This is a genomic window from Pseudomonas sp. RIT288 (genome assembly GCF_000631985.1).
Lineage (GTDB): Bacteria > Pseudomonadota > Gammaproteobacteria > Pseudomonadales > Pseudomonadaceae > Aquipseudomonas.
On the sequence record NZ_JFYN01000007.1, the window covers coordinates 1 to 112,335 of the forward strand.

Sequence of the window (112,335 nt, forward strand, 5' to 3'; positions counted from 1 at the left end):
GTGTAATAGATCCGAGGTCTCTGCTTCATCTGCAACACTCCTTCTGCTTACACAGAATTTAGTTGTGTTGCATCGACCCGTTGAATCCACAGCCAAAAGCAGTCATCGAGTGATTACAAAATCAAGGGCAAATCATCATTGATATTTGCTACATCCAGAGATGGCCTACTTGATCTGCAAGCTCGCGCAAACCATCCTGTCGAGGGGCCCAAGCACAGGCCACTGACTAATCCCAGCATAATTTCATGAATAGCGGATATTCGACGATGAGCGAAGAGTGGATTCTCCAGACCAAGGAAACCCGCAGGGTATTTTCTAACGCGGCGTGGGTTCCTTTGAGAGCGTCAGTTGAGAACAAAAAAGGGGATATAAAAGAGGTAGGCCATGTCAGCGAATATTTCGGCTGTGGCTCCGTCGCATTCCCGCCAGAGCATCGCCAGCTGGTTGAGAAACGTCTTGGATGGAGCGATATAGGCATCGGGCACACGGTCGAGCCCTATGCGTACGAAGATGGATATTATGCGTCAATTGATCAATATCAATACAATGATAAAGAGCCAATAGGTGTCAATCTAATTTACGAACACCCGCAACCTGTTGTCGGTGGCAGAAAATGGATACTGAGCCCTGATCTAGTAGTCGCGCTGCACTTGGTAAAAGAGGGGGACGACTGGGTCAGACCTGAAGAAAACTTCGTTGTGGTAGCTCGCGAGACAGTGAGTGAAGATGGCGAATATCGTCAGATAGAAATAAAAAGAGAATTTTTATTAGACTATCTGGCGGCCAGAAATTTGTCGCTGCGCCTAGCATACTACCGCCAGCGGGTAGAAAACGTCCGCGTATTCGAGGACAGCGCATATTCAAATTTGCAGCCTCACAATAAGGAAAGAGATAACGGAAAATTCACCCTAATCGTTCGTAAGCTTGATGACGTGTTTGGCGGAAGCTGGGCGATGTTTCGAGCTTGGCGAACGGACGTAGATGGGGACGAAGATGCTCCTGTGATGGGCCCTGAGAATGATTCGAACACTGACCATGAGAGTTCAAACGGACATCGTGGAGGCTATACAGGTGTGCGGGTAGAGGGGGAGTTTTGGCGTGAGGAATGGATTGATCACCAATCAAAAAGCTTACGCGTCCGTGGAGATACAGATCCGAACCTCCCGCATTTCATCGTAGAAACCGATGGAGCGCGAATGAGATCAGCAGAGCTTGACAACGAGGATATTGGCCGCTGGCTATGGTTTCGGCCCAGCGTTATAAATGAGCTTCTGAATAGCCGGGGATTTAAGTTGGCATGGTACACGGCTGAAACTGGCGCTATTCACTCCACGTCAGGATATAAAACTCATTTCGGCATAAATAGCTCGGATCTCATCACCGTATATGCTTATGACATCGCACGACTTGCCGCATGGGAGCAGCATGTTTGGGCGGCGCATAACGTAGCTCCTGAAGGAAAGGTTTCAAGTGAGCTGCTCGAATCGCAGGTGAGGGCTAAACCGGCATCCACTTTTGCGGTTGAAGAAATGTTCTTTGGAAGCATGAAGCTTTTGGAAGACGGCTTCAGACATAAATACAAAATATCTCTATTCACCCATGATATTGATGACTCCGAAGCAGGTCAGCAGATATCCAGATTTGCAAGTAAAGACCGGGCGTCCCTACTCAGGTTAGCCAAGGACATCGTTCGCGTATTCTCGGACAGGCTCAACATAGCCGAGCTACGCAAGCTTTCTACGCATCAAGAGAAAGCCAAGCTCGGCTCAAACAAACTACTCCAAAGTATTTTGGCTGAGAAAATTGGAGACGAAAAAGCGAGGCGAGTATTTGCTGAGATTGTCGGTGCTTATGATATGCGAGTGGGAGATGCCCACCCTACTGGATCAAAGGTCACCGACGCGATCAAGCTCGCGGGCATCGATGAACGGCACTCGCCCTTGCGACAAGGAGAGCAACTCATCCACAACGTTGGAAGATCGATTTGGTACGCAGGGAAATTCTTGTTCGGCGAGACTGATGACTCGGATGAGTATCAATGATTGCCGGTAGCGGTCGCTTGTGAGCGTCCGCTAATGTCCGATTGCAACCCACGCGACAGACAGCAATCGGCCAAAAGCGGTCCTTTGAAGCGTCTACGGAAGAAGGACCGATTCAGTACTGTAAAAGAACGACAGGCATTCCTTCAGAGTGGTTGCCACTATTGCCAACAAGCTGCTCCACTCGACGGGCATGATTGAGTCTCTAAGATGGGCTAGAGTGCACCCTTTAACCAAACAGTAGAGCCACATCCCATGCATTTCGTCCGCCACGGAGAGTACCTTGCCGCTTCACGTGTTACTGGGCCTCGGCATAATCTCCTGCAACTGCGCCTAGGAGTTGGTGAGCAGCATGAGCCGATCTGTGAGTATCTCCCGCCGCAGGGAGCATGTAATCACGAACCATTAGTTGAGGCTGATATCGTTGCAAGCGTACTCGAAGGAACATCGGAGGCGAATCGACGCTTTGGCACCTCACATGTCGTTACCCACATCCGGTACGCTCGAAATGACACCAAGCCTGAAGTAGTCTATGGCCTCTTGGCTCTCAAAATAATTGAGCAGTTGCATGTAGGCGGCACATTCGTTGAGGGCAGCAATACTATTTAGTCCTTACCTCAAGCAGACTTCTGGGCAGGTAGTTAAGAGGACGAGTACAGCGCGGCCCTAGGGTGGAGTTGCATTGAGTCGTCCCCAATTTCAGAGAGCCTCTCAGGCCTCAAGGACGTCTATCAAGATACTGTGAGAATGTCAGCTTGTGGCCGATTTCTGCCTGTCATGAAGGACTGCATCCGACTCATAGCTGTGATTAAACTGAGGTAACGAAGCGGGTTTCGAGGCCTACACTTACTGGCGGTAGCGCATTAATAAAAACTACGGCATTGTCGCCCTGGTTAAGATAGATCAATGAGTCACCGGTCTCGAACGTAACTCTGAATCCGGCGAGCAAAGGCTCTTGCCCGTTGAAAGAGTCAAGAATTCCCTCAACTGCGCAAATTTTTGTGTTCTCGAGGTGGGTTGCTGATAGACCTGCAAGCAGATTTTCCGTTTTCCAGGAGCATGTCACGTTCGGCTCTATCTCGAAGGAAGCCGGCGTATCAGAGGGCAAGAAGTCCGCGCCTACACTTGCACCATCACTCAAGAGATACATGGATAGAAGTTCTCGCTCGCCAAAACGCCACTCTAGAGAACCTATGTCTCCCAGATCCTTCTCGTCGTTGAAATAGTACTGGTCGTGCAGCAGCGCACCCAGCCGCTTTCCCAAAAGTGAACGTGCGTTTTGCAGATCCAGGACGGCTCTCGTAGGGGATGGGGAGTGTCGGCTAGACATCGGGCACCTCTATACAGGTCGAAAGAGAAGCAAATACTACACAGGCGCCGTTACGTCCGCTTCTGGCCGATAACGGACAGTAGTGGACAGTCCGTTGCAATAAAATTCAGAAATTAGTGTTTGGATCCTGCCGGCGAAGCGTCGGGCGATTGCTAGCAATTAGAAGGCCTGATTGGGAAATTCCGAGTTCACGTCCTTGAGCTGGAATGGCACTATCAACCATACCCGAAGCAACCGATGATTATCGCAATAGAACGATGTTCAGGTATTAAATTTCCATCACGCTACGCCTTAAGGAAGCTTCATGTATGAATGCGTCATATAAGAATAGTCATATACAGGAAACGCTTGACGTCCTCACAGAACTTAGTCGGTGCAAACCTAGATCGGCTGCCGAGCGGCGCACCGGACTCGAATCCAGAGCTGAGCATATTTCCAACTGGAGTATGGGGATTGCTGTAGTGTTGATGATACCGGCGTGGGCATTGGCAGCATGGGCACACTTGGGAGGCTGGCTCTCTGAATGGGTTAAGCTCATCGCATTGGTAATCGTGACTCTCTCATGCGTGCTGGCGATCATGGCATTATTGATACCAATCTTGGCAACCGGCGTCATATTGTTTCGGTGGAAGGATATTTCGCTTCAAAACCTGCTGGATGACATCAAGCACGAACAAGCTATGGTTTATATTTTGTCCAATCACAACAATGATGCGCTTCTCGATGCCAAATGCTGGCTTGAGTTAAAGATCAAACGTATTGAGTCTCGGGTTGCTCACTTTTTCGGAGACAAAAGCGCAGTGCTGGGCTTGCTCGCGTCCGGTTATTTTTTTTCAAAAGAGTTTGGAGGTAAGGCCGGCGGGCTTAGCTGGATAGGGAGCACAATAAGCTCCGGAATGAGTTTCCAAAACTTTCCCAACATGGCGTTAATGATGATTGGCGCGGGGGTTGTCGGTCTTTCGCTTGGCGCCGTCATGATCAGACACATAGCGGCGCGCTATCGCTATCAGGTGCAATTGATCGAGATGGCCCAACGTTAGCAGACGCTCTGTCGGTAACGCCGGATGTTCTTCGGTCGAAAATTGCCAATCTTTAACTGGAGAAAAGGGGACTGATTTATTTTATGAGAAATAAATCAGTCCCCTTTTTCACTATGCCCGAACACAAGATTTCAGAGACCCTCTCGATATCTGCCGGTCACATGCCAGAGAATGTCATTTACTCATGGCATGATAATGTTCAGAATACCCACATCCCTCGAAAATCAACTTCAGTCCCTCCTTGAACACGCCGTGATCAAACTCCTTTATATCAAAAATATTCTGACCCAAGGAGTGCGACTCTCGGTTCATATAGCGATAGAAGGTAATGAATTTGTCCGTCGATAGCGCAGGTGTTTGGAATACGTTATTGAAATCTTTTTTCTGAACAAAATTAAAAAAATACTCAACGATATTCCGCATGCAGTTGGCAATTAGCGCAGGCGGCGAAGCCTGATCCTTTATGATGGACCAGTAGGACTGGTAGTCATTCTGAATCTCTTCGTATCTCATCGAAACCACAGCGCTACCATTTGCGTTTTTCAACACTCGGTACAGGTGCTGAGTCTCCCCGCGCGTTTTGTGGTTGGTTATCGTAAGTTCATAGAAAAAATACAAACTGTGGGTCAACACAATGAGCTGTTTGTAGAGCGCATCATTGATGAAATATTTTTTGATCAGCTGACCTATATTGAATACATAAAGGTGAGAAAGACTAGAGATAGGATCGTCGATCACCACCACTTTAGCTTGGGGCACCGCAGTCGCTGTTTTCTGCCCTTTGCAAAGCTCGATAAAGTAGAGAAAACTAATAACAGTTTTCTCACCCTCACTCAGCGAATGAAATGCATTTTCTTGATCAGTGGTCCTGGCAACCCGGTAGAAGTTCTCCCCATGGGGAACCACCGAGAAGCCATCAATGCCGATTTCCACTAGGCCCGAGTTAATATTCTCAATTGACTCTTCGATATTGACCGTTTGCTTTCTGAGAACTGCAATCTTTCCATTAGAGGCATTGACAGCATCGCTTATCTTCTTGGCCTCCTCATTGATTTTCTTAGACTCATTTTCGAAATCTGAAGCTGACTGCACATAGGCGGAAATTGTCTGATCATAATCCCATCGCATCAAAGCCCAGAACCGGGTTTTAATATCGTCTCTCGTCTTTTTCTTATTCGCCACTTTGTCATTATGCGTATCTATCAGCTGGTTCAAACCGCTGGTCAGCTCGTTGAGCACTTCAACGACGGATTCAGTATCTGCGAGGCTAACTGGCGTACTTGGGCTTTTAATTTTGTTGCTGATGAGCAAAGTATTTTCGCGTATTAATGCCTTCAGTGCCTCACTAGCAATATTCCATGCATCTATGAGTTCTTTACTGGCAAGTGGGGAGTTTGTAACACCTTGGAGGCTGAGGCCGGAGGTCAGAGTTTCATAGCTGGTTTTGATGGACTCCAGCTGCTTAACATCCTGTTCATATGCCTCATTGAAGACTTGGCGTATGGATTCAATGATATTTTTGGTGATCGTGTCTTGTTGGCAAAATGGACAGGCTTGAGGGTCTTTCCCATCAGAGAGGTACTGGAGCCCTTGCTTGACCCAATCGGAGTTACCCGCCTTGGCAATGAACTCTGCGACTGAACCTTCCTGGCTGCCGACGATTACTTTGGACCAGAGTGGGTCCGCCTCAATGCTCAGCCAGCCAGCGGTAAGCGTCGGAATCTTCATGAACGGAGCTGCGCCTTCTCCTTCAATTGACGAGGTTTCGGCCTTCAAATCATCAACCGTGTACTCAGGCGCAGTGTCCGGCAAAGGCAACCCAACAATGTGCTGAAAAAGCAGTTCCGTGCGTTTGAGGTTCTCCAAACAAAATTCCAGAACGCGGTCACCGCCCGAGAAGCTTGTCTTAATCTCCCAGACCTTGCCGCTCGCCTTGGTCTTTTCCTGCCCGAGCTTGGTGGCGTTGTCTGCAGCAAGTTTTGAATTTTCTTGCTGGGCGGACAGGTGCTTCTCTAACTCGTTCGTTTCGGCTTCAATTTGCTGAAGTGCGACCTTGTTCTCTTTGGAGAGCGTGAAGATTCCTTTTAAATTATCTTCTTCGTAAAAATAATCATTAAGGAAGCTTTGGTTGTACACCAAAATTTCGCAGGGCTGGCTGATTTTCATACTGCATTTAGCAAACCGAGGCGCCGTCGGGTTGTACAAATATTCGGAAATGGTGCTCTTTCCAGCACCGTTTAAACCGTAGATCAGCGACGTCTTGCTGGTGGGGGACAGAGTCGATTTGGATTTGTAGCTGGTAACGCCATCAATATTCAATTCCGTGATCATTACGACACTCCTGAATGCTATGTGGCTTTGCGCCATCTCTGTTGGCGAGAAGTAGCATAGGCGAGCTGGCAGGCACCTGCCACACAGACGCCGAGAGAGTCGGTCAATGCATTTCGGGTGACCTGCGGGCACCCCGTGGAGTTGATTACACAGCTATCCCTTCTATGTATCCGGTACGAAAGCCCTTTATCGAAATCCCGGCAGGCAAAAGTCCAGTTCCTGATCTATATAAATATACCCCGTCAAAGGAGCTGCACCATGAGCAAACCCCAAGACCGCACCATTTCCCAACGTCCGGATGGAAGGTGGGAAAACAAGCGCAACGATTCTGACCGAGCCTCAAGCGTCCACGACACTCAGGCCGAAGCGCAAAAGGTGGCCCGAGAAATGCTTCAGAACCAAGGTGGAGGTGAAATGACCACCAAAGGGCGAGATGGACAATTCAGAGCGAAGGACACGATCAAGCCAGGCAATGATCCCCGTGACATTAAAGGCTGACCGGCTGCCATTCTCGCTACTGTCATTTCAGGACAATGTGGCTTTCATTGCGTATCGCCCATAGGTGCCATGATCTGCCCTGTGTGCAGATAGGCTGAATAATCAGAAGCCTGAGGAAACACTTGGGGTCTTAACTCAACGCGAGCCAATGTGCGCTAAATCACTTCGCCAAACGAGTATGCTGAATCGTAGTTCCTTCCCCATGGAGTCCGCCTCTAACCCGGAGCCGAAAGTGGCGAACTATGTATTAGACAAAATATATGCTTCTGATGCTATCCAATATAATGCCTTATTGAAAAGCATTGATGAGCCCGAACGAGTAGTTTGACATGAAGGCGTTCCAGAGCGCCTTAATCTTAAGGTGCACAACCTATCTTGACTGTTAAGGCTTGCGCCCTAACTGCTCTCTAGGTTTCTCTGGATCCACCCGGGAGAGGAAAAATGTAGTTCAGCGATTAATATTCTTCGTCAAAAGCTCCACGCACCGACCATCCGGCTGTATACAAGATATGCCTGTAAGCTTTTGGCTTTGCTACAGTATGCTCGTCAAGTTTAACGCTTAGCCTGTTGATGTTTTTATGCTTGTAGGAGCTTGTCAATCCAAGTCCAATTTGTACAGGCCTGCGAGCGGGCTCTTTAGGTGTATTGGTACCTTCTGAAATTTGAGGATAAAGCTCAAGAATCCGTATGCTTTGATCATGAACTGACCTTAATCGACTGGCCCCCTCAAAATTTTCATGTACCAGGAAAGCATCGTCCTCAATGTTCATTCGATACAAAAGACTAAAGATCGGCAACATTACGGCTTGCCCATTATTTTTCTGAACCAATATTTCCTCCCAACTGCGTTGGAAAGATTCAATTGATGCTTTCGACCAATGGTTCGCCGCTAAGAAACCTGTACTAACGGCAAAATCGACAAAACCTGTCGGTAGTTCCCTTTCCATTGATCCTCCTACATTTTTAAAAGCGCTATTTGATTAATATTTAAATTTCGAATTCGGCCTCTGTGGGTGGATGCTACCGCATCCCTAACGCGTTTAGCCACGACCGGCAGGTATTGGCCGAAAGCAGCCCCACCCGTAATTCCCTATCAGCCCGAGTCCCGCCAGATCAACGGAATCTATTACCGGTATCAATCAGCAACGATCTCAAACGCAGCACTCCCCAAAACCTCCCCATTCACCAAAACCCTAACCCCATGCCGCCCCAAAAAATGCTTCCGCGTCGTAAAATCCTTAATCACCTGCCGCCTCCCCACAACCACCTCCCCAAATCCCGCCAACACCACCGTCTTCAACTTGAAAACCTTCCCCGAAACCCCGCCGTTCGCCTTCACATAGTCAATCGCATAATCAATCACCAACCGCTGTTCATGCGCCACCGTCGACTTCACCGTAAACGACAACGCAATCGCCTCACCCAACCTCACCACCGCTGGCTCAACCCGCACATCCAGCAACTCAACCTCTGCCTTGGCCCCCGCGCCAATCACCGTCAGCGCGCGCAGATCTCCCTGTTTGATCAAGCTGCGCAGCGCATGCTTGGCAATCCACGCCGTGTGTTTGTTCTCCAGTGGCCAGCCTTCAATCGTGTTCAGCACCCACTCCGGATGCTCTTTTGTCACGTCATTCAGATGGTTCGCCACGGACTTGCGTACGTACAAACTCTCGTCGGCTTTCAACCGGTCGAGGATGCCGGCGGCCAGTTGCGGGTTGGCTTGCACGGCTTCCAAGCGAAATGACCAAGGCAGGCGGGGGCGGGTGCCTTCGCTGGCGAGGCGGCGGACGTGGTGGTTTTCGTCTTGGGTCCAGTCGTGCATGAGTTCCAGCGAGCGTTCGAGGTCGCTGCGCAGGAAGTGGCGGATGGCGAATTCGGAGGAGCCGAAGGTGGTGAAGTATTTCAGTGCTTGCATCGAGGTATCGAAGGCGTGGCTGCCGTAGCTGGCGACGTAGTGCGGCAGGCACATGCTGACGAATCCGCTGTTGAGGCGGGGGGCGAGTTCGCGCAGGACTTCGAGGGAATCTTCGTAGTCCAGTGGCAGCACGGCGTGCAGGCTTTCGCTGACGCGGGCCATGCGTTGCATCACAGAGAGTTCGGCCAGCCCTTGGTTGGCGTGCTTGAGAAACGCCTTGGCCTTGAACGCCGGGTACACGGCGCTCATTTCGCTGGCGATGTGTTGCAGGCGTTCGGCGTTGAAGATTTCCTTTAACGCCGGGGCGGCGGTGTCGGTGGTGCTCATGGTCAGGTCATCGGGGTGCTGACGAACGCTTCGAGGGTTTCGGCGTACGCGGTGTATTGGGCGATGTGCGGGTAGCGGCGGTTGTCGATCTGGTCGGGGACGACGAGGTCGGTGAAGCTCCAGGCGACGGCGAGGCTGATGCCGGCCTGGGTCAGGGTGCCGTCGGTGGGCAGGCCGTTTTTTTCCAGTTCCTGTTCGAGGGCGGTGAACGCAGCGGCGAGTTGCCCTTCGACGCGTTCGACCCATGGCTGGTATTGAATGTCGGCCGGGCGCAGGTTGCGTTCGTAGTAGAGCTGCACGGCTTTTTCGCAGGCGGCGAGGCTGAGGCCGATCAGGCGCAGAGCGTGGGCGCGTTGTTTGAGGTCGCTCGGCAGCAGGCTTTTGCCGCTGGCGGCTTCGAGGTAGTCGAGGATGAGGGTGGAGTCCATCAGGACCACGCCGTCATCGAGGATCAGCGTGGGCGCCTTGACCACCGGGTTGATCTGCTGGAATTGCTCGAAGTGACGGAACACCGAGACCGATTCATGTTCGAGGTCGATGCCGAGGCGTTTAGCGGAGATCGCCACGCGGCGCACGTAAGGGGAGTCCAGCATGCCGATCAGTTTCATGACGCGTTCCTTCAAGTCGAACCGGTGGGAAGGCATAACCTAGCCGAGCCTGAGGCAAATGTCAGTCGTCAAAACCGGCTTGTTCGTGAATCTCGTCCACATTCAATTCCAGTCGATACGCCACCGCCACGAACAACGCCTGACACAAACACAAGGTCGCGCTCAACGAACGAAACGCCAATGCGCTGCCTTCATTCATCAGCAGCAGGCTGTTGGCGTTTTTAGCCAAGGGCGAAAGGTGGCTGTCGGTGAGAATCAGGGTGTTGGCCTGTTGCTGGCGGGCGTAGCGCAGGCAGTGTTGGGTTTCCTTGGCGTAGGGGGTGAAGCTGATCGCGATGACCAAATCACCGCTACGCACGCTGCGCATCTGCTCGCGATAACTGCCGCCCAGTCCGGAAATCAGGTGAATCCGCTTGTGAGTGTGTTGCAAGTTGTAAACGAGGTAGTCGGCGACGGCGAAGGAGCGGCGTACGCCGACGACATAGATGTTGTCGGCGTTGACGATCAGGTCGACGGCTTTTTCAAACGCGACGTCGTCGAGTTCGCGGCCCAGGCGTTCGATGCCGGAGCGGGTGGCGTCGATGCATTCGCGGGCGAGGTCGCCGTCGCTGACTTGCTGCGACTGGTTGGCGATCATGCTGCGGATGCGCTGCTGGTAGTTGTGTATCGGCGAGGCTTTGTGGGTGTAGGCGGCGCGGAACAGCGCCTGCATCTCGCTGAAGCCGCTGAAGCCGAAGCGCTGCGAGAAACGCACGATGGCGGACGGATGCACCTCGCATTCCCGGGCGATGTCGCTGATGCGATCGACCATGATCCGGTCGCTTTGCTGGCTCATGTAACTGGCGATACGCTTGAGTTGGCGCGGCAGGGTGTCGTATTCATCGGTGATCAGTTGCAGCAGACGCTCGGCATTGATCGGGGGGCTGGCGAGGGGACGCTCGTCGTTGGCCGGCAGATCGGGGCGGGGCATAAGTCTTCCTTTAGGCTGATCAAATCACACTGTGGCGAGGGAGCTTGTCGAATCGTCGCACCGTCCCGCTGGACTGCGCAGCAGGCCCACTGCTTTTGAAAGTTGAAGAGCAAGGGCCGCTTCGCGACCCAGCGGGAGCGAGCTCCCTCGCCACAGTTATTTGCGGTGTGCCTGATGATAGGCGGGGTGCGGGCAGTTGGCAGGGGAGATTTTCGGCGCCTGCGCAGCTGAAACGATGCACTGCGCGGGCGGCATGGCTGAAAAAAATGCGACCAACTGCCGCTCGGTTAGCCGTTTGTCTTCTATATACAGCCGCTCGACTGAATTTCTTGCTATAAACGCACTCCGATGACCGCCATGACGCCTGTGTCAGAGCTGTTTACGGCTGTTGTCAGACAAATTCCCGGTATTTACAGTTGCTGAGGCCTCAAACGGGCCTTAGACTGCCGCCCCTTCGTAAATTGAGTGCCGGGTGGCGTTTGCAATAAACGATGCCTTTTCGTCGACCGGACACGGTTCGCCGGAACGCTCCCTATTTCGCCTTAATGCACGTTTTTTTATAGAGATATCAATGACAAAGGACAAGTTGCTGGCCATGCCGGCAGATGACTACATGAATGCCGAGCAACACGCTTTCTTCACTGAGCTGTTGCAGAACATGAAAGTCGAAACCCACGAGCGCATTGAGCAAAACCGTATCGCCATCGAAAGCCTGGACACTCCGGCCGACCCGGCGGACGCGGCTTCGGTTGAAGAAGAGCGCACCTGGCTGGTGAACGCGATCGATCGCGACCAGCGCATGCTGCCGCAACTGGAACAAGCCCTTGAGCGCATCAAGGAAGACAGCTTTGGCTGGTGCGACGACAGCGGCGAGGCCATCGGCCTGAAACGCCTGCTGATCAGCCCGACCACCAAGTACTGCATCGAAGCTCAAGAGCGTCACGAGCAGATCGACAAGCACCAGCGTCAGGCCTGATTCCATGGCTGCCCCCTGAATGGGGGGCGCCTGCAAAAGATCGCAGCGTTCGGCAGCTCCTACAGTGGTTCACGTAAACCCATGTAGGAGCTGCCGAAGGCTGCGATCTTTGCTTTTGCTCGTCTGCACTATCCCGAGTGGTTCCATTGACCTGCTGCAGACTCCACGACTAACGAACCATGGATAATGGCGTTCTAGTGGCGTTTAATGCAGTCACAACAATGAGAACAAGCGTGGGGTGTTGATATGACGAGAGATGGATCTCTGGTTGGGGCTTTGCCCGCACCAGTGCTATTGCCGAAAAACCGCTGGATCGCTCCGACCCTGCAAAGCATCGCCCTGATGCTGTTGCTCGCCGGCATGACGCTGGGTGGATGGTCGCTGTACATCGGCCTGCCGCTGGCGGTGCTGATTGTCTGGCTGCCGCGCCTGCGCTCGCGGGCCATCCCCGATGTTGCGCCTGTCGATGCCGGCAGCGCGATTTCCGAACTCACTCGCGATCTTTCCTACACCACCAGTCATAACGCGCTGTCAGCCGCTGGTGTGGCGTTTTCCGTCCAGCAACTGGCGAGCAAACTCGAATCGCAACTCGACGCGGCGGCGCAGATTGTCAGCAACGCCGAAGTGATGATTGCCACTGAACATGCCACTTCGCAGCTCAGTCGTGAAGCGCTGGACGCCGCCAGCGAGGCGCATCACAGCAGTGCGGCGGGGCGCACCGAGCTGGTGGATTCGATTGCGCGCATGCATCAACTCAGTCAACGCGCCAACGCCAGCCGTGAATTGATCGAAGCCCTGAGCCTGCGCAGCGATGACATTCAACGGGTGACGCTGGTGATTCAGTCCATCGCCAGCCAGACCAATCTGCTGGCCCTCAACGCGGCGATTGAAGCGGCGCGGGCGGGTGAGCATGGCCGTGGTTTTGCGGTGGTGGCGGATGAGGTGCGTGGTCTGGCAGCCCGCACGGCCTCGGCGACCGGCGAGGTCGGGGAGATGGTCGCCGATATTCAGCAGCGCACGGCGCAAGTGGTGGAGCAGATCCGCGAGCTGTCCAGCGATCTGCAGACCGGTGTCGAACAAGTTGAAAACACCGGCCAGCATCTGGAAAACATCGCTCGGCTGGCAGCGGGGGTGGAAAGTCAGGTCGGTGAAATCGCTCGTGGCGCGGAAACCAATCGCGAGCAACTCGACAGCCTGTTCAAGGCCATCGAGCAGATGCGCAGTGATCTGGCGATCAGCGATCAGCAGACCCGACGTCTGGCCGAGGCCGCTGTGCAGATGGAGGGGCAGGCGGAAACCATCAGCGAGCGTCTGGCCGAAGTCGGTCTGGATGACTATCACCAGCGCGTCTATGACCTGGCGCGTGAGGGCGCGAGTCAGATTGCCGCGCGGTTCGAGGCGGATGTCGAGCAGGGGCGAATCAGTCTTGAGGATTTGTTCGACCGTCAATATCAACCGATTCCCGGGACGCAACCGGCGAAGTTTCAGACCCGTTTCGATCGCTACACCGATCAGGTATTGCCGGCGATTCAGGAGCCGTTGCTGCCGCGCCATGAGGGGTTGGTGTTCGCCATCGCCTGCACGCAGCAGGGTTATGTGCCGACGCACAATCTGGCGTTCAGTCAGCCGTTGACCGGTGACCAGCAGGTGGACGCGGTGGGTAACCGCACCAAACGCAAGTTCGCCGACCGCACCGGGATTCGCTGCGGCAGCCATCAACAAGCGGTGTTGTTGCAGACCTACACCCGCGACACCGGGGAGCTGATGCACGACTTGTCGGTGCCGATCATGGTCAAGGGCCGGCATTGGGGCGGACTGCGCCTGGGCTATAAACCGGAGAATCCGCACTGATCGATTGTTACCGCTCGCGCAATGAATCTGTGCACCGGCGTTGCTGTTTCCTCTGCGACGAAGTCATTAACATGGCCGTTAGTTAGGTAGCTAATGAAATCGAGAGGTCAGTATGTGCAGAGTCGATGTCGCGGTGATGATTGGCAGTGGCGTGCCCGCCGGATTGCGCGCAATGGGCCGGAGCGTGTGCTGGGTGGTGCTGCTTAATGGTGAGCGGCGCGGCACCGCGTTCGCCAGTCGCGACGAGGCGGAGGAGTGCAAGGCTGCCTGGCTCGCGCAACTGATGGCCGAGCCTGGCGACAGCCTGCACTGACATGCATTAACGTCCGTCGTGCAGGCGTACGTTCAATTCATCGACCATCCCTGCTTCTTCGCCGTCGGCGCGCAACCATTCCTTCAGAAGTTGCGCCTGTTGCGGCGTCCAGAAGTCGGCATCGATCAACTTGGTGTTGGCATCCAGCGGATGCGCCTCGATGAAATCGTCGATTGCCCCGTTTTCCGACGGCAGACCCAGTTGGTCGAACAGGGTTTTCAGATCATATGCAGGCAGTTCCATCGTGTACTCCTTTTTGCGTGTGCCGGAATGGCGCTGTCGCTCGCTCTTTATCTGAGGCAGCCGTTGGACAAGAGTTCGATCCGTGATTCAAGCGAGCGGGCGAGGGCGCACGCTTCGTTGTGGTCTTCGCGGAAACCTCTTACACGACCGGTGGAAGATTCCTTGATATGAAAGAACGCGTTTCCCGCCGGAACTACCTGAAATCGTGGTCTCTGGTTACCTGATCCGTGCCCTGCAAGTTCAGCCAAATGGGTGCCTTGCAGCACGAACGGCGAGTCAATGCCTGGGTTGGAAGGCTGGGCAAAGTGAGTCAGAGTGCACATATGAAGTCCTTTTCATGAGATAGCCGACGGTTACAGGTCGGTTCGGGTAGTCGGAAGGAGCATCGCTGCTCTAGAATCGCCAGTGTCTGGTGGCGACAGGTGCCTATCTAAAGCAATTTTTTACCGGCGATATGTCGGAAAAGGGCTTTTTTTCGTCAGTTTTTTCCCTAAAGTTTGTAGTCCGTCTTCGTTGCGCTTCAATGAAGATTTTTCCTTCAAGGTTTGGCGAACGTCGAGGCAAGTTTCTCGCCTGACTTTCCAGTAGTCTTGCGAACCCTTGATGAATGGGCGTTCTGTTTGTTTCAGGTTTACTGAAGTCGTTCGGTAACAGCATCGGCCTGGCCGTTTTTTTGCCGTGCGCGTTTTGGCGCAGGGTACTTTTCAGATGTGGGGATGTTTCTTTGGCAGTCAGTAATCTCGATATGCATGCTTTGTTCGTGTTGGGTGATTTGCGTGCAAAGCTGGTCAAGCTGTTTCAATCGCGTTTTGTTTACATCACCGAACAGAACGCCGAAGGTATTTACGTGGCGGAGATCGACACCGAAAGTGCATTGGTGGTCGATGACAAACCGGGGCTCAAGCTCAAGGTCGGCGATCATTTCAGCGCGGCCGTGCTGCCCAGCCGTGAAGGCGGCAAAATGGATATCCGCTTTCGCGAAATCAAACTGACGGTCTACGGCCTGGGCGACTACGCCTTTGTCGATACCGCCGATGGTCACGCGATCCTGTTCAAGGAAGGCCACAGCGTGGTGACGGTGTTTGCCGCGCACCAGCAACTGCAGGAAGGCCTGACCAAGACCCTGAAAGCCGTTACCGGTAAAGCGGCGAAGTGGCGCAAGGGCGAACTGATCACGTTCAAGGCCAGCGAGTGATCGGTGGCTTGAGTCGCGCCGACTTCCATTCGCAGAACCTCGACCGCGCGCGTGAAGAGGCCTTGCGCCTGTTCAACGCCAAAGCCGGATTGCAGGGCGCGTGGCTGAATTGGGTGGCAGCGCAGATCTACACCTTGCGGCCTGCGGAATACGCCAGCATGGTCAGACGCGAGCTGCAAAGCTTGCAGGAAAAGTCTGAAACGTAACCTCGTCGGGATGGGGCCCCGGAAAAAGCAGGAACCTCGGCTACAGTCAGTTGACTGAGTATTCAGAGGCTTGCGGTCTTCTGCCAGGCCATCCTGCTATTGCTGTGAACAGCACGAGGTGCAAAAGCATGAAAGGATTTCGACGGTTACTGGCCGCCAGTGTGGTCACGTTCGGTGTGCTGACATCGGCGCAACCGGTGACGGCGGCGCAAACGCCCATCCATTTTGCCGACCTGAACTGGGAAAGCGGCAGCCTGATCACCGATGTCCTGCGGATCATCGTCGAGAAGGGTTATGGCCTGCCGACCGATACGCTGCCGGGTACCACCATCACTCTGGAAACTGCGCTGGCCAACAATGACATTCAGGTCATTGGCGAAGAGTGGGCCGGGCGCAGTCCGGTGTGGGTCAAGGCTGAAGCCGAAGGCAAGGTCGCGAGCCTGGGCGATACGGTCAAGGGTGCCACTGAAGGCTGGTGGGTGCCGGAATATGTGATCAAGGGCGACCCGGCCAAGGGTATCAAGCCGCTGGCGCCGGACTTGCGCAGTGTCAGTGATCTGAAGAAATACAAGGACGTGTTCAAGGATCCGGAAAACCCGAGCAAGGGTCGTTTTCTCAACAGCCCGATCGGCTGGACTTCGGAAGTGGTGAACAAACAGAAGCTGACCGCTTACGGCCTGCAGGACGATTACACCAATTTCCGCAGTGGATCGGGTGCGGCGCTGGACGCCGAGATCAGCTCTTCGATCCGTCGGGGCAAACCGGTGCTGTTCTATTACTGGTCGCCGACGCCGCTGCTGGGCAAATTCAAACTGGTGCAGCTGGAAGAGCCACCGTTCGATGCCGAGGCGTGGAAGACCCTGACCGATGCCGATAACCCCAATCCGAAACCGACCCGTTCGCTGGCGTCGAAGCTGTCGATCGGGGTGTCTACGCCGTTCCAGAAACAGTATCCGCAGATTGCCGAATTCTTCAGCAAGGTGGATTTCCCGATCGAGCCGTTGAACAAGGCGCTGGCTGATATGAGCGAGAAGCACACCGCACCACGCCAGGCGGCGGAAGCGTTCATGAAGGCGCATCCGCAGGTGTGGCAGGCGTGGGTGCCGAAGGATGTGGCGGAGAAGGTATCCGCCAGTTTGTGACACTGCTCTTGTAGGAGCTGCCGCAGGCTGCGATCTTTTGATCTTGATCTTAAAAAATCAAAGTCAAAAGATCGCAGCCTGCGGCAGCTCCTACAAGGCATCGGGTTGAGTTCAGAACCTGGTTTGCACCGCCAATTCAAAGGTACGCGGCGTACCCAGATAGTAAGCCGGCGATACATGCGCAAACTCGGCATACACCTCGTTGGTCAGGTTGCGCACCCGGCCGGTGACGGTGGTGCGCGAGTCGACCTTGTAGCTGAGGAAGCTGCCGAACAGCGTGTACGACGGCACGGTCATGGTGTTCGCCGTGTCCGCATACACCGACGCCACATACCGCGCATCGACCCCGCCTTGCCATTGCGGCGAAAAATCATAAGTCAGCCATAGATTGCCGACCCGATCCGGGACGTTGGTCGGCGTGTTGCCCTTGCGCGACACCACCACGCCAGCGGCATTCTTTTCGGTGAAGTCGTCGTACTGCGCATCGACCCAGGCGAAATTGCCTTCGGCCATCAGCTTGTCGGTGATCCGCAGGGAACTGGCGATCTCGATGCCCTTCGAGGTTTGCTGACCTACCGGGATGCTGCTGGTCGGATCCAGCGGGTCAGTCACGGCGAAGTCCTTGCGCTCGATGGTGTAGGCGGCAACCGTCGCCGAGCCACGGCCATCCAGGTAGTCGAACTTGCTGCCGATTTCCCATTGTTTGCCGGTTGAAACATCGAAGTCCTGCGTGCCGTTCGGTTGTTCGGCGGCGGTGCTGTATTGCACGTAGACGTTGGCCGATGGAATGAACTGGTAAGTCAGGCCAACGCGCCCGGTGACCGGCTCCCAACTGCGTTTGAGGTGCTTCGGATTGGCGGCCGTCACCGTGCGGTGGTTGGTCACGTCGAGGTCGATGTCGTCGTACCGCAGGCCGGTGAGCAGCGCCAGTTTGTCGGTCAGTGCCAAGCGGTTTTCCACGAACAGCGCTTTGGTGGTGACCTCGTTGGTCTTGTCGCTGATCAGCGCCGGGTTGGTGCCGGGAATATCGTAGAAGTGCCCGGGCCGGTAGTTGTTCGGATCGACCGTGCTTGCGCCTTTGATGTTCAGCGGCGAGTTGGTGGTCTGGTTGACCTTGTATTCGAAGCCGCCGGACCAGGTGGTGTCGAGGCCGAACAGGCTGTTGTCGTGGCGCAGTTCGAACTGGTTGCCGTTCTGCTCACCCTGATGCCGCACTTGATAGGCGGTGGAGCGGTTCACTGCCGTGTTGTCGGCGTTGTACTGATAGGTCTCGAGGTTGCGGTAGTCGCGCTGGCTGTCGAGGTGATACAGCGTGTTGCGCAGGGTGGTGCTGTCGTTGATCCGGTAGTCGATGATCGAACGCACCCAGATCGTGCGCTGTTCGTAGCGCCCGTCCTCGACGTTGTAGTTGTTGAAGCGGTTGTGTTTGTCGATTTTCAACTCGCCGGCCTTGGGGTTGAGCACCGGCGTGCCCCAGTAGGGGCTGTCTTCGTGTTCGTCCTGATATTCCAGGGCCAGGGTGTGCGACAGATCCGGCGTGAGGTCGCTGAGCAACGAGAACGCCACGCTCCAGGCATCGCGCTCCTGACGGTCGATGTAGCCGTTGCTGGTGTTATGACTGACGTCGAGCCGCGCGTAGTGCTGCACGTCGGCACTCGGGTCGGTCAGCGCGTGGTTGAGGCCGAACGCGGTTTCGGTGGTGTCGTAGCTGCCATAGCTGACGCGACCTTCGGCGGCTTGTTCGTTGTGGGTCGCCAGTTTGGTCACGTAGTTCAACGAGCCGCCGACCGAGCCTGCGCCGTTGATCAGCGACGACGGGCCGCCCACCAGTTCGACTCGATCATAGATCCATGAATCCACCGGTCGGGCGAGGCCGCCAGAGACGTTGATGCCATTGAACATCTGGGTGATCTGGCTGCTGGTGAAACCACGGTAGGAGACGAATCCGCCAAAGCCTGGCGGCGCGCTGGCATTGACCCCGGGCAGGGTGTTGGCGGCGTCCTGGAAGTTCTGTGCGCCGTGGCGTTCGATGTCGTTGCGGTTGGCGACGGCCACTGACGCAGGTGTGTCGCGTACGCTGAGGCCGAGGCGCGAGGCCATGCCGCTGGATTGATCGAGGCTCAGGCCCGGTTCGCTGGTGGATTCGCCGTCGATGGTGATCGGCGCCAGATCGACAGTGGATTGCGCCCAGGCGTTAAGGGACAGGCAGCCGCACAGGCTCGCCAGCAGAGGAATATGTTTCATCGTTGAATCCTGAATGCTTGTCTGGGAATCAGCGCACAGGCGAACGCCGCGCGTTGGCGCAGTGAGCTGAAAAATCAAAAAGGCAAAGACACTCAGGCGAGCGGCGGGGCGCGAGGGTTGGCCGAGGGCCAGGTGAAGCGGGCAGGGAGGTCGGCGCTGACAATGGGCGCCAGCGGCGGGCTGTGCTGTTCCGGCAGAACCGCGAGGGTCAGGCTGGAGTTGAACGCGGGGCCCATGCCGCCGCCGACCGAGCACAGCGGGCAGCCGAATGCCTTGGACAGGGTCGGCAATTGTTCTTCGCTGGGATTGCTGGTCAGCGGCGCTTGAGTGGCCGGATCGACCGTACAGAACTGGCCGCCGATGCCGTTGAGCTGCATCCCGACCATTTGTCCGTGACCGATGCTGCAGGCGAACACGTTGAACAGGACACAGCAATAGAGCATCCAGGCCAGCAGTGAGCGATCGGAACGGGTGAATTTCATGGGGCGGCACTTTACCGTACCGCTGATCGGTCGTGCACTTCAAAAAATGCCAACTAGGATGTTTTGTTCAAATCCCTTGAAAGGATTCTCGACCATGACCTTTGTGTTGGCTCAATGGCTGGTGACGATATTTGCGGCAATCAGCCTGGTGCACGTGTATTGGGCGCTGGGTGGGCAATGGGCGGCGGTGGCGGCGGTACCGCAAGTGCCGGTGCAAGGACTGGTGGTGACGGTGCGACCGGCGTTCGAACCGTCAGGCTGGATTACCTTGCTGGTAGCGGCAGCGTTATTGGTGATCGCCGCGCTGGTGTGCATGCGTGTCGGCTGGGGCATGCCGGCGGTGCATCACAAGGCGTTGCAATGGGTGATCAGCGCGATTGCGCTGTTGATGTTTGCCCGGGCGATCGGCGATTCGAATCTGGTGGGTTTTTTCAAGGAAGTGAAGGGTTCGCGGTTTGCGCGGCTGGACACCTGGGTGTATTCGCCGTTGTGTCTGGTGTTGGGGGCCGGGTTGTTGGCGGTGGCTTGGGTTTGAGGTTTGAGATGATCTGGAGATTGCTATCGCGAGCAGGCTCACTCCTGCATTTGGAATGCGTTCCCCTGTAGGAGTGAGTCTGCTCGCGATGGCGTCATTACAGACAATATAAAACTTCAGCTGCCGCTCTCGGTGCGGCGGCTACTCACCTCAGCCGGCACATCATCCCCCGCCATGCGCTTGCGGAACAGCGCTGCCCGCGCCAGCAGCAACGTGGTCACGGGCACGGTGATCGCCAGCAGAATCGGAATCAGCCAGGCATGCATCACCGGCCCGGATTTCAATGCCGAGAAACAGATGATCGACGCCAGTGCCACGCACCACGCGCCCAGCGTCGAGGCTAGCGCCGGCGGGTGCATGCGCTGGAAGTAATCCTTCATGCGCAGCAATCCGGTCGCGCCAATCAGCGCAAACACTCCGCTGAGCACCAGCAGAATCGCCACCGGAATCTCGACCCACAATGACAATTCAGCATTCATTCGATCACCTCGCCACGCAGCAGGAATTTCGCCAGGGCAAACGAGCCGACGAAGCCGAACAGCGCGATCAGCAGCGCCGCTTCGAAGTAAGTGTCACTGGAATAGCGAATGCCCAGGGTCAGCATCATCAGCATGGCGACGATATACAGGTAATCCAGAGCGAGTACCCGATCCTGTGCCGACGGCCCCTTGAACAGGCGAATCAAGGTCAGGACCATCGCCAGTGAGAACAGGAACAGCGTCAGCAGAATCGCGTTCGACAGCAGCGGGCTCATTCGAAAATCTCCATCAACGGCTGCTCGTAGGCAGTCTTGAAGTGGTGGATGAAGTGCGCCTCGTCATCCAGATCCCAGACGTGCAGCAGCAGAATGCTGCGATCCAGCGCCAGCTCCGACCACACGGTACCGGGCACCACGGTGCAGATCATCGCCAGCGCCGCCAGACCGTTGGCGTCGCGCAGGTCCAGCGGGACTTTGACGAAGCGCGAACGCGGCGGTCGGCGACCGGCGTTGAGCACGCCCCACGCGACGATCAGATTGGAGAGGATCACGTCACGGCCGACCAGCAGGAACAGGCGCAGGATGGTCAGCGGGCGGCGAATGCGCACCTGTTTCGGGCGCAGCTTGCGCATCATCAACGGTGCGGCGAACCCGAGTATTGCGCCGAGCAGCAGGTTGCCCGGGCTGACAGACAAGTTCAGCGTCAGCCACAAAACCCACAACGCCAGTGACAGCAACGGAGCCGGAAATACGCGCTTCATGGCTGCACCTCCAGCATCGCCGCTTTGGCTTCCGGGCTTGGCACGGCGCGGGTACCGAGCACCGCCATCACGTATTGCTGCGGATTATTCAGCGCGTCAGCGGTGGCCTGGGTGTAACGCAGCAGCGGTTCGGCCTTGAAGGTCAGGGCGATGCTCAGCCCCAGCAACAGGAAGATCGGCGCACATTCGAGCTTGCGCAGCAGCGGTGAAGGGCGCTCCTCGGGCGTCCAGAAACGCTGGATGCCCATGCGCGCGAATGCCATCAACGAGGCCAGTCCGGACAGGATCAGCAGCGCCAGCAGCGCCCAGGCCGCGTTCGAGATCGGCGCATCAGTACCCAGCCCCAGTGGATTGAGCAGCGCACCGATCAGGTTCAGCTTGCCGATGAATCCGGACAGCGGCGGCATGCCGATGATCAGCAGCGCGCAGGCGATGAAGCTCAGGCCGAGAAACGCCATGGTCCACGGAATGACCTGACCGACCACGGCTTTCTGCTCGTCATCGAGGTTGATGCCCTTGGGCGGTTGCAGGGATTCCTGCGGACGCGGCAGCAACTCGCTTTCATCCTCCAGCGGGATTTCGTTGGCCGAACGCGAACGCTCGATCAACTCCGCCAGCAGGAACAGCGCACTCAGTGCCAGGGTCGAGCTGACCAGATAGAACAGCGCTGCGCCGATCAGGTTCGGCTGGGCGAAACCCACCGCCGACAACAGAATCCCGGCCGACACCAGAATGCTCAGGCTGGCCATCCGCTCCAGACGTTGCGCGGCGAGAATCGCCAGCGCCGCGCAGGCGATGGTCGCCATGCCGCCGTAGATCAGCCAGTCGCCACCGAAGAACGCCGAAGCCCCGGCCTGCCCGGAGAACAGCAGTGTCCACAGGCGCAGCAGAGTGTAGACGCCGACCTTGGTCATGATCGCGAACATCGCCGCCACCGGCGCACTGGCTGAGGAGTAGGCCGGCACCAGCCAGAAGTTCAACGGCCACATGCCGGCCTTGGCGAGGAACGCCACCGCGAGAATCCCCGCGCCGGCGTGCAGCAAGCCACGATCGGTTTCCGGCACCAGCGGAATCTTCAGCGCCAGATCGGCCATGTTCAGGGTGCCGGTGACGCCATAGATCAGCGCCGCGCCAATCAGGAACAGCGACGAGGCCAGCAGGTTGATCGAGATGTAGTGCAGGCCCGACGACACCCGCGCCCGACCCGAACCGTGCAGCAACAGACCATAAGAGGCGGCGAGCAGCACTTCGAAGAACACGAACAGGTTGAACAGGTCGGCGGTGAGGAAGGCGCCATACAGGCCCATCAGTTGAATCTGGAACAGCGCGTGGAAGCTTGACCCGGCGCCGTCCCAGCGCGCCATGGCAAACAGCAGGGCGCTGACGCCGATGATCCCGGTCAGCACCAGCATCAATGCCGACAGGCGATCGACCACCAGCACGATGCCGAACGGCGCCTGCCAGTTGCCCGGCAGGTACACGCCGATGGAACCGGGCACGCCGGTGGTTTGCGTCCACTGCAGCAGCATCACCGAAATGAACAGGCCGACGAGGCTGGAGAACAGATTGATTTTCGCCTTCAGCGGCCGGTGCTTTTCGCCGAGCATCAACATGATGGCGGCGGTCAACAGCGGCAGCAGGATCGGTGCGGCGATCAGGTGAGTCATCGCCATCATTCCTTGGGCTCCCGGCCGTCCACGTGGTCGGTGCCGGTCAGGCCCCGCGACGCGAGCAACACCACCAGGAACAACGCGGTCATGGCGAAGCTGATGACGATGGCGGTCAGCACCAGTGCCTGCGGCAGTGGATCGGTGTAGTGCAGCAGGTCCTGGGTCACGCCGTCCTTGATCACCGGTTCTTTACCGATGAACAGGCTGCCCATGCTGAAGATGAACAGGTTGACCGCGTAGGAAAGCAGGCACAGGCCCATGACCACCTGGAACGTCCGTGGCCGCAGCACCAGCCAGACCCCGGACGCGGCGAGCACGCCGATGGCGATTGCGATGACTTCTTCCATCAGACGGCTCCTTTGCTGGCGACGGACTTGGGCAGCGACGCGGTCTTGTGACCACGCACCGATTGGTGGGCGAGGGCGGTGAGGATCAGCAGCGTCGAGCCCACCACCACGGCGTACACCCCGATATCGAAGAACAGCGCGCTGGCGATATGGATCTCGCCCAGCAGCGGCAAGGCGAAGTGCCAGGTGTGGGTGGTCAGGAACGGATAACCGACCGCCATCGCGCCGAGACCGGTGGCGGTGGCGAACAGCAGCCCGGTGCCCATCCAGCGCAGCGGTCGCAGGCTCATTTGCGCCTCGACCCACTGCGTCCCGGCGACCATGTATTGCAGGATGAACGCCACCGACATCACCAGTCCGGCGACGAAACCGCCGCCCGGCTGGTTATGGCCGCGCATGAACAGGTAGCACGACACCACCAGCGCAATCGGCAGCAAAAGGCGCACCAGCACCGCCGGCACCATCATGAAGCCGAGCGCGGTGTCGCTGGCGCTGCGCGGGTTGACCAGATCAGTGACCACGTCCGGTGCGAGCAGGCGTTGCTGAGCCGGCAGCTGCAGGCTTTCTTTCGGCGGGCGGAAGCGTCGCAGCAGGGCGAACACGGTCAGCGCCACGGCCACCAGCACGGTGATTTCACCGAGGGTGTCGAAGCCGCGGAAGTCCACCAGCATCACGTTGACCACGTTACTGCCACCGCCCTCGGGCATGGCGCGACTGAGGTAGAACGAGGAAATGTCGTTGGGCGTCTGCCGCGTCAGCATCGCGTAGGACAGCAGCGCCATGCCGGCGCCGACGGCAATCGACAGCAGCAAGTCGCGCAAGCGCCGCACGCGGGCCTTGCGCAGGCTCGACGGCAGTGGCGAGACTTCTTCGATCCGCCGTGGCAGCCAGCGCAGGCCGAGCAGGATCAGCACCGTGGTTACCACTTCCACCGCCAGTTGCGTCAGGGCCAGATCCGGCGCCGAGAACCAGACGAAGGTCACACAGGTCATCAACCCGCAGACGCTGACCATGGTCAGGGCGGCGAGACGGTGATACTTGGCCTGCCATGCGGCGCCGAGGGCGCAGGCAATCGCCAGCAGCCACAGGGTGACAAACACGATGGAACCCGGAATCTTCGGCCGGTCACCCCAGCTGAGGCTGCTGTGCAACATCGGGATCAGGCCGGCGAGCACTGCCGCCAGGACCATCAGGAACAGTTGCATTTGCAGGCGACGGGTGCCGAGGCGGCGTTCTACCCGACGGGCCATGCGCATCATCAGCACCAGGCTGCGTTCGAACAGACGCTTGCCGTTGAAGCGGCCCACCAGCGGCGGGTATTTGAAGCGTCCACGCTTGAGCTGATTGCGCAGCAGCAGATAGACCACGATGCCGCCGGACATGGCGATCAGGCTCATGATCATTGGCGCGTTCAGCCCGTGCCAGATCGCCAGGCTGTACTCGGGCAGCGTGCCGCCCACCACCGGCAGTGCGGCGGCCGCGAGCAGCGGGCCGACCACTTGGGCCGGGAAAATCCCCACGACCAGACAGGTGAACACCAGCAGTTCGACTGGCGCACGCATCCAGCGCGGCGGTTCGTGCGGGGTGTGCGGCAGGTCGGTGGCGGTCGGGCCGAAGAACACATCGACGGTAAAGCGCAGCGAGTAGGCGACGCTGAAGGTACCGGCGATGGTCGCGACAATCGGCAACGCCGCTTCGACCCACGCAGTGGCGTTGATGAACACGGTTTCGGCGAAGAACATTTCTTTCGACAGGAAGCCGTTGAGCAACGGTACGCCTGCCATTGACGCGCTGGCGACCATGGCCAATGTCGCGGTGAACGGAATCAGTTTGATCAGGCCGCTGAGTTTGCGGATGTCACGGGTACCGCTTTCGTGGTCGATGATCCCGGCGGCCATGAACAGCGAGGCCTTGAAGGTGGCGTGGTTGAGAATGTGGAACACCGCGGCGACCGCTGCCAGTGGGCTGTTCAGGCCCAGCAGCAGGGTGATCAGGCCCAGATGGCTGATGGTCGAATAGGCCAGCAGGCCCTTGAGGTCGTTCTGGAACATTGCGCAGTAGGCACCGAGCAATAACGTACACGCACCGGCGCCGCTGACGATGTAGAACCATTCTTCACTGCCGGACAGCGACGGCCACAGGCGCGCAAGCAGGAACACCCCGGCCTTGACCATGGTCGCCGAGTGCAGATAAGCCGACACCGGGGTGGGCGCCGCCATGGCGTGCGGTAGCCAGAAATGGAAAGGGAACTGGGCGCTTTTGCTGAGGGCGCCGATGAGGATGAGGGGAAGCAGAACAGGGTAGAGGGCATGTGCGCGAATCAGATCGCCGGCGGCCAGGACCTTGTCCAGGTCATAGCTGCCGACGACATGGCCGAGGATCATGACCCCCGCCAGCAGGCATAGTCCCCCGGCACCGGTGACCATCAGCGCCATGTAGGCGCCACGTCGGGCATCGGAGCGGTGGTGCCAGTAGCCGATCAACAGGAATGAGAAGAGGCTGGTCAGCTCCCAGAAGAACACGATCTGGATCAGGTTGCCGGAGATCACCAGCCCGAGCATGGCGCCCATGAACGCCAGGAAAAAGGCGAAGAAGCGCGGCACCGGGTCGTCCGGCGACATGTAGTAACGCGCATATAAGGAGACGAGGGCGCCGATGCCCAGCACCAGCAGCGAGAACAGCCAGGCGAAGCCGTCCATGCGCAGGACGAAGTTCAAACCGAGGCTGGGCAGCCACATGAATTCTTCACGGATCACCCCGCCGTGGGCGATTTGCGGGTACAACAGCGCGACCTGCACGGTGCCGATCAGAGCGACCAGACCTGCCAACAGGGATTCGGTATTACGCGCGTTGTGTGGCAGCACCGCTGCCAGACAGCTGCCAATGAATGGCAGAAGCAGTAGAACTATCAGGGACATAGGCTTCTAATCTGCGGAAGTTTGTGAAGCATCATACGTGCCAGCTCCCTGATTACCAAACGCCAGGATGTCTCAGAATCCTACAAAGTAGTCTGGAATTTTCTGTTTGGCATTGTTTCAGGTAGATGGATGTTGCTTGGGATGGCCTCATCGCGAGCAGGCTCACTCCTACAGGGGAAACGCATTTCAATTGTAGGAGTGAGCCTGCTCGCGATAGCTACGGTTCAGGCACTCAAGATATTGCGGATCAGCCTTGGGTCTCCCGCTCCAGCTCAGCGTCTTCTTCGACAATCTTACCCTTGGTCTTCAGCTCACTGACAATCACGGCCGCCACAATCAACCCGGCGCCAACCAAGGCAATCGCCGGCAAGCGCTCCCCGGCAATCCGCCCGACGATCCCGGCCCACACTGGCTCACCGGCATAGATCAAGGTTGCCCGGGTCGACGAAACACTTTTCTGCGCCCAGTTCATCGCCACCTGAATCGCCGCACTCGCCGCGCCGAGGCCCAGTGCGGTCACCAGCAAGGTCCAGGAAAAATCCGGGAGCGCTTCGCCAGTCGGCACCACCAGCAGGAACGACAGCACCGAGGTCACCGCCAGTTGCACCACGGTCACCCGGCGCACATCGACCTGACCGGCATAGGTGCTGATCAGAATGATCTCGGCGGCAATTGCGATGGCACTGATCAGGGTGGCAATTTCCCCCGGGCTGAAATTCAGCGAAGCGCCGGAAGGCCCGGACAGCAGCATCAGACCGGTAAACGCCAGCATGATGCCAATGCTCGGCATCAACCCCGGTCGACGGCCCAGCACCAGCCATTGCAACAACGGCACGAAAGGCACGTACAACGCGGTGATGAACGCGGATTGGCTGCTTGGAATGCTTTGCAGGCCAACCGTCTGCAAGCCGTAACCGAGCATGATCGCCACGCCGATGAAGGCGCCGGCCTTGAGCTCGAACAAGGTGAGTTCACGTAAGTGACGCCAGGAGAACAGTGCGACAATGGCGGCCGCAGCGGCAAAGCGCAGGCCGACAAAGAACATCGGGCCACTGACGGTCATGGCGTGTTGCACCAGCAGGAACGTGCCGCCCCAGACCATGGTGATCAGCACCAGCACGCACTCGGCCTTGCTGAAGCGGGAGAAGCGAAGAGGCGTGGGGGAGCTGTTCACTGACGTCATGACCTTGCGCACTATAAAAGGCAGGACGCACAATGCGCCCAACGTTGCGCAGTATACTGCCCAACCCCACCGAGTGAGCAATATAGTGCACAAAGATTCCAGCCAACGAGCGTCCGTCCTGCAACACGTCAGCCACAACGTCCGGCGCCTGCGCCACGCTGCCGACATGAGCCAGACCGCGCTGGCGGAAAAGTCCGGCGTCAGTCGGCGCATGTTGGTGGCGATCGAGGCCGGGGAAAAGAATGTCAGCCTGACCACCCTCGATCGCGTTGCCGAAGCGCTCGACGTGGCCTTCAGCGACCTGATCCAGGCCCCCGACGCGCGCGATACCAGCCGCATCAACGAGGTGGCGTGGGCCGGGGTGATTCCCGGGAGCAAAGCGGTATTGCTGTCCAAGGCCACCGCCACCCGTGAAGTCGAACAGTGGGAATGGTGTCTGCAACCGGGTGAGGTCTATCCGTCGCAACCCGACGCCGATGGCTGGAGCGAGCAGATCTATGTGTTCGAAGGTTGCCTGACGCTAACGGTGGGCGAAGTGACCAATACCATTGCGACCGGCGAGTTTTTCATGTTTGCCAGCAACCAGCCGCACGGCTATCGCAATGACGGGCCGGTTGCGGTGCGCTTTGTGCGTAATGTGGTGATTTGAATGCATCAGAGCGCAGACATCCTGATCATCGGCGGTGGCCTCAGCGGCACGATGCTGGCCGTGCAATTGCTGCGACTGCCAGGCCAACGCCGGATCCTGATCATCGAATCGCGTGCCGAACTCGGCCGTGGCGAAGCCTACAGCGCCGTCGAGCTTGGCCACACGCTCAATGGCAATGCAGCGCGCATGAGTGTCGACCCCGATAACCCCGATGACCTGACTCAATGGCTGACCGCGCACATTGCCGCCGGTGGCTGGCCGGAATCTGCCGAGCAGAATGTGCCGATCAGTGAGCTGTTCCCGCCACGCGGGCTGTTTGGCGTGTATGTGCAGCAGCACCTGGCCGAGGCGCGATTCGTTGGTGCGCAGCACGGTTCGACCGTCGAGCACATCTGCGCCGAAGCCGTCGATCTGCAAACCGATACCGATTCGGTGCAAGTGAGCTTGAGCGATGGACGACGGTTGTGCGGCACCTACGCTGTGCTCGCCACGGGCATGTTCCCCGCCGCGCGCACGCCGCAGAAGGAGTCCAGCGGTCTGAATGCTGCTGCGCTCGATCCGTGGGATGTCGCAGCCATGCGCCTGCTTGATCCGCAGTCGACTGTGTTGATCATTGGCTCCGGCCTGACCATGGTCGATGCGGTGGTTTCGCTGGAACAGGCCGGGCATCGCGGGCTGATCGAAGTGTTTTCCCGTCATGGACTGTTGCCCCATGTGCGTCGGCAACCGCCGGCGTGGATGGATTTTCTTGCCGAAGATCCGAGCATTCGCACGCCGCGACAGTTGTTGCGCGAACTGCGCAGGCATTGCCGCGAGGCGATCGCTCAGGGCATTGATTGGCAGGCGCCGCTGGACACAGTGCGGGCCCATATCGGACGGTTGTGGAGTCAGGCGACTGACCTGCAGCGTCGACAATTCGTACGCCATGTACGGCCGTGGTGGGAGAGTCATCATCACCGTTCGCCGCCGTTGAGTGCGGCATTGGTTGAGCGCTTGCACCACGAGGGGCGGTTGCGGATTCAGGCGGCGTCGTTCAAGGGGCTTGAGCCGATGGCGGGCGAGGGTGTGAGCATTCGTATTCGGCGTCGCGGCGAGGCAGAAAGCTGTGTGGTGCAGGGTGCAGCGCTGATCAATTCCAGTGGCATCGAGTACGACTGGCGCCGCGTCGCGCGCCCGCTGCCGCAGCAATTGCTGGCGCGCGGGCTGGTGCGTCCGGGGCCGTTGGCGTTGGGGATTGCGGCGGCGGTGGACGGTGCGGTGCTGGACGCCGAAGGTCAGGCCGGCAGCCGACTGTTCGCGATGGGGCCACCGTTGCGCGGGATGTGGTGGGAGAGCACGGCGGTAACGGATGTGGCGTCGCAGGCCAAGCTGCTGGCGGCGCGGCTGGTGGATTGAAAGCGGGCCGGCTTGCACGGGTCTCTGTAGGAGTGAGCCTGCTCGCGATAGCGGTGGGTCAGTCACATCAGTACTGAAGGGGCTGACGCTATCGCGAGCAGGCTCACTCCTACAGTAGAACGGGGCAGCTCAGTCACCTCGGCAGTGCGTCCATCAGCCAGCGCTGGCGAATCTGCTCCAGGCGCCCTTCGGCGCGCAAGGTATCCAGCGCCTGTTGCCAGCGTTTGACCTGAGCCGGATCGGTCTGCAGCGAAAAGGCGATGTAGGTGTCCTGTTTCATCAGCGACATCTGATACTGCAAGCGTCCCGGTTCCATGCCTTGGGTGCGGGCCAGGGCGGCGGTGGACAGGGTGTCGGAGACCACGAAATCCGTCCGGCCCAGGCTGAACAGACGCATCATCTGTTCCGGGGGTTCGACGCCATCGAGGTTGTTCAGGTTTTGCCGTTGCAGGTAGCTGTAGATCAGCCATTTGCGCGGCACGCTGATGCGCCCGGCCTGATCCGCCTGTTGCAGGGTTTTTACCGGCGGCTGGTTGTTGGCACGGGCGTAGAGGGCGGTTTCGACTTCAATCAGCGGCCCGACCCATTGATAGCGCTCATCGCGCTCATCGGTACGCAGGACAGTGAACACACCGGTGCTGGCTGTTTCGCTGGCGGTGCGCAAGGCACGCAGCAAGGGCACCTGCTGCAGGTCGATCCGGTCGCCGGTCTGTTCCGCGAGCGCCCGCACTACGTCCACGCCATACCCCACCAGATGATCGCCTTGCTGGAAATGCAGGGGCGGGTGATTGTCGGTGAGCAGTTGCAGATCGGCCGCATCGGCCGCCAGGGTCAGGAGTGACAGCAGGCACGCGGCAATCCTTTTCATTAATCGTCCCTGAAAAATTGATCGCGAAGCTTAGTACGGGCCGAGGGTGGCTGTCGTGAGGAATGTACGGGGCTTTTGCGTCAGAAAACAGGACGGATTGGCAGAGCCGGCGTACGCAGAAACATTGTGGTGTGCCTGGTATTTGTGGCTGGCACACAACCTGTGGGAGCGAGCCTGCTCGCGAAAACGGTGGATCAGTCACCATTTGAAGTGGCTGACCTGGCCTATTCGCGAGCAGGCTCGCTCCCACTTTGGTTTTGTTGTGCCTGCATGGGTGGCTGGCACAGGGGGATGGGGGGCTGGAGGGTTACGCCACCACGCGATAGCACGGCACATACGCCGCACCGCCCGGCAGTTTCATCCGGTGCTGGGCGACGAAGGCTTTGAGCAGTGCATCGAGCGGTTGCATGATCGCCGCGTCACCACGGATCTGGTACGGCCCGTGTTCTTCGATCAGGCGAATGCCCTTGTCCTTGACGTTGCCGGCGACGATCCCGGAAAACGCCCGACGCAGGTTGGCGGCCAGTTCGTGGGGTGGCTGGTCGCGGTGCAGTTTCAGGTTGGCCATGTTCTCGTGGGTCGGATCGAACGGGCGCTGGAAGCCTTCGTCGATTTTCAACAGCCAGTTGAAGTGGAACGCATCGTTGCGCTCGCGGCGGAACTGCTTAACGGCTTTCAGACCCTGAGTCATCTGGCGCGCGACTTCGGCCGGATCGTCGATGATGATTTCGTAGTGCTGTTTCGCTGCTTCGCCGAGGGTGGCGGTGACGAAGGCATCGAGCTGTTCCAGATACGGCGCGGCATGTTTCGGCCCGGTCAGGATCACCGGGAACGGCAGGCCGGCGTTGTCCGGATGCATCAGGATGCCCAGCAGGTACAGGAACTCTTCGGCGGTACCGGCGCCGCCCGGGAAGATGATGATGCCGTGGCCGACACGGACGAACGCTTCCAGACGTTTTTCGATGTCCGGCAGGATCACCAGCTCGTTGACGATCGGGTTCGGCGCTTCGGCGGCGATGATGCCCGGCTCGGTCAGGCCGAGGTAGCGCCCACCGTGGATGCGCTGCTTGGCGTGGGCGATGGTCGCGCCCTTCATCGGGCCTTTCATCACGCCGGGGCCGCAACCGGTGCAGATGTCGAGGCTGCGCAGGCCCAGTTCGTGGCCGACTTTCTTGGTGTATTTGTATTCTTCGGTGTTGATCGAGTGACCGCCCCAGCACACGACGATTTTCGGCTCGACACCCGGACGCAGGGTGCGCGCGTTGCGCAGCAGGTGGAAGACGTAGTCGCTGATGCCTTGCGAGGTGCTGAGGTCGATGCGTTGGCTGTCGAGTTCGTTTTCGGTGTAGACGATGTCGCGCAGGGCGCTGAACAGCATCTCGCGGGTGCTGGCGATCATTTCGCCATCGACGAAAGCATCGGCCGGGGCGTTCAGCAGTTCGAGGCGCACACCGCGGTCCTGCTGGTGAATACGGATTTCGAAGTCCTTGTAGGCTTCCAGAATGGTCTTGGCGTTGTCGACATGCGCGCCGGTGTTGAGGATGGCCAGGGCGCACTGGCGGAAGAGGGTGTAGGTGCTGCCGGATCCGGCTTCGCTCAGTTGCTGAACTTCACGTTGAGAAAGGGTTTCCAGGCTGCCTTTCGGGCTGACCGAGGCGTTGATTACGTGTCGTTGGGTCATGCAATGATCCTTAAAACGATGTCATTCCAATGGCAGGCAAATGGCATCCGAATAGTGTGTATCCATGAATGAAGATGGCACGATCTGCGCTGTACCGCCATGTCCCCGTTGGACGCTGAAAAGATGAAAAGGGCCCCCAGCATAGCTAAATCCCCGAGAGAGGCGATAATGCGCAGCGAGTTTTTTCCGTTGCTCTTTTTATCGCTCAAGGAAGTCATGCCTGATGTTCGAGATCCAGCCGATGGACCCAGCAACGTTTCGCCAGCAGACCCGCCGCAGCACGCTGATCATTGCCGTGCTGTTCCTGGTGCTGGCGATGGTGCTTTCGACGGCGGCGGTGGCGCTGTTCGGCGAGCCCGGCGGGGATAACCTGCGTTTCAATGTCGGCGGGGTGTTCGTCGCGTTTCTGCTGACGGCGGCGCTGCTGCGTGGGCAGTTCTGGCAGCAGTCGTGGATGGCGCCGGCCGTCTATAGCTGGCGGCTCAAACGCAGCCTGATGAGCGTGACCAACGTGATGCATCAGGTGACCGTAGCGGTGGAACAGAACGATCCGGGCGCGATGAAGTTGCTGCGCTTCTATCATCTGGGGCTGACCCAGATGCACGAACTGGACGGTAACTCCAGCGATCATGCACAGTTGCGCCGGGAAGTCGAAGTGCACAAGGAGCGGATGCAGGCGCTGGGGCTGGAGATCGACCAGAAGCGCCTGGATCCAGCCTGGCTGCAAGCCTTGAAACCGGCTACGCGTTAAAACGGGATGCGGCTGGCGCGGCGCAGTTTCCACGCACGGGCCAGGCGCCCGTAGACCAGCAGGTTGATCACCAGTACCACACTGCCCAGCGCCAGTTGAATCTGCGGGGTGAGCCCGGCGGGGTAGATGATCGGCCAGATGTAGTGCTCGATGAAGCCGCCGGCGTATTCGGTCTGCCCGGCGGCGTGGCGCATCAGGTTCTCCCAGTAGGTCAGCGGACAGGTCAGGTGCAACACCTCGACCGCCACGCCCCACGCGGCCGCTGGCAAATGCAGCCACATCAGGCGTGGCCACTTGAGTACCAGCAGCCCGCCGAACAGCACGAACAGAATGAATGACAGATGAAACAGCACCAGCCCGTCGGCTGCGATTCGGTACAACATGTCGTCTCCCTGACGCGGTTGTGAAGGCCTCCATGGTACGCCGACAGCGACGCCGGGGCGCTGCGATTTAGCGCAAGTGCGCAAGATCGTTCAAGCCGCCAAGGGGCATTTGCTGGCAGAGTCTGCGACCGTTTCCTCGGTTGAAGAGCGTTATGTCTGACTCACTTATGCCGCGCAGTGCGTTTCTTCGCGGCGCTGCGGCGATCATGCCGTTATCGCTGGCGACGGCGCCGTGGGGGCTGCTGGCCGGCTCCATGGCGATCGAGGCCAATCTCACGCCTTTGCAGGGGCAGGGCCTGTCGAGCATCGTGTTTGCGGGGGCCGCGCAACTGGTGGCGATCGGTATGCTCAAGGGCGGTGCCGGGATTTTCTCGATTCTGTTGACCACGCTGCTGCTGACCTCGCAGCACTTGTTGTACGGGATGAGCATGCGTTCGGTGATCTCGCCGCTGCCCGGGCGATGGCGCATCGGCCTGGGCTTTTTGCTCACCGATGAACTGTTCGCCCTGACCAGTCAGCATGATCGCCAGCAGTTCAACCGCTGGTACGCCTTGGGCGTCGGCCTGACCTTCTATATCGCCTGGAACCTGTTCACCCTGGCCGGCATCGTGCTGGGCAGCAGCATTCCGGGACTTGAGCATCTGGGGCTGGACTTCTCGATTGCCGCCACCTTCATCGCGTTGATCACTCCGGTGGTGCGTAATGTGCCGACCGTGGTGTGTGTGGCGGTGTCGCTGTTCTGCTCGGTGCTGTTCAGTTATTGGCAGTGGGGCTCGGCACTGGTGTTGTCGGGCCTGGCCGGGATGACCGCAGGATTTGTCTGCAACAAGCTGTATCGGGGGCGCGCATGATGGTCTGGGCAGTGATTTTCGGCATGGGGATTCTGGTGTTCCTCAACCGTTACGTGTTTCTCGAACCACGCCTGCCGGTGCGCTTGAGCAGCAACGCACGGCAATTTCTCGGATTTGCCGTACCGGGAATGCTCACGGCGATCTGCGGGCCGATCGTGTTCATGCCGGACAAACAGCTGAATTTGCAGTGGGATAACCCGTATTTGCTTAGTTCGCTGGTGGCGATCGGGCTGGTGCTGTACACCCGCAATACCTTGCTCAGCATGCTCTTGAGCATGGCGTTTTTCTTTTTGCTGCGCTGGTGGTTGTAAGTTGGCGGGAAAAAACTGTTCTACGCTTGTTGGATGACTAGTTGCGACAAAGCGAGGTGCACATGACGACCGAGCAACAGCGTGCGGATGAAGATGAAGAAGTAGATGAGCCCAGCGAAGAAGAAATCGAGCGTGAGAAACGCAAGGAACAGACGTGGAAGCACGACGATGGCAAGGAACTCACCGGGCCAGACGTGAAACTCTGAGAGCCATCTGCATGAAGCCCCGCAGCAGCGGGGCTTTTTGTTGTTTCAGAGGTCTTCCAGGTGCGGGAAGTCCGGATGTGATGCCCGATAGCCCAGAGTCTTGTCGATCCACGCATTGAGTTCGTTGACCATCACCGGTGGGTGGCCGGGATAGCTTTCGAGAGTGGTGCGCAGGATGCGTTCGATGTCCGGCACTGAACGCAGGTTTCGGGTCTTGATGTAGTGGCCGATAAAACAGTCGAGTTGAAAGCGTTCTGTCATGGACAGATAAATACACTCCAGGTCGTTGGCCTGTTTGATTGCAAAATCGTCGCGCAACTTAGTTCTCTGCAAGGCTTGGTAAAAGTTGTAGGGGATTCCTGGTTTTGTTGACTCTTTGGTCAATTGGTATGCCAATTGGAAATGCGGCGCGCATGCTATCCGTAGTGCATCTAAATGTATGTATGACGGTTGAAATGTCAGACAGGCGGTTGGTTCGCTCAAACGACTGTTTTTTTCGAGCTGTCTCAGCGATGAAACACCACCTGTAAAGACTATGCGTCACCTGTAATCACCTGTAGGAGCTGCCGCAGGCTGCGATCTTTTGATCTTCATCTTTGAAATCAAGATCAAAAGATCGCAGCCTGCGGCAGCTCCTACAGGGTAAACGCGTGAGATCACGGATCTTTAAGCCACTTCGTCAATCAGCCCGGCACCCTGATTGCGTGAGTTGCCGACAGCTGTGCCGACTTTGTGCCAGGCGAAGGCCTCGCTGGCTTCACCTTCGAACAGCAGCATCTGTTCGGCGCGCTCCGCAGGTGTTGCCGGGTCGAGCCACTCGGCAGCCATGTCAGCGCGAAAAACCACGGGTCGGCGATCATGGATATCGAGCAGCCCCCCGATGCTGTCGGCGGTGATGATCACGAATCCATCGTCGTCCTGGGCATCGCTGTCGGGTGTCGGAAATTGTCCGATGGCGGCGCAGAAAACCGGCCCGTGATCGGCGCGACGGATCAGCCACGGCTGTCGGGTTTTATCCGGGCCGTCGACCCATTCGAACCAGTTGTCGATGGGCACGATCAGCCGATGACGCCAGATCGCCCGGAAGAACGGCCCATGAGCGACTTTCTCCACGCGGGCGTTGATCGGCGCCGCGTTGTAGCGCTCCAGCGCGGCGTCGCCGACGTGATTGATCAGCGCATCGGGAATGCTCAGCACCGCGACAAAGTCGTGAATGCCACGGTACTGCGAGAGTCTTCCGCACATGCGCCGAATCTCCGGTTGGACGCTTTCAGCTTAGTTGGCTCTGGCCAATCAATCCTGCGCCTCCTGACCGGTGAACGTGTCGCGCCAGACCAGCCAGCGGCGCTCCAGCACCGCGAGCAGGCCGTCGCTGAGTTTGCCGAGCACGGCGAGCACGATGATCGCTGCCAGCACGATATCCGGTCGCGAGGTTTCGCGGCCGTCGCTGAGCAGATAACCCAGGCCCTTGGTCGCGGCGATCAGCTCGGCGGCCACCAGAAACATCCACGCCAGACTCATGCCGCTGCGCAGTCCGGTGAACAGGCCGGGCAGGGCGGCGGGCAGCAGAATCCGCCGCACCAGTTGCCAGCGGCTGAAACCATAGATGTGTCCGACCTCGACCAGTTTGCGATCGATATTGCGAATCGCCGCGACCCCGTTGACGTACACCGGAAAGAACGCGCCAATGGCGATCAGCACGATCTTCGAGGTTTCATCGATGCCCAGCCACAGCAGCAACAGCGGCACCCAGGCCAGACTCGGAATCGAACGCAGCGCGGCGAACGTCGGTTCCAGATACGCCTCGGCCTCGCGGCTCAAACCGACCCAAGCGGCGAACACCAGCGCCAGGCCGGCGCCAATTGCAAACCCGAGCAACACCCGCAGCAGACTGGCGCCGATGTGTTTCCACAGTGCGCCTTCGGCGAGGTCGGTGAGGGTCAGGGCGATCTCGCTGGGCGCCGGCATCTGATAGGACGGCAGCCAGCCGAGACGCACGATGCATTCCAGGGCCACCACGATCAGCAGTGGCAGGGCCAGACCTTTCAGACGTCGGCGCCACGTCGGGTTGAGGGATGAAGGGCGCGGTCTCGACAAGCTGCGAGGCGGCGCGGGCAGTTCGTTACTGCGAGTGGTCATACGTGGGCTCCGCTCACAGCGAATCCGCGTCGGGCGCGGATGGGCTGTGAGTCTGGTCGTTTACTGGCGGGCGATGGCTTGCTGCACACCGCTGTCGAGCAACTGATCGATGACTTGATCGACATTCACTCCACGCCGCACCAGTTCCTCGGAGACCAGAATCGGTGCCGCAGCCTTGGACGCCTGCACATCGTTGGCGGTCAGTTGCGGGCTGTTGAGGTCGGTGCGCGACAACTGCAGTTTGGCCACGTCCAGCGGCAGGCCGGATTCCTTGGCGAGCAGGGCGGCGAACTCGTCGGGATTTTTCAGCACCCATTGCCGCGCCTGCTCGTAGGCTTTGATCACCGTGTCGATGGTTTGCGGATGCTCCTTGGCGTACTGCTCGGTGACGCTGACCACGCCGTAGCTGTTGAATGCCGGGTTGCGATACAGCAAACGCGAACCGGCCTGAACCTGGCTGGCGGCCATGTGCGGATCGAGTCCGGCCCAGGCGTCGACATCGCCTTTTTCCAGCGCGGTGCGGCCGTCCGGATGTTGCAGGTGCACCAGTTCCACGTCGTCTTTCTTCAGCCCGGCCTGTTGCAGGCTGCGCAGGGTGAACAGGTACGGGTCGGTGCCTTTGGTGGCGGCGATTTTCTTGCCCTTGAGGTCGGCGACGCTCTGATACGGCGAATCCTTGCGCACCACCAGCGCAGTCCATTCGGCGCGGCTGTAGACGTAGACCGATTTGATCGGGCTGCCGTTGGCCCGGCTCAGCACTGCAGCGAGGCTGGCGCTGGAGGCGAAATCGACGCCGCCACTGTTCAGGTATTCCAGCGAACGGTTACTGCCCTGGCTCAGCACCCAAGTGACTTTGGTCTGCGGCAGGGCCTTTTCGAGAAAGCCGAAATGCTTGAGTACCAGGCTCACGGGCGAGTAGTAGGCGTAATCCAGATGGACTTCCGCAGGCGGCGCTTCGGTAGCTTGGGCCAGAGGTTGCAGGCTCAACGCCATGGCGCTGGCGACCAGCAGCGTTTTGAGGCGGGTAAACGGTAAGAACGATGTCATGGGGCGCTCCGGCAAAGGCACTGGTTTTTATGTCCAAAAATATATTTTTATCGACTGCGTCCTGCATGAATGGAATATTGCAGGCTCTGTGCCATGTGCCTATCGGCCCATGTTTACGGGGTTTTCGCAGGTTTTCGCGCCTTTCAACTGTTGCTCGGGCAACACTGTGATATCGCACTGTTGCGCAGCGAACAGTGAGCATTCGAAGCGCTTAGCTTATGCATTAATCGAATTTAAAATTGGTTTATCAACAGCGTTATGGTCTATGCAAAATCCCGCCGCAGGACCCGCCATGAAGCTCTCCCGTTTGCTCCGCAGCACACTGATGACCGCCTTGTTCGCCGCACCGTTTGCCTACGCCGCTGAGCCCTTGGTCCTGCACGTCGGTGACCAGAACTACTACAACATCCGCGCTTCGGTCGAAGCTTCCGGCGTGCTGAAAGACGCACCGTACAGCGTCGACTGGAAGCACTTCCAGGCCGCCGCGCCACTGGCCGAGGCGTTGCAGAGCGGCTCGCTGGATCTGGGCTTTCTCGGCGATTCGGGTTTTCTGTTTCTCGCCGCCAAACAGGCGCCAGTCAAACTGATCGGTGTATCGCGGCAGAACCCGGATACCATCGCCTTGCTGGTGCCGAAAGATTCGCCGGTGAAAACCATCGCTGATCTGAAGGGCAAGAAAGTCGCCTACTGGCCCGGCGCCTGGAGCCAGCAACTGACCTTGCGCGCCCTGGAGCAGGGCGGTCTGCCGGAAAACTACGTCGATTTCGTCAAACTGATGCCGATTGATGCCGCGGCCGCGTTGCCGCAGGGCAGCATCGACGCGTTCCCGGTGTGGGAACCGTACATTTCCCAGCAAATCGTGTTCTCCGGTGCGCGGCCGATTCTCACCGCGAAAAACCTGATGCCGGGCCTCAGCGCGATTGCCGCGTCGGCGCCATCGATCGACAGCAAACGTGCAGCGATCGCCGATTTTCTCGGGCGTTTGAAGCGGGCGCGGGCCTGGGTCGACAGCCACACCGACGAATACGCGGACCTGTGGGCGAAGAAAGCCAATCTCGATCAGCAGGTTTCACGGCACTGGTTGCGCCAGGCGCACATGACCGTTGGGCCGGTGGACCAACAGGCGGCAGCCGACTTGCAAGGCACCGCGGACTTCCTGTTCAAGGTCAAGGCCTTGCCGGCGCCGCTGGCCACCGCCGGGGTCATCGATACTTCGTTTCAACAGGCACTGGCTGACTGAACGAGCGCCGGAACCAAAGCCTGTGTACCCTATCCAAACCTGGCTCGCGAAACCGGGCGCAGGGATGGATCAGGGCGAGGGAGTTTTGCCAGACGACAACAGGACCGCAACGGTCAGGCGCAAGGCAAAACATGAAATACGCGTTCAACCTTCTCTGTGCAGCAGCCATCGCGTTTGGGCTGGCCGGTTGCATTGCCGCGCCGATCGAAATGACCACGCAAACCGAAACCCGGCTCAAGGCCCAGGCCCCGGTGCGCTTTCTGCTCACCTTCGATGACGGCCCCAGCGCCTCGAGTTTCTGGAATCCGTCGACGACCGTGCTCGACAGCCTCAAGGTCAACCCGGTGCAACCGGACATCAAAGCGGTGTTCTTCGTCCAGACCCGCGCGCCACGCGCCGGCAACAGTGAAATCGGTCGTGGCATCATGCAGCGTGAGCATGCCGAAGGGCACATCCTCGGATTCCACACCGCCACCCATTGGCACACCAACCATCGCTCGCTCGATCCGCAAGCGCTGGAGCAGTCGTTGAGCAACGGCACGGCGGATATCGCCGCGATCACCGGAGCTGCGCCGATCCTGCTGCGTCCGCCATTCTGGAATTACGACAAGCGCACCTTCGCCGCCTATCAGCGACACGGACTGCATGTGTTGTTGACCGATTTGAGCGCCAATGACGGCAAGATCTGGGGCTTCAACGCCAGTCCCCGACGCCGGGCGAATATGCTGCGCCAGCTATCGGAAGTCCGCGAGCGAATTGCCCTCGGCGAATTTCCCACCGTGGACGGGGTGATTCCGGTGGTGGTGACCTTTCATGACCTCAATCGCTACACCGCGCGGCATACCCGCGAATACCTGCAGATCCTGCTCGACAGCGCCGCGGCCACTGGCGTGAGGCTGGCGAACAAACCGTTCTACGATGATCACGCGGCGCTGCAGAAAGCGGCGCTGGCGCGCACCGTTCAGCAGAGTTCGGAGCCGGTGCAGTTGCCGGGGATGTGGAACTGGATCTGGGATCATGACGCCCACTGAGGCCGCGCTGGAAATGTGATCGGGTTGGCACTTGCCGGGGCGGCAGGTTGCTGGTGGCTCATCTATGCTCAACGGGTCGACCGACTCATCGCCTGCGAGGCGTGCGCCCATGCTAGCCATTGCCGACATTTGCCGGATTGTCGAATCCGGCTTCCCGTCGCTTAAGTGCGAATGCACACAAGTGGAGCAGGGGCTGCTGCGGATCAAGGTGTATGAGCCTGAGTCCGGGCGAGTCGAGTTGCTGCTCAATGGTGTGTCGCCGGAACATCTGGTGACGATCCGCGATATTTCCAACTTCATCGGCGAATTGCGCACGGAAATGAGCGCCGGACGCCGGGCATTCGCCGGCTGATCTCTCACAAACGCCGCTGATACGCCTGCACGATGCGCAAGGTCGCGTCGCTGGTGGGCAGATTCTGTACCGAGTCCAGCGGATGCCAGATGCATTCGATGATCTCGTTTTGCGGACGCAACTGCTCAAGGTCGAGCACCGAGGCCTCGTAGACATGGTGCTGGGTGCTGCCGCTGTGCAGTTCCATCAGATACAACATCTGCTCGGCATCCAGTGCCGTTTCTTCCTGCAGCTCGCGCGTCGCCGCCCCGGCTTTGGTTTCCCCAGGCTCGACCTTGCCGCCGGGCAAGGTCCAGCGGCAGTGGGGTTTGCGCACCAGGAGAACGTGTCGATCCTGCTCGCAAATAACGGTTGCGCGTACTTTCATCTGTTACCTGTTTACTGCTTGTCACATAAATGAAATAAAACTGCAATATTCGAGCCGGCCCCCGGTTTAAAGGTTCCACGAGGTGTTTGATCGTTTGCTCGGGTTAAAAGTGCCAGAGCCTTGGCACATCGCGGGCTGCGAGTCAGGTGGGGCAAGGCGGGCTGTACAACGGCGACCGGTTCGCGTCATTGGGTAGCAGAGAGGAAGCGCGAGCCTGACCCGCTGCGTTGTCGGGTTACAGACAACGCTCTGCGCGGGCGCGAGGTCACACCGTCACTTTAAGCAGATGTAACGAAAGAGCCCCGGTGATTGCCGGGGCTCTTGTTGAGGGCAGGTCGCTATCAGTGAACCTTGCTTCGGCTGATGGAGCGCGTTTTCACTTCCTTGGCATAGGATTGCAATCGTTCTTCATCACTTTGCAGCACCTCGCAAGACCTCAGAACCGCTTGGGCATCCGCTTCATTACCGCTCTTGCGCAACTGTTCGGCAATGCGCTTGAGGTCGACTGCCGACCATCTCAGATCCGATGCAACGGCTTGCAGGTCACGCTGAAGTTCGTGTTCGTATTGATTGAGCCGCATGATCACCTCCGGTCATTCTCGGTAAAACAGAGTAGCCGCATTTTTCATCGTCGATGTGCAGCTCGTCTGTCACCAGGTGAATGGATGTAAATATTTGTCCAAATGCCCTTGTAGCGAGGTGTCGGGATGGATGTATAACCGGTTACACGTTACATTCGCGTTTTTTCAGATCAGGGAAACACCATGCGGATATGGATCGGGAGTTTGGCGTTGGCATTGCTGGCAGGTTGCTCATTGCCAGCATCGCTGGTGCCGGGCGAGCCAAATCTCAGCAAAACCACCACCAAGGCGCCTAAAGACTATGCCGCGTGCTTGTTGCCGTTGTGGCAGCAAGACGTTCCGAAGACCACGCAGACATCCATTTCCAACGGCTACCGGATCAAGGCACCGAGCCTCGTTACCGCCGACGAGATTCTCGACATCATCAAATACAAGGACGGCAGCCGCGTTTCCCTGTATCAGGGACCGCCATGGGCCAAGTCCGGGTCGTTGCGCAAATCGGTACGTGACTGCCTGTAGAGCACGGCCTCAGCCGCAAAAGCCCGCGGCCAAAAAAAGCAGAAACCGGATCAACGGTTTCTGCTTTTTTTTGCTTTGCGAAATGCGCTGTGACAGATCGACACGAGGCGTATTCCAGTGTGCGCTAGGCTTTTGAGTGCCGCCCGGTAACCGGAGGGGCATGCCTTTCAAGGAGCCACGGATCATGGATGATCTGGTCAAAGAAGTTGTTCCGCTGTTGCAGTATCTGATTCCCGGATTTGTCTCGACCTGGATTTTTTACACGCTCACCGCGTTCAAACGGCCTGATACGTTTGGGCAGATTGTGCAGGCGTTGATCTTTACGTTTGTGATTCATGGGGCTGTATTGGGGATAGGTGCAATCTGTCTATGGGTGGGGACGAAGGGATTTTCTGTAGGAATATGGGATGGCAAGGCGCAGACAATATGGGCGTTCTTTGTGTCAGTGACGCTCGGATTTCTTTCCTGCAATCTCGCTTCAAATGACAAGTTGCATGCTTGGTTACGGTTTCGAAATGTAACCAGAAAAACGTCATTTCCCAGCCAGTGGTACAGCACCTTTGCACGCCACGATCGGCTCATTACGCTGCATTTGAACGACGAAAGGCGCCTGTTTGGCTGGCCTTGTGAATGGCCTGCCGAACCTGCGAATGGACAGTTTGTGATGCAGAGCCCGAAATGGTTGGGTGACGATGGCGTTGCCCAGCCTTTTGACGCCGACCTGTTGGTGATAGATTCGTCGAAAGTTCAGTGGGTTGAATTCACCACCATAAAAGAGAGCCAGCCATGACCGCCGAAGCACCGAGACCCATGCCGCCAGATGTGGCACGCTACCTTGGCTCGAACGACAGGAACTCGCCGCAAACTGCCCGTGGTCCTAGCGCTCCACCACCTCCCAAGCGGTGAACGTTGCTCGGGCGAGACGATCTGTCATAACGATCGTACCAACCAGTCCCTGAACGCTTTCAGTGATGGCAACGCCTCATTACGCGGCGGATACACCAGGTAATAGCTGCGCCGGCTGGTGATCGGCTCCCCCAGTTGCAGCAGCTCGCCGTTAAGCAATTCATCCTCCACCAGAATCCGCGGCACCAGCCCCACGCCAATATTCGCCCGCACCGCCTGAATCAGGTGCGAGGTCATTTCAAAGCTCGGGCCGATGCGCATGCTGCGGTGTGGCAAACCATGATGCGTGAACCATTCCGCCCAGGCCTGGGCATTGCTGCTGACATTGAGCAGTAACTGTCCGGCGATGTGCTGTTCGGCTTCGTCGCGTTCGGCCAATGACAACTGCGCACTGGCAATCACCACCAGCTCTTCAGTGTGCAGGGGCAGGGCGCTCAGCCCTGGCCAGTCTCCCGCACCGACACAGATCGCCGCATCGATTTCGCTGGTGTCGAAGTCGATCGCTTCGATGCGCGAATGCAAGTGCACGGTCATGCCGGGGTGTGCGGTGTAGAAGTCCTTGAGTCGCGGCAGCAGCCATTTAGAACCGAAGGTCGGCAGCGTCGCCAGACGCAAACTGTGAATGCCCGAACCGAACGCCATGGCCTGCAACGTCGCGCTGCGGATCTGCCCGAGGGCTTCGGCCAGTTCGCGCTGATACATGCGCCCGACATCGGTCAGCACCACTTGCCGGCCTTCGCGGCTGAATAGACGCATGCCGAGCATCTTTTCCAGAATCTGCACCTGACGGCTGACCGCGCTTTGTGTCAGCGACAGTTCGTGGGCGGCGCGGGTGTAGCTTTCATGGCGTGCGGCGGCCTCGAAGGCCAGCAACAGCGACATGGAAGGGGTGAGGGTTCGCGGATTCATTCGTTTTAGTCATGGATTGCGGGTCGATTTTACGTTTGTCCCGACGGCGCCAAGCAATGAACATAAGCACCATGAGATGGCGGGAGCGTGACGCAATCATTCATTGCGCACAACTGTTCACCGCCACACGGCCCGATTTTGACCGAGATTTCCTCACCGATGATTGCCCAGCTGTCGCCCGCCACCGCATTGACCGCCGATTACCAGCAGTTCCTCAAAGCCCTGAAAGCCAGTGGGTTTCGTGGCGAGATCAGTGCCGATTACGCCAGTCGGGTGGTGCTCGCCACCGACAACTCGATCTATCAGCGTCTGCCGCAAGCAGCGGTGTTTCCAATGGATGCGGAGGATGTGGCGCGGGTCGCACGGCTGATCGCCGAGCCGGCTTATCAGCAAGTGGTGATCACTCCACGTGGCGGCGGCACCGGCACCAACGGCCAGTCGCTGTCCGACGGCATCGTCGTCGACCTGTCGCGGCACATGAACCGCATTCTGGAAATCAACGTCGAGCAGCGCTGGGTGCGGGTGCAGGCCGGGGTAGTGAAGGATCAGCTCAACGCCGCACTGAAATCCGCCGGGCTGTTTTTCGCCCCGGAACTGTCGACCTCCAACCGCGCCACCGTCGGCGGCATGATCAACACCGACGCCAGCGGTCAGGGCAGTTGCACCTACGGCAAGACCCGCGACCACGTGCTCGAACTCGACATGGTCCTGCGCGGCGGCGAACGCCTGCACGGCGCAGCACTGGCGGAAGAAGATCTGACAGCGCTGTGTGCCCGTGAAGATCGGGTGGGTGAAGTCTATCGCTGTGCGCGGCAGATCATTGATGAGCAGGGCGAGTTGATCAAACAACGGTTCCCTGACCTCAACCGCTGCCTGACCGGCTACGACCTGGCGCACCTGCGCGAGGCGGACAATCGTTTCAACCTCAACAGCGTGCTCTGCGGCGCGGAAGGCTCGCTGGGGTTTGTGGTGGAGGCGAAGCTAAACGTGCTGCCGATCCCCAAGCATACGATGCTGGTGAACATTCGCTACGCCGGGTTCATGGATGCGTTGCGTGATGCCCGGGCGCTGATGGCGCTCAAGCCACTGTCGATTGAAACCGTGGATTCCAAGGTGTTGTTGCTGGCGATGCAGGACATCGTCTGGCACGGCGTCGCCGAGTACTTCCCGGAAAGCGCCGCGCGCCCGACACTGGGGATCAACCTGGTGGAGTTCTGCGGTGACGATCCTGAAGATCTGCAACGCCGGGTCCAGGCCTTCCTCGAACACTTGAGCAGCGACACCACCGTCGAACGCCTTGGTCATACGCTGGCGGTCGGCCAAGCGGCGGTGAACAAGGTCTATGGCATGCGCAAACGCGCAGTGGGCCTGCTCGGCAACGTTGCCGGCGAAGCGCGGCCGCAGCCGTTTGTCGAAGACACCGCGGTGCCGCCGCAGCACCTGGCCGAGTACATCGCCGAACTGCGCGAACTGCTCGACAGCCACGGTTTGCAGTACGGCATGTTCGGCCACGTCGATGCCGGCGTGTTGCACGTACGGCCGATTCTCGACATGAAGGATCCGCAGCAAGCGGCGCTGGTGCGTCCGGTGTCTGACGGTGTTGCCGCGCTGACCCAGCGCTACGGCGGTCTGTTATGGGGCGAACATGGCAAAGGCCTGCGCTCGGAATACGCGCCGGCATTTTTCGGTGAGCTGTACCCGGCGTTGCAAGCGCTGAAAGCTGCGTTCGACCCGTTCAATCAGTTCAACCCGGGCAAGATCGCCACTCCGGCCAATACCGATGCGCAACTGTTGAAGATCGACGAAGTGACCCTGCGTGGCGAACTTGATCGGCAGATCGACGAAAAGGTCTGGCAAAGCTACGGCGCGGCCCTGCATTGCAACGGCAACGGCGCCTGCTACAACTTCGATCCCGACGACGCCATGTGCCCGTCGTGGAAGGCCACCCGTGAGCGTGCGCAATCGCCCAAGGGCCGCGCCTCGTTGATCCGCGAATGGCTGCGGTTGCAGGGCGAGGCGGGGGTGGATGTGCTGTCCGATGCGATCCGTCGTCCGGCGTTTTCCCGCAACCTGTGGACGCGCTGGCGCAACAGCCGTGGGCAGAGCGCGGATTTTTCCCATGAGGTGTATGACGCCATGGCCGGTTGCCTGGCGTGCAAGTCCTGCGCGGGGCAGTGCCCGGTCAAGGTCAACGTGCCGGAATTCCGTTCGCGGTTTCTGGAGCTGTATCACAGCCGTTATCTGCGCCCGGCGCGGGATTATCTGATTGCTTCGCTGGAGTACAGCATTCCGTACATGGCGCGGATTCCGGCGCTGTACAACGGTTTGATGGGCGCAACATTTGTGCGCAAACAGTTGGAGCGTCTCGGTGGCATGGTCGATGTGCCGTTGCTCAGCCGCTTCGATTTCCACGCCGCGATGCGCCGCTGGAAGGTGCAGCCAGCAACGGTCACCAATCTGTCGGCGCTGACCCCGGCCCAGCGCGAGCGTAGCGTGGTGCTGGTGCAGGATGCCTTCACTCGTTACTTCGAAGCGCCGCTGCTGGCGGATCTGCTGGAGCTGATTTCGCGACTGGGCTATCAGGTGTATCTGGCGCCATTCAGTGCCAACGGCAAGCCGCTGCATGTGCAGGGCTTCCTCTCGGCGTTCAATCGCGCGGCATTGCACAATGCCCGGCAACTGCGCGAGCTGGCGGACGTTGGCGTACCGCTGCTGGGGCTGGATCCGGCGATGACGCTGGTCTATCGCCAGGAATACCTGAAAGTGCCCGGCATGGATCACTGCCCGGAAGTCGCGCTGGTGCAGGAATGGTTGCTCAAGGTGATGCCGGAGCAAGCCGCTGCCGACGCGCCACAGTCATTCCGCCTTCTGGCGCATTGCACCGAGAAAACCAACGCGCCGGCCGCCACCCGCCAGTGGGAGCAAGTGTTCGAACGGGCCGGGTTGAAACTGGCGACGCAGGCCACCGGTTGCTGCGGCATGTCCGGCACCTACGGCCATGAGGCGCGCAACCGCGAAACCTCGGCGGCGATCTACGAGCAATCGTGGGCGCGGCAAGTCGAGGCACCGGCGGAGCAGGGCGAAGCACTGGCCACCGGTTATTCGTGCCGCAGTCAGGTCAAGCGCCAGTCGGATCGGGCGCTGCGCCATCCGTTGCAGGTGCTGCTTGAGGTGGTACGTCGCTGAGCGGTTCGTCGTCCGGGGCGTTGTCCCAGATCAGCCGTGGGTCGAAACTCATCGCCGAGAGCATGGTGAACACCACCACCATGCCGAAAAACAGGATGCCCGGGCGTGGTTCGATATCGCCCAGCGCCTGGAACTTCACCAGCGCCGCGACCAGTGCGACCACCAGCACGTCGAGCATCGACCAGTAGCCGATCAGCTCGACGAAACGGAACAGCTTCGAACGCTCACGGCGCGCCCAGTCGCTGCCCCGCTGCACGGTGATCAGCAGCAGCGACAGGGCGACGAATTTGATCCCCGGCACCGCGATGCTGGCGATGAAAATGATCAGCGCGATGTCCCACGCGCCGCCCTCCCAGAACTCCAGCACGCCGCTCATGATCGTGCTGTCGGCACCGTTGCCGAGCATCACCGTGTTCATCACCGGCAGCAGATTGGCCGGCACGTAAAACGCCAGCGCGGCGAACAGATAGGCCCAGGTGCGCGTCAGGGAATTGGTCTTGCGCCGATGCAGCGGCGCGTCGCAGCGCGGGCATTCGTGTGGCTCGTCGGTCATGTCACAGGCCAGCCCGCAGCTATGACACAGGCACAGATTCAGTTCGCTGGCGGTCGCGGGTCGCTTCATGGAATGTCCCACAGATCACGAATGTCGCGGCCGGCAATGCGGATCATCATCAGGCTCAGCACCGCCAGGGCAAACAGGCCGATACCGGGCAGCACATCGAGCAGCCCGGCCAGTTTGAACACTGCGACCATCGCCCCCAGCAGACACACTTCGAGCATGCTCCACGGACGCAGGGTTTCCAGCCAGCGCATGCACAGCTTGAAGCCCGGCGCCCGGCGCGATGACAGGGCGAAACTCAGCACCCAGATCAACAGCACCAGTTGAAACGCCGGGGCGATGATGATCGAAATCGCCGCGACCATCGCCATGAAGGTGATCGGCCCCTGACTCAGCGCCAGCACCGAATCCCACAGCGTCGCGCTGTTCTTCAAACCCTTCATGCTGATACTCATCACCGGGTAGAAATTGGCGAACAGCCACAGCATGGCGGCGGTGAAACTCAAGGCCAGCCGCTGCTCAACGGTCAAGCCGTTGTAGCGCTGCAGCACGCCGCCGCACCGCACGCAGAAGGTTTTCTGGTGTTTGCCGAGCACGACTTTTTCGTACACGCAATCGCAGTGCTCGCAGATGATCAGGTGTTCGGATGAGGTCATGGGCAACGCTCGACAGCAGGCGCAAAGGGCAAGGGGCGCCTGATCACTATAGAAGCCTGCCGTGATTGGGCAAATGTCGTTTGGCTTGGGAATCGACTTTTTATGTTATAGAGTAACGCCAATTTTTGGCGGGACGTGCAGTTGCGACCCCGATTTATTGACTCGATGGCGAAATGTCCATGACGATTACGTGTGCCCGTTCCAACCCGCCGCCGACCGGCCGCCTGCTGTCCATTGATGCGTTAAGAGGTCTGGTGATCCTGTTCATGTTGCTGGATCACGTGCGCGAGACGTTTCTGCTGCACCGTCAGGTGTCCGACCCGATGGACATCGCCAACACCGAGCCGGCGTTGTTTTTCAGTCGCACCCTGGCGCACCTGTGCGCACCGGTGTTCGTGTTGCTGACGGGATTGTCCGCGTGGCTGTTTGGCGAGAAGTACGCGGGCAAGGCCGATGTCAGTGCCTTCCTGTTCAAGCGTGGACTGTTTCTGGTGGTGCTGGAATTCACCTTGGTCAACTTTGCGTGGACGTTTCAGTTGCCGCCGAGCGTGATCTATCTGCAGGTGATCTGGGCGATTGGCTTGAGCATGATCGCCTTGTCGCTGCTGGTCTGGTTGCCGCGCTGGCTGCTGCTGACGCTGAGCCTGGCGATCATTGCCGGGCATAACCTGCTGGACGGGCTGCATTTTGCGCCGGAGTCGGCACTGCATGTGCCATGGGCGATCCTGCATGATCGGGGCTGGATCGACGTCGGTGACAGTCTGCGTTTGCGCACTTCGTATCCGCTGTTGCCGTGGATCGGCGTGATCGGTCTGGGTTATGCGCTGGGCCCGTGGTTTGCCCGCGCGGCCGATGCCGGTAGCCGTCAGCAGAGCCTTTTGCTGGGCGGTGTTGCCGGACTGCTGGGCTTCGTCGGGCTGCGACTGCTCAACGCTTATGGCGAAAAACCTTGGGCGGTTGAAGACACGACCGTGCAAACGCTGATGGCGTTTTTCAACATCACCAAGTACCCGCCGTCGCTGCTGTTCATCACCCTGACGGTGAGCATCGGATTGCTGTTGTTGCTGGTGTTCGAACGGCTGCAGACGCGCCGCTGGATTCGCTGGTTGACGGTCTTCGGTTCGGCGCCGATGTTCTTTTATCTGCTGCACCTGTACGTGCTGAAGGTGCTGTATCTGATTGCCGTGGCGCTGTTCGGTCTTAACCACGGTAGCTATTTCGGCTTCGATTCAGTAGCGGCAATCTGGCTGGTGTCGCTGCTGTTGGCGGTGGCACTGTATCCGGCGGTGCGCTGGTTTTCCGCGCTGAAATCGCGGCGTCGCGACATCGCCTGGCTGAAGTATCTGTAAGCCCTAGTGACCACTGCGCTCGCGCGCGAAGTCGATAAAAGCCTTGAGCGGCGCCGGTACGTGGCGCCGGCTCGGGTAGTACAGATGCAGGCCCGGATAGTAAGGGCACCAGTCGGCCAACAGCTGAATCAGACGCCCCGATGCCAGGTGTTCGCTGACCATGTCATCGAACACATACGCCAATCCCAGGCCTTGCAGTGCAGGGCCGACCATCAAGCTGACGTCGCCCAGGGTCAGCGGGCCGTTGACCTCGATTTCCTGGGCAATGCCATCGCGTTCGAATTCCCAGCGATACAGTGTGCCACTGGGGTAACGGTGGCGCAGGCAGGGCAAATCGTGCAGATCTTCGGGTTTTTGCGGCGCAGGATGGCGTTCAAGGAATGCCGGCGAAGCGACCACCACCGAACGCATCGCCGGGCCAATCGGCAGCGAGACCATGTCGGCCTCCAATCGATCGCCAAAGCGCACGCCTGCATCAAATCCGCCAGCGACGATATCCAGCAATGCTTCGCTTTCGACCACCTCCATGCGAATGTCCGGATACGTCTGCAAGAACTCGCTGGCAATCGGCAGCAATACCAGTTCGCACGCCTGGCGTCCGCAGGTGATACGCAGGTTGCCGGTGGGTTTGTCGCGAAAATGGTTGAGGTCTTCCAGTGCGTCGTCAATGTCGCGGAACGCCGGTTTCAGGCGCGCGTACAGGCGCTCACCGGCCTCGGTCAACGCCACGCTGCGGGTGGTGCGATTGAACAGGCGTACACCGAGGCGATTCTCCAAAGCCTTTACCGAATGGCTCAGGGCTGAGGGCGTGAGGCCAAGTTCGACGGCGGCCTTGCTGAAATTCAGGTGCTGCGCCGTACAGAGAAATACTGAAAGATCTGCTGCTGAGGGTGATTTCATCTGTGAATACCTTTCACAAAGTCATGCAAAATTGCTGGGATTATCACATCAGTAGCACGCCTTTAAAGTCCCAGCCTCGCAATTTCTTTAAAGGATGAATTCATGACAACTGTCGCTCAGCAGCAAGGCGCGCGTGACAAGCTGCTGATCCTCGCGGCCGTGTGCCTGTCGGCACTGGTACTGCCCTTGAGTTTTACCGGTGGCGCGGTGGCGACGCCCGCCATTGGCCGTGATCTGGGCGGCAGTCCCGTTGCCCTGACCTGGATCACCAACGCGTTCATGTTGTCGTTCGGCAGTTTGCTGATGGCGGCGGGCGCGTTGGCCGATGTCTATGGGCGTAAACGCCTGTTCAGCTTCGGCATGTTGCTGTTCACCGCTGCATCGATTGCGCAGAGCCTGGCACCGTCGGTGTACTGGCTGGATGGGTTGCGTGCAGTGCAGGGCGTGGCCGGTGCTGCGGCGTTGGCCAGCGGTTCAGCGTCGTTGGCGCAGGAATTCGAAGGCCATGCGCGGACCCGTGCATACAGCGTACTCGGCACCACATTCGGCATTGGTCTGGCTTTTGGGCCGTTGCTGGCCGGCGCGTTGATCGAGGCGTTCAACTGGCGGGCGATTTTCCTCTTCACCGCGCTGATCGGCGTGCTCGCCATGATCTTCGGCCTGCCCCGCATGCACGAAAGTCGCAACCCGGATGCCACGGGGCTGGATTGGCCGGGCACGATCACCTTCAGTGCGATGCTGGCGCTGTTCACCTTCGGCGTGATTCAGGCGCCGGAAAGCGGTTGGGGCAGCCCGCTGGTGGTCGGTCTGCTGGGCGCTTCGGCATTGTTGCTGGGGTTGTTCGTGATGATCGAAAGGCGCGTCAAACATCCGATGCTCGATCTGTCCCTGTTCCGTTTTCCACGCTTCATCGGCGTCCAGATGCTGCCGATCGGCACCTGTTTTTGCTACATCGTGCTGGTGGTGATGTTGCCATTGCGCTTTATCGGCGTGGAAGGCTTGAGCGAAATTGACGCCGGCCTGCTGTTACTGGCGCTGTCGGCACCCATGCTGGTGGTGCCGATGCTGGCGGCGTCGCTGACCCGGTTTGTCTCGGCGGGGATCTTGTCGGGGGTCGGTTTTCTGATCGCTGCATTGGGCTTGCACGAGTTGAGCCTGTACAACGTCGGCGAGCCAAAATCCGCCTTGGTCATTGCGATGCTGTTGATCGGGATTGGCGCCGGTTTGCCGTGGGGCTTGATGGATGGCCTGTCGGTCAGCGTCGTGCCGAAGGAGCGCGCGGGGATGGCGGCGGGAATCTTCAATACCGTGCGAGTGGCGGGTGAGGGCATTGCGCTGGCGGTGGTGGCCGCCGTGCTGACTTCGCTGCTGCATACCGATCTGACGGGTGCAGTGGCAGGCAGTGTCGATGCGGCGTTGATTGCCGAGACCGCGCACCGGGTCACCACGGGGGACATGGCGCATGCGCTCGACACGCTTCCTGGGTTGGCCAAAGAGCGTCTGGTGCAGGGTTATGCCTCGGCGTTTCAGTACCTGCTGCATATCCTTACGCTGATTACCCTGGCCTCGGCGGCGGTGGTGCTCGGGCTGTTGAGCAAAGAGCGCAAGATCACCGAAACGCAACAACAAACGACGTAAAACCCTGTAGGAGCTGTCGAGTAAAACGAGGCTGCGATCTTTTGATCCTGATCTGAAAAATCAAAAGATCGCAGCGTGCCGCAGCTCCTACAGGGACGATGTTGTCCCAGGTTATTTACGATCCAGCCACACCGTTTGCGCATTGCAGCACTCACGCACGCCGAAGTGCGACAACTCGCGGCATAACACTCTGTAGGAGCTGTCGAGTGAAACGAGGCTGCGATCTTTTGATCCTGATCTTCAAAAATCAAAAGATCGCAGCGTGCCCAGCTCCTACAGGGACGATGTTGTCCCGGGTTATTTGCGATCCAGCCACACCGTTTGCGCATTGCAGAACTCACGTACGCCGAAGTGCGACAACTCGCGACCGAAACCGCTTTTCTTCACACCGCCGAAGGTCACACGCGGATCGCTGGCGGAGTAGCCGTTGATGAATACGCCACCGGTGTCCAGTTCGCTGGTCAGTTGCTGGGCCAGTGCGACGTTGGCGGTGTAGATCGTCGCGGTCAGGCCGAAGTCGCTGTCGTTGGCCAGGGCCACGGCGTGGGCGCAATCGCGGGCGGTGATGATCGACGCCACCGGGCCGAACAGTTCCTGTTTGAACGAGGTCATGCGGTCGGTGACATCGGCCAGCACGGTCGGCTCGTAGTAGTTGCCCTGGCCTTCGGTCTTGCCACCGCCGAGCAGCAGGGTGGCGCCTTCTTCGAGGGTGTCACGCACTTGCTGATCGAGTTCGTCCCGCAGGTCGAAACGTGCCATCGGGCCGATGTAGGTGTCGGCGGACAGCGGATCACCGACTTTCAACTTGCGCGTGGCCTCGACGAATTTGCGGGTAAATTCCTCGACCACACCTTCTTCGATGATCAGGCGCTTGGCCGCGGCGCAAACCTGGCCGGAGTTCTGGTAGCGGCCAATGACGGCAGCCTGCACGGCTTCGTCGAGATCAGCATCATTAAGCACGATGAACGGGTCGGAACCGCCCAACTCCAGCACGCATTTCTTCAGCGCCGCACCGGCATGAGCACCGATGGCCATACCGGCACGGACGCTGCCGGTCAGGGTCACGGCGGCAATGCGCGGGTCGGCGATGGCAGTCGAAACGCCTTCCGGGGTGACGTTGATCACTTCAAACACGCCGTCAGCAAAACCGGCGCGTTTAAAGGCGTCGCGCAGCAGGTAGGCGCTGCCCATCACGTTTGGCGCATGTTTGAGCACGTAAGTGTTGCCGGCGATCAGCGCTGGAACGGCACCGCGCAGCACTTGCCAGATCGGGAAGTTCCACGGCATCACCGCGAGAATCGGGCCGAGTGGTCGGTACTCGATGCGGGCCTTGCCGCCTTCTACCTGAGTCGGTTCGGCGTCGAGCATGGCCGGGCCGTTTTCGGCGTACCACTCGCAGAGCCTGGCGCATTTCTCGATTTCGCCACGGGCCTGGGCGATCGGCTTGCCCATTTCCAGAGTGATCATGGTCGCCATGGCTTCGGCGGTTTCGCGCAGGGCGCCGGCGAGGGCGGTCAGGGCGCGGGAGCGATCCTGCAGCGGCTTGCGTTTCCATTTCGAGAAACCGAATGCGGCGCGGGTCAGCGCGGCGTCGAGGGCTTCGGCGGATTCAAAGGCGTAGTGACCGATCTGTTCGCCGGTGGCGGGGTTGATCGAGATGGCTTGGGTCTGGCTGGAAATCTGGCTCATGGCTGGCTCCTGCGAGTTCAGTGGATGGGCCTAGAGTAGGGTGGCGTTTGTTTTCTGGAAACTGAATAATAAAGATCGTTTCTTTCACGATTGGAGAATGACTGTGGATCTGGTGCAGCTGGAAATCTTCAAAGCCGTCGCCGAGCACGGCAGCATCAGCGCTGCCGCAGCGCAGATTCATCGCGTGCCATCGAACCTGACCACGCGGATCAAGCAATTGGAGCAGGACTTGGGCGTCGACCTGTTCATTCGCGAGAAAAGCCGTCTGCGTCTGTCACCGGCTGGCTGGAGTTTTCTCGAATACGCGCGGCGCATTCTCGATCTGGTGCAGGAAGCGCGGGCCACCGTCGCGGGAGAAGAGCCGCAGGGCGCGTTTCCCCTCGGCTCACTGGAAAGCACGGCGGCGGTGCGAATTCCCGAACTGCTGGCGGCGTACAACCAGTTGCATCCCAAGGTCGATCTGGACCTGTCGACCGGCCCGTCCGGAACGATGATCGACGGGGTACTTTCCGGGCGCTTGGCGGCGGCGTTCGTCGATGGCCCGGTGCTGCACCCGGCGCTGGAAGGCGTGCCGGCGTTCGAGGAAGAAATGGTCATCATCGCGCCGCTCAATCATGCCCCGGTGCAGCGCGCGGCGGATGTGAACGGCGAGAACATCTACGCGTTCCGCTCCAACTGCTCCTATCGTCATCACTTCGAAAAATGGTTCAGCACCGACGCCGCCGTGCCCGGCAAGATTTTCGAAATGGAGTCGTATCACGGCATGCTCGCCTGCGTCAGCGCCGGGGCCGGGCTGGCGCTGATGCCACGCAAAATGCTGCAGAGCATGCCCGGCAGCGCCACGGTCAGCGTCTGGCCGCTGGCGGCGGATTTTCGCTATCTGACGACGTGGCTGGTGTGGCGCCGGGGCACGGTGTCGCGCAGCTTGAGCATGTTCGTGCGTCTGCTGGAGGAACGCGGGGTGGTGCGTGCAGAAGAGTAGCGGTGTCGACGACGTCACTCATGCTTCAACGCCGCAACGGTCATGCTTCACGGCGTACCGTTTCTGCCATAGAGACGGAAGCCTTCGCGTTGACTCAGATGCTCGTAATACGCCCGGACAGCGGGATAGTCCGGATGCGCGAGCGGCGTTTCGAACCAGCGATTGACCGACAGCCCGATGGGGATATCGGCAAGGGAAAACTGCTCGCCACTGACGTAGGCGCCAGTCTTCTGCAACTGTTGATCGAGGATGCCCATGGTCTGCGACCACTGTTCGACGCCGTTGGCCAACGCGTCGCGGTCCTGGTAATCCGGTGACTTGCGTACCAGCGACATGAACGCATACGACCACGAACGGTTCAGCTCCGACGCCTGCCAGTCGATCCACTGATCGACCCGCGCGCGGGTTCGCGGCTCGGCGGGATAGAGGTCTGCGCCGCCATAGGTGCCCGCCAGATACCGAATGATCGTGTTCGATTCCCACAACGTGAAATCGCCGTCCTGAATCACCGGCACCATCGCGCAGGGGTTGAGGACGAGGAACTCCGGGGTGTCGGTGGGTTTGAAGCCCGAGCCCCAATCTTCTCGCTCGAACGGGATCTGCAGTTCAGCGCAGGTCCACAGCACTTTGCGCACGTTGATCGATGAGGCCTTGCCCAGAATTCGCAGCATGAGTTTTCCCTTTCTCGCGGGTACCTGGAGAACCTCGACAAATACCACACCACAACGCAGAAGGCCCGCGCATGGCGGGCCTTCTTTTTACATTGAATCAAACTCAGAGACTGCCCACCAGTTTCCCGCTCATCATCCGCCGCCGATAGGCGCTGTCACGACTGGCCAGCCAGAAGTACAGCGGCGACGTCACCAGCAGCCCGACCAGCCACGACAGGTCGGCGCCGTTGATGTGCGCCGACACCGGGCCGACGTACAGTGGCGTGTTCATGAACGGGATCTGCACCGCAATGCCGATCGCGTAGGCCAGCAGGGCTTGCGGGTTGTAGCGTCCGTAGATGCCGCCATCGACCTGGAAGATCGACTGGATGTCGTACTTGCCCTTGTGGATGGCGTAGAAGTCGATGAGGTTGATCGCGGTCCACGGCACCAGGACCACCAGCAGCACCAGCACCATGTCGACGAAGTGACCGATGAAGTCCTTCGAGGCGCCGACAGCGGCGAAGCAGCAGGCCAGCAGCACGATGATCGAGATCACCGCACGGCTTTTGGCGGTCGGGATCCAGCGGTAGGCGAAGGTCTGCACCAGGGTGATCAGCGACAGCACCGCGCCATACAGGTTGAGGGCGTTGTGGCTGATCACGCTGAGCAGGAACAGCACCAGCATCAGCGGCCCGATCGAGCCGGTGGCGAGTTTGACCGCATCCATGGTGTCCATGCCCACGGGTGTCGCGAGGACGGCGACGGCACCGAAAATGAACGCCAGACTCGAGCCCAGCGCGGAACCCAGATACGTGGTCCAGAACGTCGACGAGACTTTGACGTCGGCCGGCAGGTAACGCGAATAATCGGACACGTATGGGGCAAACGCGATCTGCCATAACGCGGCGAGCGACACAGTGGCGAGCCAGCCGGAGAGGTTGAAGCTGCCGCGTGTGAGGAAGTCATCGGTTTGAATATGGGTGAAGATGTAGCCGAAGCCGACGACGATGCCGATCCCCAGCACCCAGGTGCCGATGCGGTTGAGCACGTGGATGAAGCGGTAGCCGATGATGCCGATGATCCCCGACCCGAGGGCGCCGATGACGATGCCGACCGGCACCGGCACGCTGTCGACCACGCCGTGCAGCGACTTGCCGGCCAGCACGATGTTGGAGGCGAAAAAGCCGATGTACATGACCCCGGCTATCAGCACCACCAGCAGGGCGCCGAGCGAACCGAACTGTGCGCGGCTCTGGATCATCTGCGGAATGCCCATCTGCGGGCCTTGCGCCGAGTGCAGCGCCATCAGCACGCCGCCGACCAGATGCCCGACCAGAATCGCGACGATGCCCCAGACCAGATTCAGGTGAAACAACTGCACGCCCAGCGCGCCGGTGACGATGGGCAACGGCGCGATGTTGCCGCCGAACCACAGCGTGAACAGATCCCTGACCTTTCCGTGGCGATCTTCGGGGGGCACGTATCCTATCGTGTGTTTTTCAATAAGCGGGGCGGACGTTGTTGCAGAGGTGGACATGACGAACTCCAAGGCAAGGATGAGTACGTGGACGTACTTCGGTAAGCGCCGACACGGACGGCGCATTTCTTGTTGAAGCGATCATGTGCAAAGGCCCGGGATAGATAAATTAGTAAGTTTGTTGCTTCAGACCTTAAAAAATATATGCCGCGGGTTGGGGGGCTGTCCGGTATGTTCAGCCGTGATCAACAACAATAACTTTCAGAGGCCAACCCTTTCCTGTGGCGAGGGAGCTTGCTCCCGCTGGGCTGCGCAGCGGCCCCAAAAACGGCGCCATTCCCCCGATATTGTGAATGCTGCGCACTCAAGCGCGAGCAAGCTCCTTCGCCACAGACGCGTTGTCTCACTTGCAGAGGTTTTCCATGGCTGCCTACAACCTGCGCCAGCTCAAATACTTCATCACCACCGCTGATTGCGGCAGCGTCGCCGAAGCCTCGCGCAAGCTCTATATCGCCCAGCCGTCGGTCTCTACCGCGATCAAGCATCTGGAAGAAAGTTTTGGCGTGCAGTTGTTCATCCGCCATCACGCTCAGGGCGTGTCACTGACGCCCAGTGGCTCGCGGTTTTATCGCAAGGCGCTGGAGTTGCTGCGGGTGGCGCATGAGTTCGAGCAGAACGCGCTGGCGGACAACGATGTGGTCTCCGGGCAGATCGATATCGGCTGTTTCGAAACCGTCGCACCGCTGTACCTGCCGCGCCTGATCGCCGGGTTCAAGCAGCGTTGGCCAGGGGTGGAAATCCGCATTCGCGATGGCGAGCAGCAGGAGCTGGTGCAGGCGTTGACCGCCGGCAGCATCGATGTCGCGATGCTCTTCGAACATGACCTCGACAGCACCATCGAAACCACCTCGCTGATGCCGCCGCAGCAGCCTTACGCCTTGCTGCCGGCCGACCACCGCTTTGCGCAACAGGCGAAAGTCTCGCTGCACGATCTGGTGCTGGAACCGATGATCCTGCTCGACGTGGTGCCGAGCCGCACCTACTTCGTGAGCATTTTCGAGGAGCGCGGACTGACCCCGCACATCGTCTTCAGCTCACCGTCGATCGAGATGGTGCGCGGCATGGTCGGGCGTGGGTTCGGCTTTTCGATTCTGGTGACCCGGCCGTTCGGCGAGTACACCTACGACGGGCAGAAAGTGGTGTGCGTGCCGCTGGCGGAAAATGTGACCGGCTCGGGTTTGTCGGCAGCCTGGCTGCGCCGGGTGCAACTGACCAAACCGGTGCAGTTGTTCGTGGATCATTGCCGCGAGGAATTGGCCCGACTGCACGCCTGAAGGCAGTCAGTCAGGCCGAAAGGATCAGGCGCGAATCGAGGCCAACATCCGTTGCAGCATCGCATCGCAGGCATCGAGTTGCGCGCGACTGACAAACTCGTCCGGTTTGTGCCCCTGATCCATGCTGCCGGGGCCGCAGACCACAGTGGGAATACCCGCCGCATCGAACAGCCCGCCCTCGGTGCCGAACGCCACGGTGCCGAACGCCCGCGAACCGCAGAACGCCGCGATCAACTCCGCCGCCTGACTCTGCGCATCGGTGGCCAGGCCCGGGTAGGCCGACAGCTCACTGAAACGAATCGCGCTGTGCTCGCTGACCGCACGCATGCGCGGCAGCACTTGCTGCTCGGCGTAGGCCTGCAACTGCTGCGCGACCAGGCTCGGATCCTGGGAGGGCAGGGCACGGATTTCGAAGTCGAAGCGACAATCGGCAGGCACGATGTTCAAGGCCTTGCCGCCGCTGATCACTCCGGTCTGCACCGTGCTGTAGGGCGGGTCGAAACGCGCGTCGTGCTGCTCGGGCGCCTTCAGTTGTTGGCCGATGCGCCCGAGCTCGCCGATCAGCTCGGCGGCGTACTCGATGGCGTTGACCCCCAGCGGTGCGTAGGCCGAATGGCACGGATGCCCGTGCACGTCGCAGCGCATCGCCAGTTTGCCTTTATGGCCGAGCACCGGTTTCAGTTCCGTGGGTTCACCGATGATGCACAGCAGCGGTTTGACCGGGCGCTGCTGCAGTTCGGCGAGCAGCGAGCGCACCCCGAGGCAGCCGACTTCTTCGTCGTAGGACAGGGCGATGTGCACGGGCATGCGCAGTGTTGTCTGAACCAGCGCCGGCACCAAGGTCAACACGCAGGCGATATAGCCCTTCATGTCTGCGGTGCCACGCCCGAACAGCTTGCCGTCGTGTTCGCTGAGTTCGAACGGCGCTACTGTCCATGGTTGACCATCGACCGGCACCACATCGGTGTGCCCCGAGAGCACGATGCCCGGTTGCTCGGCCGGGCCAATCGTCGCGAACAGATTGGCCTTGCTGCGCTCGGCGTTGTAGATCAGCTCGCACGGCACATCGAAGCCAGCGAGGTAGTCGCGCACGAACTCGATCAATTGCAGGTTGGATTCGCGGCTGGTGGTGTCGAAGCCCACCAGCGTCCTGAGCAACGCGACGCTGTTCATCGATCATCACCGGCAACGCCATAGCCCGGTGCCTTGGCCGGGTCGAGCGCGCGGTCGATGTAGTCCTGCAACTGCGGCTGATAGGCGTCCCAGAGTTTTTGTAACTGGCCGATCGGGTCTGCGTCCGCCCAGTCGACCCGCAGATTGACGATCGGCCAGGTCTGTTCGCCGACCACCACCACGGCCGCCGAATGCACCGGCCCGGCTTCGCCACCGAGGGCTTGTGCGGCGTGCAAAGCCTTGAGCAGGCGATCGGCCAATTGACCTTCGCCGTCTTCAAAAGCCCTGACCATCGCCTCGATTACCGCACGCCCGGCGAGCATATTGCCGGCGGCCACGCATTGTTCGCCGGAGACCGCGTTGTGCACGCCGAGGGTCTGCGCACCGCTGAAATGCGCGGTCTGGCCGAGGTGGTTGATCGCGGTGATCTGTCGGTACTGGCTGTAGCCGTTGCGGGTCAGCACCTGGTCCAGCGCCGCGTCGGGCGCCTGGCCCTGTTCCATCAGCGCCAGCACTTCCGGGCCGAGGGACGGCAGGGTGATGTTCTGGCTCGACACCGCGCCGACGCCTGGCAGCAGCCACGGGCAACGCGCACCGACGGCGATGCTGGAGGAACTGATGGCGACACCGAACTGGCCGGTATCGGGGCAACGGGCTGCGATTGAAAAGGTCATGGTCTAACTCCTTGTGTGTCTGGGCCGGCCTCTTCGCGAGCAGGCTCGCTCCCACAGGGGATTGCATTTCAATGTGGGAGTGAGCCTGCTCGCGATGGCCGCAACTCGGTCTGCCGACTTACTCGGGAATCACCGCCACCACATCAATCTCCATCAGCCACTGCGGCTGCCCCAATGCCGACACCACCAGCCCGGTGGAAATCGGGAACACGCCTTTGAGCCACTTGCCGACTTCCTGATACACCGGCTCGCGGTAGCGCGGGTCGATCAGGTAAGTCGTGGTCTTGACGATGTGGCTCATGTCGCTGCCGGCTTCCTCCAGCAACTGTTTGACGTTGCGCATCGCCTGTTCGGCCTGCGCGCGCGGATCACCGAGGCCCACCAGATTGCCGTCGAAATCAGTGCCGACCTGACCCCGGACATACACGGTGTTGCCGGCGCGCACGGCCTGGCACAAATCGTTGTCCAGGGTCTGGTTCGGGTAGGTGTCCTTGGTGTTGAACATACGGATGCGGGTGTGGGTTGGCTTGCTCATGTACAGCTCCAGACTGAGTGTTCAGCGGCGCACCGGGCACCGCCGCGAAAGAGGGCAATCAAGCGTCGACGGTACCGGCGGCCTTGGTGCTGGCGGTCGAATGCAGGGCGGCTTCACGCTGCTCGGCATCCTTGTAATCGAGGTATTTACGCTGGGTGGCGATGTGATCGGCCACGTGTTTGGCGTCGTGCCACACGCCCCAGATGAACGACGAACCGCGTCGCGACTGCCATGGCAGTCCGAGGAAATACACCCCCGGCTCGCTGGATACGCCGCGCTGGTGCTGCGGTTTGCCCTTGTCGTCAAACGCTGCGACCTGCAGCCAGGAATAATCCACGGCGAACCCGGTGGCCCAGATGATCGAAGTGATCCCGGCTTCGGCCAGATCCAGATCGAGCAGCGGATTTTTCACGCACTCGGGATCCGGATAGGTTTCGCGCGCCTCGGGTTCTTCGGGCAGATCCAGGCCATTTCGCTCGATGTAGGCATCCGCGGCATCCAGCAGCGCCAGATAGTTCTCGTCACCACGTTTAAGGTTGTCGCGCAGATCCTGCTTGAAGGTCACCACGCCGTTATTGAACGACTCGGTCACGCCGACCAGGGTCATGCCGCGATGGGCCAGACCACGAAAATCGATGGTGCGCCCGCCATGGGCGCCGCTGACCGCGATGGTCACGTGCTCACGGCCGGGTTTCATCGCCGCCTGATCCCACTCGCCGAGCACCCCCAGCCACCAGCAGAAATCACGGTTGCGATAGGCACGCGGCGGACGGTCATGGGCGCCGACCGAGAGATAAACCTGCTTGCCGGAACGCTGCAATTCATCGGCAATCTGCACGCCGGACGAACCGGCACCCACCACCAGCACCGCGCCTGCGGGCAGTTGCTGCGGATTGCGATAATCAGCGGAGTGGATCTGCAACAGACGTGGGTCTTGCGGCGCGATCGGCGGGATCACCGGGCGCTGGAACGGGCCGGTTGCCGCCACTACACGGCTGGCCTCGATCACGCCTTCGGAGGTCTCGACGGTGAAGCCCGGACGCCCGACATTGCGCACCACGCTTTTGACCTCGACCCCGGTGCGGATCGGCGCGTTGAATTTCTTCGCATAGGCTTCGAAATAGTCCGCGACGCGCTCCTTGGGGGCGAAACCATCGGGATCGACATCATCGAATTCCAGCCCCGGAAAACGGTCGTGCCACGCCGGACCGTTGGCCACCAACGAGTCCCAGCGCCCGCTGCGCCAGCGTTCGGCAATGCGGCTGCGCTCCAGCACCAGGTGCGGCACGCCGAGTTTGCTCAGGTGCTCGCTCATCGCCACACCCGCCTGTCCGGCCCCCACGACAAGCGTGTCTGTTTTTATTATTTCAGTGGTCATTTCTACATCCTTCCTGGCAAGGCAAGTGGATTCGGATCGCTTCAGGCTTGTCCGTTTTGCTTGCGGTCAGACTAGGCAGGAGGGGGGTATCGGTAAAATATTATTAAGCTGGGCTGTGAATACAAATTGCTGAAGCAGACAGGAAAAGCCCAGTAAAACCGAGGGTTTCAGGGTAGGGGGGGAGAGTTGTCCCGGGCAGGAAAACCCGGGACAGAGAGGAGAAAACTCTACTTCAGGACGGGGAGCGTCGCCTCAGTTGCCGTCGGCCACCTTGCGTTCAATCGCATCGGTCTTGCGCTTGAGTTCCTCGGCGTCCTGTTCCTTTTCGCGAATGGACGTCGGTGTAATGACCTCATCCACGACGCGGGTGTCGTCGTCGCGGTCCTCCAGATCGCGGCGCACCACATCCACCGGTTTGCCGGAAGAGTCGAGCGGTGGCGCGTTATGCGGTGTTGCAGGCTTGCTGTCGTCGGTGCTTTTCATTTCTCATACCTCCATTGACTTACAACGTTGGATACGACGACATGACGCGAGTTCGAGAAATTTCACGGGTGACCGCTGCCGCCCTCGGCTGTGCGCTGCTGATCGCTGCCAATTCGGCACACGCCGCCAGTTTCGACTGCGCCAAGGCCAAAGCGGCAGACGAAAAAGCCGTCTGCGCCAACCGCACGCTGAACGATCTGGACGTAACCATGGGCGAGCTGTTCAGCCTCGACAAACGCTTGCTGCCGATGGGCGGACGCGATGCGTTGATCGGTGAGCAGCAGGACTTCCTGAAAAGCCGCAAGGCCTGCGGCGCCAAGGTCGGGTGTTTGACTGATCTGTATCAGAAGCGCGTCGCTGCGCTGCGCAACATCATCGAGACGCGAGTGATGACGCAGGGGCCGTTTTGACGGACTGATTGACCCTCAGGTCGATGCATAGCAGCATCCCGGGCAAACCATTCGCCAACAGGAAATTGCCACGATGTCTGGCTCTGATGATCTTGATGAGTTGCTGGAGCGTGTGAACGACGAGCAATCGTTCATTGCGTTTATTCAGGCACTGGGTGCCGATTTCGCCCTTGAGAGGACGATGAACGAACCGCTGTCACCCTATGGTCTGGGCGCCTTGGGTTGGGAAAATGGATCTGTGGATGCGTTTCTTGAAGCTGCGGGTGCCTGGGCGATCGACAGTTCCAGGCTGGTAGGGGCAGATGTCTCTTCAGCCAACGTATGGCAGCGCTGTGCGAGCATTTTGCTGGCCGGCAAGTTTTATGAGTGAGAGGGGGCGAGGGGATGTCAGTTTTGCGAGTCCCTGATTGCCTTGGCCAGTTGTGCAGCCTCGGCACGCAACGTGTCGAATTGCTCGTTCAACTCGATGTAGCCGGGTTTCCAGGTAAATACCCCATTGACGCGACTTTGCCCTAAAACCACATCATTGAACGAGCCCATACCACCGTAGGCCGATAACAAGTAGGTGATCCCGGAGTAATCAGAGGCAAGAAGACGCGCTCTTGTGTTGCGCATCCACTGGCTCCAGTGCATGTCTCCATCGTGTTCAAGTACCTCGATCAATTGATCAAGAACAATGAGCAGCTTTTGCGTCTTCGGTCCCATTTCCTGAAAACTCCCGTTTGATCGCGCTGGCTTTCACCGGATGAGCGAATCGTTAAACCCTTAAAGCAGACTCCACGACACCCCGACATAAACCCCGAGCCCTTCGCCCGGCGTGGACCGCGCCGCATCCTGGCCTTTGTCGTCATACCCCGGCGTCACCGTCGCGGCGTAGTGCTTGTTGGTCAGGTTGCGCAGGTCGAGCCAGGTTTGCCAGTCGTTTTTCGGCGCGTTGTAGCCGACGGTGGCGCCGAACAGTGCGTAGGGATCGGCGTAGTAGCTGTTGGCGTAATCCACGGCGACTTTGGACACCAGTTGCGTGTTGACCGCCGCGAAGAAGCCTTGTGGCCAGTCGTGGCGCAGTTCGCCCTGGTAGTAGTGCATCGGCAGGCCGGGCAGGCGGTTGTCGCCGAAACGCTGGTCATCGCGGTAGTGGAAATCGCTGAAGGTGTAGGCCTGGCGCAGGCTCAACTTACGTCCGTCGGCGGCTGACCATAGCGTGCTCTGCAGACTGGCTTCCACGCCTTGGTGCACGGTGGGGCTGGCGTTGAGTTCATATGGGGTGACGGCGTTGGCGTCCGGCAGTACCGAAAGCAATTCGTGGCGCACCTGGGCGTAGTACCACGCCAGGCTCCACTGGCCGAGTGCACTGTCGCCGCGACCGCCGAGTTCGAGGGTGGTCGCGGTCTGATTCTGCAGTTTGACCGGATCGCTCTGGGTGCCGGTCGCCGCACCGTTGCCGGTCGGGAAGCGGATGTTCGAGCTGTAGATCAGCGACCACGGGTGCGGTGCTTCGACCGAACGGCTGAGGTTGCCGAACAGTTGCAGGTCCGGCGTGACCTGATAGCGCAGGCCCAGACGCGGCGCGTAATCCCAGTCGTTCAGGCTGGTCTTGCCACCGCTTTGCGGGTAGGTGACGGCGCTTTCGCGGCGGGTGTAGATGGCGGCGAGGCCGGTGGTCAGCCACAGGTCGTCGGCGATTTCCAGGTCGTTGCCCACGTGCAGAACGGTGTCCGAACCCTGATAGGTGAAGTTGCGCATGCGGGTGCCCGGCGCATACGCGGCGGTGTTGCCGGACGGGATGCGCACGAATTCACTGGCGCCGTCGTTGGGCAGGTGTTTGGTGGTGCGCAGGCCGACAGTGCTGCGGCTTTCCATGCCGAACAAGGTGTCGCGGCGCTTGTAGTCGAACGTGCCGCTGACATCGGTGTAGGCCACTTTCAGGCGGTTCGGGCCTTCGCGCAGGTCCATCGGGTAGTCGTGATAGACCAGTCCGGTCTGGATGCTCGAATCATCGTCGATGTAGTAGGTGGTCTTGTTGCCGATGAAGGTGCTGCCCGGTTGTTTACGGCTGTCATCGCGCGTCACGTAGGCCGGGTTGGCCGCCCTTGGCGTGTGCTCGATCGAGTGCTTGGTCACGCGGCCGGCGAGGTCGTTGTCGGTCTCGCGATAGCGGAAGTAGAAGCGGGTTTCCAGGTTCGGATTGAAGCGATAACCGAAGTTGGCGATCACGCCTTGGCTCTCGCTGGCAGTGTGATCCTGATAGCCGTCGGCGTTCGAGTCGGTCAGCGACACGTAGTAATCGAAATCGCCCAGCACCTGCCCGGAACTCACCTGACGCTGCTGATAACCGTGGCTACCGGTGGCATAACGCACCTGCAGTTTCGGCGCGTCGTAGCCGGTGTGGCTGACGTAATCGACAGCGCCGCCCAGTGCCAGTGCACCGCGATCAAAGCCGTTGGCGCCGCGCAGCACCTCCACATGGTCGAGCCACAGCGGTTCGAGCAATTCGTAGGGTGTGCCGCCGGGGCCGGTCAGCGGCAGGCCGTCGAGCAGGGTGTACAGCCCCGAAGCGTGCGCGCCCGGTGCGCGGTTGATCCCCGAGCCACGGATGGAAATCTTTACTCCTTCATTGCCCGCCGACTGTGCGTAGACCCCCGGCTGATACGCCAGCACATCCTGATTGCTCGCCACCCGGCCCTGCAACGGCTGACGCATGTCGACCACATTGCTGCCGCCGGGCACTTGCGCCAGGCGCGCTTGGGCCTCGGTCACAGAGGCATCGGTGCCGCTTTGTTCCTCAGCCGAAATCAGCACCTGTCCCAACTCCATGCCTTTGGGTTCCTCGGCCATGACCGGGCAGGCGAGGGCCAGGCCCAGCAGGGCAGAGGGCAGGGATTTGGGCGCAGGCATCAAGGAAACTCCAGGCAGACGGGAACGGGCAATGAACAGTGCGACGCAAGAAGGAACGATGGAAACACATGGCAATTTTGCTTTTTTGCCTGGGGAGCGGGGCGATAGGTGGGGCAGGATTGCTCAGGAGGCGGCAGTCAGGGCCATACACGCAGACGACTGGTCGCGTTTTATCGCGGCCAGTCGTCCGGCGTATATCAGGATCAAGCAATCTTCAGTGCCATAAGAATGTCCAGCGGTGTCTGGGCAAATGCCCGGGCCCGTTCGGTCATCTCGGCAAGGTTTTCTTCAGCCGTCAGCAGCGGCTGGTCGCCCTTGTGCAGCACTTCGCCCTGCTCACCGATGACGGCCCACGCCAACTGCGCCCAGTCTTGCGGATCGGTCATGCCTTGCTTGATCGAAATCAGGAACAGCTGCTGGACGCGGCTGATCGGCACGCCACCGCCAGTGACCGGGCTGGCCAGCACCTGAATGTTGCTGTTGAACAGTGCGCGCTTGCACAGTTGCAGGTTGAGGGTGTCGCAACGTTCCTGCACCTGCCTTTCGGCGGATTCACTCTGGCACGGGGCGGCGACGCCCATGCCGATCAGCACGGTGACAGCCTGCACCAGATCGTCATAGGAAACGGTGCCGACGGCCATCGACAATTGCTGCAAGGTTTTCGCTTCGTAGGCATTGGCGGCAAGCGCTGCGAGCACCGGGAGGTAAATGTCCGCCTGTAAGGACGCCTCGCCCGCAGGGCCTGTGACCGTGCCGGGAATGCTGTCGATGGCTTGCAACAGGACAAAACGGCTTCTCAGCAAGCCATCGCGCTGCTCGGCGGCAGACAACCGATTGGCGCCGCGCACGTACAGATCCCGGCGGAAGTTCTGATTGATGAAATAGTCGCGCGCCTGTTCGCGCATGATCGGGTGCTCGATACCTTCCAGAAAGTCCATGCCTTCTGCACTCAGGTTCAGCGCGGCCACGGTGTCCAGCGGTACGGCCGTGGTGGCGTAGTCGAGTTTGGCCGCGGTCATGGCGTCGACCACGTCGATGAAATACATGCAGTCCCAGTTGCGATTGAAATACTCATGGGCCACGTACTGACGGTTCTGACCCTTGATGCTCTGCAGCTGGGCACCCAGGGCCGGCGCCGCTCTGGCGTACTTCGGATTGGCCGCCAACAGCGTCTCGGAAAATTGCACCGCGGCATCGATGCGTTTGGCCGGGCTGGTCGAGGCCTGGCTGGCAAAGCGGTTGTGCAGGCTGAAAAGATTGCGCAGGGGCGCCGACGGCGACCAGCCCGGGAAGCAGTTGTAGCTCACGTACAACATGCCCCCGGGCTTGAGGTGGCGGCGGGCGAACTCGACGATCAGTTGCTGATTGTCGCGGTTAACCCAGGACCAGATGCCATGCAGGCTGATGCTGTCGAAGGCCGGCAGATCATCGCGGGCCAGCAGTTGCTGGAAGCTGTCGTCATACAGACGGGCCTGGCTGTTCCAGTCGTTCGCCAGCGCCATGGCATGCGCGGCCTGGGACGGCGTGAAGTCGGTGCCAACGTAGTTGCCCGGGTTGGCGGCGGCGTGGATGTTGATCGAGACACCTTGGCCAAAGCCCAGTTCGCAGTGGTAGCCACCAGCGCTTTCCAGGGTGGCAAAACCACGCAACAACAAACAAAAACGCTGGAACACCGGGTTGATTTCCCGGCTGTACGAATAGGTGTAACCCTCGTCGGTAAAATACCCTTCGTTCCAGGCATTGCTCATGTGTACATCCTTAAATTCGCGAGTGAGAGCCGCTCTTATAAGGGGTTGGCATTGCACACGACAAGCGGAAAAACATGTAAGTGAATCTTACGCTTGCAGAGATGCGTAGACGTCCCTCTGCCATCGCTGCTGTGGGGCTGCGCGCCCGGGTTCGTTCGAGCGCCATGCTCTGTAGGAGCTGCCGCAGGCTGCGATCTTTTGATTTTGCTTTTGAAGGTCAAAGTCAAAAGATCGCAGCCTGCGGCAGCTCCTACAGGGAGCGGGGGGATTCAGCGGCCGTGCGCTGCGTCCGCCAGTTGGTGGGTATCGACCCGCACGAACACCGAATCGCCCACCGCCGTCAGCACTTGCCCGGCATACACCTCGCAGATCACCCGCGTCTTGCGCCCGACTTCGCCTTCGACCCTGGCGCGCAAGGTCAGGGTGACGCCCATCGGTGTGGGTTTGATGAACTTGATGCCGAGGTTGCCGGTGACGCAGTCGATGCGCGGCAGGCTGCCCGGTTCACGTTGTTCGTGGCGATAGTGGTAAGCCATCGCGGTCCAGTTGGAGTGGCAGTCGACCAGCATCGCCAGCAGGCCGCCGTACACCAGGTCCGGCCAGCCGCAGTATTTGTCGTCCGGCAGGTGTTCGGCCATGACGTGCACGCCGTCCTCGTGCCAGTAGCTTTTGACGTGCAAGCCATGGGGGTTGCGGCCGCCGCAGCCGTAGCAAACGCCTTCGGGGGCGGCGAGGTCTTGCAGGGGCGTCTCGGAACGGGTCATGGGTCTGGTCATCCTGAAGTGGTGAGCCCGGTCAGGCGCAGGCGGTTGCGGCCGCCGCGCTTGGATTCATACAGCGCTGCATCACCTTGTTCGATCAATGCCGCGAGGCTGGCCGGCGGCTGGTTGAACAGGGTGGCGCCGATGCTCAGTGTCACCGGTTCGGCGGTGGGGAATGCCTGGGCGGCGCTGCGCTGAAACTGATCGCGCAGGGCGTCACCCAGTCTGACGATGTGATCACTGGGCGCGTTGCTCAGCAAAATCACGAACTCGTCGCCGCCCAAGCGAGCAGCCAGCGCTTCATCGGCGGTCTCGGCGCGGATCATTTCGCTCAAAGCCACCAGTAAGCGGTCGCCGGCGCTGTGACCGTACTGATCGTTGACCGATTTGAAGTTGTCGATGTCGATCAGCAGCAGGGCGCCCGGATGCGCCGGGGAGACATCCTGCAGCAAGCGCGGCGCGCGCATGTCGAGGGCGCGGCGGTTGTAGAGGGCGGTGAGCGGGTCACGGGCGGCCAGTCGCGCGATCTGCTCCTCGCGTCGGTAGCGCTCGGTGCCGGTCATCGACAGTGCGATCAGCATGATCGCCATCGCGCCCTCGACCAGCGAGATCTGGATGATTACGCCACGGAACGCGGCCAGGTCGATCAGTGTGCCCGGGATCATCACGGTCAGCGCCTTGGCCACATAGAAAATCCCATGCCCGAGCAGCACGTAGCGCAATTGCACCGCGCCGACGCTCAGCGATTTGCCATGCGGGCGCAACAGCAAACTGGCCTTGAGCGTCGAGGCAGCCACCAGCAGCGAGTTGGCGGCGAGCATGACTTTCGACCACAGCGGCCCGTCCGGCAGTAACAGCAAAACCAGCCAGGTGACGAAAATCAGGTACCAGGCGCGTGACAGGCGGGTCTGCGTGAAGCGCGCCACCCCCAGCAGAAACAGAAAGTGCGCGGTCACCAGCAAGCCGTTGGCGAACCAGATGCCGATCAGCAAAAAGCCGTTGCTGCGCAGCAGGGCCAGGGTGGAACCGACGGTGATCGTGGCGAAACCGGCACTCCAGAACAGCAGCGAAGGTTCACGAATGCTGCGCCACTCGACCGCCAGATACAGCGCGGCAGCGGCTGCCAGAGCGATCGAGATGGTCAGCATCGTTGGTGGGGCGAGCGGCATTTCCGGGTGAGCCTGTCAGAAGGTCGGTAAGGCCGCCGATTGTAAGCGTTCGGGCCGGTTTTGGCAGGCTCCGCAGACGATCATCACCGACGGGCGTCCACGCTCATTCGTGAGGCGTGAGCCAGGTGTCGACGACCCGCCGATCCAGCTCTTCCCAATAAGCCATGCCCAGCACCCGTGTGGTGTTCAACCCGCGCAAATAGCCACGCAACTGATTGGCGGTATCGCGTTTGAGCTGCGCATCGGTGATGTCCTTGTCCAGCAACACGTTTTCGTACTGCACCAGGTATTCCGCCACCCGCTCGCGAAAGTCCTGCAAAACCGCGTCGCGGATCAGGTCAAAGGTTCTCAAATCGGCGTCCTCACTGTTGTTTTATTCATTGTGGATGAGTGTGTACCCGTCTTTATCGTCGGTAACTATCGCTAGAAGTAATAGTGACCATCACGAAACGCAAGTTCAGCTTTGCAGGCAATAGGCGGAAAATTGCCTTCATTGAAAACGCAGCTCAAGGAAATTGCGCGATGAAGACCCTGACCCGACTGGTGCTGACTGCTCTGCTGATGAGCGGCATGGTAGCCACGGCACCGTCTTACGCCGGCGACGCCTGTGCGTGTCGTCTTCAGCCCATCGCCGGCAGCAGCGCGACTTTGCAGCATTCACAGACCGTGGGTGTGCTGTACAGCGAAAACACCCGGGAAAACCTGCAATACCTGACGCGTTACCACGATATGGCGCTGCACGGTGCCAAGGATGCGCTGGATTCGCGAATCCGCGCCGCCTTTGTCAGCAGCTCCGACCCGGAACTGGCGATCGACTGGTTGCTCAGCTCGTTGCAGCGCCAGTTCATGTCGGTGACCGTTTACGACAACCTCGATGCCCTGATTCTGGCGCATCCGGACATCGTGGTGAAACTGGATACCTTCAACCGCTTGCTGACTCAGCAGAACAGTCTGTACGAGGCGCACTTTATCGCGCGTTTCTACGATGCCGACCTGCAATACATCGGCAAGGCCGAAGGCTCGGTGGAGAAACAGATCCCGGCGGTCTGGGTACACGACAAAGCGGCGCACGAAATTGCCGCGCAGATCGAGCAACAACGTGACCTGCAACTCAATGCCTTGAAGCAGTTCGACGCCTCGCTCAAGGCGCTGGTGGCTTCCAGCTGAACACTCAAAACCAAAAGGGCAGCGGCGGCGCCGTGACGCTGAACCGCTGCCAGTTGAACCGAACCTTTATTTTCAGGATTACCCCGATGCGTGCTTTGTTTGCCCCGACCCTGGCCGTTGCCTCCTTGCTGCTCGCCGGTTGCGCCTCCGCACCGAACGACCCGACGCTGACCTTGCACACCAGCAAGACCCCGGCACAATACGCCGATTGCGTGGTGCCGAAGCTGCAGGGCAGTGCGCTGAAACCGACCGTCTCGCAGACCCAGCGCAGCTACCGGATCGTGGTGCCAAGCAAGGTGTCTGCAGACAACGTGCTGGAAGCCTACAAGGCCGGCAACGGCGGCAAGGTGTTCATCTACGAGCGCCACTTGCTGGCCTCGAATTTCCTGCCTTCAAGTTTTGAACGCGCCGCCCAGGATTGCATCTGACCCGGCTGCGCAAACAGTTCTGACCGAGCTCCTTTGGTTGGCCGCAACCAACCAATACTTTGCCCCGCACCTCATTCGGTTGCGGGGCTTTTTTTTGCCTGACGTTTGCTGCTGTGGCGATGTCGACAATCGAACGCTTGCCCGGTGTCGTCGGCTTCTTGCACCGTCATATTGGAATATGGTTGTATAGTACAACCAATATTTCAGCGGTAATGTGTCATGAGTATCCCTACAGCCTTGATCGAAGAAATCCGTACAGCGTCGCGCACGATGGTGCGTGAATTCGGTTTCCTGCGCGCTACTCTGGCGGCGACCGATTATTCAGCCTCCGGCGTGCACGCATTGCTGGAAATCGAGGCCGGGGACGGCGTCAGCGCTGCACAACTGGCGCAAAGCCTTGGTCTGGAAAAATCCAGTGTCAGCCGCATGGTCGGCAAGCTGATCAAGGCCGGGGAGATCGAGGAGCGTGCCGCCGAGGACGCCCGGGTCAAGCGTCTCCACCTGACGGCGCAGGGCCGGCAGACCGTCGCCGACATTCATGCCTATGGCCAGGCTCAGGTCAGCAAGGCACTGAACACGCTCAATCCGTCGCAACAACAGAGCGTGGCGCAGGGCCTTTCAACCTACGCGCATGCGCTGAAGACCATCCGTCTGGGCGCCGACCGGCCACTCACGCCGAACCTGCACATCAGCGCCGGCTATCGCCCCGGCCTGATCGGCCGCGTGGCGCAAATGCATGCGGATTATTACTCGCGGCATTCCGGTTTCGGCGCGATCTTCGAAAGCCGCGTCGCCAGTGAAACGGCGGAGTTTGTCGGGCGCCTCGATCAGCCCTGCAACCAGATCTGGGTAGCCACGCTTGATGAGCGCATCGTCGGCTCGATCGCGATCGACGGGCAGGATCTGGGCCACAATCAGGCGCATTTGCGCTGGTTCATCCTCGACGACGGCTGCCGCGGCAGTGGCGTCGGCCGGCAACTGCTGAGCGCGGCGGTGGAGTTTTGTGATCAGCAGGGTTTTGACGCGATTCAACTCTGGACCTTCAAGGGCCTCGACGCCGCGCGCCGACTGTACGAAGCGGCCGGGTTCGAGCTGACCATGGAAGAGCAGGGCAGTCAGTGGGGCAGCGTGGTGACGGAACAGCAGTTCACCCGAGCAGCCGCCTCACATTGAAGGTTGATTCAGCGTCATCACGCAGGCGCTGAACATGTCCGCCATCCGGTTGGCGAAAGCCGTGATTTCCAGATCGCTGCGCGCAGTGCCGGAAAGGTCTGGACGAGGGCAAACCGCTACAAACGCATGCCCATTTCGACAGCCCGAGTCTCAAAGCCGAACTCCGCATACATTCGCGCGGCACGGCTATTGAACGGCCAGACGGTCAAACGCAGATCCTGGGCATCCTGTTCGATCGCCCAGTTTTTCACCAGATTCATCAGCCCACGGCCGATGCCTTGTCCCGAAAACTGTTCGGCAACACACACCGAGCCGATGCGAACGACATTCTGCGGTTGCATCAACGGCCCTGAACTTGCCGACAGGCTGGCCGTGATAAACGCCGCAGGTTGATCGTCGACATGAGCGATGAACACAACGTGACCGGGTTTTTCGAAAAGGCCTGACCAGTGGGGCAGGTCGCGGGAAAAATCCGCGGTGGGAGGGGCATAGATGTCGGGGCGGGCAGTGTGATGGACGTCGTTGAGCAATTGCCCCAGTTCACACATGCTCAACGCGTCGTCGCCCGTCGCGGTGCGGTAAGTGATTTGTTCCATGTCGTGCGGTGCTCCTTGATTACGCGCAAGCCGTGAAAGGCTCTGTTGATCGCTATTGTTCCAGCCAGTCAGGCTTCCTGCGCCTTTGCTCTGGCGATCGAAAACGCCTTCGGCAGGCTGGCGCCATTCTTCGCGGCCAGGATCTCGGCCATCACGCTGACCGCGATCTCCGCCGGTGTCTTGCTGCCAATGTAGATGCCGATTGGCCCGTGCAGGCGCTCGAGTGACGTCTGGGTCTCACCAAAATGCTCGATCAGACGTTCACGGCGCAGCTGACTGTTGCGCCGCGAACCGATGGCGCCGATGTAAAACGCCGGGCTGTGAAGGGCTTCGAGCAGTGCCAGATCGTCGAGTCGCGGATCATGACTCAAGGCGACGATGCAGGTGCGCAGATCGACCGCGAAGTCGCGTACCACGTCATCCGGCATGCCGATGATCCGCTCCACACCGTTCACCGCCCAGGTTTCGATGTATTCGGCACGTGGGTCGCACACTGCGACCTTGAAGCCGTTGAACAGGGCCATGGTCGCCAGATACTCGGCCAGCGCGCCGGCACCGATCATCAGCAGCCGATACCCCGGCCCGAGGGTATTGAGCATCTGTTCGCCGTCGAAACTGAATTGCTCAGGAGTTGCCGTGGCTTGCAGTGTGACGCGACCGTTATCCAGTGCCAGGCAGCGGCGCACCAGTTGCCCGGCATCCAGTTGCACCAGCAGTTCGTCCAGCACCTGCCACGACGGGTTGAACTCCAGAATCAGCTCAAGCGTGCCGCCACAGGGCAAACCGAAACGATGTGCCTCGTCGGCGCTGACGCCGTAGCGCACCACCTCGGGCGCACTGTCCTTGAGGCCGCTGCCGCCATGCGCGGTGGTGTAGCGATGGATCAGGTCGTCCTCGATGCAGCCGCCGGACACGCTGCCGACCACGCGCCCGTCGTTACGCAAGGCCATCATCGACCCTGTCGGGCGCGGCGAAGAGCCCCATGTGCGCGCCACGGTGGCGAGCAACACTCGCTCGCCGGCGGCGAGCCAGTCCCGCGCGGTGCGCAGGACCAGCAAGTCGATACTTTCCATCAAACGTTCCTCTAACGCATTTGCAGGATGATCGGGCTGCTGCTGGCCGGATCCGTGCGTTCACGCAGCTTGTTGACCGTCTGCGCCTCAACGGCACTGCCCTGATTGCCCCAGGTGCTGCGCATGAAGGTCAGCACTTCGGCGATCTCTTGATCCGACAACTGCTCACGGAAGGCCGGCATGCGATAGGCGTCCGGCACTCCGGCCGCCACCACCCGCTGCGAACCGTTGAGGGTGATGTTGATCGCCGAGGCACTTTCCTTGGCCAGTGCCGAAGTGGCGCCGGCCAGCGGTGGCATCCATTCGGACTGGCCCTTGCCGTCGAGGCCGTGGCACGAAGCACAGCGCGTGACGAAGGTATGAGCACCGGGCGCGTCCAGACGTTCCGTCGCCGAAACCGCTTGGTACTGCCATGGCTGGCCGTCGCGCTGACGGTCCCCCGGCAATGACTTGAGATAGCGGGCGATCGCGGTCAGATCGTCATCGCTCATGAACTGCGTCGAGTTGTTGAACGCCTCCGTCATCGAGCCGTAAACCACCGCGTGTTTATTGCGCCCGGTCTTGAGGAACTGCACGATCTCCGGCTCACTCCAGCGGCCCAGGCCTGTGTTGTGGTCATCACGCAGGCTCGGCGCATACCAGCCATCGAGCAAGGCGCCGGCGAGGTACGGCGTGGCGGATTCATCCAGGGCTTTCTCGTTGAACGCCAGACCGCGCGGCGTATGGCAACTGCCGCAGTGCCCGGCACCTTGAACGAGATAAGCGCCGCGATTCCACACGGCATCCTGCGACGGTTTGGTCACGTAAGGCTCGGTATCGGCGAAGACACCGTTCCACAGCGCAATCGGCCAGCGCAGGTTCAACGGGAAGGGAATCGCACTCGGGATATTCGCCTGCTTGACCGGTGCCACGCCTTTCATGAAGAACGCGTACAGCGCTCGCACATCGTCGTCACTGAGCTTGGCGTAGGACGGGTAGGGCATCGCCGGGTACAGACGACGGCTATCGGGTGCCACGCCGTGGCGTACCGCACGATCGAAGTCCGCCAGGCTGTAGCGACCGATGCCGGTTTCCGGCTCCGGGGTGATGTTGGTCGCGTGGATCGCGCCCAGTGGCGTGGCCATTTCCAGGCCGCCAGCGAACGGCGCACCGCCAGGCACGCTGTGACACGCCACGCAATCGCTGAGTCGGGCGACGTATTCGCCACGAGCGACCAGCGCCGGGTCGATATCGGCCACGGCGGTTTGGTTGTTTTCAAGGCGCGAGACAGGCTCACGGGTGACATACCAGGCCAGCAGGCCTGCCGCGACCAGGCACGGCACTGCCAGCCAGCCTGCGGTTCTTGCGAATCGGCTGTTATTCATGGACGCTCCGGCGCTGATCAAGTGAAGGTGTGTCGGCTCATGGGCAGGCTGCGCACCCGTTGCCCGGTCAGCGTTGCCACCGCATTGGCGACGGCGGGTGCGACGGCGGGCAGCGGTGGTTCGCCGATGCCGCCCATTTTTTCCCCGCTCTCGACAACACGCACGTGGACCCGAGCCATCCGCGCAGGCGGCAGGATCGGATACAGGTCGTAGTTGCGCGCGCGCGGTTTGCCATCAATCCACACGGCTTCCTCCACCAGGGTCTGCGACAGTCCCAGCGCCACCGCACCATTGACCTGGGCTTCGACAATCGCCGGATTGACGATGCTGCCGGGGTCGATTGCCTGCCAGATATCGTGCACCTTGACCTGACCGTTCTCGATGGAGACCTCGGCGATCACCGCCGTCTGGGTACCGAACGGCGACGCCATCGCCACGCCTCGGGCACGTTTGCTGCCGTCCGCCGCGGTAAACGGCCCACGCTTCCAGCCACCCGACAGCTCGCCCACTGCTTGCAGCAACGTGGTCAGTCGCTGGTTGTCGCGCAGCAGATGCAGGCGCAATTCGAACGGGTCCTTGCCGCCCTTGTCGGCCAGTTCGTCAAGGAACGACTCATAGAAGAAGTCGTTGAGCGAGTTGCCCACCGAACGCCAGTAACCAAGCATCGCCGGGCCTTTGGCGTAGATCTGCGCGATGCGCTTGTTGGGGATCGCATAGGACTTGCCCGACAACCCTTCAAGCGCCGTCGGGTCGAGTTTTTCACCCTGTTTGCCGGCCAGCGCCTCGGTCGGGCCTTCGGTGGCGCTGATCGCTTCGATTGCCAGCGGCCAGCCGTCATTGTCCAGCGCGGCGCGGAAATTCACCGCGGCTACGGGACGCAGCACGTCACGCAGGAACTCTTCCTCGCGGCTCCAGATCAGTTTGACCGGGCGACCAACCGCTTTGGACAACTCGATCGCCTGGGGGTAGGGACTGGCGGCGTCGTAGAGGAAATGCCGACCGAAGAAGCCCCCCAGCAATGGCGAATGCAAGGTGATGCGCGATGGATCCAGCCCGGTGCGTTTGGCGATGTCGGCACGAAACATGTCCGGCGCCTGATTCGGCAGCCAGACTTCCAGCGAACCGTCGGGATTGAATCGGGCCAGCGCCGACGGCGGCTCCAACTGGCCGTGGTTCAAGTACTGGTTGTGGTACGTGGCGTCAATCCGGGTCTTGGCGCTGGCCAGAACTGCAGCCACGTCGCCTTGATTTTCATCATCCTTGGCCGGGCCTTTGTCTTCAGCCAGGCGTTTGAGCCAGGCGTCGCTGGAAAAATCCGCGGGCATCGGCCGAACTTTGCTGTCGGCCGTTGGCTCCTGCCAGTCGACCTGTATTGCTTCCACTGCACGTTTGGCGTGCCACCAACGCTCGGCGACCACCGCCACGGCCCCCGGCAGGCGATGCACGGAATGCACGCCTTTCATCGCCTTGACCTGCTCTTCGTTGCGCAGGTTGCCCACGGTCATCCCCAAACGCGGGGCATGCTGAACGGCGGCATGCAGCATGTCGTCGACCTTCAGATCGATGCTGTAGAGCGCCTTGCCCGTGGACTTGTCGTAGGCATCGAGGCGCTTCACCGGTTTACCGATCCAGCGGAACTGGCTCGGATCACGCAGCTGCACCGAGGCCGGATCGGGAACCGGCAGATCCATGGCGTGCCCGGCCAGTTCGCCGTAGGCCAGCGAGCGGCCCGACTTGGCGTGCACGACTTTGCCGGGTTCGGTGCCCAGTTCGCTGACCGGCACCCCAAGTTTCTGCGCGCCCGCCTGCAGCAGCATGGCGCGGGCGAGGGCGCCGAGGCGGCGCATCACCGGGTAACTCATGCGCACCGACATGCTGCCGCCGGTGATGCGCATGCCGTTTTCCATCACCACATACGCTTCGCCGGGCGGTGCGGCTTCGACCAGGAACGTCGACGGGTCGGCATCCAGCTCTTCACCGACGATCTGCGCCATCGCGGTGAACGTACCTTGCCCGCCTTCCATGAACGGGCAAAGCAGGCGCACGCGGTTGTCCGGGCGAATTTCCAGAAACGCCGGCACCTGCGTGCCGCGCTCGGCAGTCGCGGCCGCCACTGCCGCTTGCACGCGAGTCGTGCCCAGCGGCAGGCCGAAACCGAGCACCAGTGCGCCGACGGCGGTGCCGGTCAGGAAACGTCTGCGCGACACATTGATCGGTTCGTGCAGAGCCAGTGCTGATGCTTCCTGAGCAGGATCGATACGCACGTTCATCAGGCATCTCCCTTGCCGGCCAGCTCATGCACGGCGGCATGAATGGCGTTGTACGTGCCGCAGCGGCACAGATTGACCATCGCCGCTTCGATCTGCGCGTCACTCGGCTTGGGGTTTTGCTTGAGCAGCGCCGTGGCGGCCATCACCTGCCCGGACTGGCAGTAGCCGCACTGGGCGACCTGCAGATCAACCCAGGTCGAGACCACCCGTTTGCCGACGTCATCGGCCTCGATCGCCTCAATCGTGGTGACCTCGCGGCCAACCACGCCGGCCACCGGCGTGACGCACGAGCGCACAACATTGCCGTCCACCAGCACGGAACAGGCACCGCACTGCGCCAGTCCACAGCCGTACTTGGTGCCGGTCATGCCCAGATCATCGCGGATCACCCACAGCAGGGGCGTATCGGCGTCGGCATCGACCTGATAGGTTTTCTGGTTGATTCGTAGTTCCATGGTTCACCCGCTCGATCATCGGTTGACGTGCATTTTTATAAGGCGGTGAAACGCTGCGAGGCGCCTCACCGGTAAAGCGTGTTCTTTGCTCAACTGGCCGCGTTGCCCAGTGCTTCTGCGGCGAAGGGTTCGACACGCAGCAGCGCGATGTCCCGACTGGGTGCGGTGCCGTACAGGCGTGCGTATTCGCGGCTGAACTGCGAGGGACTTTCATACCCGACCGCAAACGCCGCTCGCGAAACGTCCAGACGCTCCATCAGCATCAGCCGGCGGGCCTCGTTCAATCGCAGCCACTTCTGGTACTGCAGCGGACTCATGCCGGTGAGTTGGCGGAAGTGGTGGTGAAAGGTCGGCGCGCTCATCTGCACCCGCGCCGCCAGTTCGTCGATACGCAGCGCTGCGCTGTAGTTGAGCTTGAGCCAGTCGATGGCTTTGGCGATGCGATAACCCTGGCCATCGACGGCCGTGATCTGCCGCAGCCGTGCACCTTGATCGGTATTGAGCAGCCGATAATGGATTTCCCGCAGAATCAGCGGCGCCAGCACCGGGATCGCTTCGGGCTCGTCGAGTAATGCCAGCAGGCGTTCGAGCGCGCCTTCCAGCGCGGACGACAGGTTGCCAATGCCAGCGCCCGTGTTCATCGACGGCTGCCGTTTCGCAGGCAAGCCACCTTTGCTGAGGATCTCGGCGAGCATGCCGACATCCAGTTTCAGCACCAGCCCGACACAGGGCTGTTCGGGGTTGGCAAGCATCACTTCGGAATTGGCGGGCAGATCCAGCGAGGTGACCAGAAACCGCGAAGGGTCGTAGCTGTAACCCTCACCGCCGACCCACAAGCGCTTTTCCCCACGGCCCACCAGAATCAGGCTCGGCTCGATCATGCACACGGTCGGTGGTGCCGGCTGATCGCGACGAAACAGCGACAGGCCAGGTATCGACGTGGCGAAGTCACCCGCTACGCTCACGCGCGAGTCGATGTTCAACGCCAAAGGTGATTCGTGGCGCGAGGGGGTAGGGATCATGTCGGGCAACTCCTGTTGAGCTAACTCTAATCCGCTGCACAGACGTTTCCTATACACCACCCTGCAACCTCAGAGGATCAGGCAAGCATTCAAGAGGAATGCACTAGGGCAGAGGTGAATCGACCGGGAGAATGTGTCAAACCATTACAGGAGAGACGCTATGCAAGTCTTCGCTTATGGCGCCCATGCGGGCGACAAACCGCTTGAATCTCTGCGCATCACCCGTCGCGATCCCGGCCCGGAAGACGTGCAGATCGAGATTGCCTATTGCGGTATCTGCCACTCGGACCTGCACCAGGTGCGGGCCGAATGGGAGGGCACACAATATCCTTGTGTGCCCGGTCACGAGATCGTCGGTCGGATCACCGCCGTAGGCCCACAGGTCAGCGGCTTCGCCCCGGGTGATCTGGTCGGCGTCGGCTGTATTGTCGATAGCTGCAAGCACTGCGAAGAATGTGCCGAAGGCCTTGAGAACTACTGCGACGGGATGATCGGCACCTACAACTTTCCGACTGCGGACGCCCCCGGCTGGACCCTCGGCGGCTACTCGCAAGCGATCGTGGTGCATCAACGCTACGCACTGCGGATTCGCCACCCCGAGGCCCAGTTGGCTGGCGTGGCACCGCTGCTGTGCGCGGGCATCACCACCTGGTCACCGCTGCGGCACTGGAACGCCGGCCCCGGCAAGAAAGTCGGCGTGGTGGGCATCGGTGGTCTGGGCCACATGGGGATCAAACTGGCGCACGCACTGGGCGCGCAGGTGGTGGCGTTCACCACGTCGGAGGCGAAACGCGAAGCCGCGAAAAGCCTTGGCGCCGATGAGGTGGTGGTCTCAAGCGACGCGCAGCAAATGGCTGCGCACCTGAAAAGCTTCGACCTGATCATCAACACCGTGGCCGCCCCGCACGACCTCGATGCTTTGCTGGTGCTGCTCAAGCGTGACGGCGCGATGACGCTGGTGGGGGCACCGGCGTCGCCGCATCCATCGCCGAACGTGTTCAACCTGATCATGAAGCGTCGCACCCTGGCGGGATCGATGATCGGCGGCATTCCTGAAACCCAGGAGATGCTCGATTTCTGCGCCGAACACGGCATCGTCTCGGACATCGAGCTGATCCGTGCCGAGCAGATCAATGAGGCGTACGAGCGCATGCTCAAGGGTGACGTCAAATACCGTTTCGTGATCGACAACGCGACGCTGGCACCGTGAAAAACAGTGCGTCCGGGCAATCGCCCGGACGCCTCTCGCAATACAGGTAATTCCAATGACTTCCCTTTCTACAGAACAACGCGGCTGGAGCGCCGTGCTGGCCATGTCGCTGGCCGCCTTCGCCCTGGTCGCTTCAGAATTCATGCCGGTCAGCCTGCTGACACCGATTGCCGCAGAACTGCACATCACCGAGGGGCAGGCCGGGCAGGGGATTTCCGTGTCCGGTGCATTCGCCCTGGTGACCAGTCTGGTGATTGCAGCGGTCGCCGCTCGTGTCGAGCGCAAGAAGTTGCTGTTGGGGCTGACGTTGCTGATGATCGTCTCGGGCACGGTGGTTGCGTTCGCGCCGGGCTACCCTTCGTTCATGTTCGGACGGGCCCTGATCGGCATCGCCATTGGCGGTTTCTGGTCGTTGTCGGCGGCGACCGCAATGCGTCTGGTGCAGCCTGATCAAGTGCCTCGGGCACTGGCGATCGTCAACGGCGGAAACGCGCTGGCGACGGTAATTGCTGCTCCGGCGGGGAGCTTCCTCGGCGCGTTGATAGGCTGGCGCGGCGCGTTCTTCTGTGTGGTTCCGGTCGCCGCGCTGGCGGCCATATGGCTGCTGATCAGTCTGCCGTCCTTCAAGCTTGAGCGTCAGGCCGGTAGCGGCAACGCCCTGCGGCTGATGAAGCAGTGGCCGGTCGCTTTGGGGATGGTCGCCGTCAGCGTATTTTTCATGGGGCAGTTCATGCTGTTCACCTACCTGCGGCCCTTTCTGGAGGTGGTCACCGGGGTCAGCGTTGCAACCCTGTCCTTGATGCTGCTGGGGCTGGGGGTTGCCGGTTTCATCGGAACCTTTGTGATCGAAAGATTCCTCGGCACTGGCCTGTACCGCACGCTGACAGTTATCCCGCTGATAATGGCGGTCATCGCACTGGCGCTTGTCAACTTCGGCGCATCGCCGCTGCTGACCGCAGTGCTGCTCGGACTCTGGGGGCTGGTCGCCACGGCGGCTCCCGTGGGCTGGTGGACCTGGCTGGCGCAGACGCTCCCGGAGGATGCCGAAGCCGGCGGAGGCTTGCTCGTGGCCATCGTGCAACTGGCAATCGCCGGAGGGGCAATCGTCGGTGGCCTGGCGTTTGATCTGAGCGGTTATAAAGCCACCTTCGAACTCAGCGCGGCGGTGTTGGTGATTGCGTCGGTGCTCGCCTGGTGCGCCGGTCGCAGTGCGACTGAAGTTCATCTGGTCGAGTCGAACGCGGCCGGTTGACGGGGGCAGCCGGCCGCCGGGGACGCGTTGTCATTTGAGCGTAACAACGACCTTGCCCTTGGCACGCCCCTGCTCGACGTACTTCAACGCGTCTGCCGTCGAGTCAAACGAGAAGCTGCGGTCAATCACCGGTCTGATGATTGCATCCTCGACCAGCGTGGCGATTTTTTGCAGTTGTGCACCATTGGCCCGCATGAATACGAACGTGTAGTTGACCGCCAGCTTGCGCGCCTTGCGCCGGATGCCGAGGCTCAGCAGGCGCATGACCTGTTGCAATGGCCAGGACAAGCCTTGTTCTTGTGCGAACTGTGCAGTGGGCGGTCCCGAGATGGAAATGAGCTGGCCGCCGGGCTTCAGGACCTTGAGTGATTTTTGCAATACGTCCGGGCCGAGGCTGTTCAACACCACATCGTAGTCGTGCAGGACGTTTTCGAAGTCTTGCTGTTTGTAGTCGATGACCAGATCGGCGCCCAGTGCCTTGACCCATTCGACGTTCGCGGTGCTGGTGGTCGTGGCGACGAAGGCGCCGAGGTGTCTGGCCAGTTGAATGGCAATGCTGCCAACACCTCCGGAGCCCGCGTGAATCAGTACTTTCTGACCCTTTTTCAGCTGTGCGGTTTCGACCAGTACTTGCCAGGCCGTCAACGCAACCAGGGGCAGGGACGCGGCTTGTGCCATGGTGGTATTACCGGGTTTTCGTGCAACCGCGTTTTCGTCCACGGCGATCCATTCGGCGAACGTTCCGATCCGCGTTTCCGGCGGGCGAGCGTAAACCTCGTCTCCCGGTTTGAACCGCGTCACCTGTGAACCAACCTCAACCACGACACCCGCCAGATCATTGCCCAGTATCAGCGGTAATGCATAGGGCAGAATCAGCTTGAACTCGCCACTGCTGATCTTCGAATCCAGCACATTGACGCTGCTGGCGTGTACCTCGATCAAGACGTCACGGGCACCCACCACTGGGGCAGGCGCTTCGCCAATGCGCCCGGTGTTCTTTCCATAGCGATCAATCAGAAATGCTTTCATCGTAGTGCGGCTCTTGGCGGTTGTAAGGAGGGTAGCTGGCGCGTTGCGGTGTTGCTGCGCCGTGTCGTCAGGCGTCGAGGAATGCCTGTGCCTTGGCGACAAAATCAACGCAGTGCTGGAAAATGCCGCCGTGGCCGGCATCCTCATAAATCACCAGTTGTGCGTTGGGAATACGCTTGGCCAACGCCATCGAGTTGACGCTGGGCACCATGATGTCGCTGTCGCCGTTAACGATCAGCGTGGGTACGCGCAAGCGTCCGAGGTCTTGCGGCGGCTGTTGGCCCCACGCGGTGATCGCTTTCAACTGGCGCAGAAAAGCGCTCGGTGTCGGGCCTTTGTCGCGATTCTTTTTGCGTGTTTTCAGGCGTCGCAGATACTGCGACGCAGATCGACGGCCATTGGCTGTCGAAGTGAAGAACAGGTAGAACTTGGGATCGCGCAAGGTCAGCAAGCCTTTGAGAATCAATGGCCACGTCACCGAACCGACCTTGTCGATACCGCTGCCGCCGGCCGGACCGGTACCGGTCAGTATCAAGCGACGCACCCGATCAGGCGCCTTCAGGGCAATGTCCTGAGCAACGAAGCCGCCAAGCGAGAATCCCAGTACATCAACGGTTTCCAACCCCAGCGCCCGGATCAACTGAATGGCATCGTCAGCCATTTCGCCGATGGTCAGTGGCGCGGTTCCACCAGAGCCGCCAATACCGCGATAGTCAGTGGTAATGACCCGTCGGGTTTGTGCCAGGCCATCAATGATCGCGGGATCGAAGTTGTCCAGCACGGCGCCCCAATGGTTGAACAGCACCAGAGGCACGCCGATAGCAGGGCCGATGTCGCGGTAAGCGAAGCGAACGCCGTTGACCGTGATCGACTGGTTCGCCGCGTTGCTGAATGGCGTCGACGCGCCAGTGTGGCTATTTGCAAGGGTTTGATTCATTTCTGCTCCGGATCGCAGGCTGGATTCGATGCAGTGACTTGCGCCTGCATCGAACCCGCCGCGCGTGCTTGCTACCAAAAAATCACTGAGGGTTCAGGTAGCGCTGGGCAACCGCAGACTGACGGATTTGCCCGATCAGGCCCTGACGTGCGCCCTGCAGATCATCCCAGCGTTGCGCTTCGTGCAGCGGCGGGATGGTCACCGGTTCGCGGCGATCGAAACCGACCAGTGCAGCATCCACCAGATCGCCCACTTCCATGATGTCGCTCAAAGTGTTGATGTCGATGCCGGAGCGATCCCAGATCTCCGTACGGGTGGCGGCGGGGAGTACGGCTTGCACGTAGACGCCCTGAGGTGACAGTTCCAGGCTCAGTCCCTGGGACAGGAACAGAACGAAGGCCTTGGTCGCACCGTAGACGGTCATGCCGAACTCCGGTGCCAGGCCCACCACCGAACCGATGTTGATGATCGCGCCGTCACCGGCCTTGACCAGACGTGGAGCGATGGCGCTGGCCAGGCGCACCAGTGCGGTGGTGTTGAGGGCGACCAGTTGCGCAACGCTGTCGGTGCTTTGGTCGATGAAGTTACCGGAGAGGGCGGCACCGGCGTTATTGACGAGGATGCCGATACGGGCGTCGTCGCGCAGGCGGCTTTCAACGGTGCTCAGATCAGCGAGTTGGGTCAGGTCCGCTGGAATGACATCGACGGCAACGTCGTGTTCGCTGCGCAACCGGGCTGCAAGTGTGTCCAGACGTGCCTGGTCGCGCGCGACCAGAACCAGATCATGGCCGCGTTGCGCGAAGCGCTCGGCGTAGACCGCGCCAATGCCGGTGGAGGCGCCAGTGACAAGAACAGTAGGGCGAGTGCTCATGGGGAATCTCTCTTTCAGGATGTGGGAAACAGAACGCGCTCAGCTTGCGCTGACGCTCGATTCAGCCAGTGTCGGGTAGTCGATGTAGCCTGCCGCACCGCCGCCATAGAGGGTGGCGGGATTGAACGCGGACAACGGCGCGCCATGCTTGAGGCGCTCCACCAGATCCGGATTGCCAATAAACGGGCGACCGAAGGCGATCAGGTCTGCCTGGTCTTCGGCGAGCTGCGAAGTCGCCAGGTCCAGGTCATAGCCGTTGTTGGCGATGTAGGTGTTTTTGAAGCGCTGGCGCAGTGCGCCGAAATCGAAGGGCGCCACGTCGCGCGGGCCACCGGTCGCGCCTTCGACCACATGCAGATAAACCACGCCGAGGGCATCGAGTTGCTCGGCGACGTAATCGAATTGCGCCTGCGGATCGCTGCTGGAGACGCCGTTGGCCGGCGACACCGGAGACAGGCGCACACCGGTGCGATTCGCGCCGATTTCATCAACCACGGCCGCCGTCACTTCAAGCAACAGGCGCGCCCGATTTTCAATCGAGCCGCCATAGGCATCGGTACGCAGATTGGCGCTGTCCCTGAGGAATTGATCGAGCAAATAGCCGTTCGCGCCGTGAATTTCCACGCCATCGAACCCGGCGGCCATCGCGTTTGCCGCCGCCTGGCGAAAATCGGAAACGATCCCCGGCAGTTCACTGGTCTCCAGCGCGCGCGGCTGCGAGACATCTTCAAAGCGATCATTGACGAAGACTTTGGTGGCGGCGCGCAGCGCAGAAGGGGCTACGGGGGCGGCGCCGTTTTCTTGCAGATCAACGTGCGACACGCGACCGACATGCCACAGTTGCAGGAAGATTTTTCCGCCCTTGGCATGGACTGCATCGGTCACCTGGCGCCAGCCGTCAATCTGTGCCGGCGTGTAGATTCCCGGGGTGTCCTGATAGCCCTGACCTTGTCGGGAAACCTGCGTAGCTTCACTGATCAGCAAGCCTGCGCTGGCGCGTTGGCTGTAATAGGTGGTCGCGAACTCGCTGGGTACAAAGCCTGCGCCTGCACGGTTGCGAGTCAGCGGTGCGAGGACGACGCGGTTCGACAGCGTCAGGTCGCCAAGTGTGTAAGGGGTGAACAGAGTCTGGTTGCTCATCTGGTATTTCTTCCGTGCCCGTTGGAGAAGTCGCTGTGCCTGTAATTAGGATGATGATCGAAATCTAAACTGTCAACGGTTTTGATTATGACCAGCATCTATGTATGATTGGCGCAAGAATTCCCAATGAACGCGAGGTACTGCACGTGCGAGTGACCAAGGCCCAGGCGCAGGCCAATCGAGAACACATCGTCGAGACCGCTTCCGAGCTGTTCCGTGAGCGTGGCTTTGACGGCGTCGGCGTGGCGGATCTCATGGCGGCTGCCGGTTTCACCCATGGTGGTTTTTACAAGCATTTCGGCTCCAAGGCCGACCTGATGGCTGAAGCCGCTTCCTGCAGTCTTGCCAAGTCGCTGGCAGGTGCCGAAGCGCTCGACGTGCCTGGCTTCATCGATGTCTATTTGACGAGAGAACATCGCGACGGACGTGGCAGCGGTTGCACCATGGCCGCGCTGTGTGGCGACGCGGCGCGTCAATCGGATGATGTGAAAACGACGTTTGCCGAAGGGATCGAGCGCACCCTGCAGACCCTGGGCGACAAATATCCGACCGGGCCGGACGCCGTGGCGGGCGAGGGCAGAAAGAAAATGATCGACCTGCTGTCGCGGGCTGTCGGCGCGATTGTTCTGTCGCGCGCCTGTCCGGATGATTCCGCGCTGGCCGACGAGATTCTTGAGGTGTGCCGCGCGGAGATGCTGGCTTCGTTGCCGGCTGACGAAGAGGTGGTCTGAGGCGGCGCTGGATCGTCGTCTCGTTCAACGGCCGGTTGCACTGCGTACCAGCGCCTATGAGCAGATGGACCTGAAGCGCAGTCTCAGCGGCAACGCAAGGTCAGGAGTACCGTTTCAGACGCTCACGCCAGTTGCCACCGTGAGTACGCTGGCACGCCTCCTCGGAGTCGAAACGCACGTTGCGCTCTGAAAGGGACAGGTCGATATCGGCCTCCCTCAGCGCAGTGGCCGTCAGTGCGAAGAGGCGTACCTTGGCGTCAGTCAGGGCGCGGTTTTTGTCGGCCTCGGTGTCGAACACCCAGATGACGTTCAGGGTCGCGGCCAACGCGTTCAGGTCAGCGGTGTGGGTGAGCCAGGTGAAGCCCTTGATTTCAGCTTTTGCGGTTTCACACGCGTCAGTGAGCGTGGCAATCAAGCGTCGCTCGATCCGCGCCAGTTCACGTTTTCCAGGGGGCATTGCGGGTTCCTTTGCAGACGATGGAATTGCGTGGCATGCCTCACTCACCAAAGGTGTGCTGACCCGTCCTGCGTTGTCGCGTTGGGTCAGCCGGGTAGTGGGCACCACGTTCATCGGTTTTGGTGCGGCGATCCTGACCATGCGCCGGCAAACCGTCTGAGCGCGAGACTCAATCCAGATCGCTCGCCTGATGCCGTTCCGCAACCTGGCTCGCCTCGTCACCCCAGGTGCGATTGACGCGCTGGCCACGAATCACCGCAGGGCGTTGGGCGATGTCCTCTGCCCAGCGTTGCACGTGGGTGTACTCGTGGGCCGCTAGAAATTCGGCGGCCGAATACACGTTGTTGCGCACCAGTTGGCCGTACCACGGCCAGACCGCGATGTCAGCGATGGTGTAGCTGTCGCCGGCCAGATAGCGGCTTTCGCCAAGGCGTCGATCAAGCACATCGAGCTGACGCTTGGCTTCCATGGTGAAGCGGTTGATCGGGTATTCGAGCTTCTCCGGCGCATACGCATAGAAGTGCCCGAAGCCACCGCCCAGATAAGGCGCGGCGCCCATCTGCCAGAACAGCCAGTTCAGGGTTTCCGTGCGGCCAGCGGGATCTTTCGGCAGGAAGGCGCCGAATTTCTCTGCCAGATACAGCAGGATCGAACCGGACTCGAACACCCGAATCGGCGGCTGTGCGCTGCGGTCGAGCAATGCCGGAATCTTCGAGTTCGGATTGATCTCGACAAAGCCGCTGGAGAACTGATCGCCCTCGTTGATGCGGATCAGCCACGCGTCGTACTCGGCCTCGGTGTGGCCCAGTGCGAGCAATTCTTCCAGAAGGATGCTCACCTTGACGCCATTGGGCGTCGCCAGTGAATACAACTGCAGCGGGTGTTTGCCCACTGGCAGGGTCTTTTCATGCGTCGGCCCGGCAATCGGGCGGTTGATGCTGGCGAACTGGCCGCCGGACGGGGCTTGGTGTTTCCAGACGGCGGGTGGAACGTAGGGCGCTTTACTCATGAAATGGGCCTCATCGTGAACTTGCCGAGAATGACCTGATAGGTATCAGACACGACAGCATAAACGCTCTAGCTCACGACTGCGCAACCCCCGGAATGATCAAACACGCCGCCAGAGCCATCAGTGCGATCCCGATGACCTTGTCGACGATCCGCTGTTTTTCCAGCAGGCGCCGGCGTAGCCGTTCAGTGGAGAAAAACAGTGCGACCAGGCTGAACCACGCCCAATGGGCGATCGACATGAACAGGCCATAGGCGAAGTTCATCGTCAGCGAACTGCCTGGCTCCACCACCTGGCTGTACGCCGCCACCACGAACAACATGGTTTTCGGATTCAGTGCATTGGTCAGAAAGCCTGAGCAGAATACCTTCCAGGCACGGGGTGCCGAAGCGCTTGCATCGGTAAACGTCAGCACAGATTTATTAGTAAAGGATTTGATGCCCAGATAGACCAGGTACCCGGCGCCCAGCAGCTTCATCATCCAGAACAGCATGGGTGACTGAGTGATGATCAGCGCCACCCCGAACACCGTGTAGAACACATGAACCTGCACGCCACAGGCGATGCCCAGCGCGGCGAGCAAACCACTGCGTCGGCCATAGGCGTAACTGTTGCGGGTGACCATGGCAAAGTCCGGGCCGGGGCTGATCACGGCCAGAAGAGTGATGGCGATTACCAGAAACAACTCATTCATCAATACGCTCCGTCGCGTCATTTGCGCTACTTGATTTCACAGATACAGAGTCCGCAGTCACTTCCTTCATAAGCTTGGAAGGATGCAGCAGGCTCTGAATAGCGCCATGATGAAGAATTGTCACTGGCAAAAAAAACGATTTATAGTCGCGAAAATCTGTGAGAAATCATCGCCTATATGAACTTGCCTCCGCTGGCTGCCTTTCGCTTCTTCAACACCGCCGCCCAGACCCAGAGTTTCGTCAAGGCTGCCGAGCTGCTGCACGTCACCCACGGCGCGGTCAGCCGCCAGGTGCGCTTGCTGGAAGAGGCTATCGGGGTCGAATTGTTCGAGCGGCGCAACCGCGCGATTTTTCTCAATCACGCGGGGCGCATGCTGTTCAATGTCACGGCGCCGATGTTCGAGCAGTTGCAGAGCACGGTTTATCGCCTGCAACGTGAAGTCCACGACGATGTGCTGGTGGTGTCCTGCGAGCCAACCATCGCCATGAAGTGGCTGATCCCGCGTTTGCCTGACTTCCACAACGCGCATCCGCCGTTGCAGGTGCAATTGCTGACGGCCGGCGGGCCGATCGACTTCGCTCGTTCAGGCGTGGATCTGGCGATACGGCGCGACGATTTCCATTGGGACGAGACCGTGCATGGCGTGACCATTTGTGAAGAGTGGATCGGCCCGGTCTGCGTGCCGTCCAGTCGTCCTGGTAGTGATCATTTACGCGGCGCCTGCCTGCTGTACAGCAAGACGCGCCCGCAGGCGTGGGACAACTGGGTGCGACAGGCCGGGATTAGCGTGGCGGAGGTCAGTCGGGTCGATTACGAGCACTTCTATCTGTGCATTCAGGCCGCGCTGGCCGGGCTGGGCGTCGGTATGGCGTCGTTTCTGATGGTGCAGGACGAACTCAAGTCCGGACAATTGATCGCGCCGTTCGGCTTTGTGCGGGACGGTTCGAGTTATTGCCTGTTATCACCGCGACCCTTCGAACAGAGTGCCAATGCCATGCTTTTTCGTGAGTGGATCACGCAGCAGATGAGTGCGTGCAGCCAATGACTTGGGCATGATCAACGGGCTTGCATCGGCCAGCGCCTGTTCAAGTGCTCCGTCAGATAATCCATGAAGGCTCTGACCTTCGGTGTCATCGCCGCTCGTTCCTGCACGCATGCATAAATGTCCATCGGTTCGACATAAGCGTGAGCTTCACCTTGCAGATCTTTGAAAAGCGGCAGCAATTGACCGCTTTCAAGGTAGGGCGCAGCGACGAATTCGGCCAGGCGCGTGACACCTGCGCCGTTGACTGCCATTTGCGCCAGGGCATCGATGTCGTCGCTGATGGCGGTGGCGTTGATCGGGGCGTCGTAGTGCTGGCCGTCTCGGATGAAACCCCAACGCAGAAAGCGCCCATCCAACGGGTAACGGAATGCCAGGCAGGCGTGGTGTTGCAGGTCTTGCGGTGATTGCGGCACGCCGGCGCGCGCAAGGTAGGCGGGGGCGGCGCAGAAGATGAAGGGCAGGGAAACGATGCGGCGCGCAACGATACCGTCTTCCAGTTGTGGCTTGATCCGCAGACTCAGGTCGATACCGTTCTGGATGTGATTGATCTTCCCATTGGTAGTCGACAGCTCGACCAGCAGGCGCGGATGCAGTACGGCGAAACTGGCGAGTAGCGGCGCCAATACGTGGCGGCCGAACGCGCTGGTGGAGGCGATGCTCAAGCGGCCTTGCAGCTCGCCTTCGTCACCGATGATCGCGCTTTGCGCCGACTCCAGATCCGCGGCGATGCGTTTGACCTTCTCGTAATACAGCGCGCCATTTTCGGTCAGGGCCATGCGGCGGGTGGTGCGCTGCAGCAGGCGCACGCCGAGGTGCGTTTCCAGGCGATTGAGGGTTTGGCTGACCGCTGCCGCACTGACGCCCAGGGTCTTGGCGGCGCCGACAATGGAGCCGGCTTCGACCACTTTGATAAAACTGGCAATCGCCGCCAACAGATTCATTCAGGTCCTGCCGCGTGGGTTTGATTCGTAAGTTGTGCTTTATAAAGTACCTGTGGCGGGCCGTCTAGTTGAGGGCCGGGGGGCTTTGCTAAGGTGCCGGCTCCCTGTCAATGGATGGAAAAGCCATATGAATCAAAGAACCACTACCGAGGCCTTGTACTCGACGCGTCGCAAGTTGTCGTCACGGGCGACGCCCTACGTGTTTGCGTTGTACATGGCGACGATCATGGCGTTCCTGATGTCGCTGGTGATCACCGCCGCCAACTCCGGCATTGATAACGACTACCTGAGTAATGCGCTGCACGCCTACAAGCTGGCGATGCCGGTGGCTTTCCTTTGCATCCTTGTGGTGCGACCGATCGTGATCAAACTGGTGGCGATGACGGTGCACCCGCATCGTTGATGATCCCCGATCTTTTGATCTTCAAAAACAACATCAAAAGATCGCAGCCTGCGGCAGCTCCTACAGGGGGCGGTTCGGCGATGCCGTCGGGTAAAAACAATCGAAACTTCGCGGGCGACCCGACTGTCCAGACCCTTGTGCCTGCCCGGCGGATATCTCCCCGGGCAGGCTTCATGCATCGGTGACAGGCGAGGAACGAGATGACGACGACAGTGGGAGATTTTCTGGTTGAGCGGCTCAGCCAATGGGGCGTCACGCGGATTTTTGGTTATCCGGGAGACGGCATCAATGGTGTGTTCGGCGCGCTCGCCCGAGCCAATGGCAAGATCGAATTCGTTCAGGCGCGGCACGAAGAAACGGCCGCGTTCATGGCGTCGGCCCACGCCAAGTTCACGGGCGAGTTGGGCGTGTGCATCGCCACTTCGGGGCCGGGCGCTTCGCACCTGATCACCGGGTTATACGACGCTCGCATGGATCATCAACCGGTGCTGGCGATTGTCGGCCAGCAGGCGCGGACGGCGCTCGGCAGTCATTACCAGCAGGAGCTGGATCTGGTCTCGATGTTCAAGGATGTCGCCGGGGCGTTTGTGCAGCAGGCGTCGGCGCCGTCGCAAGTGCGCCATCTGTTCGACCGCGCTGTGCGTACGGCGGTTGGCGAGCGACGGGTAACGGCGATCATCCTGCCCAATGACCTGCAGGATCTTGAGTACGTGCCTCCGGCGCGGGCACACGGTACCGCGCACTCTGGCGTCGGTTATACCAAGCCGAAAGTGCTGCCCTATGAGGCGGATCTGCAACGCGCCGCCGACGTTTTGAACAGCGGTGAAAAAGTCGCGATTCTGGTGGGGGCCGGCGCGTTGCAGGCGACGGATGAAGTGATCGCTGTCGCGGAAAAACTCGCTGCTGGCGTCGCCAAGGCGTTGCTCGGCAAGGCCGCGCTGCCGGACGATTTGCCGTGGGTCACCGGCAGCATTGGCCTGCTGGGCACTGAGCCGAGCTACAAGATGATGCACGAGTGCGACACCTTGTTGATGATCGGCTCGGGTTTCCCCTATGCCGAGTTCCTGCCGAAGGAAGGTCAGGCGCGTGGCGTGCAGATCGACCTGCAGCCAGACATGCTCAGCCTGCGTTATCCGATGGAGGTCAATCTGGTCGGCGACTCCGCCGAAACCCTTGCCGCACTGCTGCCGTTGCTCGAACAGAAAACTTCGCACAAGTGGCGCAAGAAGATTGAAGGCTGGCGCAACAGCTGGGAGAAAACCCTGGAAAAACGCGCGATGTCCAAAGCCGATCCGATCAATCCGCAGCGGGTGGTGTATGAGCTGTCACCGCGTCTGCCGGAGCAGGCGATCATCACCAGTGACTCGGGTTCCTGCGCCAACTGGTACGCCCGAGACCTGAAAATCCGCCGCGGCATGCAATGTTCGCTGTCCGGGGGGCTGGCCTCGATGGGCGCTGCCGTGCCGTACGCGATTGCCGCCAAGTTCGCCCACCCCGAACGCGCGGTGATTGCGCTGGTGGGTGACGGCGCGATGCAGATGAACAACATGGCCGAGCTGATCACTGTTGCCAAATACTGGCGCCAGTGGGACAGCCCGAAGTGGATCTGCGCGGTGTTCAACAACGAGGATCTGAATCAGGTCACCTGGGAACAGCGGGTGATGGAGGGCGATCCGAAGTTTGAAGCCTCGCAAAGCATTCCCGACGTGCCATATCACCTGTTCGCCATTTCCATTGGCCTGAAAGGGATTTTCGTCGACCGCGAAGAGGACGTCGCCGCTGCCTGGGAGCAGGCGCTGGCCTCGGAGGTGCCGGTGCTGATCGAGTTCAAGACCGATCCCAACGTGCCGCCGTTGCCGCCGCACATCAAACTCGAACAAGCGAAGAAATTTGCCACGACCCTGCTCAAGGGCGACCCCGACGAAGCGGGCGTGATTGTGCAAGCCGCCAAGCAGGTACTGGCCAGCGTCCTCCCAGGCAAAAAATAACCCCTGTAGGAGCTGCCGCAGGCTGCGATCTTTTGATTTGTTGTTTCAAGATCAAAAGATCGCAGCCTGCGGCAGCTCCTACAGAGGGCCGTGAGGGATAAACCAATGAGCAAAACTGTCAGCGCCCACGATCTGCACATCAGTCTTGATCCGTTAAGCGAGGAGGGGTTGTTCAAATGGTTGCTCGCCAGTTTCCTGATGGGCAAGCGCATTCAGGCCGGCATTGCCGCCGAGGCCTATCGAGTGATTGCCGAGCGGCATCAGCGCGATACGCCGCGCAAACTCGCCAACTGCACGCATCGGCAATTGGTCGGCATGCTGGGCGAAGCGCATTACGTGCGTTACGACGAAACCACGGCGACGCGGCTGCTGGCCTTGGCGGTGCGGCTTAATGATGAATACGCCGGCAAGGTCGGCAACATCGTCAAGGCCAGCGCCGATCGCGCCGCGTTCGAACAGCGCCTGATGGCGTTCGACGGGATTGGTCCGAAGACCGTGGAGATTTTCATGCGTGAAGCGGCGAGGGTGCTTTTTTGATGTTCATCGGATGCGCAGGCTGGAGCCTGGGACGTGAGTATTGGCCGCAGTTTCCGCCCGAGGGTACGCACCTGCAGCGTTATACCGCGCAGTTCAACTGCGTGGAAATCAACAGCTCGTTCTATCGTCCGCATCGGCGTCAGACCTATGCGCGCTGGGCGGATTCGGTGCCGCCGGGTTTTCGTTTTTCAGTGAAGGTGCCAAAGCAGATCACTCATGAATGGCGTCTGCAGAACTGTGATCAGGCGCTGGACGAGTTTCTCGGGCAGTGCGAGGGCCTGGCCGATCGGCTGGGGTGTTTGCTGGTGCAACTGCCGCCGTCGCTGGCGTTTGATCCGGCAAGTGCAGCGGCGTTTTTCGTGGCGTTGCGCCAACGCTTCTCGGGTGCCGTGGTGCTTGAGCCACGGCATGAGTCGTGGGTGGCGGCGGCGCCGATGCTGCAGGCGTATCGGATTGCCCAGGTCGTGGTCGATCCGTCGCGGATCAGCACCGATGGTTCGGCGCAGGGCTGGGCGGATGTGCGTTATTGGCGGCTGCACGGTTCGCCACGCATTTACCACAGCGCCTACGATGAGCGCTATCTGCAAGCGCTGGCAGAGCAAGTGAAAGTCGCGGCAGCAGAGGGGGCCGCGACCTGGTGCATCTTTGACAACACTGCCAGTGGTGCCGCGCTGGGTAACGCGTTGGCACTGGCAGCGTTGATGGCGGATTGAGTCAGACGGACAACTATTAGTAGAAGGTTGTCGCGCCGACGAACATCAGCGGTTCAGGAAACCCAGCAGGTCTTCATTCAGCGCCTGGGCGTGCGTCACGGCAAAACCGTGGGGCGCGCCGGCGTAGACTTTCAGTTCGGCGCCTTTGATCAGCGCGGCGGCCTGTTTGCCGGTGGTTTCGAACGGCACGATCTGATCGCCGTCGCCGTGGATCACCAGGGTCGGCACGTCGATCTTCGCCATGTCCGGGCGGAAGTCGGTTTCGGAAAATGCGCTGACGCAATCCACGGTGCCCTTGAGCGAGGCCAGCAGCGCGACGTTGAGGGTCTGCGTGAGCACGCCGTCGGAGACTTTCTGGCCCTGATTGGTGCCGTAGAACGGAGCGGCAAAATCAGCGATGAATTGCGCGCGATCCTTGAGCAGGCCGGCCTTGATCCCGTCGAACACCGAGGTGTCGACGCCCTGCGGGTAGTCGGCCTTCTTGCCGAACAGTGGCGTCACCGCGCCGAGCAGTACTAGCCCGGCAACGCGCTCGCTGCCATGGCGAGCGATGTAGCGGCTGACGTCGCCGCCGCCCATGGAGAAGCCGACCAGCGTCACGTCGCGCAGGTCGAGGTGGTTGATCAGTTGCGCCATGTCATCGGCAAAGGTGTCGTAGTCGTAGCCGGTCCATGGTTGATCGGAGCGGCCGAAACCACGGCGGTCGAACGCAATCGTGCGGTAGCCGCGACTGCTCAGGTACTCCATCTGGTATTCCCACATGTCGGCATCCAGTGGCCAGCCATGGCTGAACAACACGGGTTTGCCGCTGCCCCAGTCCTTGAAATAGATCTGTGTGCCGTCATCGGTAGTGAATGTGCTCATGGAAACTCCTTGCTGTGGGCGATCGTTCAGGAAGGCCGGATGCCGCAATGGCCGCCAATCACTATCGGCGCAAATCGCTGCCGTCACTTGTACGCAAGTGCTGCATTGCCATGGCGGGTGGTGTGGTTCTTTTCCAGCGTCACAGTTGTAAGATGAAACCACACGCTGGATTTGATGGAGAAACACCCTGTGAAGCGCAAAAGCCTGCACGGCAACGCCTGCCCGGTCGCCCGTACGCTGGATCTGATTGGCGACTGGTGGTCGCTGCTGATCATCCGCGATGCGCTGGAGGGCATCCGCCGCTTCAGTGATTTTCAGAAGAATCTGGACATCGCCAAGAACATGCTCAGCGCCAGGCTCAAGGCTCTGGTCGAGCAGGGGATCCTGCAAACCGTGCCGGCCGCCGATGGCGGTGCCTATAAGGAATACGTGCTGACCGAACGCGGCAAGGCCTTGCAGACGGTGATCGTCGCGCTGTCGCAGTGGGGCGGCGAGCACCTGTATGCGCCGGGTGAGCAGGGTTCGGTGATGGTTGATGCGCAGCAGCGTCAGCCGATCAGGAAGCTGGAGTTGCGTTCAGCGGATGGTCGCTTATTGGCGCCGCAGGACGTGGCGACGAAGTTGGGCGTTGCGCACTGAACCAAGGATTCCCCCCCGGAAAACCGCAGCCGCGTCGATTGTTCAATCCCTGTTACAAACCCGACAAACGGTCGAAATGTTTGTTTGACGTCAAAATGATGGCCATCTAATATCGCGCCACTATTTTGATGTCATTCCGTCTCGAGGGATCGAACATGTATCCATCCGCCCTCGTGGCGAGGTTGTGCGCAGCTTTGCTGTGCCTGTCTCCACTTCAGATTGCCTTCGCTGCACCCACTCCCGGTGAAACCGACCTGATCCGCGATCGCCAGAATCGCTTGCTCGAAGAGCAGCAGCGGCGTCTTGAAGACCTGAAAAATCTGCCCGGCAAAGAGGCAGGTCCGGCGCAACCAGCGGCGCCCACCGACACCCGCTGTTTCCCGATCAAGGACATCGAGCTCAAGGGCGCCGACAGTCTGTCCGACAGCGACAAAACCCGCTTGCTCAAGCCCTACATCGACCAGTGCCTCGGGGTGCCGCAACTCAACGAGTTGCTCAAGGTCATCACCGACCATTACATCGAGAAAGGCCTGGTCACCAGCCGAGCCTACCTGCCGCAGCAGGATCTGTCCGGCGGGCATCTGAAAGTGCTGGTGGTCGAGGGCAAACTCGAAGGCATGAAGGGCGCCGAGAACAGCCAGCTTTCACAGCGCGAACTGGCCATGGCATTTCCCGGCAAGTCCGGTGAACTGGTCAACCTGCGCGAGATCGAGCAGATGGTCGATCAGCTCAATCGCCTGCCGTCCAATCAGGCAAAGATGGAGCTGGCGCCGGGCAAGAACGTCGGCGGCAGTGAAGTGCTGGTCACCAATACGCCGCAGAAGCCATGGCGTGCCGGACTGTCGCGCAGCAACGACGGCCAGCGCAGCACCGGCGAACAGCAGTGGGGCACCAACTTTGATTGGGACAGCCCGCTGGGGCTGGCCGATCAGTTGAGCCTGCGCGGCGGTCACGATGCGATGACCGACCACCAGCACACCTCCAGCAACGCCATGCTCAATTACAACCTGCCGTGGGGCTGGTGGAACTTCAGCTACACCTACAGCCAGAGCGATTACCGCTCGCAGATCGCCGCCAACGGCTACAACTTCAAGCAGACCGGCGACAGCGAAAACCATCAGTTGCGTGCCGAGCGGGTGATCCATCGCGATTCGGTGAGCAAGACCTCGCTCAGCGCCGGCCTGTCCTACCTGCGCACCAACAACTTCATCGAAGACAGCAAGCTCAAGCTGAGCAGCAATCGCATCAGCGAAGCGCAGTTCGGCTTCAACCACGGTCGCCGCATCGGCAGCGCCTTCGTCAACGTCGACGCCGGCATGCAGGAAGGCATCGGCGCCTTCGACGCACAGGGCAGCCACGATCCAGGCCCCGGCGAACCGGATGCACGCTACCGCAAATACACCGCGACCCTGAGCTATCTGCAACCGTTCAAGGTGTGGGGCGAATCCTTCACCTTCAGTAGCCTGATGACTGGCCAGCGCAGCGAGGACGTGCTGTTCAGTTCACAACGCACCAGTCTCGGCGGGCTGTCGTCGATCCGTGGCTACAAGGATCAGTCGTTGTCCGGCGACAGCGGCGGCTACTGGCGCAACGACCTGCGCTGGAGCCGTCCGGTGACGGCCGAATGGCTGCGCCCGGTGTTCGCTGAATACGGCACCAGCCTCGGTTACGACCAGGGCGTGATTCGCGGCGACCGCTACAACGGTGATCAGCACGGGCGCATGTCGAGCAACTCGCTGGAACTGTTCGCCCGTGGCGAGCACGTGGCCGCCAGTGTGACCTTTGCCCATTCCCTGGAACGCCCGGATGTACTGACCGAGCGTGAAGCGCCGATCTATTTCCGCCTCGACTTTTTCATCTAATTCAAATTCTTCGAGACCATCGACATGGATGTTCGTCAGTTCGCCTTCCTTGCAGGCCAGCCTTCTGCGGCCGTAAAAAACCGTGAGTCGTTTCTGGGCATGCCCAAGCGCGGGCTGGCGTTCCTGCTGGCGAACGTCATGTTCTGGCAACCGATGTGGGCGCAGGCCGACGGCATTGTCGTGGCCAACCCGAACACCGCGCTGGATCGGGCCGGTAATGGCGTGCCGATCATCAACATCGCCACGCCCAACGGCAGCGGGCTGTCGCATAACCAGTTCCACGATTACAACGTCGGCGCGCAGGGCGTCATCCTCAACAACGGCTCGACGCAGACCTCGAACACCCAGTTGGCCGGGCACATCATCGGCAACCCGAACCTGAAAAACAGCGGCTCGGCGCAAGCGATTCTCAACGAAGTCATCAGCGGCAACCCGAGCCAGTTGCGCGGTTACACCGAAGTGGCGGGGCAGTCGGCGCGAGTGATCGTCGCGAACCCGTATGGCATCACCTGTAATGGTTGCGGTTTCATCAACGCGCCGCGCGTGACGCTGACCACCGGCAAACCGGTGCTGGATGGCGCGGGGCGGCTGGATCGTTTTCAGGTTGATCAGGGTTCTGTTGCCATCGAAGGCACCGGGCTTAACGCGACCAACGTCGACCGCTTCGAAATCATCACCCGTAGCGCCAAAATCAACGCTGAGCTCCAGGCGCAGAACCTGACCATCGTTGCCGGGCGCAACGACGTCAACGCACAGACCTTGAACGCCACGGCCCGCGCCGACGACGGCAGCGCCAAGCCGCAACTGGCAATCGACTCTTCGGCACTCGGCGGGATGTACGCCGGGGCGATCAAACTGGTGGGCACCGAGGCCGGGGTCGGGGTGAAACTGGCGGGCAACCTGGCCGCCAGTGGTGGCGATATCCAGATCGATGCCAACGGCCAGTTGACCTTGGCGCAGACCTCGGCAGCCACTGCCGTGAACATTAAAGCCAACAGCCTTACTGCCCAAGGTCCGGTCTACGCCGGCACCGCACTGAGCGTGCAAACCCAAGGCGATCTGAGCAGCCAGCAAAACCTCGCTGCACGCGACAGCATCAGCCTCAGCGCCGGTGGAACCCTTAGCAACAACGGCATCATTGAAGCCGGGGTCAACGCCGACAACAGCCGTAACAGCGCTGGCGACGTGAACCTGAGTGCGCAGAACCTCAACAACAGCGGCAAAAGCGTGATCGCCAGTCGCAACCTGACGGCAACCGTCGCGCAAACCCTGAACAACCAGGGCGGTACGTTGAGCGCCCAGCAGAGCACGCGCCTCACAGCCACCACTCTGGACAATCAGAACAAGGGCAGCGTCCTCGGTAACTCGACGGTGCAGTTGAACGTCAGCAAGGTCATCAACACCCAGGGTGTGATCAGCAGCAACGGCAACCTCGGCGCCGATCTTGGCGACCTGAATAACCACGATGGCGAGATATCCAGCGCCGGCACCACCCGTATCGACGCCATCACGCTGGACAACAGCGGCGGCCAGGTGACGGGTGACGTAGCGCTGAACATCGGCTTGATTGGCGCGCTGAACAACCGCAACGGTGTGTTGGGCTCGGGGGTGAATGTCAGCATCACCGCCGCCAGCCTCGACAACAGTCACGAAGGCAGTCTCGTCAGCGACGGCAGTCTGACCGCGCGCATCACTGGCTTGTTCGATAACCAGAACGGTGAGCTGAGCGCCAAAGGTGCAGTCGATGTCCAGAGTGGCAGCCTCGACAACCGTGGCGGCAGCGTGGTTGGCAAGGATCGCCTGACCCTGCGCAGCAATTCAGTGGACAATCGCGGCGGAAAAATCCGCGCGACCAAAGACCTGCAACTCAATGTTGGCGCGCTCGACAATCGCGATAAAGGTCTGCTCGATGGTCAGGCCGCCGTCAACTACAGCGGCACACAACTGGATAACCGTGGCGGCTTGCTCAGTGCGGCAGGGCCGATGATTCTCGGCGTGACGCGCATCGATAACAGCGCCGGGCGCATCTCAAGCAAAGCCGATCTGAACGCCAACGTGACGCAATTGGTTAACCAGGGTGGTGAATTGGTCGCCCAAGGTTCGTTGTTGCTCAGTGGCCAGTCGCTCGACAACCGTAAGGCCGGTCTGGTCGGTACCACAAAAGCGCTGAAACTCACGGTCGGCGAGATCGACAATCGCGGTGGCGAAATCTCCAGCACCGTCGATGTGACCGTCATCGGTCAACGCCTGAACAACAGTGACAGCGGCAAAGTCCTCGCCGGAACCACCCTTGGCCTGACTGTGGCCCGGGTCATCAATCAGACCCTCGGACAACTGTTCAGTGTTGGCACTTCGACGCTGATCGGGCAGAGCCTGGATAACAGCGGCGGTAGTTTCGTCACCCGACAGGGCAATCTGGACATTCGTCTCGACAACGCCTTGAGCAATATCGAGGGTCTGATCAGCAGCGAAGGGACGCTGACCGTACACGCCGGCAGTCTCGATAATACGCGCGGTCACTTGACGAGCGCCGGCGCGCTGGCGCTGACCAGCACGGGCAGCCTGAACAATCAGACGGGTTCGATCGCCACCGACAGCGGGCTGATCCTTGCTTCAAAAAGTCTGGATAACAGTCAGGGCGGCTTGATCAGCGGCAAAAAAGCCACCGCGCTGACCACCGGCGTCTTCAACAACGCCTCCGGCGGCAGCCTGGTCAGCGGTGACACCCTTACGCTCAACGCCGGCGCAGTGAGCAACGGCATCGGCAGCCGGATCGCTAGCGAAAGAGCACTGACCGCAACGGTCACCGGCTTCGATCAGCAGGGCGGTCAACTGTTCAGCAAAACCTCCCTGAGCCTCGACCTCAATCACGGCCAGTTGAACAACCGCAATGGCCTGATCAATGCACCGTTGCTGGTGCTGAAAAATCTCCAGGACGTCGACAACCAGGGCGGTGAAATCTCCAGCGCCCAGGCCTTCACCCTGACCGCGCAAAACCTCGATAACAGCAACAACGGCAAATTGATCAGCAATCAGGGCCTGACCCTGCGCATCGAACAACTGCTGGCCAGCGTCAAGGGCCTGATTTCCGCGCAGAGCGTGGATGTCAAAAGCGCTCGCCTGGACAACAGCGGCGGCCTGATCACCAGCCGTGGCACCCTCGGGGTGACGGTGGACGGCCAACTGGTCAACCAGGGCGGTACGCTGATCGCTGATGATGAACTGAATCTGAAAGCCGACAGCGTCGACAACAGCGAAGGGCACATTGCCGGTAAAGCCGACGTTATCGCCAACGTCGCGACCCTCGATAACCGACACGGTGAACTGGTGGCAACCGACGGGCTGAAGCTCACCGGCAACAGCCTCGACAACCGTAACGGCGGTCTCGTCGGGGCGAATCAGGCGCTGCAACTGATGGTCGATGCCATCGACAACCGTGGCGGTGAGCTGTCCAGCCAGGCTGACGTGACGTTGGTCGGCAGTCGTCTGGACAACAGCGATGGCGGTAAGTTGATCGCACAAGGTGCTTTGAGCCTGACCGTTGATGAAGTGCTCAACCGTGCCAAGGGGCTGATCTCGGGCAAGACCGACCTGACCCTGACCGGCCGCAGCCTCGACAGCACTGCGGGTGCACTCCTGAGCCAGAGCAACCTGAAACTCGACCTGAGCGGCGACCTGAATAACAGTCAGGGCCTGATCAGCGCGGAAGGCAGCCTTGGCGTGACAGCGGCGAGTCTGACCAACAACCTCGGCAGCCTGTCGGTTGCCGGGCCGTTGACATTGACCACCAGCGGCGTGGTGCTCAACCGTGGTGGTCAGATCGTCACCGACGCCAGCCTCAACCTCACCAGTGCCAGCCTCGACAACAGCGACAATGGCAGCATCAGCGGCAAAGGTCCGGTGGTGGTGCATACCGCTACACTGGATAACAGCCACAACGGCCGCCTGAACAGTGGCGACACGCTGGAATTGAAAGCGACCCAAGTGACCAACCAGGACGGCGGTCGTATCGCCAGCGTTGCTGCGCTGACCGCGAACGTCACTGGCCTCGATCAGCAGGGCGGCCAGTTGTTCAGCAACACGTCGCTGGATCTGGACCTCAATCACGGTCAACTGAACAACCAGAGCGGCTTCATCAGCGCGCCGTTGCTGATGCTCAAGAACCTCCAGGACGTCAACAACACCGGCGGTGAAATCTCCAGCGCGCAGACGTTCACCGTGACGGCGCGCAGCCTCGACAACAGCAACGGCAAATTGCTCAGCAATCAGGCCGTGACGCTGCGCATCGACCAGGCGCTGACCAACATCAAAGGCCTGATTGCCGCGGCTGCGCTGGACATCAAGGCAGCCAGTCTCGACAACAGTGGCGGCACACTGACCAGCCGCTCGAGTCTGGACCTTAACCTCGACGGCCTGCTCACCAACCAGAACCTGGGTCTGATCAATGCCACCACCGGCCTGACCATCAACAGCAACGGCCTGAACAACCAGAACGGCTCGCTGCTGGGCAGTGCCATCGCCATTGATTTCGGCGCGGCCACTGCTGATCTGAACAACGACGGCGGCCTGATCACCACTGAAGGCCAGTTGAGCATTCAGCACCTGCGTGACCTCACCAACCGCAGCGGCAAGATCGCCAGCAGCCAAAGTATCGACCTTGTCGCCCGCAGCCTCGATAGCAGCAACGGCAAGCTGGTCAGCAACAATCTGCTGAATCTCAACACCGGTGCACTGGTCAACCAGAACGGGGTGATCTCCGGGGTGCAAGGCCTGACGGTCAACGCCGCGAGCCTCGATAACCGCAACAAGGGCACGCTCTCTGCCAGTGATGGCAACCTCAGCGTGACGTTGAGCGGGGATTTGCTCAACAGCGGCGCGGGGGCACTGGTCACCCAGAAAAATCTCAGCGTCACCGCAGCGAATCTGGATAACAGCAACAACGGTGTGGTCTCCAGTACGGGTGCGCAAACCCTGACCATCAACGGTCTGCTGAACAATGCGACGGGTGGCCTGATCTCTACCGATGCGAGCCTGGCGATGCAAGCCATGACGCTGGGTAACGCCGGCGGCACCGTCAATGCCACGCAGGATCTGAGCTTCACCGGCACCGCCCTGGACAACACCGGTGGCAGTCTCGCTGGTAACGCCGCCGTGACCCTCGACCTGCTCGGTGCCCTGACCAACACCAACGGCAAGCTCGCCAGTGGTGGCACGCTGTTGCTGCAACGCGCCACGCAGATCAACAACCAGGGCGGCCAATTGGCGAGCCAGAGCCTGATGACCCTGTTGAGCGGTGGTCTGGACAACCGCAACCGTGGCACCGTCGCCGCCAGCGGCCTGTTGACCATCACCACACCGGGCGCCATCCAGAACAGCGCCGATGGCTTGATCTACAGCCAGAACAGCGACCTGCGAATCCAGGCCGCCAGCCTCGCCAACGCGAAGGGCACCTTACAGGCGAAAGGTGCAGTCACCGTTGTCAGCAACGGCGATATCGACAACCAGAGCGGTCGAATCCTCGCCACCAACGGTGATCTTTCCATCGATGCCGGCAATCTGGACAGCCGTGGCGGTGTTCTCGCCAGCCTGCAAGCGGCGTTCACCGCACGCCTGACCGGAGTGCTGAAAAACGGCTATGACCTGAACAACAATCGTCAGGGCGGGGTGATCCAGGGCCAGCGCTTGAACCTCAATGCGGCGATGGGCCTCGACAACTATGGCGGCCGTATTTCCGCACAAAGCGGCGACGCCATCGTCGTGACCGGTAACTTCGACAACCGCAACGGCGGGCTCTACGCCAAAGGCAAAATCAACGTCACCGGCAACAACTTCGACAACAGCGGCGACAACGACGGCCAGATCGCCGGCCAGCAGATCGACCTCAATCTGACCGGTGAACTGAACAACCGCCTGGGCATCATCGAAAGCGACAGCACCCTTGCCATTAAAGCTGCCAGCCTCGATAACCAGACAGGCCAGTTGCGTGCTCTCGGCACCAGCGGCAAAACCAGCTTCCAGATTGGCGGCCTGTTCGACAACCGCAACGGCACACTGGAAACCGCCAACACCGACCTGACGCTCGACGCCGGCAGCTTCCTCAATACCGGTGGCAGCCTGTTGCACGTCGGTACCGGCACGTTCGACATCTCCACCAACAACGTCATCAACGCCGGCGGCACCCTCGTGACCCGCGGCGGCCTGACCATCAGCACCGATACCTGGACCAACAGCAGTTCGATTCAGGCCGGGCGCTTGACCGTCAACGTCAACCACCTGACCCAGACGGCCAGCGGCCAATTGCTCGCCTCCGACAGCTTCACCGGCACCGGCATCAACTGGTTCAATGAAGGCCTGCTGGCCAGTGACGGCAGCATGAATGTCGGCCTGGGTGCCGCTTATTGGGGGGCAGGGCGCCTCACCAGTCAGGGCGATCTGACCCTGAACGCTGCACAAGTGAGCCTCAACAGCGTCAATTCCAGCATCGCCGGGGGTGGCCAGACCACGCTCAATGTCAGTGGCCAACTGGACAATGCCGGTCGCCTGACCTCCGGTGCGGGCATGACCATCAATGCCGGCGGCGTGCGCAACTATGGCACCACGGCCGCCGGCACTGACCTGACACTGACCACTGGTAATCTGGTCAACGCCAGCGGTCTGTTCTTCAGCGGCAAGGACATGTCGTTGCGGGTCGCCGATCTGAATAACAGCTACGGCAACATTTACAGCCTCGGCAATCTGACGATTGACCGCGATGGCCGTGGCGGGTTGGCCAACTCCATCGTCAACCGTTCGGCGTCGCTGCAAAGCGATGGCAGCATGACGCTGGCAGCGAGCTCGATCCAGAACATCCGCGACGTGCTCACGGTCAACAACGCCGGCATCTACACTGCGCGGATCGGTGAAGTCACCTGTATCGAAGGGGTGAACGCCGGTGACTGCAGTGGCAAGCAGAACCACGCGTGGGAAATCGTACAGCGTGAAAAACTCGAGGTTACCTCGGCCAGCGCCGCGTCCAGCATTACCGCTGGTGGCAACCTGACCCTCAATGGCGGTGACCTGCTCAACCAGAGCAGCACCATTGCCACCGCGGGCAACTTCATTGCCAATGTGGCGAACCTGACCAACAGCGGCGTGGAGACCGGTGAAACCGAAACCACCCGGATCTACATGTCCCAGCGCACCAGCAATGCGGGTGGCTGGTACAGCGCCGCCAGCGCCTTCACCAATCAGTACTGGTATGAAAGCAGCGGCTACAACGTCAATAATCTGGGTGGCCTGCAGGGCGGTATCGCGAACTTCATCGGCATGACCGAACGGGAACTGCCGGAGCTGGGCAGCACCCGCAAAATTGCCTCCAGCGACCAGAGCTACGCCGCCGTGATCCAGGCCGCTGGCACGGTCAATATCACTGCCCAGAACAACATCGATAACAGTGTCGTGCGTCCGGGCTACACCTATATCGGCAGCGGTCCGCGAACCGGCACCGGGGCGGGTGGCAGTCAGTTCTCCACACGGGTTACCGTCAATCAGCAACTGCCTCCGAACCTTGCCCAGCAGCAAGTCAACCCGGTGGTGTTGCCTGGCTTTGCACTGCCGACCGGGCAAAACGGTCTGTTCCGCCTTAGCGGCCAGGAAAGTACCGCGCCGGTCGCGACCGGCCCGCAGAGCTGGACAATGGGCGGCGCCAGCGTCAACCTGAGCCAGCGCGATCAAACATTGCCAGGCGTGCAGACACGCAACATTCTCCTGACCAACAATGCCTCGGCTGCGGCCAGCAGCGTCAACCTGAGTACCGCCGATCACCAGGCCCAGCAACCGGGCGTTGGTACCAGTGCAATCGACGTCAGCACGCCAGCAACTGACGTCAGCGGCGCGACCCTGCCGGGGCGCTCCACTGCGTTCACCATCAACCGGGTGCAGGGTGTTCCGACCAGTGCGGGCACATCCAATCCGCAGAAATACCTGGTCGAAACCAACCCGGTACTGACCGACCTCAAACAGTTCATGAGTTCGGACTACCTGCTGTCCAAACTCGGTTACGACCCTGATCAAAGTGCCAAGCGCCTGGGTGACGGCTTCTACGAGCAGACCCTGGTCCAGCAAGCCGTGGTCGCCCGTACCGGTCAACGTTTCATAGATGGGCAGACGTCCAACGACGGCTTGTTCAAGTACCTGATGGACAACGCGCTCACCAGCAAAAACGAGCTTAATCTGGCGGTGGGCGTCAGCCTGACCTCCGAACAAGTCGCGGCCCTGACCCACGACATCGTCTGGATGGAAAACGCTGAAGTGAACGGCGAGCAAGTGCTGGTGCCGGTTCTGTACCTGGCCAACGCCAACAATCGCCTGGCCCCGAACGGCGCCTTGATCCAGGGCAGCGACGTGACCTTGATCGCCGGCAAGGACCTGAATAACGTCGGTACTTTGAAGGCCAACAACAACCTGTCGGCCACCGCCACCAACGATCTGGTCAACAGCGGCCTGATCGACGCGGGCAATCGCCTCGAGCTACTGGCTGGCAACAACCTGATCAACAAATCCGGCGGCGTTATCGCGGGTAAAGAAGTCTCGTTGACCACCACCCGTGGCGACCTCATCAACGAACGCACCGTCACCACCCACGAAAGCGACAGCGGCTACCGCAGTGAGCGCAGCGATTTTGTGGACAGTGCAGCGCGTATCGAGGCAGCCAACAACCTGACCATCAAGGCCGGGCAGGACTTCAACAACACCGGTGGCGTGCTTAAAAGCGGCCTGGACACCACGATCAATGCCGGGCGTGACGTCAACCTCGTTTCGGCTGAGCAGGTCTCAGGCGGGCAGCGTGGTTTGCACACGGATCAGACGATTACTCAGTATGGTTCGGCCATTGATGCAGGGCAGAGTCTGATCGTCAACGCCGGTCGCGACATCACTGCCATTGCCAGCCAGATTGGTGCCAAACGCGACGTAGACATGAGTGCCGTGGGTGACTTGACCCTGGCCTCAGCTGCGGATGAAGAGCACTCGTACAGCAAAACGAAGAAGGTGACGAGTCAGGAGGATCATGTCAGTCAGGTTTCCACGACCCTGACGGCTGGGGGGACTGTCTTGCTCAACGCCGGTAAAGACTTGAGCCTGATTGCCAGTCGTGTCAGCGCCGGGGATGAGGCTTATCTGACGGCGGGTGCCAATCTGGCGCTGCAATCGGCAGAAGACACCGATTACAGCTTCTACAGCAAGACCAAGAAAACCTCCTCCGGGAAGAAAAGCCGCCTTGACGAGGAATCCAGCACCACCAATATCGCCAGTTCGGTAACGTCGGGCGGTAATGCAACGCTGGTTGCCAATAACGACATGCTCATCAAAGGCAGTGAAGTTGCCTCTGACAAAGGTGGTGTGAAACTGGTTGCAGGCAATGACATGCAAATCGTTGCTGTCACTGACTCACAAAGCGTCCGCCATGAAAGCAGCTCCAGCAAAAGTGGTTGGGGAGGCTTGAAGTCGAGCAAGGTCAAGGATCAGGTTTCCGAGACGCAAACGACGGCGGTCGGCAGCATGATTTCGGGTAACACTGTAGATGTGGTGGCCGGCCGAGACGCGACGATTACCGGATCAGCCTTGGTCAGCACTCATGATCTGTCAGTGCAGGCCGGTCGCGACTTGACCATCAACGCCGCGGAAAACACCTTTACCCGTAATGAACTGCACAAGGAAAAGAACCGCGATCTGACCGGGGTACTGACCGCTAACAACCTTGGCGTCGATGACATCACCGGTAACCAGCACTTGTCTGTCAGCAGTCAGAATCATACTGGCCAATCGTCCCAGACCACTTTGACCGGTAGCACCATTGGCTCCAGTGCTGGCAACGTAACCCTTTCCAGCGGGCGCGAGTTGAGCGTGATCGCCAGTGATCTGGTCAGCACCAAGAACATGAGCCTGACCGGCTCCAAGGTAACCATCGCTGCGGGCATGGAAAGCTCGAGCCAAAGCAGTACCGACAAATCCAGCAGCCTGGGGGTAGGCCGGGTCATTGGCGGCATGATCGTTGATACGGTCAATACCATTCACAACTCGGTCGAAGCGGCGAAAAGCGCCGACGACCCGAGGCTTAAAGCGGTCAAATATGCTCAAGCCGCCATGGCGCTGAACGACCTCGGCGGGATGGGGGGAAGCGCCGAAGGTGCAGGTTCCGACTATGGCAAGAAACAGGGTTCCGCCAGCAATGGTTCGTTGATAAAGATCGGTACTGAACTGGCGAATACCCACAGCAAGAGCACTAGCGAGTACAACAGTCAGACAGCGAAACAAAGCACGATCAATGCGGGCCAGAACCTGCTGATCATCGCTGATGGCGGTGCGCCGGGAACGGCCGGTGATATTCATATTGTCGGCAGCAGCTTGAAAGCCGCCGATACTGCGTTGATTGCCAAGAACAACATCGTTCTGGAAAGCGCGCAGAACACCGCTGACTGGGCCAACAACGGCAGCAATAACAAAACCGCCATCGGGGCGAGCTTCAACCTGGGCGAACAGAACGGCTTCACCCTTGACCTCGGGGCGTCTGTTGCCAAAAACACAGGCACCGGCAGTTCGGTCACCCAGGTCAATACCACTCTGGATACCGGCTCTCTCTCCCTGCACAGCGGCAATGACACCACGCTGGCAGGTGCACAAGTCCGAGCCGACAGTATCAAGGCCGTGATCGACGGCAACCTCAACATCATCTCGCGTCAGGACACCGAGACCCAGAGCAGCAAGCAGGGCAGTGCCGGTATCGGCGCGAGCATCTGTATCCCGCCATTCTGCTATGGCGCAACTGTGACCGGGTCTGCAAGCCTTGCCGCCGGCAACATGAACAGCGACTACAAAGCCGTGATCGATCAGAGCGGTCTGTTCGCCGGCCAAGGTGGATACGACATCACTGTTGGCAAAAACACCACCCTGCAAGGCGCGGTCATTGCCAGCGAAGCGACACCGGAGAAGAACCTGCTCAGTACTGATCGCCTGTTCGTCAGTGACATCAAAAACACGAGCGATATCAGTGCCCAGTCGGCCGGTATTTCGTTGTCTTACGGCGGCAAGTCCGGCACCAGTGTCGGCGGCAGTATTCCGCTGGCGCTTGAAGATTCGGATCAGAGCAAGACCCGCAGTGCCGTCAGCGAAGGCACCATCATCGTTCGCAACGCTGCAGGCGTGAACGATCTGGTGGGTCTGAATCGTGATACAGCGCATGCGAATGAGGCACTGGACAAACCTGATCAAAAAGCCATTCAAGAGCGGATTGATCTGATTCAGAGCACGGTCTCGCTGTCGCGAAACATCATCGGCAAAGTGGCGAGCGCACAGCAGCAAGCGGCTGCTGACAAACTGAAGGCGGCCACCACCGACGAAGAGCGTAAGGCTGCACTCGATGAGTACACCAGTTGGGGGGTGGGCGGCGATAAACGCATAATGGCGGATGTCGCTGCTGGCTTGATTGCAGTGGGCTTGGGGGGCGTTGGCGGTACGACAGCGATCGGTGTCGTCGCCAATACCTCGGCTAACGATGCGTTCAAGAAAATCGGCGATTACGCCAGCCAACAAGAACGTGATGCTACCGACCCCGTGACCCGAGCAGCTTGGGCTGAAGGCGGGGCGGCACGCGTCATGTTGCACTCGCTGGTTGGCGCGGTGATGGGGTTGTCGGGCAGCAGCGTCGCAGCCGGCGCACTGGGTGCAGGGGTCTCAGCGGCTCTGATGCCGATGATTGCAAAAGCCCTGAAAGATAGTGACCTCAGCGCCAAGCAGCAGGATTCGTTGGCTACCTTGATTGCTTCGGGCCTAGGCGCGGCAGCGGGATCTGGTGGTGGAGCAACGGGCGCGACGACTGCGGTCACCAGTGCAACCGGTGTCGAGATGTTCAATCGACAATTGCACAAGCAACAGGAAATCCCGCTACTGAAGAAAAAAGCTGAGGAGCTGCAAGCGCGTGGAGGATCGCGCTCGGGCGCTCAGTGGGAAGATTTGTTACTGCTCGCAGCCGGTGCTGAAGTAGACGCTGCCGGTCTCGCACATCTGAAAAGCGTAATGCAAAACGCTGTCGGTAATGATCCGGAGTCCAGGAACTTCGCTGAAGATATGGGCGACGCCTATGCAGCAATCAGCCAATTGTCCGGTCAAAAAATCCCGCTGACCTGGAGTGATGGTCGACCGATTATTGCCAACGGAGCACCGGTTTACGCGTTCAGTGCGACAGATGCGCAATTCAATGACTCTACCTTGTTCAATGCTGCCGGGACCTATGGCCCGGGAGCTGTGTACCAGCACTGGAGTCAGTTCGGTAAAGACCAGACGACTCAGTATGAAAACGAGCTATCCAGCATTTCGACCTACGCGTCTGATTTAGCGAACACTGCTGAACGACTGTCGGCCATTTCGGGCAAAGGAATATTGTCATCCACAATTATTGATGATGTACTCCTTTCGATGACTGGGATTCGCAGTGGCAAGGTCGTTATCGATGCGGTTCTGGAGGCGCTGGCGAAGAAGCAGGTGGCGAAAGATGTCTTAAGGACCGCCGGTGCAAAAGACATAGGAGAAGCAACTGGTTCTGCTGTGAAGCCTACAGTTGAATTGTTTGGTGGGAAAAATGCGCAAACACCGGGAGCCATAAACGTTGATATAAGTGCGGATATTCAGTCTGGTATCCGTGCGGATGCAAGGCAGCTACCTTTTAAAGATGGCTCAGTGGGAGAGATTGTTGCAAGCAATCCATTCATTCCAAAAGAAGCGGGAGGAACCTTCTCTATGATGGATTATTTGCCGGAAGCAACTAGAGTGGTTGAGCCGGGTGGAAAAATTTTCATCAACGCGAACGCTGCAAACCCTTATGGAAAACTTCCCAGTGCATCTGATCTTGAGTCTTTGGGATTGAGAGTTTTGCAAGACGGTCCTCTAGACTCCCGGTTTTCAGGGCAGACCTTCCTTCGTACAGATGGGAGCGCTATTACAAATCTGGATAGTATGAAAACGATCGTTTTGGAGAAAATAAAATGAGAGTTTCAGTGGATTTCGAAGCGCTTGTTACATTCGATTGCACCTACGGGAGGTGGACTGTTGTGGGGGACTCACTGCGGGTTTTTGTTGAAAAGGGACTAGTTCTCCCACATTGTAAGCTTGTAAATGATATCAATGGCGTTTCTCTTGTGAGATGCGAGAAAGGTGAAAGTGCTCGTGTTGAGCATCTGTTTCCAGTGCACTATATTTACGATGCTGCGAGGCAGGCTGAATATGATGAGTGGGAATCTGTAGACGGGCTATTGAGGGCCCGTAGTCAAGGTGGGGAGTGGGTGCAATATATAAGCAAATCTGAAAGTTCATATGCTATGCATGAGTTTGTCGGTGGTTGTTGGTTTGTCTTTGTAGGTGTTTCTTCTTCAAAAAGCACAGTTGTTGAATATTCAGAGGATAGGAAGAGCTCCTCGGGGCTCAAGGTGATGCAAGAACTTGCTTCACCATATTTCTTGAGCGTGTCTTCTGAAAAGTATTTCCTGGAGGGAGTTCTCAATGCCCCGCCTGGGCCTGGCTGGATGTCTTGGGAGATTCATGCCAACTCATTTTACATGGAGTTTTCTGAGAATTGACGTTTCTGCGTTGGTGCAAACCGGGTAAAGGTGGCAGATTTTTTTTGTGCAGGACTTCGTCAGTTCCAATTCGCCAATTTTTTAATCGAAAATAAATCTGTCCCCATTTCCCCGATTCGACGTTGTTCAATGCTGCCGGGGTATTTGGGCAAGGAGCGGTTTACCAGCAGTGGGGCCAGTTTGGCCGGGAACAGACAGCACAGTATGGGAACGAGTTGTCGAGTATCTCGTCATTTGAATCTGTTGTGACAGATGCTGCTGATCGACTGGCGACAATTGGTAATAAAGGGGTACTGTCTGTTAGCGCCTTTGATGACGCCATCCTTGCGATGACGGGGATTCGAAGTGGTAAGTTTGTTGTAGACGCAATTCTGGAAGTCGTAGCGAAGCGGGAGGCAGCAAAAGTAGCCGCTGCTGAAACAGAATTGCTTCGGATCAAGTTGGCGGGGCTGGCGGACAGTGAAGCTGGGAATGCTGGTAGGTTCCTGAAATTTGAACCCGGTAGGTTTTCAGATGATATTGAGCAAGCATTGAAGTCGAGCTCTCCGGGAGAGTTGCTGGAGGGACAAGTAGGTAAAGCACTCTATGACAAGGGTGTGCTAGTGGATTATCAGAGTAAATTCAGGCATAAATTCGTAGGCGGGAAACCCTTGGGGCTTGGCGAAATTGATGCTGAAACGCCTAATTTCATTATCGAAGTGGCGAGCGGTACTAAACCAGGGAAACAGGAGCAATTGCTAAAATTCATAAACAATCCAACGCTGAATCCTGATCGCAAGGAAGTCATTTTATTTGCGCCGAATATGGATAAGGCGCAGCAGATAAAGTCCTACGAGAAATTAGGTGTCAAGGTGATAAATACTTTGGATCAGCTCTTTTTGTATGGTGCAAGCAGAGGAGGGTTATAACCATGTCGTTATCGGCAATGATCATTTCATCAGAAAAGTTGAACACAGAAGACTTCAAAGAAATCATCTTGGCGCACGGTGGGTTCGTGAGTTCCGGCAAGCCCTTTCGGGGCGGCGTTAGCGAGGGCAATTCGGAAATCTGGCTGGCATTGCATTCAAAAGATGTTCTTGAAGAATTTTACGATGCCGAAGATCTGCAAGGGTGGCAGGATGTCTTGGGGGGGGAGCCGCAGGTAATGATTGAGCTTAACCTCGATCATACCGAGCATGCGAAGTTAATTTACTTGAAGGTTTTTTTGAGTTTTGCGGAAGCTTGGCCTTGTGTTTTAAATGACGTGGATGATTCTATTCTTTCCCACAGTTCAGTTTGTGAGAAATACAAGAACCTTCTGGGGGGGTTATAAGAGGAGTGTCGCGATACAGATAGCACGTCGCCGCGGGTTCTGGTGACGTGGGTTATTGAGCCGTTCAATTACCCGTTGATGACTCGTGAATCTTCGTGGGCTCAATT

Annotated in this window: 104 protein-coding genes and 1 pseudogene; 46 read left to right on the forward strand and 59 right to left on the reverse strand. The window is 59.7% G+C overall.

The features are described 5' to 3' along the window. Window positions 1-266: 266 nt before the first annotated feature. On the forward strand, window positions 267-2,042 hold the full coding sequence (locus BW33_RS08165) for a hypothetical protein (RefSeq protein WP_047598235.1): 1,776 nt from the start codon (window positions 267-269) through the stop codon (window positions 2,040-2,042). Between the two features lie 805 nt (window positions 2,043-2,847). Here the strand turns inward: BW33_RS08165 and BW33_RS08170 are convergent. Beyond that, complete coding sequence (locus BW33_RS08170) at window positions 2,848-3,369, reverse strand: hypothetical protein (RefSeq protein WP_047598237.1); 522 nt, start codon at window positions 3,367-3,369, stop codon at window positions 2,848-2,850. A gap of 308 nt (window positions 3,370-3,677) precedes the next feature. Between BW33_RS08170 and BW33_RS08175 the strand changes: the two genes are divergently transcribed. Next, complete coding sequence (locus tag BW33_RS08175) at window positions 3,678-4,409, forward strand: hypothetical protein (RefSeq protein ID WP_047598238.1); 732 nt, start codon at window positions 3,678-3,680, stop codon at window positions 4,407-4,409. Window positions 4,410-4,583: 174 nt separating this feature from the next. Here the strand turns inward: BW33_RS08175 and BW33_RS08180 are convergent, their stop codons facing one another. Then, window positions 4,584-6,740: an AAA family ATPase gene (locus tag BW33_RS08180; RefSeq protein ID WP_047598239.1), complete on the reverse strand. Its 2,157-nt coding sequence runs from the start codon at window positions 6,738-6,740 to the stop codon at window positions 4,584-4,586. A 258-nt stretch (window positions 6,741-6,998) separates the two neighbouring features. Between BW33_RS08180 and BW33_RS08185 the strand changes: the two genes are divergently transcribed. After that, entirely contained in the window at window positions 6,999-7,238 is a 240-nt protein-coding gene (locus tag BW33_RS08185; protein ID WP_047598240.1) for a DUF2188 domain-containing protein, read from the forward strand. 455 nt (window positions 7,239-7,693) lie between these two features. On the opposite strand, the gene BW33_RS29115 is transcribed toward BW33_RS08185, so the two are convergent. From BW33_RS29115 to BW33_RS08200, 4 genes are all read right to left on the reverse strand, one after another. Next, window positions 7,694-8,185 carry a hypothetical protein gene (locus tag BW33_RS29115; RefSeq protein WP_152546101.1) on the reverse strand — a complete coding sequence of 164 codons (492 nt, stop codon included), beginning with the start codon at window positions 8,183-8,185 and terminating at the stop codon, window positions 7,694-7,696. A gap of 188 nt (window positions 8,186-8,373) precedes the next feature. Further along, entirely contained in the window at window positions 8,374-9,480 is a 1,107-nt protein-coding gene (locus BW33_RS08190) for a DNA alkylation repair protein (RefSeq protein WP_047598241.1), read from the reverse strand. 2 nt (window positions 9,481-9,482) lie between these two features. Further along, window positions 9,483-10,088 (reverse strand): glutathione S-transferase, encoded by a 606-nt coding sequence (locus BW33_RS08195; protein WP_047598242.1) that lies wholly within the window; start codon window positions 10,086-10,088, stop codon window positions 9,483-9,485. A gap of 61 nt (window positions 10,089-10,149) precedes the next feature. After that, on the reverse strand, window positions 10,150-11,058 hold the full coding sequence (locus BW33_RS08200; RefSeq protein ID WP_047598244.1) for a MurR/RpiR family transcriptional regulator: 909 nt from the start codon (window positions 11,056-11,058) through the stop codon (window positions 10,150-10,152). A 571-nt stretch (window positions 11,059-11,629) separates the two neighbouring features. On the opposite strand from BW33_RS08200, the gene BW33_RS08205 reads away from it, so the two are divergent. From BW33_RS08205 to BW33_RS08215, 3 genes are all read left to right on the forward strand, one after another. Further along, window positions 11,630-12,034 (forward strand): TraR/DksA family transcriptional regulator, encoded by a 405-nt coding sequence (locus tag BW33_RS08205; RefSeq protein WP_003225981.1) that lies wholly within the window; start codon window positions 11,630-11,632, stop codon window positions 12,032-12,034. 627 nt (window positions 12,035-12,661) lie between these two features. Further along, a complete protein-coding gene (locus BW33_RS08210; RefSeq protein WP_442965397.1) occupies window positions 12,662-13,885 on the forward strand; it encodes a methyl-accepting chemotaxis protein in 1,224 nt (407 codons plus the stop codon). 112 nt (window positions 13,886-13,997) lie between these two features. Further along, entirely contained in the window at window positions 13,998-14,198 is a 201-nt protein-coding gene (locus BW33_RS08215) for a hypothetical protein (RefSeq protein ID WP_003225978.1), read from the forward strand. Window positions 14,199-14,204: 6 nt separating this feature from the next. On the opposite strand, the gene BW33_RS08220 is transcribed toward BW33_RS08215, so the two are convergent. Beyond that, window positions 14,205-14,441: a DUF2789 family protein gene (locus BW33_RS08220; RefSeq protein WP_047598249.1), complete on the reverse strand. Its 237-nt coding sequence runs from the start codon at window positions 14,439-14,441 to the stop codon at window positions 14,205-14,207. 47 nt (window positions 14,442-14,488) lie between these two features. After that, window positions 14,489-14,764: a hypothetical protein gene (locus tag BW33_RS30120; protein ID WP_081794189.1), complete on the reverse strand. Its 276-nt coding sequence runs from the start codon at window positions 14,762-14,764 to the stop codon at window positions 14,489-14,491. Between the two features lie 401 nt (window positions 14,765-15,165). Here BW33_RS30120 and BW33_RS08225 point away from each other — a divergent pair, with 401 nt between their 5' ends. The 3 genes from BW33_RS08225 (at window position 15,166) to BW33_RS08235 (ending at window position 16,984) form a co-directional block, all read left to right on the forward strand. Then, complete coding sequence (locus tag BW33_RS08225; protein ID WP_007966910.1) at window positions 15,166-15,636, forward strand: hypothetical protein; 471 nt, start codon at window positions 15,166-15,168, stop codon at window positions 15,634-15,636. An 8-nt stretch (window positions 15,637-15,644) separates the two neighbouring features. Then, entirely contained in the window at window positions 15,645-15,842 is a 198-nt protein-coding gene (locus BW33_RS08230; RefSeq protein ID WP_047598434.1) for a hypothetical protein, read from the forward strand. 128 nt (window positions 15,843-15,970) lie between these two features. Further along, window positions 15,971-16,984, forward strand: coding sequence for an ABC transporter substrate-binding protein (locus tag BW33_RS08235; protein WP_047598250.1), 1,014 nt, complete (start codon window positions 15,971-15,973; stop codon window positions 16,982-16,984). 111 nt (window positions 16,985-17,095) lie between these two features. On the opposite strand, the gene BW33_RS08240 is transcribed toward BW33_RS08235, so the two are convergent. Both BW33_RS08240 and BW33_RS08245 read right to left on the reverse strand, forming a co-directional pair. Next, window positions 17,096-19,228: a TonB-dependent receptor gene (locus BW33_RS08240; RefSeq protein WP_047598252.1), complete on the reverse strand. Its 2,133-nt coding sequence runs from the start codon at window positions 19,226-19,228 to the stop codon at window positions 17,096-17,098. A 92-nt stretch (window positions 19,229-19,320) separates the two neighbouring features. Then, on the reverse strand, window positions 19,321-19,710 hold the full coding sequence (locus BW33_RS08245) for a DUF2946 domain-containing protein (RefSeq protein WP_047598254.1): 390 nt from the start codon (window positions 19,708-19,710) through the stop codon (window positions 19,321-19,323). Between the two features lie 94 nt (window positions 19,711-19,804). Between BW33_RS08245 and BW33_RS08250 the strand changes: the two genes are divergently transcribed. Further along, entirely contained in the window at window positions 19,805-20,245 is a 441-nt protein-coding gene (locus tag BW33_RS08250; RefSeq protein ID WP_047598255.1) for a DUF3995 domain-containing protein, read from the forward strand. Between the two features lie 116 nt (window positions 20,246-20,361). On the opposite strand, the gene BW33_RS08255 is transcribed toward BW33_RS08250, so the two are convergent. From BW33_RS08255 to BW33_RS08285, 7 genes are all read right to left on the reverse strand, one after another. Then, complete coding sequence (locus BW33_RS08255; RefSeq protein WP_027612967.1) at window positions 20,362-20,724, reverse strand: Na+/H+ antiporter subunit G; 363 nt, start codon at window positions 20,722-20,724, stop codon at window positions 20,362-20,364. Then, complete coding sequence (locus BW33_RS08260) at window positions 20,721-20,999, reverse strand: K+/H+ antiporter subunit F (protein WP_003225959.1); 279 nt, start codon at window positions 20,997-20,999, stop codon at window positions 20,721-20,723. The genes BW33_RS08255 and BW33_RS08260 overlap by 4 nt, the downstream gene beginning before the upstream one ends. Next, window positions 20,996-21,484, reverse strand: a complete 489-nt coding sequence (locus BW33_RS08265; RefSeq protein WP_047598256.1) for a Na+/H+ antiporter subunit E — start codon at window positions 21,482-21,484, stop codon at window positions 20,996-20,998. The genes BW33_RS08260 and BW33_RS08265 overlap by 4 nt, the downstream gene beginning before the upstream one ends. Beyond that, complete coding sequence (locus BW33_RS08270) at window positions 21,481-23,160, reverse strand: monovalent cation/H+ antiporter subunit D (protein ID WP_047598257.1); 1,680 nt, start codon at window positions 23,158-23,160, stop codon at window positions 21,481-21,483. Before BW33_RS08270 ends, BW33_RS08265 begins: the two co-directional genes overlap by 4 nt. Then, window positions 23,157-23,501, reverse strand: a complete 345-nt coding sequence (locus BW33_RS08275; protein ID WP_003225953.1) for a Na+/H+ antiporter subunit C — start codon at window positions 23,499-23,501, stop codon at window positions 23,157-23,159. Before BW33_RS08275 ends, BW33_RS08270 begins: the two co-directional genes overlap by 4 nt. Beyond that, window positions 23,501-26,419, reverse strand: a complete 2,919-nt coding sequence (locus BW33_RS08280) for a monovalent cation/H+ antiporter subunit A (protein ID WP_047598258.1) — start codon at window positions 26,417-26,419, stop codon at window positions 23,501-23,503. The genes BW33_RS08275 and BW33_RS08280 overlap by 1 nt, the downstream gene beginning before the upstream one ends. 247 nt (window positions 26,420-26,666) lie before the next feature. Next, the gene (locus BW33_RS08285; RefSeq protein WP_047598260.1) at window positions 26,667-27,602 is read right to left on the reverse strand and encodes a DMT family transporter; all 936 of its coding nucleotides are present in this window, start codon (window positions 27,600-27,602) and stop codon (window positions 26,667-26,669) included. Between the two features lie 85 nt (window positions 27,603-27,687). Between BW33_RS08285 and BW33_RS08290 the strand changes: the two genes are divergently transcribed. Continuing rightward, window positions 27,688-28,251, forward strand: coding sequence for a helix-turn-helix domain-containing protein (locus BW33_RS08290; RefSeq protein WP_047598262.1), 564 nt, complete (start codon window positions 27,688-27,690; stop codon window positions 28,249-28,251). Continuing rightward, the gene (locus BW33_RS08295; RefSeq protein ID WP_047598264.1) at window positions 28,252-29,646 is read left to right on the forward strand and encodes an FAD/NAD(P)-binding protein; all 1,395 of its coding nucleotides are present in this window, start codon (window positions 28,252-28,254) and stop codon (window positions 29,644-29,646) included. Between the two features lie 133 nt (window positions 29,647-29,779). Here the strand turns inward: BW33_RS08295 and BW33_RS08300 are convergent, their stop codons facing one another. Together BW33_RS08300 and ppnN are read right to left on the reverse strand one after the other, a co-directional pair. Further along, window positions 29,780-30,514, reverse strand: a complete 735-nt coding sequence (locus BW33_RS08300; RefSeq protein WP_047598265.1) for a substrate-binding periplasmic protein — start codon at window positions 30,512-30,514, stop codon at window positions 29,780-29,782. Between the two features lie 307 nt (window positions 30,515-30,821). Beyond that, the gene (gene ppnN / locus BW33_RS08305; RefSeq protein ID WP_047598267.1) at window positions 30,822-32,195 is read right to left on the reverse strand and encodes a nucleotide 5'-monophosphate nucleosidase PpnN; all 1,374 of its coding nucleotides are present in this window, start codon (window positions 32,193-32,195) and stop codon (window positions 30,822-30,824) included. Between the two features lie 223 nt (window positions 32,196-32,418). On the opposite strand from ppnN, the gene BW33_RS08310 reads away from it, so the two are divergent. Next, entirely contained in the window at window positions 32,419-32,946 is a 528-nt protein-coding gene (locus tag BW33_RS08310; protein WP_047598268.1) for a DUF3087 domain-containing protein, read from the forward strand. Here BW33_RS08310 and BW33_RS08315 read toward each other — a convergent pair. Further along, complete coding sequence (locus BW33_RS08315; protein WP_027612976.1) at window positions 32,943-33,329, reverse strand: DUF2784 domain-containing protein; 387 nt, start codon at window positions 33,327-33,329, stop codon at window positions 32,943-32,945. The genes BW33_RS08310 and BW33_RS08315 overlap by 4 nt on opposite strands. Before the next feature lie 152 nt (window positions 33,330-33,481). Here BW33_RS08315 and BW33_RS08320 point away from each other — a divergent pair, with 152 nt between their 5' ends. The 3 genes from BW33_RS08320 (at window position 33,482) to BW33_RS29945 (ending at window position 34,697) form a co-directional block, all read left to right on the forward strand. Further along, entirely contained in the window at window positions 33,482-34,180 is a 699-nt protein-coding gene (locus BW33_RS08320; RefSeq protein WP_047598269.1) for an AzlC family ABC transporter permease, read from the forward strand. Continuing rightward, entirely contained in the window at window positions 34,180-34,491 is a 312-nt protein-coding gene (locus BW33_RS08325; RefSeq protein WP_171061873.1) for an AzlD domain-containing protein, read from the forward strand. The genes BW33_RS08320 and BW33_RS08325 overlap by 1 nt, the downstream gene beginning before the upstream one ends. 62 nt (window positions 34,492-34,553) lie before the next feature. Next, window positions 34,554-34,697 carry a hypothetical protein gene (locus tag BW33_RS29945; RefSeq protein ID WP_166497409.1) on the forward strand — a complete coding sequence of 48 codons (144 nt, stop codon included), beginning with the start codon at window positions 34,554-34,556 and terminating at the stop codon, window positions 34,695-34,697. 45 nt (window positions 34,698-34,742) lie between these two features. Here BW33_RS29945 and BW33_RS08330 read toward each other — a convergent pair whose 3' ends face one another. The 4 genes from BW33_RS08330 to BW33_RS08345 form a co-directional block, all read right to left on the reverse strand. Continuing rightward, window positions 34,743-35,015: a hypothetical protein gene (locus BW33_RS08330; protein WP_047598272.1), complete on the reverse strand. Its 273-nt coding sequence runs from the start codon at window positions 35,013-35,015 to the stop codon at window positions 34,743-34,745. A gap of 348 nt (window positions 35,016-35,363) precedes the next feature. Further along, on the reverse strand, window positions 35,364-35,942 hold the full coding sequence (locus tag BW33_RS08335) for an SOS response-associated peptidase (protein WP_047598273.1): 579 nt from the start codon (window positions 35,940-35,942) through the stop codon (window positions 35,364-35,366). Window positions 35,943-35,990: 48 nt separating this feature from the next. Continuing rightward, the gene (locus tag BW33_RS08340) at window positions 35,991-36,836 is read right to left on the reverse strand and encodes an ABC transporter permease (RefSeq protein ID WP_047598275.1); all 846 of its coding nucleotides are present in this window, start codon (window positions 36,834-36,836) and stop codon (window positions 35,991-35,993) included. Window positions 36,837-36,896: 60 nt separating this feature from the next. Next, on the reverse strand, window positions 36,897-37,883 hold the full coding sequence (locus BW33_RS08345) for an aliphatic sulfonate ABC transporter substrate-binding protein (RefSeq protein ID WP_047598277.1): 987 nt from the start codon (window positions 37,881-37,883) through the stop codon (window positions 36,897-36,899). Window positions 37,884-38,175: 292 nt separating this feature from the next. On the opposite strand from BW33_RS08345, the gene BW33_RS08350 reads away from it, so the two are divergent. From BW33_RS08350 to BW33_RS08360, 3 genes are all read left to right on the forward strand, one after another. Beyond that, window positions 38,176-39,123, forward strand: a complete 948-nt coding sequence (locus tag BW33_RS08350) for an ABC transporter substrate-binding protein (protein WP_047598279.1) — start codon at window positions 38,176-38,178, stop codon at window positions 39,121-39,123. A gap of 131 nt (window positions 39,124-39,254) precedes the next feature. Beyond that, window positions 39,255-40,154 (forward strand): polysaccharide deacetylase family protein, encoded by a 900-nt coding sequence (locus tag BW33_RS08355; protein WP_047598281.1) that lies wholly within the window; start codon window positions 39,255-39,257, stop codon window positions 40,152-40,154. Window positions 40,155-40,263: 109 nt separating this feature from the next. Further along, window positions 40,264-40,506, forward strand: coding sequence for a DUF1652 domain-containing protein (locus BW33_RS08360; RefSeq protein ID WP_047598282.1), 243 nt, complete (start codon window positions 40,264-40,266; stop codon window positions 40,504-40,506). 4 nt (window positions 40,507-40,510) lie between these two features. Here the strand turns inward: BW33_RS08360 and BW33_RS08365 are convergent, their stop codons facing one another. Continuing rightward, window positions 40,511-40,873, reverse strand: coding sequence for an NUDIX hydrolase (locus BW33_RS08365; protein ID WP_047598283.1), 363 nt, complete (start codon window positions 40,871-40,873; stop codon window positions 40,511-40,513). A gap of 341 nt (window positions 40,874-41,214) precedes the next feature. Further along, the gene (locus BW33_RS08370; RefSeq protein WP_047598284.1) at window positions 41,215-41,454 is read right to left on the reverse strand and encodes a hypothetical protein; all 240 of its coding nucleotides are present in this window, start codon (window positions 41,452-41,454) and stop codon (window positions 41,215-41,217) included. 183 nt (window positions 41,455-41,637) lie between these two features. Between BW33_RS08370 and BW33_RS08375 the strand changes: the two genes are divergently transcribed. Both BW33_RS08375 and BW33_RS08380 read left to right on the forward strand, forming a co-directional pair. Next, on the forward strand, window positions 41,638-41,973 hold the full coding sequence (locus tag BW33_RS08375; protein WP_047598287.1) for a hypothetical protein: 336 nt from the start codon (window positions 41,638-41,640) through the stop codon (window positions 41,971-41,973). Between the two features lie 184 nt (window positions 41,974-42,157). After that, window positions 42,158-42,763 (forward strand): DUF6338 family protein, encoded by a 606-nt coding sequence (locus BW33_RS08380; RefSeq protein ID WP_047598289.1) that lies wholly within the window; start codon window positions 42,158-42,160, stop codon window positions 42,761-42,763. Window positions 42,764-42,903: 140 nt separating this feature from the next. On the opposite strand, the gene BW33_RS08385 is transcribed toward BW33_RS08380, so the two are convergent. Then, complete coding sequence (locus BW33_RS08385; RefSeq protein ID WP_047598292.1) at window positions 42,904-43,788, reverse strand: LysR substrate-binding domain-containing protein; 885 nt, start codon at window positions 43,786-43,788, stop codon at window positions 42,904-42,906. A gap of 159 nt (window positions 43,789-43,947) precedes the next feature. On the opposite strand from BW33_RS08385, the gene ydiJ reads away from it, so the two are divergent. After that, window positions 43,948-46,974 (forward strand): D-2-hydroxyglutarate dehydrogenase YdiJ, encoded by a 3,027-nt coding sequence (gene ydiJ / locus BW33_RS08390; protein ID WP_047598435.1) that lies wholly within the window; start codon window positions 43,948-43,950, stop codon window positions 46,972-46,974. Here ydiJ and BW33_RS08395 read toward each other — a convergent pair. Both BW33_RS08395 and BW33_RS08400 read right to left on the reverse strand, forming a co-directional pair. Next, window positions 46,907-47,596, reverse strand: a complete 690-nt coding sequence (locus BW33_RS08395; RefSeq protein ID WP_047598293.1) for a paraquat-inducible protein A — start codon at window positions 47,594-47,596, stop codon at window positions 46,907-46,909. The two genes, ydiJ and BW33_RS08395, sit on opposite strands and share 68 nt — an antisense overlap. Beyond that, window positions 47,593-48,189, reverse strand: coding sequence for a paraquat-inducible protein A (locus BW33_RS08400; RefSeq protein WP_047598295.1), 597 nt, complete (start codon window positions 48,187-48,189; stop codon window positions 47,593-47,595). The genes BW33_RS08395 and BW33_RS08400 overlap by 4 nt, the downstream gene beginning before the upstream one ends. A 179-nt stretch (window positions 48,190-48,368) precedes the next feature. Here BW33_RS08400 and BW33_RS08405 point away from each other — a divergent pair, with 179 nt between their 5' ends. Beyond that, window positions 48,369-49,538, forward strand: a complete 1,170-nt coding sequence (locus BW33_RS08405) for a DUF1624 domain-containing protein (RefSeq protein ID WP_047598297.1) — start codon at window positions 48,369-48,371, stop codon at window positions 49,536-49,538. A 3-nt stretch (window positions 49,539-49,541) separates the two neighbouring features. On the opposite strand, the gene BW33_RS08410 is transcribed toward BW33_RS08405, so the two are convergent. Next, on the reverse strand, window positions 49,542-50,438 hold the full coding sequence (locus tag BW33_RS08410; RefSeq protein ID WP_047598298.1) for a LysR family transcriptional regulator: 897 nt from the start codon (window positions 50,436-50,438) through the stop codon (window positions 49,542-49,544). Between the two features lie 102 nt (window positions 50,439-50,540). Here BW33_RS08410 and BW33_RS08415 point away from each other — a divergent pair, with 102 nt between their 5' ends. Continuing rightward, window positions 50,541-52,076, forward strand: coding sequence for an MFS transporter (locus tag BW33_RS08415; protein WP_047598300.1), 1,536 nt, complete (start codon window positions 50,541-50,543; stop codon window positions 52,074-52,076). Window positions 52,077-52,373: 297 nt separating this feature from the next. Here BW33_RS08415 and BW33_RS08420 read toward each other — a convergent pair whose 3' ends face one another. Continuing rightward, a complete protein-coding gene (locus tag BW33_RS08420; RefSeq protein ID WP_047598301.1) occupies window positions 52,374-53,765 on the reverse strand; it encodes an aldehyde dehydrogenase family protein in 1,392 nt (463 codons plus the stop codon). A 103-nt stretch (window positions 53,766-53,868) separates the two neighbouring features. Here BW33_RS08420 and ptrR point away from each other — a divergent pair, with 103 nt between their 5' ends. Further along, on the forward strand, window positions 53,869-54,747 hold the full coding sequence (gene ptrR, locus BW33_RS08425) for a putrescine utilization regulator PtrR (RefSeq protein WP_047598437.1): 879 nt from the start codon (window positions 53,869-53,871) through the stop codon (window positions 54,745-54,747). 47 nt (window positions 54,748-54,794) lie between these two features. Here ptrR and BW33_RS08430 read toward each other — a convergent pair whose 3' ends face one another. Together BW33_RS08430 and BW33_RS08435 are read right to left on the reverse strand one after the other, a co-directional pair. Further along, window positions 54,795-55,418 (reverse strand): glutathione S-transferase family protein, encoded by a 624-nt coding sequence (locus BW33_RS08430; RefSeq protein WP_047598302.1) that lies wholly within the window; start codon window positions 55,416-55,418, stop codon window positions 54,795-54,797. Window positions 55,419-55,521: 103 nt separating this feature from the next. Further along, on the reverse strand, window positions 55,522-56,937 hold the full coding sequence (locus tag BW33_RS08435) for a purine-cytosine permease family protein (protein ID WP_047598304.1): 1,416 nt from the start codon (window positions 56,935-56,937) through the stop codon (window positions 55,522-55,524). A 362-nt stretch (window positions 56,938-57,299) separates the two neighbouring features. Here BW33_RS08435 and BW33_RS08440 point away from each other — a divergent pair, with 362 nt between their 5' ends. Next, the gene (locus tag BW33_RS08440) at window positions 57,300-58,211 is read left to right on the forward strand and encodes a LysR family transcriptional regulator (protein WP_047598305.1); all 912 of its coding nucleotides are present in this window, start codon (window positions 57,300-57,302) and stop codon (window positions 58,209-58,211) included. 24 nt (window positions 58,212-58,235) lie between these two features. Here the strand turns inward: BW33_RS08440 and argE are convergent, their stop codons facing one another. From argE to BW33_RS08465, 5 genes are all read right to left on the reverse strand, one after another. Continuing rightward, window positions 58,236-59,384, reverse strand: coding sequence for an acetylornithine deacetylase (gene argE / locus BW33_RS08445; RefSeq protein ID WP_047598307.1), 1,149 nt, complete (start codon window positions 59,382-59,384; stop codon window positions 58,236-58,238). Beyond that, window positions 59,381-60,058 carry a DUF1028 domain-containing protein gene (locus BW33_RS08450; protein WP_047598308.1) on the reverse strand — a complete coding sequence of 226 codons (678 nt, stop codon included), beginning with the start codon at window positions 60,056-60,058 and terminating at the stop codon, window positions 59,381-59,383. The genes argE and BW33_RS08450 overlap by 4 nt, the downstream gene beginning before the upstream one ends. A gap of 118 nt (window positions 60,059-60,176) precedes the next feature. After that, window positions 60,177-60,593: a RidA family protein gene (locus BW33_RS08455; RefSeq protein ID WP_003225869.1), complete on the reverse strand. Its 417-nt coding sequence runs from the start codon at window positions 60,591-60,593 to the stop codon at window positions 60,177-60,179. Window positions 60,594-60,651: 58 nt separating this feature from the next. Further along, on the reverse strand, window positions 60,652-61,971 hold the full coding sequence (locus BW33_RS08460) for a flavin-containing monooxygenase (RefSeq protein WP_047598311.1): 1,320 nt from the start codon (window positions 61,969-61,971) through the stop codon (window positions 60,652-60,654). Window positions 61,972-62,223: 252 nt separating this feature from the next. After that, window positions 62,224-62,454 carry a hypothetical protein gene (locus tag BW33_RS08465; protein WP_047598313.1) on the reverse strand — a complete coding sequence of 77 codons (231 nt, stop codon included), beginning with the start codon at window positions 62,452-62,454 and terminating at the stop codon, window positions 62,224-62,226. 41 nt (window positions 62,455-62,495) lie between these two features. On the opposite strand from BW33_RS08465, the gene BW33_RS08470 reads away from it, so the two are divergent. Continuing rightward, complete coding sequence (locus tag BW33_RS08470) at window positions 62,496-62,864, forward strand: lysozyme inhibitor LprI family protein (RefSeq protein ID WP_047598314.1); 369 nt, start codon at window positions 62,496-62,498, stop codon at window positions 62,862-62,864. Window positions 62,865-62,937: 73 nt separating this feature from the next. Next, window positions 62,938-63,234 (forward strand): DUF7660 family protein, encoded by a 297-nt coding sequence (locus BW33_RS08475; protein ID WP_047598316.1) that lies wholly within the window; start codon window positions 62,938-62,940, stop codon window positions 63,232-63,234. A gap of 17 nt (window positions 63,235-63,251) precedes the next feature. On the opposite strand, the gene BW33_RS08480 is transcribed toward BW33_RS08475, so the two are convergent. The 6 genes from BW33_RS08480 to BW33_RS08505 all read right to left on the reverse strand — a co-directional run bounded on the left by BW33_RS08480 (window position 63,252) and on the right by BW33_RS08505 (window position 69,789). After that, a complete protein-coding gene (locus BW33_RS08480; RefSeq protein ID WP_047598317.1) occupies window positions 63,252-63,569 on the reverse strand; it encodes a DUF6966 domain-containing protein in 318 nt (105 codons plus the stop codon). Between the two features lie 60 nt (window positions 63,570-63,629). Next, window positions 63,630-65,759, reverse strand: a complete 2,130-nt coding sequence (locus BW33_RS08485) for a TonB-dependent receptor family protein (protein WP_047598319.1) — start codon at window positions 65,757-65,759, stop codon at window positions 63,630-63,632. A gap of 203 nt (window positions 65,760-65,962) precedes the next feature. Then, window positions 65,963-67,507 carry a class I SAM-dependent methyltransferase gene (locus BW33_RS08490; protein ID WP_047598320.1) on the reverse strand — a complete coding sequence of 515 codons (1,545 nt, stop codon included), beginning with the start codon at window positions 67,505-67,507 and terminating at the stop codon, window positions 65,963-65,965. A gap of 269 nt (window positions 67,508-67,776) precedes the next feature. Next, complete coding sequence (locus BW33_RS08495; protein WP_047598322.1) at window positions 67,777-68,271, reverse strand: PaaI family thioesterase; 495 nt, start codon at window positions 68,269-68,271, stop codon at window positions 67,777-67,779. 8 nt (window positions 68,272-68,279) lie between these two features. Further along, the gene (locus tag BW33_RS08500) at window positions 68,280-69,437 is read right to left on the reverse strand and encodes a GGDEF domain-containing protein (RefSeq protein WP_047598323.1); all 1,158 of its coding nucleotides are present in this window, start codon (window positions 69,435-69,437) and stop codon (window positions 68,280-68,282) included. 103 nt (window positions 69,438-69,540) lie between these two features. Further along, entirely contained in the window at window positions 69,541-69,789 is a 249-nt protein-coding gene (locus tag BW33_RS08505; protein WP_047598324.1) for a hypothetical protein, read from the reverse strand. Between the two features lie 170 nt (window positions 69,790-69,959). Here BW33_RS08505 and BW33_RS08510 point away from each other — a divergent pair, with 170 nt between their 5' ends. The 3 genes from BW33_RS08510 to BW33_RS08520 all read left to right on the forward strand — a co-directional run bounded on the left by BW33_RS08510 (window position 69,960) and on the right by BW33_RS08520 (window position 72,205). Next, window positions 69,960-70,604, forward strand: a complete 645-nt coding sequence (locus BW33_RS08510; RefSeq protein ID WP_047598326.1) for a hypothetical protein — start codon at window positions 69,960-69,962, stop codon at window positions 70,602-70,604. Window positions 70,605-70,690: 86 nt separating this feature from the next. Further along, window positions 70,691-71,032 carry a hypothetical protein gene (locus BW33_RS08515; RefSeq protein ID WP_047598329.1) on the forward strand — a complete coding sequence of 114 codons (342 nt, stop codon included), beginning with the start codon at window positions 70,691-70,693 and terminating at the stop codon, window positions 71,030-71,032. A 219-nt stretch (window positions 71,033-71,251) separates the two neighbouring features. Continuing rightward, window positions 71,252-72,205, forward strand: coding sequence for a bifunctional helix-turn-helix transcriptional regulator/GNAT family N-acetyltransferase (locus BW33_RS08520; RefSeq protein ID WP_047598330.1), 954 nt, complete (start codon window positions 71,252-71,254; stop codon window positions 72,203-72,205). Window positions 72,206-72,321: 116 nt separating this feature from the next. On the opposite strand, the gene BW33_RS08525 is transcribed toward BW33_RS08520, so the two are convergent. From BW33_RS08525 to BW33_RS08550, 6 genes are all read right to left on the reverse strand, one after another. Further along, window positions 72,322-72,801: a GNAT family N-acetyltransferase gene (locus tag BW33_RS08525; RefSeq protein ID WP_047598331.1), complete on the reverse strand. Its 480-nt coding sequence runs from the start codon at window positions 72,799-72,801 to the stop codon at window positions 72,322-72,324. 68 nt (window positions 72,802-72,869) lie between these two features. After that, on the reverse strand, window positions 72,870-73,874 hold the full coding sequence (locus BW33_RS08530) for an XdhC family protein (RefSeq protein ID WP_047598332.1): 1,005 nt from the start codon (window positions 73,872-73,874) through the stop codon (window positions 72,870-72,872). 11 nt (window positions 73,875-73,885) lie between these two features. Continuing rightward, window positions 73,886-75,238 (reverse strand): c-type cytochrome, encoded by a 1,353-nt coding sequence (locus tag BW33_RS08535; RefSeq protein WP_047598334.1) that lies wholly within the window; start codon window positions 75,236-75,238, stop codon window positions 73,886-73,888. Between the two features lie 17 nt (window positions 75,239-75,255). Beyond that, window positions 75,256-77,508 (reverse strand): xanthine dehydrogenase family protein molybdopterin-binding subunit, encoded by a 2,253-nt coding sequence (locus BW33_RS08540; protein ID WP_047598335.1) that lies wholly within the window; start codon window positions 77,506-77,508, stop codon window positions 75,256-75,258. Beyond that, the gene (locus BW33_RS08545) at window positions 77,508-77,963 is read right to left on the reverse strand and encodes a (2Fe-2S)-binding protein (RefSeq protein WP_027613020.1); all 456 of its coding nucleotides are present in this window, start codon (window positions 77,961-77,963) and stop codon (window positions 77,508-77,510) included. Before BW33_RS08545 ends, BW33_RS08540 begins: the two co-directional genes overlap by 1 nt. Before the next feature lie 89 nt (window positions 77,964-78,052). After that, window positions 78,053-78,985 (reverse strand): AraC family transcriptional regulator, encoded by a 933-nt coding sequence (locus tag BW33_RS08550; RefSeq protein ID WP_047598336.1) that lies wholly within the window; start codon window positions 78,983-78,985, stop codon window positions 78,053-78,055. A 160-nt stretch (window positions 78,986-79,145) separates the two neighbouring features. Between BW33_RS08550 and BW33_RS08555 the strand changes: the two genes are divergently transcribed. Continuing rightward, complete coding sequence (locus tag BW33_RS08555; RefSeq protein WP_047598337.1) at window positions 79,146-80,195, forward strand: NAD(P)-dependent alcohol dehydrogenase; 1,050 nt, start codon at window positions 79,146-79,148, stop codon at window positions 80,193-80,195. Window positions 80,196-80,250: 55 nt separating this feature from the next. Continuing rightward, complete coding sequence (locus tag BW33_RS08560; RefSeq protein WP_047598338.1) at window positions 80,251-81,447, forward strand: MFS transporter; 1,197 nt, start codon at window positions 80,251-80,253, stop codon at window positions 81,445-81,447. 30 nt (window positions 81,448-81,477) lie between these two features. Here BW33_RS08560 and BW33_RS08565 read toward each other — a convergent pair whose 3' ends face one another. The 4 genes from BW33_RS08565 to BW33_RS08580 all read right to left on the reverse strand — a co-directional run bounded on the left by BW33_RS08565 (window position 81,478) and on the right by BW33_RS08580 (window position 85,424). Then, a complete protein-coding gene (locus BW33_RS08565) occupies window positions 81,478-82,476 on the reverse strand; it encodes an NADP-dependent oxidoreductase (protein ID WP_047598340.1) in 999 nt (332 codons plus the stop codon). Between the two features lie 67 nt (window positions 82,477-82,543). Next, a complete protein-coding gene (locus BW33_RS08570) occupies window positions 82,544-83,413 on the reverse strand; it encodes an alpha/beta fold hydrolase (RefSeq protein ID WP_047598341.1) in 870 nt (289 codons plus the stop codon). Between the two features lie 82 nt (window positions 83,414-83,495). After that, window positions 83,496-84,284 carry an SDR family NAD(P)-dependent oxidoreductase gene (locus BW33_RS08575; RefSeq protein WP_047598342.1) on the reverse strand — a complete coding sequence of 263 codons (789 nt, stop codon included), beginning with the start codon at window positions 84,282-84,284 and terminating at the stop codon, window positions 83,496-83,498. Between the two features lie 39 nt (window positions 84,285-84,323). Then, window positions 84,324-85,424: an alkene reductase gene (locus BW33_RS08580; protein WP_047598343.1), complete on the reverse strand. Its 1,101-nt coding sequence runs from the start codon at window positions 85,422-85,424 to the stop codon at window positions 84,324-84,326. 104 nt (window positions 85,425-85,528) lie between these two features. Between BW33_RS08580 and BW33_RS08585 the strand changes: the two genes are divergently transcribed. Then, the gene (locus BW33_RS08585) at window positions 85,529-86,155 is read left to right on the forward strand and encodes a TetR/AcrR family transcriptional regulator (protein ID WP_081794190.1); all 627 of its coding nucleotides are present in this window, start codon (window positions 85,529-85,531) and stop codon (window positions 86,153-86,155) included. Window positions 86,156-86,255: 100 nt separating this feature from the next. Here the strand turns inward: BW33_RS08585 and BW33_RS08590 are convergent, their stop codons facing one another. After that, window positions 86,256-86,612, reverse strand: a complete 357-nt coding sequence (locus BW33_RS08590; RefSeq protein ID WP_047598344.1) for a hypothetical protein — start codon at window positions 86,610-86,612, stop codon at window positions 86,256-86,258. Window positions 86,613-86,649: 37 nt separating this feature from the next. Between BW33_RS08590 and BW33_RS28355 the strand changes: the two are divergent. Next, window positions 86,650-86,772: pseudogene (locus BW33_RS28355) on the forward strand (LysE family translocator); the annotation flags it as partial. A 9-nt stretch (window positions 86,773-86,781) separates the two neighbouring features. Here BW33_RS28355 and yghU read toward each other — a convergent pair. Both yghU and BW33_RS08600 read right to left on the reverse strand, forming a co-directional pair. Then, on the reverse strand, window positions 86,782-87,621 hold the full coding sequence (yghU, locus tag BW33_RS08595; RefSeq protein WP_047598345.1) for a glutathione-dependent disulfide-bond oxidoreductase: 840 nt from the start codon (window positions 87,619-87,621) through the stop codon (window positions 86,782-86,784). Window positions 87,622-87,694: 73 nt separating this feature from the next. After that, window positions 87,695-88,315: a LysE family translocator gene (locus BW33_RS08600; protein ID WP_047598346.1), complete on the reverse strand. Its 621-nt coding sequence runs from the start codon at window positions 88,313-88,315 to the stop codon at window positions 87,695-87,697. Window positions 88,316-88,492: 177 nt separating this feature from the next. Here BW33_RS08600 and BW33_RS08605 point away from each other — a divergent pair, with 177 nt between their 5' ends. Further along, entirely contained in the window at window positions 88,493-89,362 is an 870-nt protein-coding gene (locus BW33_RS08605) for a LysR substrate-binding domain-containing protein (RefSeq protein ID WP_047598347.1), read from the forward strand. An 11-nt stretch (window positions 89,363-89,373) separates the two neighbouring features. Here the strand turns inward: BW33_RS08605 and BW33_RS08610 are convergent, their stop codons facing one another. Continuing rightward, window positions 89,374-90,303 carry a LysR family transcriptional regulator gene (locus BW33_RS08610; RefSeq protein ID WP_047598349.1) on the reverse strand — a complete coding sequence of 310 codons (930 nt, stop codon included), beginning with the start codon at window positions 90,301-90,303 and terminating at the stop codon, window positions 89,374-89,376. Between the two features lie 127 nt (window positions 90,304-90,430). On the opposite strand from BW33_RS08610, the gene BW33_RS08615 reads away from it, so the two are divergent. The 4 genes from BW33_RS08615 (at window position 90,431) to BW33_RS08630 (ending at window position 93,944) form a co-directional block, all read left to right on the forward strand. Then, complete coding sequence (locus BW33_RS08615; RefSeq protein ID WP_047598350.1) at window positions 90,431-90,706, forward strand: DUF2798 domain-containing protein; 276 nt, start codon at window positions 90,431-90,433, stop codon at window positions 90,704-90,706. Window positions 90,707-90,906: 200 nt separating this feature from the next. After that, window positions 90,907-92,694 carry a thiamine pyrophosphate-requiring protein gene (locus BW33_RS08620; RefSeq protein ID WP_047598351.1) on the forward strand — a complete coding sequence of 596 codons (1,788 nt, stop codon included), beginning with the start codon at window positions 90,907-90,909 and terminating at the stop codon, window positions 92,692-92,694. A gap of 105 nt (window positions 92,695-92,799) precedes the next feature. Further along, a complete protein-coding gene (locus tag BW33_RS08625; RefSeq protein ID WP_047598352.1) occupies window positions 92,800-93,231 on the forward strand; it encodes a DNA methylase in 432 nt (143 codons plus the stop codon). Further along, entirely contained in the window at window positions 93,231-93,944 is a 714-nt protein-coding gene (locus BW33_RS08630) for a DUF72 domain-containing protein (protein WP_081794191.1), read from the forward strand. Before BW33_RS08625 ends, BW33_RS08630 begins: the two co-directional genes overlap by 1 nt. Before the next feature lie 45 nt (window positions 93,945-93,989). On the opposite strand, the gene BW33_RS08635 is transcribed toward BW33_RS08630, so the two are convergent. Next, window positions 93,990-94,808: an alpha/beta fold hydrolase gene (locus BW33_RS08635; RefSeq protein WP_047598354.1), complete on the reverse strand. Its 819-nt coding sequence runs from the start codon at window positions 94,806-94,808 to the stop codon at window positions 93,990-93,992. A gap of 189 nt (window positions 94,809-94,997) precedes the next feature. On the opposite strand from BW33_RS08635, the gene BW33_RS08640 reads away from it, so the two are divergent. From BW33_RS08640 to BW33_RS08660, 6 genes are all read left to right on the forward strand, one after another. Then, complete coding sequence (locus BW33_RS08640; protein ID WP_047598355.1) at window positions 94,998-95,447, forward strand: winged helix-turn-helix transcriptional regulator; 450 nt, start codon at window positions 94,998-95,000, stop codon at window positions 95,445-95,447. A gap of 155 nt (window positions 95,448-95,602) precedes the next feature. Next, window positions 95,603-97,309, forward strand: a complete 1,707-nt coding sequence (locus BW33_RS08645; RefSeq protein ID WP_047598356.1) for a ShlB/FhaC/HecB family hemolysin secretion/activation protein — start codon at window positions 95,603-95,605, stop codon at window positions 97,307-97,309. A 24-nt stretch (window positions 97,310-97,333) separates the two neighbouring features. Continuing rightward, window positions 97,334-110,329, forward strand: coding sequence for a two-partner secretion domain-containing protein (locus BW33_RS08650; protein WP_081794192.1), 12,996 nt, complete (start codon window positions 97,334-97,336; stop codon window positions 110,327-110,329). After that, entirely contained in the window at window positions 110,326-110,916 is a 591-nt protein-coding gene (locus BW33_RS28360) for a hypothetical protein (RefSeq protein ID WP_236645205.1), read from the forward strand. Before BW33_RS08650 ends, BW33_RS28360 begins: the two co-directional genes overlap by 4 nt. A 122-nt stretch (window positions 110,917-111,038) precedes the next feature. Next, window positions 111,039-111,824 (forward strand): hypothetical protein, encoded by a 786-nt coding sequence (locus BW33_RS08655; protein WP_047598357.1) that lies wholly within the window; start codon window positions 111,039-111,041, stop codon window positions 111,822-111,824. A gap of 2 nt (window positions 111,825-111,826) precedes the next feature. Then, window positions 111,827-112,228 (forward strand): hypothetical protein, encoded by a 402-nt coding sequence (locus BW33_RS08660; protein WP_047598358.1) that lies wholly within the window; start codon window positions 111,827-111,829, stop codon window positions 112,226-112,228. Window positions 112,229-112,335 lie beyond the last annotated feature (107 nt).

What these genes read in the sequence shown, in the direction of transcription:
- BW33_RS08165 (WP_047598235.1), top strand. Translation starts at nt 267, where the DNA reads ATGAGCGAAGAGTGGATTCTCCAGACCAAGGAAACCCGCAGGGTATTT.
- BW33_RS08170 (WP_047598237.1), bottom strand. Translation starts at nt 3,369, where the DNA reads ATGTCTAGCCGACACTCCCCATCCCCTACGAGAGCCGTCCTGGATCTG.
- BW33_RS08175 (WP_047598238.1), top strand. Translation starts at nt 3,678, where the DNA reads ATGAATGCGTCATATAAGAATAGTCATATACAGGAAACGCTTGACGTC.
- BW33_RS08180 (WP_047598239.1), bottom strand. Translation starts at nt 6,740, where the DNA reads ATGATCACGGAATTGAATATTGATGGCGTTACCAGCTACAAATCCAAA.
- BW33_RS08185 (WP_047598240.1), top strand. Translation starts at nt 6,999, where the DNA reads ATGAGCAAACCCCAAGACCGCACCATTTCCCAACGTCCGGATGGAAGG.
- BW33_RS29115 (WP_152546101.1), bottom strand. Translation starts at nt 8,185, where the DNA reads ATGGAAAGGGAACTACCGACAGGTTTTGTCGATTTTGCCGTTAGTACA.
- BW33_RS08190 (WP_047598241.1), bottom strand. Translation starts at nt 9,480, where the DNA reads ATGAGCACCACCGACACCGCCGCCCCGGCGTTAAAGGAAATCTTCAAC.
- BW33_RS08195 (WP_047598242.1), bottom strand. Translation starts at nt 10,088, where the DNA reads ATGAAACTGATCGGCATGCTGGACTCCCCTTACGTGCGCCGCGTGGCG.
- BW33_RS08200 (WP_047598244.1), bottom strand. Translation starts at nt 11,058, where the DNA reads ATGCCCCGCCCCGATCTGCCGGCCAACGACGAGCGTCCCCTCGCCAGC.
- BW33_RS08205 (WP_003225981.1), top strand. Translation starts at nt 11,630, where the DNA reads ATGACAAAGGACAAGTTGCTGGCCATGCCGGCAGATGACTACATGAAT.
- BW33_RS08210 (WP_442965397.1), top strand. Translation starts at nt 12,662, where the DNA reads ATGATTGCCACTGAACATGCCACTTCGCAGCTCAGTCGTGAAGCGCTG.
- BW33_RS08215 (WP_003225978.1), top strand. Translation starts at nt 13,998, where the DNA reads ATGTGCAGAGTCGATGTCGCGGTGATGATTGGCAGTGGCGTGCCCGCC.
- BW33_RS08220 (WP_047598249.1), bottom strand. Translation starts at nt 14,441, where the DNA reads ATGGAACTGCCTGCATATGATCTGAAAACCCTGTTCGACCAACTGGGT.
- BW33_RS30120 (WP_081794189.1), bottom strand. Translation starts at nt 14,764, where the DNA reads ATGTGCACTCTGACTCACTTTGCCCAGCCTTCCAACCCAGGCATTGAC.
- BW33_RS08235 (WP_047598250.1), top strand. Translation starts at nt 15,971, where the DNA reads ATGAAAGGATTTCGACGGTTACTGGCCGCCAGTGTGGTCACGTTCGGT.
- BW33_RS08240 (WP_047598252.1), bottom strand. Translation starts at nt 19,228, where the DNA reads ATGAAACATATTCCTCTGCTGGCGAGCCTGTGCGGCTGCCTGTCCCTT.
- BW33_RS08245 (WP_047598254.1), bottom strand. Translation starts at nt 19,710, where the DNA reads ATGAAATTCACCCGTTCCGATCGCTCACTGCTGGCCTGGATGCTCTAT.
- BW33_RS08250 (WP_047598255.1), top strand. Translation starts at nt 19,805, where the DNA reads ATGACCTTTGTGTTGGCTCAATGGCTGGTGACGATATTTGCGGCAATC.
- BW33_RS08255 (WP_027612967.1), bottom strand. Translation starts at nt 20,724, where the DNA reads ATGAATGCTGAATTGTCATTGTGGGTCGAGATTCCGGTGGCGATTCTG.
- BW33_RS08260 (WP_003225959.1), bottom strand. Translation starts at nt 20,999, where the DNA reads ATGAGCCCGCTGCTGTCGAACGCGATTCTGCTGACGCTGTTCCTGTTC.
- BW33_RS08265 (WP_047598256.1), bottom strand. Translation starts at nt 21,484, where the DNA reads ATGAAGCGCGTATTTCCGGCTCCGTTGCTGTCACTGGCGTTGTGGGTT.
- BW33_RS08270 (WP_047598257.1), bottom strand. Translation starts at nt 23,160, where the DNA reads ATGATGGCGATGACTCACCTGATCGCCGCACCGATCCTGCTGCCGCTG.
- BW33_RS08275 (WP_003225953.1), bottom strand. Translation starts at nt 23,501, where the DNA reads ATGGAAGAAGTCATCGCAATCGCCATCGGCGTGCTCGCCGCGTCCGGG.
- BW33_RS08280 (WP_047598258.1), bottom strand. Translation starts at nt 26,419, where the DNA reads ATGTCCCTGATAGTTCTACTGCTTCTGCCATTCATTGGCAGCTGTCTG.
- BW33_RS08285 (WP_047598260.1), bottom strand. Translation starts at nt 27,602, where the DNA reads ATGACGTCAGTGAACAGCTCCCCCACGCCTCTTCGCTTCTCCCGCTTC.
- BW33_RS08295 (WP_047598264.1), top strand. Translation starts at nt 28,252, where the DNA reads ATGCATCAGAGCGCAGACATCCTGATCATCGGCGGTGGCCTCAGCGGC.
- BW33_RS08300 (WP_047598265.1), bottom strand. Translation starts at nt 30,514, where the DNA reads ATGAAAAGGATTGCCGCGTGCCTGCTGTCACTCCTGACCCTGGCGGCC.
- ppnN (WP_047598267.1), bottom strand. Translation starts at nt 32,195, where the DNA reads ATGACCCAACGACACGTAATCAACGCCTCGGTCAGCCCGAAAGGCAGC.
- BW33_RS08310 (WP_047598268.1), top strand. Translation starts at nt 32,419, where the DNA reads ATGTTCGAGATCCAGCCGATGGACCCAGCAACGTTTCGCCAGCAGACC.
- BW33_RS08315 (WP_027612976.1), bottom strand. Translation starts at nt 33,329, where the DNA reads ATGTTGTACCGAATCGCAGCCGACGGGCTGGTGCTGTTTCATCTGTCA.
- BW33_RS08320 (WP_047598269.1), top strand. Translation starts at nt 33,482, where the DNA reads ATGTCTGACTCACTTATGCCGCGCAGTGCGTTTCTTCGCGGCGCTGCG.
- BW33_RS08325 (WP_171061873.1), top strand. Translation starts at nt 34,180, where the DNA reads ATGGTCTGGGCAGTGATTTTCGGCATGGGGATTCTGGTGTTCCTCAAC.
- BW33_RS29945 (WP_166497409.1), top strand. Translation starts at nt 34,554, where the DNA reads ATGACGACCGAGCAACAGCGTGCGGATGAAGATGAAGAAGTAGATGAG.
- BW33_RS08335 (WP_047598273.1), bottom strand. Translation starts at nt 35,942, where the DNA reads ATGTGCGGAAGACTCTCGCAGTACCGTGGCATTCACGACTTTGTCGCG.
- BW33_RS08340 (WP_047598275.1), bottom strand. Translation starts at nt 36,836, where the DNA reads ATGACCACTCGCAGTAACGAACTGCCCGCGCCGCCTCGCAGCTTGTCG.
- BW33_RS08345 (WP_047598277.1), bottom strand. Translation starts at nt 37,883, where the DNA reads ATGACATCGTTCTTACCGTTTACCCGCCTCAAAACGCTGCTGGTCGCC.
- BW33_RS08350 (WP_047598279.1), top strand. Translation starts at nt 38,176, where the DNA reads ATGAAGCTCTCCCGTTTGCTCCGCAGCACACTGATGACCGCCTTGTTC.
- BW33_RS08355 (WP_047598281.1), top strand. Translation starts at nt 39,255, where the DNA reads ATGAAATACGCGTTCAACCTTCTCTGTGCAGCAGCCATCGCGTTTGGG.
- BW33_RS08360 (WP_047598282.1), top strand. Translation starts at nt 40,264, where the DNA reads ATGCTAGCCATTGCCGACATTTGCCGGATTGTCGAATCCGGCTTCCCG.
- BW33_RS08365 (WP_047598283.1), bottom strand. Translation starts at nt 40,873, where the DNA reads ATGAAAGTACGCGCAACCGTTATTTGCGAGCAGGATCGACACGTTCTC.
- BW33_RS08370 (WP_047598284.1), bottom strand. Translation starts at nt 41,454, where the DNA reads ATGCGGCTCAATCAATACGAACACGAACTTCAGCGTGACCTGCAAGCC.
- BW33_RS08375 (WP_047598287.1), top strand. Translation starts at nt 41,638, where the DNA reads ATGCGGATATGGATCGGGAGTTTGGCGTTGGCATTGCTGGCAGGTTGC.
- BW33_RS08380 (WP_047598289.1), top strand. Translation starts at nt 42,158, where the DNA reads ATGGATGATCTGGTCAAAGAAGTTGTTCCGCTGTTGCAGTATCTGATT.
- BW33_RS08385 (WP_047598292.1), bottom strand. Translation starts at nt 43,788, where the DNA reads ATGAATCCGCGAACCCTCACCCCTTCCATGTCGCTGTTGCTGGCCTTC.
- ydiJ (WP_047598435.1), top strand. Translation starts at nt 43,948, where the DNA reads ATGATTGCCCAGCTGTCGCCCGCCACCGCATTGACCGCCGATTACCAG.
- BW33_RS08395 (WP_047598293.1), bottom strand. Translation starts at nt 47,596, where the DNA reads ATGAAGCGACCCGCGACCGCCAGCGAACTGAATCTGTGCCTGTGTCAT.
- BW33_RS08400 (WP_047598295.1), bottom strand. Translation starts at nt 48,189, where the DNA reads ATGACCTCATCCGAACACCTGATCATCTGCGAGCACTGCGATTGCGTG.
- BW33_RS08405 (WP_047598297.1), top strand. Translation starts at nt 48,369, where the DNA reads ATGACGATTACGTGTGCCCGTTCCAACCCGCCGCCGACCGGCCGCCTG.
- BW33_RS08410 (WP_047598298.1), bottom strand. Translation starts at nt 50,438, where the DNA reads ATGAAATCACCCTCAGCAGCAGATCTTTCAGTATTTCTCTGTACGGCG.
- BW33_RS08415 (WP_047598300.1), top strand. Translation starts at nt 50,541, where the DNA reads ATGACAACTGTCGCTCAGCAGCAAGGCGCGCGTGACAAGCTGCTGATC.
- BW33_RS08420 (WP_047598301.1), bottom strand. Translation starts at nt 53,765, where the DNA reads ATGAGCCAGATTTCCAGCCAGACCCAAGCCATCTCGATCAACCCCGCC.
- BW33_RS08430 (WP_047598302.1), bottom strand. Translation starts at nt 55,418, where the DNA reads ATGCTGCGAATTCTGGGCAAGGCCTCATCGATCAACGTGCGCAAAGTG.
- BW33_RS08435 (WP_047598304.1), bottom strand. Translation starts at nt 56,937, where the DNA reads ATGTCCACCTCTGCAACAACGTCCGCCCCGCTTATTGAAAAACACACG.
- BW33_RS08440 (WP_047598305.1), top strand. Translation starts at nt 57,300, where the DNA reads ATGGCTGCCTACAACCTGCGCCAGCTCAAATACTTCATCACCACCGCT.
- argE (WP_047598307.1), bottom strand. Translation starts at nt 59,384, where the DNA reads ATGAACAGCGTCGCGTTGCTCAGGACGCTGGTGGGCTTCGACACCACC.
- BW33_RS08450 (WP_047598308.1), bottom strand. Translation starts at nt 60,058, where the DNA reads ATGACCTTTTCAATCGCAGCCCGTTGCCCCGATACCGGCCAGTTCGGT.
- BW33_RS08455 (WP_003225869.1), bottom strand. Translation starts at nt 60,593, where the DNA reads ATGAGCAAGCCAACCCACACCCGCATCCGTATGTTCAACACCAAGGAC.
- BW33_RS08460 (WP_047598311.1), bottom strand. Translation starts at nt 61,971, where the DNA reads ATGACCACTGAAATAATAAAAACAGACACGCTTGTCGTGGGGGCCGGA.
- BW33_RS08465 (WP_047598313.1), bottom strand. Translation starts at nt 62,454, where the DNA reads ATGAAAAGCACCGACGACAGCAAGCCTGCAACACCGCATAACGCGCCA.
- BW33_RS08470 (WP_047598314.1), top strand. Translation starts at nt 62,496, where the DNA reads ATGACGCGAGTTCGAGAAATTTCACGGGTGACCGCTGCCGCCCTCGGC.
- BW33_RS08475 (WP_047598316.1), top strand. Translation starts at nt 62,938, where the DNA reads ATGTCTGGCTCTGATGATCTTGATGAGTTGCTGGAGCGTGTGAACGAC.
- BW33_RS08480 (WP_047598317.1), bottom strand. Translation starts at nt 63,569, where the DNA reads ATGGGACCGAAGACGCAAAAGCTGCTCATTGTTCTTGATCAATTGATC.
- BW33_RS08485 (WP_047598319.1), bottom strand. Translation starts at nt 65,759, where the DNA reads ATGCCTGCGCCCAAATCCCTGCCCTCTGCCCTGCTGGGCCTGGCCCTC.
- BW33_RS08490 (WP_047598320.1), bottom strand. Translation starts at nt 67,507, where the DNA reads ATGAGCAATGCCTGGAACGAAGGGTATTTTACCGACGAGGGTTACACC.
- BW33_RS08495 (WP_047598322.1), bottom strand. Translation starts at nt 68,271, where the DNA reads ATGACCCGTTCCGAGACGCCCCTGCAAGACCTCGCCGCCCCCGAAGGC.
- BW33_RS08500 (WP_047598323.1), bottom strand. Translation starts at nt 69,437, where the DNA reads ATGCCGCTCGCCCCACCAACGATGCTGACCATCTCGATCGCTCTGGCA.
- BW33_RS08510 (WP_047598326.1), top strand. Translation starts at nt 69,960, where the DNA reads ATGAAGACCCTGACCCGACTGGTGCTGACTGCTCTGCTGATGAGCGGC.
- BW33_RS08515 (WP_047598329.1), top strand. Translation starts at nt 70,691, where the DNA reads ATGCGTGCTTTGTTTGCCCCGACCCTGGCCGTTGCCTCCTTGCTGCTC.
- BW33_RS08520 (WP_047598330.1), top strand. Translation starts at nt 71,252, where the DNA reads ATGAGTATCCCTACAGCCTTGATCGAAGAAATCCGTACAGCGTCGCGC.
- BW33_RS08525 (WP_047598331.1), bottom strand. Translation starts at nt 72,801, where the DNA reads ATGGAACAAATCACTTACCGCACCGCGACGGGCGACGACGCGTTGAGC.
- BW33_RS08530 (WP_047598332.1), bottom strand. Translation starts at nt 73,874, where the DNA reads ATGGAAAGTATCGACTTGCTGGTCCTGCGCACCGCGCGGGACTGGCTC.
- BW33_RS08535 (WP_047598334.1), bottom strand. Translation starts at nt 75,238, where the DNA reads ATGAATAACAGCCGATTCGCAAGAACCGCAGGCTGGCTGGCAGTGCCG.
- BW33_RS08540 (WP_047598335.1), bottom strand. Translation starts at nt 77,508, where the DNA reads ATGAACGTGCGTATCGATCCTGCTCAGGAAGCATCAGCACTGGCTCTG.
- BW33_RS08545 (WP_027613020.1), bottom strand. Translation starts at nt 77,963, where the DNA reads ATGGAACTACGAATCAACCAGAAAACCTATCAGGTCGATGCCGACGCC.
- BW33_RS08550 (WP_047598336.1), bottom strand. Translation starts at nt 78,985, where the DNA reads ATGATCCCTACCCCCTCGCGCCACGAATCACCTTTGGCGTTGAACATC.
- BW33_RS08555 (WP_047598337.1), top strand. Translation starts at nt 79,146, where the DNA reads ATGCAAGTCTTCGCTTATGGCGCCCATGCGGGCGACAAACCGCTTGAA.
- BW33_RS08560 (WP_047598338.1), top strand. Translation starts at nt 80,251, where the DNA reads ATGACTTCCCTTTCTACAGAACAACGCGGCTGGAGCGCCGTGCTGGCC.
- BW33_RS08565 (WP_047598340.1), bottom strand. Translation starts at nt 82,476, where the DNA reads ATGAAAGCATTTCTGATTGATCGCTATGGAAAGAACACCGGGCGCATT.
- BW33_RS08570 (WP_047598341.1), bottom strand. Translation starts at nt 83,413, where the DNA reads ATGAATCAAACCCTTGCAAATAGCCACACTGGCGCGTCGACGCCATTC.
- BW33_RS08575 (WP_047598342.1), bottom strand. Translation starts at nt 84,284, where the DNA reads ATGAGCACTCGCCCTACTGTTCTTGTCACTGGCGCCTCCACCGGCATT.
- BW33_RS08580 (WP_047598343.1), bottom strand. Translation starts at nt 85,424, where the DNA reads ATGAGCAACCAGACTCTGTTCACCCCTTACACACTTGGCGACCTGACG.
- BW33_RS08585 (WP_081794190.1), top strand. Translation starts at nt 85,529, where the DNA reads ATGATTGGCGCAAGAATTCCCAATGAACGCGAGGTACTGCACGTGCGA.
- BW33_RS08590 (WP_047598344.1), bottom strand. Translation starts at nt 86,612, where the DNA reads ATGCCCCCTGGAAAACGTGAACTGGCGCGGATCGAGCGACGCTTGATT.
- yghU (WP_047598345.1), bottom strand. Translation starts at nt 87,621, where the DNA reads ATGAGTAAAGCGCCCTACGTTCCACCCGCCGTCTGGAAACACCAAGCC.
- BW33_RS08600 (WP_047598346.1), bottom strand. Translation starts at nt 88,315, where the DNA reads ATGAATGAGTTGTTTCTGGTAATCGCCATCACTCTTCTGGCCGTGATC.
- BW33_RS08605 (WP_047598347.1), top strand. Translation starts at nt 88,493, where the DNA reads ATGAACTTGCCTCCGCTGGCTGCCTTTCGCTTCTTCAACACCGCCGCC.
- BW33_RS08610 (WP_047598349.1), bottom strand. Translation starts at nt 90,303, where the DNA reads ATGAATCTGTTGGCGGCGATTGCCAGTTTTATCAAAGTGGTCGAAGCC.
- BW33_RS08615 (WP_047598350.1), top strand. Translation starts at nt 90,431, where the DNA reads ATGAATCAAAGAACCACTACCGAGGCCTTGTACTCGACGCGTCGCAAG.
- BW33_RS08620 (WP_047598351.1), top strand. Translation starts at nt 90,907, where the DNA reads ATGACGACGACAGTGGGAGATTTTCTGGTTGAGCGGCTCAGCCAATGG.
- BW33_RS08625 (WP_047598352.1), top strand. Translation starts at nt 92,800, where the DNA reads ATGAGCAAAACTGTCAGCGCCCACGATCTGCACATCAGTCTTGATCCG.
- BW33_RS08630 (WP_081794191.1), top strand. Translation starts at nt 93,231, where the DNA reads ATGTTCATCGGATGCGCAGGCTGGAGCCTGGGACGTGAGTATTGGCCG.
- BW33_RS08635 (WP_047598354.1), bottom strand. Translation starts at nt 94,808, where the DNA reads ATGAGCACATTCACTACCGATGACGGCACACAGATCTATTTCAAGGAC.
- BW33_RS08645 (WP_047598356.1), top strand. Translation starts at nt 95,603, where the DNA reads ATGTATCCATCCGCCCTCGTGGCGAGGTTGTGCGCAGCTTTGCTGTGC.
- BW33_RS08650 (WP_081794192.1), top strand. Translation starts at nt 97,334, where the DNA reads ATGGATGTTCGTCAGTTCGCCTTCCTTGCAGGCCAGCCTTCTGCGGCC.
- BW33_RS28360 (WP_236645205.1), top strand. Translation starts at nt 110,326, where the DNA reads ATGAGAGTTTCAGTGGATTTCGAAGCGCTTGTTACATTCGATTGCACC.
- BW33_RS08660 (WP_047598358.1), top strand. Translation starts at nt 111,827, where the DNA reads ATGTCGTTATCGGCAATGATCATTTCATCAGAAAAGTTGAACACAGAA.